Consider the following 114,630-nt stretch of genomic DNA (forward strand, 5'->3'; position numbering starts at 1 on the left):
GAGGAGGAGCTGCAGGAGGCCGTCGCCATACTGGAGGCCAGGCTCAGGTCCGAACCGATGCTGGACAAGGTTTCCTCCGAAGGCGCTCTGCCGCGACCGGAACTGAAAATCCGGCCCAAGAAGGAAATCGCCGCCCGTCTCGGCATCACCCCGGCGCAGATTTCCGAAACGGTACGCGTGGCGACCGTCGGCGATGTCGACGCCAATCTGGCCAAGATTTCGCTCGACAACCGCCTGATCCCCGTGCGGGTGCGCACCGATCTGGAACTCAGGCGGGACCTTGCCGCCATCCGTGCGCTGAAGATCAAAACCGCATCCGGCGAAATGGTGCCGCTGTCGGTGGTCGCCGATGTAGACTATTCCGAGGGCGTCAGCACGGTGCAGCGCTATGACCGCCACCGCGTGGTCTCGATCGGGGCCAACCTGCCGCCGGGGGTGGCACTCGATCCGGCGACCGCGCGGTTCCGCGAGATCGTCGAGAACACCGATCTTCCCGCAAGCGTAACGCTCGCCGAAAGCGGCGACGCCAAGATCCTCGCCGAAATGCAGCAGAGCTTCATCAACGCCATGATGCTCGGCCTGTTCCTGGTGCTGGCGGTGCTGATCCTGCTGTTCAAGGATGTGATCCAGCCGTTCACCATCCTGTTCTCGCTGCCACTGGCATTGGGCGGCGTGGCGATCGCCCTGATCGTCACCAACAACCCGATCTCGATGCCGGTGCTGATCGGGCTCTTGATGCTAATGGGCATCGTCACCAAGAACGCGATCCTGCTGGTGGACTTCGCCAAGGAAGCGATCTGGCACGGGCTCGACCGGCGGCAGGCTTTGGTGGAAGCAGGCCGCAAGCGCGCGCGCCCGATCATCATGACCTCGATCGCGATGTCGGCGGGCATGCTGCCGGCGGCGCTGGGCGTTGGCGAAGGCTCGTCCTTCCGCGCGCCGATGGCAATCGCGGTGATCGGCGGCATCATCATGTCGACCGCGCTGTCGTTGCTGGTGGTGCCGGCCTTCTTCATGATCATGGATGATCTGGCACGGCTTCTGCGCTGGGTCTTCGGCCGGTTCATCGGCAAGGCGGACCCCAACGACGTGGTCTACACCGCCGAAACCGCCGGACGGATGAGCGAGGCCAACCGGGCAAAGCTCGCAAGACTCGAGGAGCGGGTGGAGACCCTGGAAAGCGATCGCGACAATCTTTCCAAGCGCGGCATGGCATAAACGCGCCTGCCACACCAATGAACAAAGGCCGGCCGATTGCGCCGGCCTTTTTCGTCTGAAGCCCTCTTTCTCCCCCGGCGGCACGCACAGCATCAGGCCCGCGGTCCCCTCGCGCCTTCTTCAGCCCGGCGGCGCGCTTGGTTGATTGAAATCAAACCTTTTGCATCGCCGTCATAATAATTTGACGATAACGGCCGCTTTCTTTCGGACCGGAACGCGGTGGGCGAGATGCGAAGGAGCCGTTTTGTGCAGACACACCATCATAGCCACGCCATGGGAGGCGGGACAGTGAACACGACCATCAATGTGAGCGAACGCAGGAAAGCACAGTTCATTGCAACCGGCCTGACGGCCGCGGCGGACATGACGACGGTTAACAGACTGATGGAATGCGCCACCTTCGTCAACGTCGCGCCGCCCGACCTGCTGTTTCTGGAAGGCGATCCCGCGCAGCATTTCTACAGCGTCGTGACCGGCTTTGTCCGACTGTTCAGGCAAAACCATGAGGGCCGTGAGGCGGATATCCGGATCTGCGGGCCGGGCCACACGTTCGGAGATGAAATGGTCTTCGGCGGCGATGCCTGCCGCTACAGCGCCCAGGCCGCCGAAAATGCCACGCTGGTGTGCTATGACCTCGCAAAGGTGCGGGAGATTGCCAACACTGACGATGGCAGCCTGGCGCGCGTGCTCGCCGTCTCCCTGTCGACGCAATTGCGCGAAGCTGTCGATTGCGTGGCCGACGACCGGCTCAACACGGCGCTGCAGCGCGTGGCGCACTACCTGCTTGACCAGTGTCCGGAAGATTCCGAACCCGCCACCTTCCGGCTCGCCTGCCGCAAGAGCCTGCTTGCCGGCAAGCTCGGCCTTGCGCCTGAGGCCCTGTCGCGGGCCTTCGGCGCGCTCAAGTCCCTCGGCGTCAACGTTCACGGCCGCACGATCGAGATCACCGATATCGAGGCGCTGAAGCGGCTTTAGAGCCCCCCTGCCTCTCGCAGAAAGGCGGCAACCGCTTCGACGCCATCACCGCGCTTCAGGTCGGTGAACACGGTCGGGCCGCCATTGCGCATGCGCTCGGAGTCGCGCGCCATGACGTCAAGGTCGACCTCGACATAGGGCGCCAGATCCTTCTTGTTGATCACCAGCATGTCCGACCGGGTGATGCCCGGCCCGCCCTTTCGCGGGATTTCCTCGCCCTGGCAGACCGAAATCACATAGAGCGTGATGTCGGCAAGATCCGGAGAGAAGGTGGCCGCAAGATTGTCGCCGCCCGATTCGATGAAGATGATATCGAGATCGGGAATGCGCTTGTTGAGTTCGGCGATCGCCTGAAGGTTGATCGTCGCATCCTCGCGGATGGCGGTATGGGGGCAGCCGCCGGTTTCCACGCCGACGATCCGGTCGGAGGTGAGCGCCTGCATGCGCACCAGCGCATCGGCGTCCTCGCGGGTATAGATGTCGTTGGTCACAACCGCGACGGAATAGTCGCGGCCCATCGCCTTGCACAGTTTTTCGGTGAGCGCGGTCTTGCCGGAGCCGACCGGACCGCCAATGCCGACCCTGAGGGGTCCGTTTTCGGATTTCATCGTCTACCTCTTACGTTACGACCGGAACAGCCGTGAATGCTGGGTCTCATGGCGTAGCGCGGCGATATCGGCGCTGAAGGCGCAGCCGCCGAGATCATCCGGCGTGGACACCGCCGCCCGCGCCGCCTGGTCGAGTATCGGCTGCTCGAGCCCGGAAAGCACGGCAAGCCCGGCCACCTGACCCGCAAGCGACAGCCGGATCGCGGCCGAAATATACTGCGACACCTGGGCATGGAGATAGCCCTGACAGGCCACTTCCAGGCCGATGCCGTGTGATGCGGCAATAGCGCCGAAGGCAACCGGCAGCGGCGTCTCGGACGGCAGGGCTTCGTCACCGGGCGCGGACCACGCGCCGGCGGCAGCGACAAAGGCAGCGCCCAGCGCCAGTGTTTCGGCATAGCGTTCGCGCGAACCGGCAAGCGCTCCGGCAAGAGCGGCCGTCGCGGCAAGCCGCTCCGGATCGCCCGCCGCGCGATGGGCCTCGCACAACAGCACGGCGTCGTTCCACAAAAACCCGTGGCGGAGCGAGACGGCGAGCCACGCGGCGACGTCATCCGCGTCTTTCAGCAGCCGGTCATGCGCCGCGCGTTCGAGCCCGCCGGAATAGGAAAACCCGCCCAGCGGAAAGGCCGGCGACAGCCAGGACAGCAGCCTTAAAAGCGCGGCGCCCGAAACGGCGCCGCCGTCAATCGTGGTGATGGCCGTGATGGTGGTGGTCTCCGTGAGAATGTCCACTGTGATAAGCGCCGCGCACCGGCTGGAACGGCTCGACAACCTCATGCACATGCGCGCCGAGGCCTTCCAGCATCTGGCGGATCACGTGATCGCGCAGGATCAGGATCCGTCCTTCCTCGATCTGGGCCGGCAGATGACGATTGCCGAGATGCCAGGCAAGCTGGATCAGGTGCAGTTTATCATGGGCATGGATTTCATAGAGTTCCTCCGGCGCGGCGACGATCTCGATCGTGCTTCCGTCCTCCAACACCAGCCGATCGCCGGTGGCAAACAGGACCGCCTCCTTCAGGTCGAGCATCACGCTTGAACCGTCTTCAAGCTTCAGCGCCTTGCGGCGGAGATGCCGCCCGTCATGCGTCAACTCGACGCGGCCGGCGACCGCGCCGCTGGCCTCGCCCGCGGGAATGAAACTGGTAACGCGCTGCATGCTTTCCCCTTGATCGACCCGGTCTGTAACGATGCCGGGCGTTCCTTCCTTCATAACAAGATTGCGACGCTTGGCAAGCGCGTGCATCGCAGCACCCGGGACACGCCGCGCAAGAAAAAGGGCGGTCGTTGCCGACCGCCCTCGCTTTCCATTAAAGCGGTCCGAAAGGCCTCAGGCGGCCTTGGCTTCGCGCTTCAGGTTTTCGAGAATGTTCTGCGGCGAGGACACGCTGTAGGGGTCGGTCTCGCACAGGTCGGAGAAGCCCTCTTCCTCGAACCACTGCTCGACGACGCCATCATTGATGATGGCGGCATAACGCCAGGAGCGCATGCCGAAGCCGAGATTGTCCTTGTTGACGAGCATGCCCATCTTGCGGGTGAACTCGCCGGAGCCGTCCGGAATGACCTTGACGTGCTGGAGATTCTGCCCCTTGGCCCAGGCGTTCATGACGAAGGCGTCATTGACCGACATGCAGTAGATGTCGTCGATGCCCTGGGCCTGAAACTCTGGAAACAGCTTTTCGAAATCGGGAAGCTGATAGGTCGAGCAGGTCGGCGTGAAAGCCCCCGGCAGCGAGAACAGCACGACGCGCTTGCCCTTGAAATAATCGTCCGAGGTCATGTCCTGCCAACGGAACGGATTCGGCCCCTCGATGCTTTCATCGCGGACGCGGGTGCGGAAGGTGACGTTCGGAACTTTACGGCCGATCATGGTGATCTCCTTGCTCAGTCTTGGGAATTTTGTTGCTTGTGGCGTAGGGCGAATTTAACGATTCCAGACAGGGAATCAAAGGCCGGCAAGCCCTATTAGGGGTGAACGCATAGCGGGTATGCGCTGGGCGCATGGGTGGCTGCGTCGGTTGCAGAGATTACGGAATTTCCGTATAATCCTCGCATGGTTCAGCGCTTCGACCCTGCCAAGGACGCCATCAACAGGAAGAAGCACGGTCTGCCGCTCGCATTCGGGGACCGTATATTCGATGATTTAGAGCACCTGATCATACCGTCGATCCGCCCAATAGATGGTGAGGAACGGTTCAAGGTCATCGGCATGGTCGACGGGCGTTGTTTTACCGGCGTATTCGTTTGGCGGGACGATATGCCGCGCTTCATATCGGTAAGAAGGAGTAACAAGGGTGAAGAACGATCCTATCGTCTTGAGAGCTGACCCGACTGACGCCGAAGACTTCGATGTAAGCGCTTCAGCGGAGGATCGCGGCCAACGCGCTCGCCTGATCCGCCGGACGAGGACGGCGCTCGGACTATCGCAAACGGAATTCGCCAGCAGATTTCGCGTTCCCGTGGGCACGCTTCGCGATTGGGAGCAGGCGCGCGTCACCGCACCCGACTTCGCCGTCGCCTATGTCCGCGTGATAGCGCAATACCCGGATCTGGTTTCGAAAGTCGTCGCCTGAGCGACGCCCCCCGTTCAGAACAGGAAGTAACGCTGCGCCATCGGAAGCACGTCGGCCGGTTCGCAGGTCAGCACCTCGCCATCGGCGCGGACCTCGTAGGTTTCCGGATCGACGGAGATCTCCGGCGTGGCGGAATTGTGGACCATCGAGGCCTTGGAGATGCCGCCGCGGGTGTTCTTTACCGGCAGGAGCTGCTTGGAGACGCCGAGCTTGTGGGCGAGACCGCCATCGAGCGAGGCTTCCGACACGAAGGTGACGGAGGAATTGGTGCGCGACTTGCCGTAGGCCCCGAACATGTAGCGGTAATGCATCGGCTGCGGCGTCGGGATCGAGGCGTTGGGGTCGCCCATCTGGGCCGCCGCGATCGTGCCGCCGATGATGATCATCTCCGGTTTGACGCCGAACAGCGCCGGGTCCCACATCACCAGATCGGCACGCTTGCCCACCTCGACCGAGCCAATCTCGTGGGAAAGCCCGTGGGCAATCGCCGGGTTGATCGTATATTTGGCGATATAGCGCTTCGCCCGGAAATTGTCGTTCTCGCCGGTTTCCTGCGGCAGGCGGCCGCGCTGGCGCTTCATCTTGTCGGCGGTCTGCCAGGTGCGGATGATGACTTCGCCGACGCGGCCCATGGCCTGGCTGTCCGACGAGATGATCGAGAACGCACCGATATCGTGCAGGATATCCTCCGCCGCGATGGTCTCCTTGCGGATGCGGCTTTCGGCAAAGGCGATGTCCTCCGGGATCGATGGCGACAAATGGTGGCATACCATCAGCATGTCGAGATGCTCGGCGATGGTGTTGACCGTGTAGGGCCGGGTCGGATTGGTCGAGGACGGAATAACGTTCGAAAGGCCGCAGATCTTGATGATGTCCGGCGCATGGCCGCCGCCGGCGCCCTCGGTGTGGAAGGCATGGATGGTGCGGCCCTTGAAAGCGTTTACCGTGTCCTCGACGAAGCCCGATTCATTCAGCGTGTCGGTGTGGATCATTACCTGGACGTCGTATTTGTCGGCAACTGATAGGCAGTTGTCGATGGCAGCCGGCGTGGTGCCCCAGTCCTCATGCAGCTTCAGCGCCGCCGCGCCGCCCAGCACCTGTTCTTCCAGCGCGCCCGGCAGCGAGGCGTTGCCCTTTCCCGAAAACGCAAGGTTCATCGGGAAGGCATCCGCCGCCTGGATCATCCGTTCGATATGCCAGGGGCCGGGCGTGCAGGTGGTGGCGAAGGTGCCGTAGGCCGGGCCGGTTCCGCCGCCGAGCATGCAGGTCAGCCCCGCCATCAACGCTTCCTCGATTTGCTGCGGGCAGATGAAGTGGATATGCGCGTCCATGCCCCCGGCGGTGACGATCTTGCCTTCCGCCGAAATCGACTCGGTTCCCGAGCCGATGATGATGTCGACGCCGGCCTGTGTATCCGGATTGCCCGCCTTGCCGATGCCGGCGATGCGACCGTCCTTGATGCCGATATCGGCTTTCACGATGCCCCAGTGATCGATGATCAGCGCATTGGTCATCACCGTGTCGACCGCCCCTTCCGCGCGCGACGCCTGGCTCTGGCCCATGCCGTCGCGGATCACCTTGCCGCCGCCGAACTTCACCTCGTCGCCGTAATGGGTGAAGTCCTTCTCGACCTCGACGAAAAGCTCGGTATCGGCAAGCCGCACCCTGTCGCCGGTGGTCGGGCCGAACATGGACGCATAAGAGGCGCGGGACATCTTGAAAGGCATGAAGTTCCTCCTGGGCGGAAAGTTTATACGGCCGCGCCGTCGTAATGCTGTGAGCTGAGGCTGCGGGGATCGACCCCGTCGAGGCAATTGGCGTTGACCGCCACCATCTCGGCTCCGTCGGGGCCGGTGGCATAGGCAAAGCTCTCGATGCCGCAGGTCTTGCAGAAAAGGTGATGGATCTGATGCTTGTTGAACAGGTATTCGGTCAGGTTGTCCTCGCCGCTGTTCAACGTGAAGTCTTCGCGCGGCGCAAAGGCCAGCACCGAGCCGAGCCGCTTGCAGCGCGAGCAATTGCAGGTGATGGTGTGGCCGAGTTCGATATCGACATCGAAGTCGACCGCGCCGCACTGGCAGCTTCCGTGATAATGCTGAACGGCCATGATCAAAGCTTCCCCATAATGTCCTGTCGGAACCCGTAAACCGTGCGGTTGCCCGCAAACGGCACCAGCGTGACATCGCGCGTCTGGCCGGGCTCGAACCGCACCGCCGTGCCGGCGGGAATATCGAGCCGCATGCCGCGCGCCTTGTCGCGCTCGAAGGCAAGGCCCGGATTGGTCTCGAAGAAATGGTAATGGCTGCCGACCTGCACCGGCCGGTCGCCGGTGTTGGAAACTGTCAGCGTCACGGTCGGAAGACCGGCATTGATTTCAATCTCGCCGTCTGCAGTAATCAGTTCGCCGGGGATCATGTTGGTCTCCTCCTCACCGGATCGGTTCGTGCACGGTCACCAGCTTGGTGCCGTCGGGGAAGGTGGCTTCCACCTGGATGTCGTGGATCATCTCCGGGACGCCCTCCATCACCTGTTCGCGGGTGATGACATGGGCGCCGGCCTCCATCAGTTCGGCCACCGGACGGCCGTCGCGCGCGCCCTCGACGACGAAATCGGAAATCAGCGCGATCGCCTCGGGATAGTTCAGCTTCACCCCGCGCTCCAGCCGCCGCCTTGCGACCATGGCGGCCATCGAAACAAGCAGTTTGTCTTTTTCACGCGGCGTCAGGTTCATGCGGTTCTCTCATTCCGTTGCAACTCACAGATGCCAGACTTTCGGCAGATTCTGCCCGTCCCGCAAGACCTTGAGCGCGGGAATCAGGCTTTTTCGCAAACTATAGCCGTCGGCGGCGACAATGCGGGCGACGAGCTTGCCGTTCCACTCGCTGGCCCCGGCAGAAGCCTCGCCCAGCGCTTTGCGCACTTTCGGCATCAGCGCCTCGGCCTGCGGGCCGCAGTAGAGCAGTGTGGCGAAGGCGACGTCGCCGCCGAGCACCGCCGTCTGCGCCACCAGGTTCTCGATATCGCCGGTCATGCGCACGTCCTCGGCATGGATCAGCGTGCCCGAACGGCGCACCCGCCAGCGATCGCGGAAATTGCCGCAGCGCACCGCCTCGCCCATGGCCTTGCGGCCAAGCAGCACGGCCTCGATCGCAAGAAACTCGGCCGTTTCGGCAAGATCGACATCGAGCCTGCGGTTGAGCGAGGCGTCGTCGAACAGAATGGTTTCCTGCGGCAGCCAGTCGAGACGGGCATTGTCGCCAACCCTGATCTCGGTATCGATCGCCGCCGGGCCGCTGTCGGAGCGGTAGATTTTCTCGCAGGCCTGGGTGGTGGCCGTCAGCGCCGTGCCGTCACCCGCCTCCAGTTCCCATTGCAGCCGGTCGCCGCCGGTCAACCCGCCGGAGGTGTTGATCAGCACAGCCTCCATCGCGCCGTCGAAGCTTTCGGGAATGCGGATCTTGGCCGCGCCCTCCTGATAGAAGACATCAAGACGCGATTTGCCGCCGGCCGATTTCGCGCTCACGCGTCCCGCGCCCGATGTTCGCTGCGCCCCCGTGGTGAGGCCCGGCATCAACAGTTCCATCCCGCCGTCCATGCCCACTCCCGAAGTCGCGCCGCCTCACGCGCCACCACAGGCTGGCTGGCGCGCGCACTCGCCGATCCTGCGGTTTGCCCGCACAGTTCATGGTTCCAGCCCATTGCCTGTCCTTCTTATCATGCTGCTGTCGATCGGCTAAACGCAAGTTTCGTGCCGCATCGATAGCCGGGGGCTGGTCCTTTCAGAATTCCCTCTGCCTTGCCCGGCTTTGACAGAAGGTCAGACGCGCGAGATCACGGGCGGCTTCCGCAAAAGAGCACAAATTCTCCTCATTTGCGCATTGAAGCATCACACCGTCAGGTGCCGCCGCGCCTCGGGCGTGTCGAGCGTCTCGGCCGCGCCCTCGTGAACGATCACGCCGCGGTCCATAATATAGACCTTGTCGGCAAGTTCGCGGCAGAAATCGAGATATTGCTCGACCAGCAGAATGGCCATGCCGGTGCTGTCGCGCAGGTAGCGGATGGCGCGGCCGATATCCTTGATGATCGAGGGCTGGATGCCTTCGGTCGGCTCGTCCAGCACCAGGATCTGCGGCCGGGTCACCATGGCGCGGCCGATGGCGAGCTGTTGCTGCTGACCGCCGGAAAGATCACCGCCGCGCCGCGACAGCATGGTCTGCAGCACAGGAAACAGCGAGAAAATCTCGTCGGGAATGTTGCGGTCGGCGCGCTGCAGAGGCGCGAACCCGGTCTCGAGATTTTCCCTAACGGTCAGCAGCGGAAAGATTTCCCGGCCCTGCGGCACATAGCCGACGCCGCGCTTGGCGCGGGCGTAAGGCGCGAGCCCATCAAGCTTGTCACCGCCGAAACTGATCGTACCGCCCGATATCGGATGCTGGCCGGTAACGGCCCGCAGCAGCGAGGACTTGCCAACGCCATTGCGCCCCAGCACGCAGGTGATCTTGCCCATTTCCGCCGTCAGCGAGACATTCCGCAACGCCTGCGCAGCGCCATAGTGGAGGTTTACGTTTTCAATGGTCAGCATGGGGATGGGCCTTTCGACGGAGGTCAGGGCCAGCCGCCCTTGCTTGAGCACGTGGAGAGGCGAGGTCTGCCAGCCTCAATCTCCCCCCTTGAGGGGGAGATGTCGCGAAAGCGACAGAGAGGGGTATCGGACATAAGCCGCAAACGCCGTGCTCTCGGATAAGTTTCACCCCTCTATGCCCCTGTCGGGGCATCTCCCCCTCAAGGGGGGAGATTGTCGGGGGTTGACGCTGCGTCAGTGCTAAAATCATCCCCTCACCTCCCGAGATAATTCTCGATCACCTTCGGGTCGTTCGACACGAAATCGATCGACCCCTCGGCGAGCACGGAGCCTTCGGCGAGGCAGGTGACCTTGACGCCGAGGTCGCGGACGAAGCCCATGTCGTGCTCGACGACGACGACGGCGCGGGTCTTCGCGATCTCCCGCAAAAGCCGGGCGGTTTCCACGGTTTCGGCATCGGTCATGCCGGCGACGGGTTCGTCGACGAGCAGCAGCTTCGGCTCCTGCGCCAAAAGCATGCCGATCTCGAGCCACTGCTTCTGGCCGTGGGAGAGATTGGCCGCGAGTTCATCACGGCGCGCCGTCATACGGATCGTCTCGAGGATTTCCTCGATGCGGTCGCGGTCTTCGCCGGTAAGGCTGTAAAACAGGGTCGAAAACACGCCCCGTTTGCGGTTCAGCGCCAGTTCCAGATTGTCCCATACCGTGTGGCTTTCGAATACGGTCGGCTTCTGGAACTTGCGGCCGATGCCGAGCTGGGCGATATCGGCCTCATCGCGGCGGGTGAGGTCGATCGTGTCGGAGAAGAACACCTCGCCCTCGTCCGGCCGCGTCTTGCCGGTGATGATGTCCATCATCGTGGTCTTGCCCGCGCCGTTCGGGCCGATCACGGCGCGAAGCTCACCCGGATCGATGACGAAGGACAGGCTGTTCAGCGCCTTGAAGCCATCGAACGACACCGAGACATTGTCGAGATAGAGCAGGCTCTTGGCGCGTTTTTCATGAGGGCTCATCGGGCCGGCTCCTCTGCAATGCCGTCAATGCCGGCTTCGGCCTCTTCCGAGTGTTCGATCCGCTCCCTGGCGTCCGGACCTGGCTTCTTCGAAAACCGGGGCGCAAGCGTGCCGACAATCCCCTTCGGCAGGAACAGGGTGACGGCGACGAACAGGCCGCCGAGCGCGAACAGCCAGAAGGCGGGGAAAAGCCCGGTGAAGATGGTCTTGCCGCCATTGACGAGGATCGCCCCGATGATCGGCCCGATCAGCGTCGCACGGCCGCCGACCGCCGTCCATATCACCACTTCGATGGAGTTCGCGGGCGCGAATTCGCCGGGGTTGATGATGCCGACCTGCGGCACGTAGAGCGCGCCGGCAACGCCCGCCATCATGGCGGAGGCGACGAAGGTGAAGAGCTTGTAGTTCTCCACCCGGTAGCCGAGGAACCGCACCCGGCTTTCGGCATCGCGCACGCCAACCAGCACCTTGCCGGCCTTGGAGCGCACGATCGCCGAGGTAATGAAGAGGCCGATGGCGAGGAAGATGGCCGAAGCGGCGAACAGCGCGGCCCGGGTGGTATCGGCCTGCACCGAAAAGCCGAGAATATCCTTGAAATCCGTCAGCCCGTTATTGCCGCCGAAGCCCATGTCGTTGCGGAAAAAGGCCAAGAGCAGCGCATAGGTCATCGCCTGGGTGATGATCGAGAGATAGACGCCGTTGACGCGCGAGCGGAAGGCGAACCAGCCGAACACGAAGGCCAGCGCACCGGGGACCAGCAGCACCATCAGCATCGCGAACCAGAACATGTCGAAGCCATGCCAGAACCAGGGCAGCGATTGATAGTTCAAAAACACCATGAAATCCGGCAGGATCGGGTCTCCATAGACGCCGCGCGGCCCGATCTGGCGCATCAGATACATGCCCATCGCATAGCCGCCGAGCGCGAAGAACGCGCCATGGCCAAGCGAGAGAATGCCGCAGAAGCCCCAGACCAGATCGAGCGACAGCGCGAGCAGCGCATAGCAAAGATACTTGCCGAACAGCGAGACCAGATAGGTCGGCAGGTGAAAGGCGCTGTCGGCCGGAATTATGAGGTTTGCGAACGGCACCAGAAGGGCGACCGCAAAGAGGATGATGATCGCGATCGAGACCTTGCGGTCGAGCGAGCGGAAAAGATAGGCCGTGATCATGCTTCCACCGCCCTTCCCTTGAGTGCGAACAGCCCGCGCGGCCGTTTCTGGATGAACAGGATGATGAAGACCAGAACCAGGATCTTGCCGAGCACCGCGCCCGCATAGGGTTCCAGGAACTTGTTGAGAATGCCGAGCGAGAAGGCGCCCACAAACGTGCCCCAAAGATTGCCGACCCCGCCGAAGACCACGACCATGAAACTGTCGATGATGTAGGACTGGCCGAGGTTGGGGGAGACATTGTCGATCTGCGACAGCGCTACGCCGGCAAGGCCGGCAACGCCCGATCCGAGCGCGAAGGTGAAGGCATCAACCCAAGGCGTGCGGATGCCCATGGAGGCGGCCATGCGCCGGTTCTGGGTGACAGCCCGCATCTGCAGGCCGAAGGCCGAGCGCTTCATCAGCACCAGGAGGGCCGCGAACACCGCAAGCGAGAACAGCACGATCCAGAGCCTAGACCATGTGATCATCAGTCCCCCGACATCGAAGGAACCGGACATCCAGGACGGATTGCCGACCTCGCGGTTGGTGGGACCGAAAATGGTGCGCACCGCCTGCTGCAGGATCAGCGATACGCCCCAGGTGGCAAGCAGCGTTTCCAGCGGGCGGCCATAGAGAAAGCGGATCACGCCGCGCTCGATCACGAGGCCGACGGCGGCGGTGACGATGAAGGCGACCGGAAGCGCGATTGCCAGCGACCAGTCGAAAAGGTGCGGATAGGACGTGCGGATCACCTGCTGGACGACGAAGGTGGAATAGGCCCCGATCATCACCATTTCGCCATGGGCCATGTTGATGACGCCCATCACGCCGAAGGTGATCGCAAGACCGATGGCAGCAAGCAGCAGCACGGAGCCGAGCGACAGACCGTACCAGACATTCTGGGCCACATCCCAGAAGGCAAGGCGCTTTTCTATCTTCGCCTGCGCGGCATCGATCTCATCCTGCAGATCGGGGCCGACGCTGGAACGCGCCGACAGCAAAATGGAGATCGCCTCGCGCCCGCCGATATCGGCAATATCGGAAATGGCTTCGGCCTTTTCCTCCGGGCTGCGATCGGAATTCAGCACCGAGACGGCCCGCGCCTGCGAAAGAACTGTCGCGATCTCGCCGTCCTCTTCCTTCTCAAGCGCCTGCTCGATCAGGATCAGATTGTCCTCGCTTGGCGCCTTCAGCAGCGACTGCGCGGCCGAAAGCCTTGTGTCTCGCTTCGGGCTCATCAGCGTCATGCCGGCAAGGGCGGCATCGATGGTGGAGCGGAGATTGTTGTTGACCTTGACCTTGTCGAGGTCGCGCTTGGAGACTTCGCCGGCCTCCTCGCCGGTCACCGGATCGATCAGCAGAAGATTGCGGCTTGAGGAGCCCTTGCGTGTGATGAAAACCTTGCCGTCGCTCTTGCGGGCGTAGAGGTCGCCGGCTGCAAGCGCCTTCAGCGCGGGCACCGCGGCATCATCGCCGGTGGCGGCCAGTTCGTTGACCAGGGTTTCAGTCTGACCGAAGCTGCGGGAGGAACCGAACCGGTCGATCGCGCCGGCAAGGTCGGTCTGGGCAAAAGAAGAAAGGGGCGCACATGTCAGAAACAAAATGGCTACTAAAACGAATGCTCTGAAACAGTGCATCTGGAATATCTTGGACACATGCGCCCCCATTATCGACGGCCTCGCAATATCCGGCCGCCCCCCTGTTGACCGGGCGCGATCGGTCTGATCGCGCCCGGCGTCGAGCTCAGTTTACTCGGACATGCCGCCGCATTTCCCGGTCTCGACATTGAAGTTGCCGCACGACATCGGAGCGCGCCAGTCGGCAATCAGGTTCTTCGAGTCCGGCAGGAAATCGGACCATGCATCGCCGGCGACGAGGCCGGGCGTTTCGTAGACGATGTCGAACTGACCATCATCCTGGATCTCGCCGATCAGCACCGGCTTGGTGATGTGGTGGTTCGGCATCATCGCCGAATAGCCGCCGGAAAGGTTCGGAACGGAGATGCCGACCAGCGCGTCGATGACGGCATCCGGATCGGTGGTGCCGGCCTTTTCAACCGCCTTCACCCACATGTTGAAGCCGATGTAATGGGCTTCCATCGGGTCGTTGGTCACGCGGGCATCATCGCCGGTGAAGGCGTGCCATGCGTCGATGAAGTCGTAATTGGCGTCGGTATCGACGGACTGGAAGTAGTTCCAGGCGGCCAGATGGCCGACCAGCGGGCCGGTATCGAGACCGGCAAGCTCTTCCTCGCCGACCGAGAAGGCGACCACCGGAATATCGGAGGCCGAGATGCCCTGATTGGCGAGTTCCTTGTAGAACGGCACATTGGCGTCGCCGTTGATGGTGGAGACGACGGCGGTCTTCTTGCCTTCCGAACCGAAATTCTTGATGTCGGAGACGATCGTCTGCCAGTCGGAGAAGCCGAACGGCGTGTAGTTGATCATGATGTCTTCTTCGGCAACGCCGTGATCCTTGAGATAGGCTTCGAGGATCTTGTTGGTGGTGCGCGGATAGACATAGTCGGTGCCGGCCAGCACCCAGCGCTCGACGCCGTCATTTTCCATCAGGTAGTCGACGGCGGGAATGGCCTGCTGGTTGGGCGCGGCACCCGTATAGAAGACGTTGCGCTGGCTTTCCTCGCCCTCATACTGGACGGGGTAGAACAGGATGTTGTCGAGTTCCTCGAACACCGGCAGAACCGATTTGCGCGACACCGAAGTCCAGCAACCGAACACGGCGGCAACATTGTCGCCCTCGATCAGCTCGCGCGCCTTTTCTGCGAAGAGCGGCCAGTCCGATGCCGGATCGACAACCACGGCCTCGAGCTGCTTGCCCAGAAGACCGCCCTTCTCATTCTGCTGCTCGATCAGCATCAGCATGGCGTCTTTCAGCGTGGTTTCCGAAATCGCCATCGTGCCGGACAGCGAATGCAGGATGCCGACCTTGATCGTGTCTTCCTGGGCATAGGCCATGCCGCCCATGCCGGCGGTGGTGAGCGCGGCGAGAAGCGCGGCGCTGGTCAATCCCTTTGTGAAATTCATCGTTTTGTTCCCCTCAACGACTATCGCCTGAACGGCTTTTGGAATTCGCGACGCCGCGAGAACGGCGCCTCGACCAACTATCGTTGAGGGCGGGAAAACCCCACATACGCAATTTGACGTAGTTGAGGGGGAAAACGACGGAGCCGGCAGAAAGGTCAGTCGGCCTCGACCGGCTCGATATCGAAGGCGGCGGCCAGCAGCGCCCTGGTATATTCGGCCTGCGGATTTTCGAAAACGTCCTTCGCCGGTCCGCGCTCCACCACCTCGCCAAGCCGCATGACGATGATCTCGTTCGCCAGCGCGCGCACCACTTTCAGGTCGTGGCTGATGAACAGATAGGCGAGATTGTGCTTCTTCTGCAGCGCGGAAAGCAGGTCGACCACCTGCGCCTGCACGCTCATGTCGAGCGCGGAGGTCGGCTCGTCGAGCATCACGAAGCGTGGTTTGAGCACCATGGCGCGGGCAATCGCGACGCGCTGGCGCTGGCCGCCGGAGAACTCGTGCGGATAGCGCCAGCGGGTGGCGGCGTCGAGCCCCACTTCCTCCAGCGCCGCGCCGACGCGGGCTTCGCGCTCGGCGGCGGAAAGCCCGCACTCGTGGATCTTCAGCCCCTCGGCGATGATCTCGCCGATCGACATGCGCGGCGATAGCGAGCCATAGGGGTCCTGAAACACAATCTGCATCTGCTCGCGCAGCGGCTTCATCGCCTTGAAACTGTAGGCGTCGATATCCTTGCCGACGAAGGCGATCCGGCCTTCGGACGAGATCATCCGCGTCAGCGCCAGACCGAGCGTAGTCTTGCCCGACCCGCTCTCGCCGACGACGCCGAGCGTCTCGCCGGCCCTCAGCTTCAGCGAAATGCCGTTGACGGCCTTGACGTGATCGACGGTCTTGCGCAACAGCCCGGTCTTGACCGGGAACCAGACCTTCAGATTGTCCGCCTCCATCACCACTTCGCGCGCCGGATCATGCGCCGGCGGCGTGCCCTTCGGCTCGGCGGCGAGCAGGTGTTTTGTGTAGTCATGCTGCGGGTCATCGAAAATCTCGGCAACGGGGCCGTGTTCGACGATCTTGCCCTTGGTCATGACGCAGACGCGATCGGCGAATTTACGCACGATGCCGAGATCATGGGTGATGAACAGCATCGACATGCCATGGTCGCGCTGAAGCGACTTCAGGAGTTTCAGGATCTGCGCCTGCACCGTCACATCAAGCGCGGTCGTCGGCTCGTCGGCGATCAGCAGTTTCGGACGGTTGGCGAGCGCCATCGCGATCATCACGCGCTGGCGCTGTCCGCCGGAAAGCTCATGCGGGAAGGCGCCAAGCCGCTTTTCCGCCTCGCGAATGCCGACCTCGTTCAGGAGCTCCAATATCCGCTTGCGCGCCGCAGCGCCCGTCATCCCGGCATGCAGCGCCAGCGTCTCGCCCACCTGGCGCTCGACCGTGTGGAGCGGGTTGAGCGAGGTCATCGGCTCCTGGAAGATCTGGGTGATATCGCCGCCGCGCACTTCGCGCAGGGTCCTGTCATCGGCTTTCAGGAGGTCACGACCCGCAAACAGGATCTCACCGCTCGGATGGCTGGCCGCCGGATAGGGCAGCAGCCTCAGCACGGAAGCTGCAGTTACCGATTTGCCGGAGCCCGATTCGCCGACCAGCGCCACCACCTCGCCCGGCATGATGTCGAACGACACCCGGTCGACGGCAAGGCTGTCCGCCCCGCCCTGGCGGAAGGCGACGGAAAGGTCCTTGACGGAAAGAAGAGGCGTCTTGCTCATTGGAACGTCTTCCTCGGATCAAACGCATCGCGCACCGCCTCGCCGACGAACACCAGCAGCGACAGCATGATCGACAGCGTCATGAAGGCGGTGATGCCGAGCCAGGGGGCCTGCAGATTGCTCTTGCCCTGGTTGACAAGCTCGCCGAGCGAGGGCGAGCCCGGCGGCATGCCGAAGCCCAGGAAATCGAGCGAGGTCAGCGTCACGATCGCGCCCGACAGGATGAACGGCACGAAGGTCAAGGTCGCCACCATCGCGTTCGGCAGCAGGTGGCGGAACATGATCGTGCCATTGCCGACGCCGAGCGCGCGGGCGGCACGGACATATTCGAAATTGCGCGCCCTTAAGAATTCCGCGCGCACCACCGCCACGAAACTGACCCAGGAGAATACCAGCATGACGCCGAGCAGCACCCAGAAGCCGGGCGGCAGGATCGCGGCGATGATGAGAAGAATGTAGAGCGTCGGCAGCGACGACCAGATCTCGATGAAGCGCTGCATCAAAAGATCGACCCAGCCGCCGAAATAGCCCTGCACCGCGCCGGCACTGACGCCGATGACGGCCGAGAATCCGGTGAGCAGCAGGCCGAACAGCACCGATATGCGGAACCCGTAGATCACCCGCGCCAAAACGTCGCGCGCAAGATCGTCGGTGCCGAGCCAGTTCATATTTCCGAGCACGCAGGCCGGATCATCGACGCCCTGCGGGTAGCCCGCGCAGCGCTCCTCCTTGCTCATCAGCCAAAAGGGCGGCGTTGGCGCGGAATAGGGCACATTGGCGTTGATCGTGCGATAGGAATAGCGCACCGGCGGCCAGATCATCCAGCCATTGGCCTCGATCTCGTCGCGAATGAAGCCCGAGCGGTAATCGGTGACGGCAAGAAAGCCCCCGAATTTCTCCTCGGGATAATCGACAAGCACCGGAAACAGGATTTCGCCGTTATAGGAGGCGATCAGCGGCTTGTCGTTGGCGACGAATTCCGCGCCAAGGCTGATGATGAACAGGAACAGGAAAATCCAGAGCGACCAGAAACCGCGCCGGTTCGCCTTGAAGTTCTGCCAGCGACGGAGGTTCATCGGCGACAGGATGCCTGATTTCGGCACGTTTGCCGCCACATCGGGGGATGCGAGTTCGCTCATCTCACACATCCCTCTTTTCGAAGTCGATGCGCGGATCGATCCAGGTGTAGATCAGGTCGGAGATGAGCCCGATCACCAGCCCGAGCAGCGAGAAGATATAAAGCGTGGCGAACACCACCGGATAGTCGCGATTGACCAGCGACAGATAGCCGAGCCGGCCGAGACCATCGAGCGAGAACACGTTCTCGATCAGGAGCGAGCCGGTGAAGAAGGCCAGGATGAACGAGCCCGGGAAGCCCGCGATCACGATCAGCATCGCGTTGCGGAACACGTGGCCGTAAAGCACCCTGTTCTCGGTCAGCCCCTTGGCGCGGGCGGTGACGACATATTGCTTGCCGATCTCGTCGATGAACGAGTTCTTGGTCAAAAGCGTGGTGGTGGCAAACGACGACACCGACAGCGCGATCAGCGGCAGCGCCAGATGCCAGAAATAGTCGAGCGGCTTCCGCCACAAGGGCAGTTGCGCGAAATTGTCGGAGACCAGGCCGCGCAGCGGAAACCAGTCGAAGAAGGAGCCGCCGGCAAACAGGATGATCAGCAGGATGCCGAGCAGGAAGCCCGGAATGGCATAGCCGATCACGATCACGCCGGAAGTCCAGACATCGAAGCGCGAACCGTCCTTCACCGCCTTGCGGATGCCGAGCGGGATCGAAATGCCGTAGGACAGGATCAGCACCCACACGCCGAGCGAAATCGACACCGGCAGCTTGTCGATGATGAGGTCGATGACGGAGGAATTGCGAAAGAAGCTGTCGCCGAAATTGAAGGTCGCGAAATCCCGCATCATCAGCAGGTAACGGGTCAGCGGCGGCTTGTCGAAGCCGAACTGGCGCTCGAGATCGGCGATCAACTCAGGATCGAGCCCCTGCGCCCCGCGATAGCTGGAGGAGGAGGAACTGTCGAAACTGTCCATCGACATGCCGGCATCGGAGCCACCGGAAATCCGGCTTTCCGCGCCGCCGCCCTGCCCGTTGATCTCGGCGATCACCTGTTCCACCGGCCCGCCCGGCGCGAACTGCACGATGATGAACGATATCGTCATGATCCCGATCAGCGTCGGGATCATCAACAGGATGCGGCGAAGGATGTAGGAGCCCATCAGGCGTGTCCTCTGACAGAGCCTGACCGCATAGCCCCCCTCAATCTCCCCCCTTGAGGGGGAGATGTCGCGAACGCGACAGAGAGGGGTAATGGGCGTAAACCGCCCGCTCCGAATTTGCCGAAACGGTTCACCCCTCTCTGCCCCTGTCGGGGCATCTCCCCCTCAAGGGGGGAGATTGTCTGGAGGTCGTGGATAGTTCTACGCAAAGTAACCGCCACGCCCTCGCCGCCAAGCCGCACCCTCATTCCGCCTCCGTCGACCACCAGCCGGCGGGGAAGTCGAGGCCGTATTCGGGGAATTCGCCGTGGGTGATCCGGTCCCAGTAGGCGATGCGGTAGTCGCGCGAATAATAGAGCGGAATGATATAGTCATTGGCGAGCAGCACCCGATCGAGCGCCTTGGTGGCGGCGACCAGCGTGTCGCGGTCATCGGCGAACACGATCTTCTGGATCAGCGCGTCGACGCCCGGATCGGAAATGCCGGCATAGTTTTCCGAGCCCGGCTGGTCGGCCGATTGCGAACCCCAATAGTTGAACTGCTCGTTGCCCGGGCTCAGCGACTGGGCCCACAGCTCCCATATCATGTCGTAATCGAAATCGTTCACCCGGTTCTGGTACTGCGAGGTGTCGACTACGCGGACCGTGGCGTCGATGCCGAGCTTGCGCAGGTTTTCGACATAGGGCAGCACGACAACCTGAAGCGAAGGATTGTCGAGCAGGATTTCGAAGGCGAAGGGTTCGCCGGTTTCGCTGTTCACCAGCTTGCCGCCCTGCCTTTCAAATCCGGCTTCGCGCAGAAGCCCGAACGCCTTCTGCAGATTGGCGCGCGATTGCTCCTGCGTGCCGCCGACCGGCAGCTTGTTGGCCTTGTTGAACACCTCCGGCGGCACCAGATCGCGCACCGAATCAAGGATCTGCAACTCCTCGCCCTTGGGCAGGCCGGATGAGGCCAGATCGGTCCCGAACCAGAAGGAATTGTCGCGCGCATAGGCGTCGCTCAACTGGTTCTTGTTGATCGTCTCGAAATCGAAGGCATAGATCAACGCCTCGCGCACGCGCTTGTCATCGAATGGCGCGCGGCGGTTGTTGGGCACCAGCGCCTGCATGATGCCGGCGGTGCGCAGCGGGTTAGGCACCGCCTCGCGGGTGACATCGCCATCCTTGACCGCCGGAAAATTATAGCCGGTCGCCCAGCGTTTAGCCCGGGTCTCGACCCAGAAATCGAACGTGCCAGCGCGGAAGGCCTCGAAGGCGACATCGAGGTCGGCGAAATAGAGATATTTCACCGTGCCGAAATTGTTGCGCCCGACATTGACGTTGAGATCCTTGCCCCAATAGTCGTCGTTCAGGCGATAGGTGATCGACGATCCCGGATTGACCGTGTCGACCACATAGGGGCCGGAGCCCACGATCTTCTCCAGTGTGCTGGCGGAGATATCATGGACGACATTGCCGTCCTCATCCTCGAACCAGTGTTTGGGCAGGACGAGAAGCTGCCCGACGATCTGCGGCAGTTCGCGGTTTCCCGTCTCGTCGAAATGGAAGGTCACCTCGCGCTCGCCGGTCGCTTCGGCGCTGGTCACATGGCGGTAGTAATTGGCATATTGGGCGTTCAGCTTCTTGAAGCTGTCGAAGGAGAAGACGACGTCTTCCGCCGTTACCGGCTCGCCGTCGGAGAATTTCGCTTCCGGGTTCAGCCTGTATGTGACCGACGAAATATCTTCGGGATAGCGGAAGGCATCGGCCAGAAGGCCGTACATCGCATTGATCTCGTCCTGAGACGAGGTCATCAGCGTTTCGAACACCAGTCCGAGACCGATCGCCTTATTGCCGCCATAGGGCACGGGATTGAGCGAATCGAACGTGCCGGTCGCCGAAAGCTTCAGCTCGCCGCCCTTCGGCGCATCCGGATTGGCATAATCGAAATGCGCGAAATCCGCGGCATATTGCGGGCTCCCGGTCAGCGCGCTGGCATAATGCCAGTCGCCGCCGCCATTGTCCTCAGCCAGGACAGCGGGGGCTGAAAGCCCCGCGACGGCGAACACGATCGCCCGAGCAGCCTTTATCCACATGGTTTTTGCCTTCTGCGTGCTTGCTTTTCTCGTTTCAGCAACAAGAATAAGCAAATATCGGCATGGGTGCACAAGTGGCCATTTCGTGAAAACATGGTGGCAGCGGGTTTTGCGCCTGCCGTTTCGGCCGGAACGCGCGGCATGGAGGGAGCAACAGCATGCGGTGGATCAAAACCCTGTCCGGGGTCCTCGCCCTTGCGATGACGACATCTTCCGCCGTTGCCGAGGACTTTCCGCCGCCCGCCAAGGTGCTGTTCGCGTCGGAAGCCGCGCCGAGCGCCGGTAAGCCGCAATCGATAGGCTTTTATACCAAGGGCTGCCTTGCCGGGGCCGAGGCGCTGCCGATCGACGGGCCGACATGGCAGGCGATGCGGCTTTCACGCAACCGCCGCTTCGGCCACCCCGACACGATCGCGCTGATCAAGAAACTGTCGCGCGAGGCCGCGCAATATGACGGCTGGCCGGGGCTCTTGGTCGGCGACATTTCGCAGCCGCGCGGCGGGCCGATGCTGTCCGGCCATGCCTCCCATCAGGTGGGGCTCGATGCCGATATCTGGCTGAACCCGATGCCCGACCGGCGGCTGACGCTACGCGAGCGGGAGGACATCTCCGCTCAATCCGTGCTGAAGAACGACGGTACGCTGTTTGTCGATCCGGAGAAATTCACCCCGGCCCACGAGCGCCTGATCATGCGAGCGGCGAGCTATCCGGAGGTGCAGCGCATCTTCGTCCATCCGGGCATCAAGAAGGCGCTCTGCGACGACTGGAAGGGCGAGCGCACCAACCTTGCCAAGGTGCGGCCCTATTACGGCCATCACTACCATTTCCATATCCGCCTGTTCTGCCGCCCCGGCTCGCCCGATTGCGATCCGCAGAACCGTGTGGATATGGCCGATGACGGCTGCGGCGCGAACCTTGCCTGGTGGCTTTCCGACGAGCCCTGGGCGCCCGCAAAGCCTGAAAAACCGCCCGAGAAACCCGCAAAACCGCCGCCGAAGCCGACCCGGCCGAGCTACACCATCATGTCCGACCTGCCGGCGGCCTGCACGGCCGTGCTCGATGCGCCGGCGCCGGCCGAACTGCCGCAGGCCGCGCTGACGCCGGTAATCCCACTGCCGCCGCTGGCGCCATGGCCCGAGATCGGCCCCGTGCCGACGCAAAGGCCGAGAGGGTGAGCCGTCCCTTTCAAAGCGGTTTGAACTGATGTAGGAAACGCCAAACCGGCTTGCGGATCTTACTTTCGGGTTGATATCGCCGCACCGTCCGGAACCGCCAGAAGCAGAAGCGCTTTGCCGATCGCAAGGGGAGACACCATGGCCAGAATACCGCTCGAACAACCGCTCGCCTTCCCCATCCTGATCGGCGATATCGGCGGCACCAATGCCCGCTTCTCGCTGCTGGTCGATCCCTATGCCGAGCCGCGCGACTTCCCGATCGTGCACACCGCCGATTTCGCCACGATCAACGATGCGATCCAGGCGGCGGTTATGGACAAGTCATCGCTGCAGCCGAGAAGCGCGATCCTCGCGGTTGCCGGCCCGATCCGGGGCGATGAAATTCCGCTGACGAATTGCGACTGGGTGGTGAAGCCGCACGACATGATCGCCCATCTTGGCCTCGTCGACGTGATCGTCATCAATGATTTCGAGGCCCAGGCGCTGGCGATCGCCAACATGCCGGACGAGTTTCGCGAACCGATCGGCGACCGGCCGGACAAGATGCTGGCCTCGCGGGTCGTGCTCGGCCCCGGCACCGGGCTCGGGGTCGCGGGCCTCGTCCATGCCGAGGAGCGCTGGATCCCGGTTCCGGGCGAAGGCGGGCATATCGATGTCGGCCCGCGCACCGCGCGCGATTACGAAATCTTTCCGCACATCAAGACCATCGAGGGCCGGGTGGCCGGCGAGCAGATACTGTGCGGCCGCGGCATGGTGAACCTCTATAACGCCATCTGCGCCGCCGACGGCATCGAACCGAAACCCTATGAACCGAAGGATGTCAGCCAGCACGGCCTCGACGGCACCGACCCGCAGGCGGTGGAAACGCTCTCGCTGTTTTCCACCTATCTCGGCCGCCTTGCCGGCGACATGGCGATGGTTTTCATGGCCCGCGGCGGGGTCTATCTCGCCGGCGGCATCTCGCAGAAGATCCTGCCGGCGCTGAAAAAGCCGGAATTCCGCGCCGCCTTCGAGGACAAGGCCCCGCACACCAGGCTGCTGGAAGCGATCCCGACCTATGTTGTGACCCATCCGCTCGCAGCCCTTGCCGGCCTTTCCAGCTTTGCCCGCACCCCCACCCGCTTCGGCCTCGCCCTCGATGGACGGCGCTGGCGGGTATAGGCGCAACCAAAGCAGCCAGACCGATTTCGCCGACGCCGATCTTTCCTTCATGGAGCGCTTGCAATAAGGTCTGCCTGCCCCGCTGCGTTCACCTGCGGCGGGGTCGCCGTAAATCGAAAATACCAGGAAGACATATGAATTCTCCGGCAATGAAGCTTGTCGTCGTGGGCGCCAGCGGACGGATGGGTCAGACCCTCATCCGCGTCATCTGCGAAACCGAAGGCGCCGTGCTGCACGCCGCGATCGACCGGCCCGACAGTCCGGCGCTTGGCAAGGATGCCGGCGTGCTTGCCGGCGTCGGCGAGCTTGGCGTTGCGATCACCGACGATCCGCTGAAGGCCTTTGTCAATGCCGATGGCGTGCTTGATTTCACAGTACCCGCCGCCTCCGTCGAATATGCCGAGCTGGCCGCCCAGGCGCGGATCGTCCACATCATCGGCACCACCGGCATGTCGGAGGAGGACGAGGCAAAGGTGAAGGCGGCAAGCCGCCACGCCCGGATCGTCAAATCCGGCAATATGAGCCTCGGCGTCAATCTTCTCGGCGTTCTTGTGAAAGAGGCGGCCGCGGCATTGTCGGCCAGGGGCTGGGATATCGAGGTGCTGGAAATGCATCACCGCCACAAGGTCGACGCGCCATCCGGCACCGCCCTTCTGCTGGGCGAGGCCGCCGCCGAAGGGCGCGGCGTCTCGCTGAAGGACAAGGCGGTGAAGGTGCGCGACGGCCATACCGGCGCGCGCGAAGAAGGCACGATCGGCTTTGCCACGCTGCGCGGCGGCTCGGTTGTGGGCGAGCACTCCGTGCTGCTTGCCGGCGAGGGCGAGACCGTGAGCCTGTCGCACAAGGCCACCGACCGCAGCATCTTCGCCCGCGGCGCGGTCGAGGCGGCGCTTTGGGCGCGCGGGGAAAAACCCGGTCTTTATTCCATGCTCGACGTGCTCGGGCTTTCCAAATAGCAACGAAGGAACTGATTAAATGAGCGGAACGCTGGTTCTGGTCCGTCACGGCCAAAGCGAATGGAACCTGAAGAACCTTTTCACCGGCTGGAAGGACCCTGATCTCACCGATCAGGGCAGAGCCGAGGCCCTTGCCGGCGCAAAGGCGCTGGCCGAAACAGGGATCAAGTTCGACATCGCCTTCACCTCGAACCTCATCCGCGCCCAGAACACCTGCCAGATCATTCTCGACGAGATCGGACAGTCCGACCTTGAAACCATCAAGGACGAGGCGATCAACGAGCGCGATTATGGCGATCTCGCCGGCCTCAACAAGGATGACGCCCGCAAGAAATGGGGCGAGGAACAGGTCCATATCTGGCGCCGGTCCTACGACGTGCCGCCGCCCGGCGGCGAAAGCCTGAAGGACACCGGCGCACGGGTCTGGCCCTATTACCTGACTGACATCCTGCCGCGCGTTCTGCGCGGCGAAAAGGTGCTGGTCGCCGCCCATGGAAATTCGCTGCGCGCGCTGATCATGATCCTCGACAGGATGAGCAAGGAGGAAATCCTGAAGCTCAATCTCGCGACCGGCGTCCCGATGGTCTACACGCTCAACCCGGATTCCACGGTCGCCGACAAGACCGTGCTGGGCGACATGTCGGCCGCGCACTGAGATCGGCCCCGCCTTCCCCGGTCGGGCGCTACCCCGCCCGGCCCGACGGCGAGAACTCGGCGACAAGCGTGTGCATGTCGCCGGGATAGGTGAGATTGACCTGGGTGATCGACCCGCTTGCATTCCAGGTCCGCCGCGCAATCACCAGGCAGGGCGCGCCTTCGCGCAGATCGAGCAGTTCGGCCTCGGCGCGCCCCGCGCCGACGGCATTGATGCGATGTTCGGCGGCGCTCCACGGCACCTGCTCCAGGAGCCATGACCCCGGAGGATACTTCGAAAAATCCGCCTCCCGCGCCTGCGGCACCTCGGCAAGGCTGATCAGGCGATCTTCGAGACAGAAGGGGCGGCTGCCGGCGCTGTGGATGCCGCGGATATGCATCACCGCCGCCGGCGCCGACAGCAGCAGCCGCTTGCGATCGGCCTCGCCCGCGCTGCGCTCCGTGGCCTCGATCAGCCGGAAGGCATAGGCAAGGCCAAGTGCGCGCACCTCGCGCTCGAGCTGGTGGATTTCCATGACGGCGGAAAGCACTTCCGGCTGACGCACATAGGAGCCCGACTTGCGCCGGCGCTCGATCAGCCCCTTCTTTACAAGCTGCGACAGCGCCTTGTTGACCGTCATGCGCGAGCAGCCGTAATGCGCCGTCAGTTCATGCTCGAACGGGATGCGGGTGCCGGGCGGCCATTCGCCGGACAGAATCCTGTCCTCGACCTCCCGTTCGATGCGGGCATGCAGCGCCAGCGGACGGCTTTCCTTGTCCTCGGCCATGCGCCTATCCCTGGCTCGCCGCGGCGATCACCTCGGCGCGGATTTCCTCGGTGAGCTGCATGCTGGAACGCCTCAGGCGACAGGCGCGCAAAGGGGTAAGAAGCATCTCTTCCACCCCCCCTTCGCGGGTCGTATGCCGGCCAGCAATGCGAGAAACCAGAGGATATGCTATGCTCAGGCGTGGCTTGGGATTGATGATCTCAGACGGCTTCATCGGGTCTCCGTTACCGCGCTCTACCAAGCAGCGTGCTATCCCCAATCCTTCATAGCACCGTGAATCGAGATCGCAACTGGACCCACGCGGCAATCGAACTCAATCTCGAACCATCACAAAGCGGATGTCGTCCTTGGTGCTGCCGTAGACGCGGTCGCGGTAGGAGTCGATCGGCAGGTCGAATGAGCCGATATTGGGCGTTGCGATGCCCGACAGGATGATCGTGCGGCCCTTGCGTTCCCAGCCATTGATGCGGCTGACGCCGTTGATGCTGCCGAGGCCCTCGACAAGGTTGCAGGCAAATGTGCTGACGCGGCCCTTGTGCGCGTTGAAGGCGCTCGCCTTGAATTCGATCGAGCAGTTGCGTTTGGTCGGGCCGACTGCCGGATACATTTTCCATTTCCCGACAACCGGATCCTTCATCTCCTTTTGCGCGGCCGCGGCCGTCTGATAGTCCGGCGTGGTCGAAACCGCCGGCATGGAGCCGTCTGAAACCTCGCAGCCGGTCAGGCCTGCAACGACCAGGAGACCTGCCCCGGCGAGCAATAACGACGTGAGGTGAGAACGAGCGCGTTTCATGAAACTATGTCCCCTGTTTTGAATCTGAGCGTGGCTACTAGAATTTGAGGCTGGCATTGGCGGAAAAGATCTGGCTGGTGAGATTGTCCCGGAGCTCGGCCTCGTAGCTTGCCCCGAAGGTGAAACGATCCGACGCGATCGCATTGACGGAAACGCGGCCGACAAAGGCGTTGCGCCCGATATCCGCGCCGGATGCATCGAAGCCGCTCCCGAAGATGGCAAGGCTCGAGGACCGGTCCAGATCGCCGAAGTCATGGCGCCAGCCTGCGCTCAACACCGGCTCCAGTTTCAGCCCATTGTCGAACGCAAAGCGATGCGAGGCGGACAGGGCCAGCGTGGTCTGCGTTTCGGAGAAGGTTTCATCCGGCAATGACAGCGCGAAAAGACTGCCCGTCTCGGTCATGGCATCGCGATGGAAACCGCGATAGCCCAGCGTGGCGGATGGCGTCAGGGTCAACGCCTCCATCTCGAAATCCTGAAAGGCACTGACTTCGGCAAAGCCGCCCATGCCGTGGCCCGAGGCGTTGGCCATAGCAGCATAATTGCCGAGCGTGGTCAGCCGGCTGGTTGAAAGGTCGCCATAGGAAAGCCCGCCGCGCACGGCCACAGTCGGACCGCCGGTTGCAAACGTGGCATAGGCCGCGGCCTGATAGGTGCCGATATTGCCGGCGCCGTTCGTATCTGCGGAGACGTCGGCATATTCATAGGAGCCCGCGACGCCGGCAACGGTATGCCCGAAATTCCAGTCGATACCGAACGCGCCATTATTGACGTTGACGTCATAGCCGGAGACTGCGCCGGATGAGCCCACGTCCGTATGGGCATGGTTGCCGCTGACCCAGACCTCGCCGGCGCCATAGGGCGTCCCCGTCTCGGAGAGCCAACCGGTGGCAAGGCCCATCTGGCGCTCGCCGATCCGGTCGGCAAAGCGGCCGATGGCGCGCACGGCGCTGGCGCCCATCTCGGCATGGATCTGGCCCGTCAGCGACGAGAGCCCGCCGGCCAGCGCGTCGATTTCGGCGGCATACAGCGTGTTGAAACTGTCATTATAGGCGGGATCGGGGCGCACCCCCGCCGCGGGCCGGCTCATGTCGATCGCGGTGCCCAATGCTCTTTCGTTTTGCGTGGCGGAGATGCCGAAGACGGAAAGATCGGCATAGCGCTCCGGCGTGGCGGCCAGGGAAAGCGCATCCGCCGCGTAGAGCACATCGAAGCGCGTGCCCGGGGCAAGACCCGCATCCGGCTGGTCCAGGCCAGAAAAACTGCCCGTGACGCTGCCGTCTGCGACCTGAACAAAGGTGAAGAGTTCGCCGGGCATTGGCGTGAAGGCATTGGTGGCGGCGCCGGAAATGCCGCGCAACCTTGGCTGAAGGGTGCCGTTGGCGGCGAAATCATTGCCCGCGCCGGCCACGAGAAGACGGTCGTAATTGCCGGCCCCGTTTTCTGTCCCCGTGCCATCGACATCGATTTCCATGGTTGCAGTCGGCTGAAGGCTCACACTGCCGGCAATGGTCATCGTGCCGGGCGACTGGCCGGGCGCAAGCGTGCCGTCGACATTCACATCGGCTGCAACGCGCCCGGTACCGCCAAGCGTGCCGTTCCTGCCAACATGCAGGTCCGGCGTCGTCAGCGAGCCGTCAACCGCCAGCAATCCACCTTCGACGCCCGCGCCCTGTCTGAAGGTTGCGGCGTTGAGGATGGAAAGCGTGCCGCCGCCCTGCTTCTCCAGGCTGCCGTCGCTCGCAAACGAGACGATCCAGGTCGTGTCGGAATCGTCCGCGCCGACCGTGTAGACGCCTTCGCCGGTCATGCCGACCGGGCCGACCGAAAGCGCGCGGTCAAGCCGCACCAGCCCCCAACCATAGACCGCGTCAATCCCCGCAGCGCCCAGATCCTCGGCGGTCATGAACAGGATTTCGACGATTTCCGCCGGGGTGAAGCTCGGATAGGCCTCGGTCAGGACAGCGACGGCGCCCGACACATTCGGCGCTGCCATCGAGGTGCCTGAGTGGGAATCATAACCGCTGGGAACCAGATCTTCAGGGACGGTCGAATAAATACCGCTGTCCGCTCCTGATGGCTGATCACCGCCCGGCGCGGCAATGCACCACTCTTTTGCAACGCCGCATCTGTTGGAATAGCTGGCGATCTGATTATAGGCATCGAGCGCGACGACGACGACGACCCGCCCGCGGGCAATACCATCCTGTTTTTCTGCAGCCGCCAGTGCTTCGGCGGACGTGAAACTGAGGTCAAGCCCGCTGCCATGATCATCATAGACCAGGCTGCCCGACGCGTTCGTAGCCGCTTCATTTTTCGGCTGAATGAAGGGGAATAGGCCATTGCTGAAAGGATTTTCCGCAAGTACCGGAGCCTCAAGGAATTCGTTGCCCGCAGACATGACGATCACCTGACCGGCATCAAGGCTTTGCCTCATGGCCCTGGCGTCTGCCATGAACTGAGCTTGTTGCCCGACAGGGATGTCCCAGGTTTTCTGATCCGGTTCGGCATTGGAGCCGAAGCTGCCATTGATAACCTTCACATCCGAAAACTGCGACAGATATTCAAACCCTACCGTATCGGGAACGCGTGAACCGGTGATGGGCTCGCAGGTTCCATTCAACAGGGATGGCCCGCAATACTGCAAATCATCGATGTCGAAATCCTCGCCGTCGACGAAGACTTCGCCATCGCCTCCCGGTATCGCTCCAACGGAGAGAATGGTTGCCTGAGAGGCAACCCCCTCCATGCCGAAACCGTTGCGACCTGCGCCAATAATCCCGGAGACATGGGTTCCGTGACCATCGATATCATAGGGGTCGTCCGGACCTTGTTCGAAAGCGGCCTCAAACTGTTCCTGGGTCAGGTGCTCGCCCTCGACACTGGTGTCAAACCAGTAGAGGTAGCTCTTTGAACGAGAATCGACGCGCCCTTCGAATTCAGGGTGAACAGTCCCGTTGGGGCTGATGGCGATTCCTGTGTCAATCACGCCGACGACAACGCCCTTGCCGGTGTAGCCCTTTGCCAGCGCGGCATCGGCATGCATGGCATCGAGCGAATAATTGCGTTGATATTCACTGAGCGCGCCTTTCGGAATGTCGGGATTGCCCCCGGGATACGGCGTGGCGCGCGCGGCCGGGGAGGATGCCGGAGGTTGCGTCCGGGCCCCTCCGGACACCGAAGCCTCGGGAAACAGGCTTGCGAGGTGACGACCGGATGCGGCTGCCCTGGCGATCGATGCGCCAAGATCGGGCCGAAGCCTCCGCGCCTCCGTCTCGATCAGATCGGCGCGTTCTGGCGTCAACCGGGCGTTTTCGACGATACTGGCAAGAAGCGATTTTCGGCCAAAGGCGGTGGCCTCCTGCAGCGCGGCCCTTACCGCCTCCGACGATTGATCATCAACGGCCCCGCTTTCTTCGGCAGGTCGCGTCGGACGATCGTCCGCGCGTGCGCCGGTCGCCAGCAAAGTCGAGGCCAGCATCGCCGAGACGGCGATCGTTCCGAACCGGCCGGAGAGACGGAGGCGAGGAAAGGCAGGGGGTATGGGCATATGCACGTCCAATCATGACCTGTCACAAAACGCGTTTCGACGCATTGAGGCGACCAGCGGTGCTGACCAGGCCGAAGAACCGACCTGTCTCCGCTCCGTCCGCCTGCGCGAAACAGAACGGTCCGGTCATCTCATAACAATGTTTGTTCAGTATTTGAAACGGCGATTTTCTTGACTTTTAGCAAGTCTCCACCGTCGGCGTCATGGTCGTCACCCGCCCCGCACAAACGCTGCAGTCTATCGCGGCCACGCCGGGCTTAGGCCGGATCGGATATGCCGGATCTGATGCTCTCGCTGACGACATCTTCGCCAAAGGCGGCCGAAAACGCCGCGATCGGCGCGTTCATGATGTTTCGGCGGTGCTCGATGTTCTTGAAGCGGCGGCCGAAGACATTGTAGAGCAGCTGAAGCATGTGCGCCGCGACTGCAAATGTCAGTTCGGCCCCCGCGACCGTCCGGCTCATATGAGCTTCGTTCAGTTCGGGCGCGAGCAGCAGACCCAGGCGGGCATGCGCAAGCGGCGCTGTCATGCGCAGACGCTCTGCGAGCGCCTGCAACGCCTCCCGCCTGTTTCCGGCGCGCAGCGCACCAGCCTTCAGCAGCATCAGATAGATGAAAAACTCCGTGCCCGGCTCGGCGAGTTCCAGCGCCTCGTCGTAGAGCTGGCAAGCGGCGTCGATGTCGCCCTCGACCGCCGCGATCTCCCCCCGCAGGGCCGCCGCGGTGGCAAAGGCAGAACCATGTTGGAGCGCCTGATCAACCAGATTTTCGGCGAGCACCGTATGCTCAATGTTGACGAACAGAAGCAGCTTGGCGACGGCCAGACCCATTTCGGGCATCTTTGGCAGCGCGCCCAGAACGGACAGGCTTGTCTCTTCAATCTCCCGCTCGATCGCCTGCCACTCCTCATGGGAAAGCCATTGATCCGGTTCACTCATGCTCTGCAGCAGGCGGGCATAGAGATTGAGTGCCCACATCACGTCCAGCCGTTGATCATGCGGGCTTTCCGCCATGGCGCGCTCGAGCATGCGCGCATTGTCCCGCCAACTGACCTTGTCGGGGTTGCCGCTGAGCGTCAGCGCCGCGTCGTGCTGGCGGATCCATGGCGGCAGGTCATCGGGCAGCCCGCCGCTTTGCGGCGGCAGGGCGAGATGCGACCAGATGGCCTGCATGATGTCCTCTATCCCGATCGCATTGCTGCCTGTGCGATGATCGACCCGTTTCATGCCGATAAACTGGCCGGCATGCCTTAGAAGAAGCGCGGCGTGAAGAACATCGTCGTGACGATGAAAAACCACCTCGATGCTGAAATGGCGCGTCTCGACCCTGTCGGACGCCGCGACAATCACCGTCCTGTCGGAACCGAGGGCCGTCTGAAGCTCCTGATGGAGCTCTGCGAGATAGCGCCCCGCCTCCGCGCCGCCGCGCTTCAGGCCGCGGATCGGTCCGACAATCAGAAACGCATCCGGGTTCTCCGCATTCGCCGGCGAGTGCGGCGCAATCCAGACATAACCTTCGCCATACTGTGTTCGGATGAAGCGGGGCGTGCGCGGCGCGTCCTTGAGCTTGCGCCGAAGCTGGTTGATCAGGAAATCGACATGACGGTCGCTGATGGTCTCGCTTTGCCCGCCGAGAACAGAGAGCAGGTCATTGCGGCTGAGCAGGCGTCCGTTATTGGCCGTAAAATGTTGCAGCAGCATTCTTTCCTGCCGCGTGAATGTCAGCCGCGCACCGTCCCCGTCACGATCAGCCGTCAGGAAATCCTCTGAAAATTCAATATCAAGATACCGCATGCGCCGACCCTATGGTCTGGTCGGCACACGGTAAAGCACGCCTTGCGCGAGCCGCGAAACCTCTGATCGCAAACCGTGTCTCGCTCCTCGTTATCGATTGCAGGCGCGCCGCGTCCTAGGACGCTGAACTGCAGGTATGAAAACAGACTTGGTCAGGCCCTGTCCGCTCTACGATATTTCACACGCGCAAACAAATAATTCACGCCGACTGGCGTACCTTGAGGGTTCCCGGAAGGACGCTTGTCTCGAAAGACGAATGCGGGTTACCGGCCCGGCGTTCAAGCAGCGCCATTGCGCGCTCCGCAATGCCTTCGACATTCTGCGCGACCGTGGTCAGTGGCGGCGAGATGTACTGGCTCAGCGGATGATCGTCATGGCCAGCGATGCGCAATCTTTCACCGCCGCGCTGATCCCACAGGCCGAAAAGATGGGCCGCGCGCGAGGCGCCAAAGGCGAGCCGGTCATTGGCGCACAGGATCGTTGCCGTTCGATATCGTCCGCTGGCAAAATGATCGCTCATGGCATCAAAGGCAAAAGCTTCGAAATCCCATCCGAAACACTCTGATTTCTCCGAAGGGACAGGGACGCTGACGGCCTTCAGCCCGCGCCTTTCCATGGCTGCGCGAAAGGCCGCCTCCCGCTCGACGCTGTTGGAGTTCAATTGTGGCATGGCGAAAAACACCGGCGGCTCCCCGGTGCGGCAGAGGTAATCAACCATCAGATCCAACGTCGCGAAATTGTCGGTGCCGACGAAATCCAGCGGCGGCGCGTCTCCGTCGAGGCGGGCATCGAGCATGATCGTCGGCAGCATTTCGGCAAGACGCGCGATGGCGGTCGCAGACACCTCCCCGCCCAGCGGCGCCACGAGCGCGCCATCGACATTCATCGACAGCAGGCGGTCGACCGCGCGCGCTTCCCGCTCGGGCGAACCATGCGAACATTGGGTGATGATCGTCCCGCCGGCCGCAAGCGCCGCGTCTTCGATCGCCTGCAGCAGACTGGTGTAGAAAAGATCGTTGTAATGCGGAATGACGACCCCGATCAGACCCGTGGACTGCCGGTTCATCCGGGTCGCAAAGAAATTCGGGACATAATCGACATCCGCAAGCCGTGCGCGGATTTTGGCGGCCGTGCCGGGGCGCACGCTTTCCGGGTCGCGGAAAAAGCGCGACAAGGTCGGTCTAGATACCTCGATGGTCTTGGCCAGCTCTTCCATGGTTTTGATCCGGCGCTTCTTCGACAAGCATTCACCCCAAAAATTGACGCGCGTAAAATTTGACGTTAGGAAACGTTGTATCCTTACAGGAGACCGACGTGAACACAATTCCGACCCTGCTGACGATCGGCGAATTGCTGGTCGAGTTCGTATCGCGTGAGAAGGGGTGCGGTCTCGAAAGGATCACCACCTTCGACGGCCCGTTTCCAAGCGGGGCGCCCGCGATCTTTCTCGATCAGGCCGCCCGCATGGGCGCGCCGACCCGCATGATCGGCGCGGTCGGCCGCGACGGGTTTGGCCGCACCCTGAAGGCGCGGCTTGAGGCGGACGGCGTCGACACCCGTTACATCGGCGAAAGCGAAACGCTGACGACCGGAACCGCCTTCGTCTCCTACTATGATGACGGAACGCGAACTTTCATTTTCCATCTGGCCGGAACGGCCGCGGATGCGGTCCGCTTCGACGAAGCCATGCTGCCCGAAGGCGAGATCGTCCTGCACGTTTCCGCCTCCTCGCTGGGCTCGGCCCCGCTGCGCAGGGCGATCATGCAGGCAACGGAATCGGTGCTTGCCCGCGGCGGCAGGCTCTCGCTCGACCCCAATGCAAGGCCCGAACTGATGCGCGATCGCGAAAGCCGCGAGGCGCTCGAGAGCCTTCTTGCCCGCAGCCATTTCCTGATGCCGAGCGTCAGCGACCTGGATTTCCTGTTTCCTGGCCTTTCCACGGAGGCGGCGATCGACAGGCTGCTGGCGATGCAGGCGGAAATCGTGACAGTCAAGAAGGGCGCGGAGGGCGCCTTGCTGGCCGGTCGCGGCGAGCGCCACCTCTATGTCCCGCACGCGGTCGAGGAGGTCGACCCCACCGGAGCCGGAGACGGTTTCTGCGGCACGCTGATGGCGTTGCTGCTTCAGGGCCGGCCGCTGGAAGAAGCGGGACGGATGGCCAATGCAGCCGGGGCGATCGCGGTCACGCGCAGGGGACCGATGGAAGGCAATTCCACGCCGCAGGAAATCCGCGCCTTTTTGAACGCAGAGAGCGAAAAGGACCGGAAAACATGAACCTTCAAGCACTGATCGAAGCCAATCGCGGCGGCAAGCCGACTGGCCTGCCAAGCTTCTGCACCGCCAACGAACATGTCCTGAAGGCGATCCTTTCCGTAACGGCACAAACGCGGTTTCCGACCGTGATCGAGGCGACCTGCAATCAGGTCAACCAGGACGGCGGATATACCGGCATGACGCCCGCCAATTTCATCGACTGGCTACACGCGCTTGCCGATAACGCCGGCGCCGATCGTGATGACCTGCTCATCGGCGGCGATCATCTCGGACCCAATCCCTGGCTCCGGCAGAGCCCGGAAAGCGCCATGGCCAAGGCGCGCGATCTGGTGCGCGGCTATGTCGCGAGCGGCTTTCGCAAAATCCATCTCGACGCCAGCATGGCGCTCGGCGGCGAGGCGCATCCGAGCTTCGAGCTTGTCGCCGAACGCGCCGCCGATCTTTGCGCCGTCGCCGAAGACGCCGCCGCCGACCCTTCCGAACTGATCTATGTGATCGGCACGGAGGTTCCCGTGCCGGGCGGCGAAACGACCGAGCCGGACGCACTCGACGTGACGTCGGTCGCGCGGCTTGAAAAAACCATCGAAACCCATCGGGCCGCCTTTGAGGCGCGGGGGTTGCATTCAGCCTGGAAGCGCATCGCTTCGGTGGTGACCCAGCCGGGCGTCGATTTCGGGCACAGCGCGCTCTATCGTTTTGATCCGCTCGCCTCCAAGAACCTCAGCGCCGCGATCCTCGATTTTCCCGGCCTGACCTTCGAAGCGCATTCGACCGACTACCAGCCGGACGAGGCGCTTGCCCAGCTCGTCGAACAGCATTTCTTCTTTCTGAAAGTCGGCCCGGAACTTACCTTCCGTTTCCGCGAGGCGATCTTCGCGCTGGCCGGGATCGAAGAGCTCATCGATCCGCCATCGCCAAGCCGGATCAGGGAAATAATCGAGGAACGGATGGCTGCCCAACCCGGCCACTGGCAGGACTATTACAAGGGCAGCCAGGTCGAGATGAAGCGGCTGCGACAATTCAGCTACAGCGACCGCATCCGCTATTATTGGGGAGATAGTGCGGTTGCCGCCGCCCTCTCGCACCTGTTCAACAACCTCTTGAAGGCCGGACTGACGGAAACGTTGGTATCCCAATATTTCAACGGATTCCCCTTTGGCCATATCCCCACGGACGCCACCGAGATCCTCCACCATCACGTGCAAACCAGCGTCCGGCGCTATTTCGCCGCCTGCGGCTACACGAATTAAGCCCGCATCCGCTCTTCGGATAAACCGAACCTTCATCACATAGCGAGCCCCGATACCGCAACGTTTGCGATATCAGCCCAATGCCGATTCCATGGATCAGCCCGGCGCGGCCGAATCGAGGATCTCGCGCTTGCCGACATGGTTGGCGGGGCCGACGAGGCCTTCCTTTTCCATGCGCTCCACCAGCGAGGCGGCGCGGTTGTAGCCGATCGACAGGCGGCGCTGGATATAGGATGTCGAGCACTTCTTGTCGCGCTGGACGATCTTCACGGCCTTGGCGAAGAGATCATCGGCGTCGTCATCCTCGCTGCCCATATCAGTGGCATCGAAGACGGCGGTATCCTCTTCGCCCTCGTCTTCCTCTTCCTCGTCGACGACGACGCTGCCGAGATAGGTGGGCGTGCCCTGCGTCTTCAGATGGGCGACGACCTTTTCCACCTCGTGATCGGAAACGAACGGGCCATGCACGCGGGCGATCCGCCCGCCGCCCTTCATGTGCAGCATATCCCCCTGCCCCAGCAGGTATTCCGCGCCCTGCTCGCCAAGGATGGTGCGACTGTCGATCTTCGAGGTCACCTGGAAGGAGATGCGGGTCGGGAAATTGGCCTTGATCGTGCCGGTGATGACATCGACCGAGGGCCGCTGGGTGGCCATGATCAGATGGATGCCGGCCGCGCGCGCCATCTGCGCCAGGCGCTGGATCGTGCCTTCGATCTCCTTGCCGGCGACCATCATCAGATCGGCCATCTCGTCGACGATGACGACGATGTAGGGCAGCGCCGAGAGATCGAGTTCCTGCTCCTCGAAAATCTGCTCGCCGGTGGTGCGGTCAAAGCCGGTGGGCACCGAAACCATGATGGTTTCGCCGGTCGTGCGCGCCTCGGCGACGCGCTTGTTGAAGCCGTCGATATTGCGCACGCCGAGCCGCGACATCTTGCGATAGCGGTCTTCCATTTCGCGCACGGCCCATTTCAGCGCCAGAACCGCCTTTTTCGGATCGGTCACGACCGGGGTGAGAAGATGCGGAATACCGTCATAGACAGACAGTTCCAGCATTTTCGGGTCGACCATGATCAGGCGGCATTCTTCCGGCCGGAGGTGATAGAGCAGCGACAGGATCATGGTGTTGATGGCGACCGACTTGCCCGAACCGGTGGTGCCGGCCACGAGCAGATGCGGCATTTTCGCAAGTTCCGCGACCACCGGCTCGCCGCCGATATTCTTGCCGAGGCAGAGCGGCAGGCGGAAATCCGTGGTCATGTAGAGGCGGTTTTCGAGAAGCTCTCTCAGATAGACTGTCTCGCGTTCCTCGTTCGGCAGCTCGATGCCGATCACATTGCGGCCGGGAATGACCGCGACGCGCGCCGAAAGCGCCGACATGGAGCGTGCGATATCGTCCGAAAGGTTGATCACCCGCGACGACTTGACGCCCGGCGCCGGCTCGAATTCGTAGAGCGTGACGACGGGGCCGGGGCGGACATCGATGATCTCGCCCTTGACGCCGAAATCCTCCAGAATGCTTTCCAGCAGTCCGGCGCTCTGTTCCAGCACTTCCTGGCTCAGATCGCTGGTCTCGTCTGCAAGCGGCGCCTGTAAGAGCTCGATCGAGGGGAACAGGAAGTCGGTCTGTTCGTGCTTCGCCAGAACGTTCAGGGGCCCGGCGACATTGTCCGACGCCTCGTTCTCCTCCGGTACGGTCTGGTGCGGTTGCGCCTCGCCGAAATCGGCAATGTCGGCTTCCGCTTCGTCTTCCCACGCATCCTCTTCTATCTCGGCGAAGGCCTCGTCATGTTCGTCCGTCAGGTCGGCTTCATCGATGGCATCGCTCGCCTCGACAGGTGCCTCCTGCGTCTGGGCGGGCTCTGCCTCAAAGTAATCGTCTGCCGCGCGCCGGGTCGGGCTGTGGAGCAGAACCTGCCGGTAAAGCGCGACCGGCGAAGGCCTCTCCTCCGCGCTTGCCGTCGGCTCATCGGCGGCGGTTTCCACCGCATCGGAGGCGGCGGTCCAAGGCATGAAGCCGTCTTGCGCACCCGCCTCATCGGCAGGGTCTTCTTCCGCAGGCGCCACGGCCTTGGGCGCCGGCGTTGCATCGTCGAACAGCCCGAGTTCCATCATCTCGAAGGCGAGCCCGTCGGGAATGAAGGCGAGCGCCGCTGCCCCGGCCTGTGCCTGGCGGGTTTCATCCGCCGGTGCTGCGGTTGGGGCATCATGCATTTCAGAGATCGAGGGGACTTGCGGAATGTTCACTGGGCTTTCGTCATTGTTTGCTGAAGTCTGTTCGGTCGTCGCCGTTTGCGCGTCAGGCACTGGATCGGTTTCGGGCTCGAGCAAGTCCGGCTGCGCTGCGTCATCCTGCTGCACGCCGAGCGGGTGGAACAGGAAATCCACCAGCACCGGCGGTTCATCCCGGAACGGCTCCGGGGTGGGATATTGTAGAGCCCCCTCCCCCCGTTCGGCGGGCAGTTCTTCGGCAATGCGATCCTGTAGCGCTGCGGCGGGCGATTGCGGCGGCAACTCCTCAAGCTCCGTGGGCTTTGCGGCTGTCGCTGGCGATTCGGGATGTTTCCGGTGCGGCGTGCGGGTGAAGCGCACATTCGGTCCCAGCACGAAGGGGCGCTGCCAGGTCGGAAGCCGGTCGGGATCGAGGATCGCCGCATCCGGATTGCGCCGCGACGGTTCCGTGATTCGGTCGTCACCGCTCGTCTGATCGCTGTCCGTCCGCAGCGATCCGGCAGGTTTCGATTGAAGGCTTGGAGAACGCGAAAAGGGCATGCTGATGGAGACCAATCTGGGGGCTGTCACTCAGCAGAAGTGATAGAAAAGAAACCTTAACCAGTCGTTTCCTCCAGCGACATCAGCCTCGTAAATCTGGCCGGTTTTAACACTGATCCTTTGCTGAAAGCTCACGAGCCTTGTCCCTCACACAGCCTCCGGCGAGCTCTTCGATCTCTGGCACAAGACCCTGCCACGGGTATCCGGAAAATCGAAGCTCGCCGGGGCGATCCGCTATGCGACCGCTCGCCGCGCCATCTTTGAGCGCTTCCTGACCGATGGCCACATCGAGCTCGACTCCAACATCGTTGAACGGGCAATCCGGCCGCAGGCCATAACGCGGTAGAACTCACTGTTTGCCGGCGGCGGCGGCGGCGGCGGCGGAAAGAGCTGGGCACCGATCGCCACACTTCTACAGACGGCAAAAATGAACAATGTCGATCCGAATGCCTGGTTTACCCAGATCCTCGTGCGCATCGCCAACGACTGGCCAAGCAGTAAAATCGACGCCCTCATGCCATGGAACGACCACGTCTGAAAGCGGCTGCAATCCTTGGCCGCGCGCCGCACGGCCAATGCTTGCTTCATGGCGTCTCTTCACCATCGTCGACAATATTGGACAATCGAGAGAAAACACATGTCCCGTTCAATGGCCGTACGTCACCGCAGAAGACGGCTCAAGGCAGTAGGCCTGAAACGGGTGGACAAGCTCAGTAAGGCAGGCCGATATAGTTTTCGGCAAGCTCCCGGCGCGCGGTTTCCGATTGCGACAGGTGCAAAAGACTCGCCTTGCGCATCTGGCCGGCGAAGCTGTCCTCGTCGTCGAAGCGGTGCAGCAGCATGGTCATCTGCCAGCTGAAGCGCATGGCCTTCCAGATGCGTTGCAGCGCCCGGCCGGAATAGGCGTCTATGCCCGACGAAGAACCGGAACCGAACCGCTCGACGAGCGCATGGAAGAGATACCAGACATCCGAAGCAGCAAGGTTGAGCCCCTTGGCGCCGGTGGGCGGAACGATGTGCGCGGCATCACCGACAAGGAAGAGATTGCCCCAGCGAAGCGGCTCGGAAACGAAGGACCGCAAAGGCGCAATGCTCTTCTCGATCGAATTTCCTGTCACCAATCGTGCAGAGACTTCGCTCGGCAGGCGGCGCTTCAGCTCACTCCAGAAGGCATCGTCAGACCAATCCCCGACCTTGTCGGAGAGCGGCACCTGCACATAGTAGCGGCTGAGCGTCCTGCTGCGCATGGAGGCGAGTGCGAAACCGCGATCGGAATTGGCGTAGATCAGTTCGTCGTGGACCGGCGGGGTGCGCGACAGGATGCCGAGCCAGCCGAACGGGTAGACACGCTCGAATTCCTGGCGCTTTTCCTCCGGGATGGTGCGGCGCGAAACGCCATGGAAGCCATCGCAGCCGGCGACATAGGAACAGGTGATTGTCTTGCGCTCGCCCTGATGGGTGAAGCTCACGGTCGACTGCGCCTCGCCGAGATCGCCGATCGTGACGTCCTCCACGCCGTGAAATATCGGCGTCCCCATCGCATCCTGAGCCTCGTAGAGGTCTGCGGTCACCTCGGTCTGGCCGTAGACCATGACCTTGTGCCCTGTCAGGCCGGCGAAATCGATGCGCACCTGAAGATCATTGTCCGACAGCACGCAGCCATCATGGGGGATACCCTCGGCGTCCATCCGCTTGCCGACGCCGGCCTCGCGCAGAAGCTCGACCGCGCCCCATTCGAGAATGCCGGCGCGGATGCGGGCCAGAACATGGTCGCGGCTGGCGCGCTCCAGAATGATGGTTTCAATGCCCTGCCGGTTCAAAAGCTGGGACAGCAGCAGACCCGACGGCCCTCCGCCGATGATGGCAACTTGCGTTTTCATGAAAGACCTCCTCCGTCTTGTCGCAGGAAGCTAGCGCCGCGACCGGGGCAGGGGGAATGCACGATATCGGCAATGAATGGTAGTAATCGTGCATTTTGCCGAATATCAAAAAAATATGCGATATAAAAAACTGTTCATTGACAAAACAATTAAGTCGCGCTCTACTTCTGGTGGGAGTTGAGGAGATTTCATGAAGATCGAAGGTGAAGTGGCGCTGGTCACGGGGGCCGCGAGCGGCCTTGGCGAAGCGACGGCAAAGCGGCTTTCCGCCCGCGGCGCGAAGGTGGCCGTCATCGACCTTTCGGCGGAGGCCGCCGAGCGGACCGCCGAGGCGATCGGCGGGATCGGCCTCGGCGCGGACGTGACGGATGCCTCGGCCATTGCCGCGGTCTTCGACACGGTGAGCCGCACGCTCGGCGCGCCGCGCATCGTGGTCTCCTGCGCCGGGATCGGCACGGCGACACGTATCCTGCCGCGCAACGGTTCGCTGACCATCGACCTGTTCGAGCGGACGGTGAGGGTCAATCTCGTCGGCACCTATACCGTGATGAACATTGCGGCACGCGCCATGGCCGCAGCCGCGCCGCTTGACGAGGATGGCGCGCGCGGCGTGATCGTCAACACCGCCTCTGTCGCCTATGAGGACGGCCAGATCGGTCAGGCGGCCTATTCCGCCTCCAAGGGCGGGGTCGCCGCGATGACGCTGCCGGCCGCCCGCGAGCTTGCGCGCTTCGGCATCCGCGTCATGAGCATCGCGCCTGGCCTTTTCGAGACGGGCATGAGCGCAGGCCTGCCGGATGATATTCGCGCCGAAATCCTCGCCAGCGTGCCCTTCCCGAGCCGAATGGGCCTGCCTGATGAATATGCCCGGCTGGTGGAGCAGATCATCGAAAACCCGATGCTGAACGGCTCGGTGATCCGCCTCGACGCCGCGGCGCGGATGCCGCCGAAATAAGGCCACAAGAGAGACGACAGGACGCATGATGAACACCCATTCCGCGAGCACCGAAATCCTGACCATCGAGGTCGACGGACCGATCGCGACGCTGACCATGAACCGGCCGGAAAAGCGCAATGCCATGTGCGACGCCCTGCTGGATGCGCTGGACGCCTTCTTCAGCAAACCGCCGCAGGGCATCCGCGTCATCATCCTGACCGGCGCCGGTGGTCACTATTGCTCGGGCCTCGATCTTGCAGAACACGTTGCCCGCGATGCGGAAGGCACGATGTATCATTCGCGCAACTGGCACCGGGTGATGGAGCGCATCCAGTTTTCCGGCCTGCCGGTCGTCTCCGCCATGTTCGGCGCGGTCATCGGCGGCGGGCTGGAGCTCGCATCCGCCACCCATGTGCGCATCGCCGAGCCCTCGACAATCTTCCAGCTGCCGGAAGGCATGCGCGGCATCTTCGTCGGCGGCGGCGCGACGGTCGGCGTCGGCCGCATTCTCGGCCCCGACCGGATGCGCGAGATGATGCTGACGGGCCGCAAGTACAATGCCGAGGAAGGCCTGACGCTGGGATTGACCCATTACAGCGTCGGCGAGGGCGAGGCAATGGCGCTGGCGCGCGAGCTTGCGGCGAAGATCGCGAAGAACGCCCAGCTTTCCAACTACATGATGATCCAGGCAATCAGCCGGATCTCAGACATGCCGCGCGCGGACGGGCTCTTTGCCGAAAGCCTGTGCGCGGCCGTATCGCAGACGAGCGCGGATGCCGAGGAAGGCCTCAACGCTTTTCTGCAAAAGCGCGCGCCGGTCTTTCGTTAGGTCGGCTCTTTCGCCCGCAAGGAGAGAGGCGGGGGAGAACCACGCGTATATCGTCCAGTCAGTCTTAAGGGAGGAGAACCGTCATGACTGATCGTTTGAAAATGACCCGCCGCACGGCGCTTGCCGCATTGGGTACGGCGCTTGCCGCCCCCGCTTTCCTGCGCCACGCGCACGCAGCCGAGGTGACGCTGAAACTGCACCACTTCCTGCCGGCCATGGCGCCGGTGCAGAGACAAGTGTTCGAGCCCTGGGCCAAGGAACTCGCCGAGGCCTCCAACGGGGCGATCGAGGTGCAGATTTTCCCGGCCATGCAGCTTGGCGGCAAGGCGCCGCAGCTTGCCGATCAGGCCCGCCAGGGCATCGTCGATATCGCCTGGACGCTGCCGGTCTACACACCGGACCGTTTCCCGGTTGCCGAGACCATGGCGCTGCCCTTCATGGTCACGGACGCGGAAAAGACCTCTGTGGCGATGGACACGCTGATGCGCGAATTCGGACAGGACGAATACAAGGGCATGAAGCCGCTTGCCTTCCATACCCATGCCGGCGGCAAGCTGCACACCCGCGACAAGGGGATTACCTCAACCGCAGACATGGCCGGAATGCGCCTTCGCGCGCCCAACCAGTCAACGGGCGAAATGCTGACGGAACTTGGCTCGGAAGTGGTGTTCTTCCCCGTCACGGAAATGGTTGTCGGCCTTTCGAACGGTGTCATCGACGGTTGCTGCCTGCCCTTCGAGGTAGTTCCGGCCTTCAAACTGCAGGAACTGACCAGCTACTCCGCCATGCCCGCCCCCGGCGCACGCGGCATCTACACCAACACCTTCTCGCTGGTGATGAACGAGCGCGCCTATGAGGCCATGCCCGAGGACGCCCGCAAGGTTCTCGATGCCCATTCCGGCCCGGAATTGTCGAAGCGCCTCGGCATCTCCTTCGACCAGGCCGAGGCCGCCGGCGAAAACGTCGTCAGGGATCATGGCAACGAGATCGTCGAGATTCCCGCGGACGTGATCGCCGAATGGCGCAAGGTTTCCGAACCGATTGCGACCAACTGGCAGAAGAAGCTCGACGACAAGGGCTATGACGGCGCGGCCATTCTCAAGCGCGCCAACGACCTTCTGGATCAGGGCTGATTGATGGCGGAGCAAATCCCATCCAGTCCCGGCAAGCGGGGGGCATCGCGCCCCCGCTTCGTCTGGCTCTACCGGCTTTGCCTCGTCGCCGCTGGCGCGGGCGGGCTTGCCGCCTTCGCGGCCGCGCTGATGGTCACGCTTTCCGTGCTGATGCGCATTTTCGGCTTTGGCGGCATTCGCGGTGATTTCGAAGCCGTCGAACTCGTCTGCGCGGCCTGCGCCTCGCTGTTCCTGCCCTACTGTCAATTTACCAAAGGCCATGTGATGGTGGATCTGTTCACCAACTGGCTTCCCGCCGCCGGCCAGCGCCGTCTCGACGGGTTCTGGACCGTGCTGTTCGGTATCGGCTGGTCGATCATCTGCTGGCGGCTCATCCATGGCCTCGAGACAATCTACGGCTATGGCGACCGCACCATGCTGCTCGGTTTTCCTGTGTGGCTGGTCTATGTGCCCGCTGTTACCGGAACCGGGCTTTCGGCGCTCGTCGCCTTCATCACCGGCATTGACGATCTGGTCAATGCCCGCGCACGCGATCCCATGACGGAGGGCGCGTGATGGAACCGATGGCCATTGCGCTTGGCATGATCGTCATCCTGCTGGCGCTGATCTTCCTCAGAATGCCGATCGCCCTTGCCATGGGCGCTGTCGGCGCGGCGGGCTATATCCTGCTCGGCGGCGCCTCGAGCCTGATCTTCTATCTCGACACCGCCTGGGTCGACAAGTTCATGTCCTACGAGCTGGCGATCGTGCCGCTTTTCATCCTGATGGGCCATATCGCCACCCGAAGCGGCATTTCCGCAAAACTTTTCGGCGCATCCAACGCCTGGATCGGTCATTTCCGCGGCGGCCTCGCCATGGCGGCCGTTGCCGGCTGCGCCATGTTCGGCTCGATCTCCGGTTCGTCGCTCGCCACCGCCTCCACCATGGCCCGCGTGGCGCTGCCGGAAATGCGCAAGCACGGCTATTCGGGCGCGCTTTCGGCCGGCTCGCTGGCCGCCGGCGGAACGCTCGGCATCCTCATCCCGCCGTCTGTAGTGCTGATCATCTACGCGCTTTTGACCGAGCAGAACATCGTCAAGCTTTTCCTGGCGGCAACCATTCCGGCGACGATCGCGGTCATTGGCTTCTTCATCGCCATTGCCATCGTTGTCCGGCTCTTTCCCGAACAGGGGCCGAACCACGAGCCCGTGCCCTATCGAGAACGCTTCCGCGCCGTGCTCGGCATCTGGCACATTGTCGGCATTTTCATAGTTGTGCTCGGCGGCATCTATGGCGGCTTTTTCACACCGGCAGAAGGCGCGTCGGTGGGCGTGGTGCTAACGCTTCTGGTCGGCGTGCTGACGGGCGGCCTCACCTTCCGTGACCTGATCGGCTCGCTGATCGACACCGCCGCCGCTTCAGCCATGATCTTCGCCATCGTCTTCGGCGCCGATATCTTCAACGTGGCGCTGGCGCTGAGCCGCATGCCCACGGATATTGCCGCTTGGTTCGCACAGTCCGGCCTGCCGCCAATGACCGTGATGCTGGCAATCGTGGTTTTCTACCTGATCATGGGTTGCGTGATGGACAGCCTGTCGATGATCCTGCTCACCGTGCCCGTTTTCTTCCCCACCATCATGGCGCTCGATTTCGGCATGACGCCGGAGCACACGGCGCTGTGGTTCGGCATCATCACGCTGGTGGTGGTCGAGATGGGCATGATCACGCCGCCGGTCGGCATGAACCTTTTCGTCATCTCGTCCATGGCAAAACACATACCGCTCAAGACCATCTTCGGCGGGACGATCCCCTTCATCCTGTCGGAACTCCTGCGCATCATCTTGCTGATCGCGTTTCCGGCGCTCAGCTTCTGGCTCGTTGACCTCGTCGCGGGCTGAGAAAGGACAGACATGATCAGACCCGAAAAGACCGCCCCCGCAGAGGCCGATCGCAATGCCTCGGTCGCGACCGATGAACTGCTGCGCCAATTCATCGGCTACAACATGAAGCGGAGTTTCCTCGTAGTGCGGGAAGACATGCACCGCGTATTGGAACCGCTCGGCCTAAAGGTCGCCACCTTTTCCGCACTCTCGGTTGTTGTCGAAAACCCCGACATTTCCCAGTCGCAGCTTGCCCAGGTCCTGAAGCTGGAGCGCTCCGGCATGGTGGTTCTGGTCGATGCGCTGGAGGGCGACGATCTGATTTCGCGCAACCGCGTACCCGGCGACCGGCGAACCTATGCCCTGCGCGCCACGCCGAAAGGGCGCAGGCTTTGGGAAAGGGCACGCGCCGTGGTCGAGGCGCATGAGACGGCCCTGTTCGGGCCTGTTCTGAATGAAGAGGAGCGCACGCTTCTGCTGAGCCTGCTCCAGCGTGTGAGCCGCGCGCTTTAGACGAAAACAGTGGTCGCCCGAAAAGACGACCCGCAACACAAGACGACGAAAAGCCGGAGGAGGCTTTTCGCTCTCGCCGAACCGTTTGAAAGGAGAGGTTTGCCGCGGCCTTGCGCCCGGAAACCTCGGGAGGAACAGACATGGACGTTCGCGCAAAGGAACTGACGCTCGTCGCGCATTCGGTCAACATCGAAAAGCGCGCGGATGGCGCGCTGATCGCCAAGTCCAACGTGCCGCTCGACCCCGTCGTCAACCACACCGGCGAATGGCTTGAAAAATGGGCGAAAGAAGCGCCGAACCGTGTTTTCCTGGCCGAAAGGTCGGGTAGCGGCTGGCGCGAGCATGGATACCGCGAAGTGCTGGAGATCGTGCGCGCGCTCGCCGCCGGGCTTCTGGCGATGGGACTCGGGCCGGAACGGCCGATCCTGATCATGTCCGGCAATGGCGTCAACCACGCGCTTCTGTCCTTTGCCGCGCAATATGCCGGCATTCCAACTGCGCCGCTCGCCGAACAATATTCGCTGATCGAGGAGGCCCATGGACGGCTCGCCTACGCGATCGCCAAGATCAACCCGGCGCTCGCCTTTGTCGATGATGCGGGCAAGTTTGCCGCCGCCCTCTCCCATCCGGAGTTCGATGATATTCCGGTCGTCGCGGTGACGACCGAAGGCGCGCCGCGCCCCGTCATTGCCTTTTCCGACCTGATGAAAGGCGATCCGGGCGTGGACCTTGAAGCCGCCCATGCGAAGGTCGGACCTGACACGCTGGCGAAACTGCTCTTCACCTCGGGCTCCACCTCCAATCCCAAGGCGGTGATGACCACGCAACGCATGATGTGCGCCAACCAGAGCCAGATGGCCTCGGTGCTGCCCTTCATCAAGGAGCGTCCGCCGGTGATCTGCGACTGGTTGCCCTGGAACCACGTCTTCGGCGGCTCGCACAATGTCAACATGATGCTCGCCCATGGCGGCAGCCTCTATATCGACCACGGCAAGCCGACGGCGCGCGACATCGCCACCAGCATCGAGAACACCAAGATGCATCCGGGCAATCTCGCCTTCAACGTGCCGGTTGGTTTTTCCATGCTGGTCCACGCCATGGAGAAGGATCTTGCGCTGCGCGAAGCCTTCTTCGGCGATCTCGACATGCTGTTTTACGCCGGCGCCTCGCTGCCGCAGGATATCTGGACCAGACTTGAGGATATGGCGATGGAGGTACAGGGCCGCCTGCCGCTGATGATCGCCTCCTGGGGTATGACCGAGACCGCGCCAGCTGCCATCATGCTGCACGAACAGATCGGCCGGTCCGGCGTAATTGGCGTGCCGCTTCCGGGAACCGAGATCAAGCTGATGCCCGATGAGGACATGCGCTGCGAACTGCGGGTCAAGGGCATCAATGTCATGCCCGGCTATTTCGGCGACCCGGAAAAGACCGCCGAAAGCTTCGACGAGGAAGGCTTTCTCATCACCGGCGATGCGCTGCGCTTCGTTGACCCCGAGGACTACGATCGGGGGCTTTATTTCGACGGCCGTGTCTCGGAGGATTTCAAGCTGATGACCGGGACCTGGGTACAGGCCGGCCGCCTGCGGCTCGACGCGCTGGAGGCGCTGAAGGGCCGGGTACGCGATGTCGTCGTCTGCGGCCATGATCGCGGCGAGATCGGCCTCTTCATCTTTCCCCATCCGGACGCCGTGCATGACGGCAACACATCGGAGGGCGCGGTCATCGACGCCCATCTGCAGGCCGCGATCCACTGGGAGCTTCGGCTTCTGGCGCGCAAGGCCACCGGCTCGGCCCGGCGCATCGCCCGCGCCATTATTCTCGCCGAGCCGCCGAGCCTGAAGGATGGCGAGGTCACCGACAAGGGGTCGCTCAACACCCGCAAGATCATCACCCGCCGGGCCGAGCTTCTGGAACGGCTTTATGATAATCAGGATCCGGCCCTGATCCGGGTCTGAAGGACAAAGACATGGTTGATTTTTCCAAGGTACGCGCCATCGATTTCCATACCCACGCCGAGGAAAGCTGCGGCTGCCACGCCGATGACGGCTATGACGAGCTGCAGTCGGCGATGGCGAAATATTTCAACGCGCCCTGGTCGCATCCGCCGACCATTCCGGAAACCGCCGCGCATTACCGCAAGATGAACATCGCCGCGGTGATCTTCCCCGTCGATGCCGAACGCGAGACCGGCTATCGCCGCTACAACAATTACGAGGTGGCCGAGGCCTGCGCCAAGGAGAGCGATATCCTGATCCCCTTCGCCTCGATCGATCCGGCCAAGGGCAAGCTCGGCGCGCGCGAGGCCCGCGATCTGGTGGAAAACCACGGCGTCCAGGGCTTCAAGTTCCATCCCACCATGCAGGGCTTCTACCCCAATGACCGGATGGCCTATCCACTTTATGAAGCGATTGCCGAGACCGGCAAGCCGGCGCTGTTCCACACCGGCCAGACCGGCGTCGGCTCGGGTATGAAAGGCGGCAACGGCATGCGGCTGAAATATTCCGATCCAATGTATATCGACGATGTCGCGGTCGATTTTCCCGATATGCCGATCATTCTCGCCCATCCCTCCTTCCCCTGGCAGGAAGAATCGCTGGCGGTCGCCCAGCACAAGCCGAATGTCTATATCGATCTCTCCGGCTGGAGCCCGAAATATTTCCCCGAAATCCTGGTGCGCTACGCCAACACGCTTTTGAAGAAGAAGATGCTGTTCGGTTCCGACTGGCCGATGATCGCGCCGGAGAAATGGCTCGACGCCTTCGACAAGGCGGCCTTCCGCGACGAGGTGCGGCCGCTGATCCTGAAGGAAAACGCCATGCGGCTTCTGGGCGTGGAGGCCTGAAATGATCCCGTTTTCGGCCCCCGTTGACGATATCCTGTTCTCGCTGCGCGATGTCGCTGGCGCCGACCGTCTTCCCGACTGGGACAACGCGCTGGCCAGCGAGATCATCGGCCATTTTGCCGATTTCGCCGAAGGCGTGATCGCCCCGATCAACGCCACGGGCGATGCCGAGGGCTGCCGGCTGGAGAATGGCCGGGTGAAGATGCCGGAAGGCTTCGCCGATGCCTTTCGCCAGCTGGCGGACGGCGGCTGGCAGGGGCTCACCGCACCGGAAGAATTCGGCGGCATGGGGCTTTCGCCTGTTATCGCGTCCGCCGTCTCGGAAATCTTTTCGGGCGCCAACCATGCGCTGCAGATGGTGACGGGCCTCGTGCCCGGCGCTGCTGAGACGCTCCTCCACTTCGGGACCGAAACGCAGCAGCAAGCGTGGATCCCTCGGCTTGCCTCCGGCGAGGCGCTTTCGACCATGTGCCTCACCGAGCCCGGCGCCGGCTCCGATCTCTCCCGCATCCGCACCGTGGGGCGCAGGGACGGCGCGGCCTTTCGGCTGGACGGCGAAAAGATATTCATCTCGGGCGGAGACCAGGACATCTCCGACAACATTCTGCATCTCGTCCTCGCGCGCACGGGCGCTGCCGCTGACGGCGTAAAGGGCCTGTCGCTGTTCCTCTGCGACAGACAGAGCGCCGGCGACACGATCAGGATCACGCGGATCGAAGAGAAGCTCGGCCTCCATGCCTCACCCACCTGCCAGATGGTGTTCGACGGCACACCGGCCGAACTGATCGGCGTCGAGGGCGAAGGCCTGAAGGCGATGTTCACGGTGATGAACCACGCCCGCATCGATGTTTCGCTGCAGGGCGTCGCCCATGCCGCGCGCGCCTCGGCCATTGCAACGGCCTATGCCGGCGAGCGCCAGCAGGGCCGCAAGGCAGACGGCAGCCCGGCCATGCTCTCGGACCATGCCGACGTGCGCCGGATGCTCAATGAACAACGGGCGCTCGCCCTCGGCAGCCGCGCCATGTGCCATGTGGCGCTGGTGGAAATGGCGCTTGGCGCCCGCCCGGCGCTCGTTGACTTCCTCACGCCCGTGTGCAAGCTGTTTGCCTCCGAGGCCGGCATCCGGGCCGCCGATCTCGGTATTCAGGTGCTCGGCGGCTATGGCTATCTGACGGAATACGGCCTGTCGCAGGTCTGGCGCGATGCCCGCATCACCGCCATCTATGAAGGGGCCAACGGCATTCACGCACTGACCACGGCAACGCGCGGCCTGCGCCTTGAGGGCGGCGCAGGAGCGGATGCCTTTGCCGCGCTGATCGGCGAGCTTGCTGGCCCGCAGTCCGATATCGTTTCGCTGCTCGCCGCTTGGCAGGACCGGCGCGAGCGGCTGCTTGCGGGCCACGATCCCGCCGCCGAAGCTCACGACTTCGCCATGCTGACCGCCGAACTTTTCTACCGGGCGATCTGGTGCCGAATCGCTGCCGCCACTGATGATCCCGCCATGGCGGCGCTGAAACGCCACGTGCTTCGCGCCCCGCTTCCGGTCCGACTTTGAAGACACGCCATGCCAGGTGAGGTGGATGCCGGTTCACCGACCGCAAGCCGAGAGGCGAAGCCTCACTCGACCCGCGTGGAAAAGCGCTCGCGATAGTCGCTCGGCGTCACGCCCTGCAATGCCCTGAAGCGGCGCGAGAAATAGGAGGGATCGCGGTAGCCGAGCCGGAAGCCGATCTCCGCCACCGGTTCGCGCGTGAAGGCGAGCAGCCGGCAGGCCTCTGCGAGCACGGCATTTTCGATATAATCGGTCGCGCTCTGCCCGACGGTCTCCCGGCAGATCCGGCTCAGATGGCCGGTGGTGATGGAAAGCGCCCGGGCGTAATCCTGCGGGCGCCAGCGCTCGCCAAGATGCTCGGCAATCAGCGCATCGAGGCGTTGGCGCTGCCGGTCGTAGGGCGAGCCGGCCGTATCGCGCCCGCCCGCCTGTGCCGCCGCGATCGCGGCAAGAAAAGCCTCGGTGAGCCCAACCAGCATCGCCTTGCGATAAGGCCTAGCGGAGCGAAAGCACTCGGTAAGCTGGCGCAGGATCGCAAGCGAGGTCGTATCGGCGGCGCCGGCAAAGGGGCGTGCGAACCGTTCGCCGAGCTCGGCGGAAGCCGCAGCGAGGCCTGCCAGGACGAAGGCCGGCATCGAGATCACATGCCCGTCGGAGCCGCCGGCAATGCTCAGCGAATGCACCACCTGCGGCGCGATATACTGAAACCTGCCATCGCCGAGACGCGTGACCTCACCGTCGATGCGGATCACCGCCTCGCCGCGATGCATGATGAAGACCTGCGCCATCTGGCCGTGGCGGTGCGCGCCGATGTGCCAGTCATGCAGCGGCGCGCGATCGCGAAAGCGCTCGCAATGCACGACATCGGGAAAGGGGGCCGTCTCTCCGAACAGGCTGAAAACCGGAATGTCGTGCTTTTTCTCCATGCACGATATCTACCATCCGTCAGCCTTGCTGTCTTCGTTCCGAAACAGCACAATGCGGATCTTTTCTTTTACGGAACAGGATTGGCGGGTGGCGCGGCGCGGTCTTTGACGAGCGCTCTTCACGCTTCCCGCGCAAACACCCGTCCGTCAAACAGCTTGCGGGCCGTGCGTCGATTGCCCGCGCCGAGGATGTCGCCCTCGGGGCCTATGTCGAGAAACACATCCAGCACGCCGGTCGGATGCTCGATCAGATAATTGCCGTCATCGGGCTGACACGCCAGATCTACGGCTACCGAACCTTCGATACGCGTCGCCGTTGCCACCGAGATGGCGGCGAACACGCCGATGGCGGCATGGACGCGGTGGGGAATGAAGGAACGCGTGGCAATCGAGCCGCCATTTTCCGGCGCCGAGACCAGCGTCATCTTCGGCACCGAGGCCTCCGTCACGTCGCCAAGCGCCATCATCGGCCCGGCCTTCAGCCGGATCGCCTCCAGCCGTTTCTTCAGTTCCGTGTCCTTTTCCAGCGCCTCCGGCTCTTCCTTGCCCGTCAGGCCGAAATCCTCTGCCCGCAAGATGACACAGGGCATGCCATTGTCGATCAGCGTCGCCTTCACGCCGTCGATCTCGTCCGCCGCATTGCCGGTTGGCAAAAGCGCGCCGCACATGGAGCCGGCAATATTCCTGAACAGAAGCGGGATCGCCGCATGGCCGCCCGGCACGCCCGCGATTTCGGCATCGCCCGCGTAATTGACCTTTCCGCCGGGCGTTTCGATCCGCGCCACCGCAATCTCGCCGGTGTTGACCATATGGATCCTGACCTCGGTCTCATCGCCCATCACCGGCACAAGCCCGCGCTCGATCGCCGCCGGACCGACGCCGGCCAGGATATTGCCGCAGCCCTGCTTGTCGCTCACCAGCGGCTTGTCGACGAAGACCTGCAGGAACAGATAATCGATATCGGCATCGTCGCGCGACGGCGGCGACAGGATCGCAACCTTCGAGGTCAGCGGATCGGCACCGCCGATGCCGTCGATCTGGCGCGGATCGGGCGAGCCCATGATCCGCAGCAGCAGATCGTCGCGTGCGGCCGGACCGTCCGGCAGGTCGGAGGCCAGAAAATAGGCCCCCTTGGACGAGCCGCCACGCATCCAAAGGCACGGGATGCCATCCTCAGACATATTTCAGACCCTTTTCGGCAAGACGCGGCCGCATGTCGTATATGTCGAGACCGAGCTCGCCGGCGGCCAGCCGCTTGCGCTTCATCTCCTCGTTTTCAAGACGCTTTTGAGCCGCCGCCAGCACCTTTTCGGCATCCGCCCGCCTGACGACCGCGACGCCGTCATCATCGGCGACGATGATATCGCCCGCCTCGATCAACTGCCCGCCGCAGATGACCGGCACGTTGACCGAGCCGAGCGTTTCCTTGACCGTGCCCTGAGCGCTGACGGCCTTGGACCAGACGGGAAAATCCATCGCCTCGAGGTCCTTCGTGTCGCGCACGCCCGCATCAATGATCAGGCCGCGGCAGCCGCGCACCTTTGCCGAGGTTGCCAGAAGATCGCCGAAATAGCCGTTGTCGCAGGGGCTTGTCGGGGCGAGCACAAGAATGTCGCCCGGCTGAAGCTGTTCGATCGCCACATGGATCATCCAGTTGTCGCCGGGCGGGGCGGAAATGGTGACGGCGGAGCCGGCAATCTGCGCGCCGCGATAGATCGGTCGCAGATCGGCGGAGAGACAGCCGATGCGACCCTGCGCCTCATGCACCGTCGCAACGCCCGCCTTGCCCAGTGCGTCGATGATGGCGCCGTCGGCGCGCGGCACGTTCTGGATCACATAGCCGGGGGTTCCGGGCGCCAGTTTGAGATTGTCCGTGCTCATCCTTCACTCCTTGCCGGCGACCGGCGGCGTGCCGTGGGTGTGGAAGCTCTCGATAGTCTTCAGTCCCCAGGCCTGGCCCTTCTTGCGGTCGGCCTCGGTCCAGCAGACCGGCTGCCAATCGGGCGCGAGCACAAGCCGCGACCCGGCATTGGCCAGTTCGACGCGGTTGCCTGCCGGCTCCCACACATACAGGAAGAACGTGCCCTGAATGGCGTGCTTGTGCGGCCCGGTCTCGATGTGGACGCCGTTCTGCAGAAAAATATCGGCGGCGCGCAGAATGTCCTCGCGCTGGTCGGTGGCATAGGTCACGTGATGCAGCCGGCCATTGCCGCCGCCATGCTCTTCGGTGCAGGCGAGATCATAGCTCTTGTTGTTGATCGTGAACCAGCAACCGCCGATCCGGCCATTGTCGAGAAGGATATATTCCGTCACCCGCGCGCCGAGGCAGGTGATCATGAAGCGCCGGAACTCGGTGACGTCTTCCGCAAGCAGGTTGATATGGTCGAGGCGGCGCGGCGGCATGCCGGTAAAGGCAGATGCCGTATTCTTCAGCGCCGCCTTCTCCGCGTCTTCCTGCGGCTCGTACCAGTTGGTGTCGTAATAGATCTCGAATTGATGGCCGAAGGGGTCCTCGAAACGGAAGGCCCGACCGTGGCTCAGATCGCCGTCATTCCAGCCGATCACCTTGAAATCGGAGGCCTCGATCGCCGCGACCCGGCGTTCCAGCGCTTCCGGCGAGGCGGCGCGATAGCCGATATGGGCAACGCCCGTCGTCTCGGATTTCGTGAGCTTCAGCGTCGCATATTCGTAATCGTCCCAGGCCCTGAGATAGGCCGAATGCTCATCCTGCCCGGAAAGCTTCAGCCCGTAGATCCGGGTAAAGAAATCGAGGCTTTCCTCGAACTTGTTGGTCAGCACTTCCACATGCCCGAGATGGGCGATGTCGAAGCTCGGATTTGTCGGCTGCGTCGTCATTCCTGTTCCTCCCCTTGATTGTTCATCTGAAGGCGTTTCCAGTCCGCCGCGCGACCTCAGAGCTCGTCGACCGTGCGCGGAAAGATCGACTGGAACCCCTCGGCATATTTGCAGTCGCGCCCCGATGCCTGGCCGCCGGAATTGCGCTTGAAATGATTGGCGCGGTTGATGGCAACGCGGGTGTAATATTCCCAGAGGTGCTCCTGACCCGCCATGCATTCGATCGCCGCCCGCTTCTTCTCCCAAACCGGCGTGATGTCGAGAAACGTATCCGGCTTCCAGCCCATCTGCTCGGTCTGGTGCGGCTCGAACAGATAGAGCTGCGGCGCGCCCAGCACCTTCTCTCCGGGGTTATGCCCCCAGGCCTGTGCGATCATCCGGCATTCGAGCGCCACCTGCGTGGCGTACATATGGTCGGTGTTGTAGGGGTCATATTGCGAGTGCGACAGCATGAAGGCGGGCTGCACCTTGCGGATGACCTCGACCACCCTGTTCTTGTCCTCACGGGTAAGCTCCAGCGGATAGTCGCCGAGATCGAGGCAGACGAGATCGTGGACGCCAAGGGCCTCGGCCGCCTGTTCGGCCTCCTTGCGGCGCTCCGCCTTTACCTTGTCGAGGGTCATGCCCTCCTGCTTCCACAGTTTCGCGCTTTCGCCGCGCTCGCCGAAGGACAGGCACAGCACCGTGACGTCATAGCCCTTGGCAGCGTGAAGCGCGATCGCCCCGCCGCAGCGCCAGACGAAATCGGCGGCATGGGCGCTGATCACGAGCGCGGTCTTGTTGGTTTCCGGCATGGTTTCCTCCGTTACTCCGTTGTTTCCCATCTCACGCCGGAGAGCCTGCAATGACAATTTCGGATTGCGGCGCAGGCATAAGAAATTGCTATAGACCTGCGCCAGAAATATTCGAATGGCTTGAGCGTACCCTCGCTCTATAGCTAATACTTATAGCCGCGCCGGGCTTTTGAATGGTCTTTGCCCGGCCATCCGGTTCTAGATGTCGGTTCCGGTTTGCGGAAAGGGCGGACACCAGCGGAGGAAGAGCCATGACAGCCATCGGATTTATCGGTTTCGGCGAGGCCGCACGCGCAATCGCGGACGGCTGGACGGCGGCAGGCATCGCCACGACCCTTGCCGCCTTCGATATCAAGACGCTGCGCGACGACACGGCAGAAGCAATCACCGAGGCCTGCGGCGAGCGCGGCGTCTTCTGCGCCCCGTCTTCCGCCGCTCTGCTGCAGCGAAGCGATATCGTCTTCAGTCTGGTCACCGCTGACAACGCGTTTTCCGCCGCCAAGACGGCGGCCGACCATATCAGGCCCGGCACGCTCTATCTCGACGGCAATTCCTGTTCACCGGAAACCAAGCGCCGCAACGCGGCGTTGATCGATGCCGCCGGCGCGCACTACGTCGATGTCGCAATCATGAGCCCGATCCACCCGAAACGCCACGAAACGCCGTGCCTCGTCTCGGGTCCGCACGCGATACAAGGCGCGGAGGCAATGGCAGGCCTTGGTATGAACGGACGAGTGACCGGCCCTGAGATCGGCGACGCTTCGTCGGTGAAGATGATCCGCTCGGTGATGATCAAGGGCACGGAGGCGCTGATGGCGGAATGCTTTCTCGCCGCTGAAAAGGCAGGCGTCAGCGCTGAGGTGCTCGCCTCGCTTTCCGCCTCCGATCCGCAGATCGACTGGCCAAGAAAGGCCGCCTATTGCCTGGAGCGGATGATGGTGCACGGAACGCGGCGTGCGGCGGAAATGCGCGAGGTCGCGGCAACCGTCAGCGATCTCGGGCTCGAGCCGCGCATGAGCGCGGCAACGGTTGCCTGGCAGGCGGAAATCGGAGCTCTTAGCATGGAGACGAAGAAGGACGACGGGCTCGCTGAACGCGTCGCCCTGATCCTTGCGGCGATGGAAAAGGACGACCGGGAAGAGTGAAGGGCGACACAAACCGGCCTTTCCGATCGCCACTTGCGTCGTGCATGCTATAAATCCGCCGAACACGACGCGGAGACGCCCTTGCCTTATAATCTTCGTCACCTCAGGGTCTTTCTGGCGGTCACCGAAACGCATTCGGTCACCCGGGCGGCCGAGATGTGTTTCGTCTCGCAACCGGCCGTAACCCAGGCGCTGGGCAAGATCGCAAGTCTGGCCGGGGCGACGCTTTTTGCGCGCACGCCGCAGGGTCTCTATGCCACCGAGGCCGGGGAGACGCTTGCCCGTCGCGTCAGGCGCGCTTTCGCCTATCTCGATCCCGCGCTCACCGATGTCGCGCCGCGCCTCAAGATCACGGTCACGCGCGCGCAGCTGCTGGCCCTGATCGCCGTCACCGAAACGCAGAATTTCACGCTGGCCGCCAAGCGGCTCGGCCTTGCCCAGCCGACGGTTCACCGCGCCGTCAGCCAGCTTGAGAGCGAGGCGGCCCGACCGCTATTCGAGCGCACGTCCTTCGGCATCGTCGCCACCCGCGCGGCGTCCGCGCTTGCCCAGGCCGCCCGGCTTGCCTTCGCCGAACTGGCCCAGGCCGATGCCGATCTGGCGGAGGCAATGAAACGGGAAACCGGCCGGATCGTCGTCGGCGCCATGCCGCTGTCGCGCGCCTGCGTTCTGCCGGACGCGATCGTCGCCTTTCGCGCGCTCGGCCGCGCGATCCCGGTCGATGTGCTGGAAGGCGATTACGACGACCTGCTTGCCGGGCTCAGGCGCGGCGAGACGGATTTCCTGATCGGCGCGCTGCGTGATCCGGCGCCGATCGGCGATATCGTGCAGGAGGAACTGTTTACCGACAGCGTGGTTCTGGTCGCCGGGCCCGGGCATCCGCTTCTGCGCGAGAGGAAGGACGGCACGCTGTTACAACCGACCTTCGAGGCGCTTGCCCGCTACCCCTTTGTCGTCGCGCCGGAGGGCACGCCGATCCGCAGCCATTTCAACCGCATTTTCGAAGACGCCGATCTTGCAGTCCCCTCGCGACTGGTGGAGACGCGCTCGGTGATCCTGATGCGCGAACTTCTGGAAAAGAGCGATCATCTCGGCTGCGTCTCGAAGCGCCAGGCGGAAGCCGAAATCGGCCATGGGCTGATGGTCGCCCTGCCCTTCGAGCTTCCGGGCAGCGAACGGCCCATCGGGCTGACGCTGCGCGCGGGTTTCCTGCCGACCGCCGCCCAGGCGCTGTTCCTGAAGCTTCTGCGCGAAACGGCGCTTTCGCTTTCCGGCACGGCCTGACGTTCAGGCCTGTTCGGCGGGAACCTCGACGGTCAGTCCGTCAAGCTCTTCGGTAACTCTCAATTGGCAGGACAGTCGCGACCGGCCCGGCTCCATGTCCGGCGCGAAATCGAGCATATCCTCTTCCATCGGCTCGATCGGCGGCAGCCGGTCGAACCAGTCGGCGGCCACATAGACGTGGCAGGTGGAGCAGGAACAGCATCCTCCACATTCGGCAACAATGCCCTCGACGCCATTATCGCGCGCGCCCTCCATGACGCTCTGGCCCGCAGCGACGTCAAGCGCGTGGCGCTTTCCGGCGTGTTCGATATAGATGATCTTCACCACTTCCGGGTTTCTCCTCTCAGAATATCAGGCGGCGGCGAACGATTTCAGGTCGGCCGCGGAAAGATGTGCCGGGTCGGGGCTTGCGCCGGCGGCCAGCAGACGCCTTCCAGTCATGTAGGCGCGCGGATCGTTGATCGCGTCGATGGCGATGAAGCGCCTGCCGGCATAATACCAGTGCGAGACCGCGCCTTCGCGCTCGCCCTTTCGCACCACCACGCGGTCATAACCCGCATTGAGGCCTGCAATCTGCAGCTTGACGTCATACTGATCCGACCAGAACCATGGCTGCGCCCGGTAGGGCGTTTCAGCGCCAAGCAGGTTCTTCGCAACGCATTCGGCATGTTCAATGGCATTCTGCATGCTTTCCAGCCGAATCCGGCCGCCGCCATGGGGAAAGCTGGCGCAGTCGCCGGCGGCAAAAATATTCGGGTCCGTCGTGCGGCCGTAAGCGTCCGTGGCAATGCCGTTGTCAACCATCAGTCCCGCCTGCTGCGCAAGCGCTGCAGCCGGTTCCACGCCGATGCCGACAATCACCAGATCGACATCGAGCGTCGTGCCGTCGGCCAGCTCCGCAGCCCTGACCGCCGGACCGCCGACAAGGCGGCGAAGTCCGGTCCCCTCGCGCAGATCAACGCCGTTTTGGCGGTGGAGCCTGCGAAAATAATCCGCCGTTTCCTTTGCCGCGACGCGGCCGAGTATGCGCGGCGCGCTTTCGATCAGCGTCACCTCAAGCCCGGAACGCGCGGCAATGGCGGCCGCCTCCAGACCGATATAGCCGCCGCCGACCACCAGAAGCCGCGCGCCGGGTTTGAAGCGGGGCGTCATGGCTTCCACATCGTCGATGCCGCGCAGGGTGAAGACATTTTCAAGGCCGCCGCCAATCGCCGCCGGCAGGCGCCGGGGACAAGCGCCGGTCGCCAGCACCAGCCTGTCATAGGCAAGAACCTGATCGCCAAACCGCACCTGTCCGGCGTCGCGGTCGATCGCCTCGACACGGGCGCCGAGCTTCAGATCGATGTCGTGCTCGCCGTAAAATTCCGGAGAGCGCAGAGATAGGCGCTCGCGCGGCAATTCCCCCAGCAGGAATTTCTTCGAAAGCGGCGGGCGCTGATAGGGCGGCCAGACCTCTTCACCCAGAAGCGTCAATGCGCCGTAATAGCCCTCGGCCCTGAGCTTTGCCACCAGCGACAGCCCCGCCTGGCCCGCACCCACAACCACGATACCACTCATCGGCCTTCCTCCTCGTGCCCGGCCATCCACCGCGCCCAGTCGTGCTTCAGCCGGTCCATGTCCGGTCCTTCCGGATATTGCGCCACGCCGGACAGTGGCGAGAGCCATGGCTGGCGGGAGGCGGTGAAGATCTCCGCCGCCGGAAAAAGCCAGGACGGATCGTCGAGCGTGCCGGGCTTGACCACCAGAACCGGGCTGTCCTTGCGCTGATGGGTCAGCCGCACGCCGCACGTCCCGCAAAAGGTCTGGCGGATCGGCACGCCCGAACCGCCGGTGGTCCAGCGCTCCTGCGGTGTGCCCTCGAGCGTCAGGTCCTCGCAGAAAAACATCAGGCTTTCGCCGAACGCGCTGCCGGACTGGCGCTGGCAACTTGCGCAATGGCAGAGGTAGAAGGTGAGTGGCGCCCGGCTAACCCGGTATCTGAGCGCCCCGCACTGGCACCCGCCTTCAAGCGGCAATGCCGGCAGGCGCGCGCTTTCAGATGGTGAGGACGACATAATCATCCTCTGTGCGGACCTCGAACACCTCGGCGCGATACGGCCCTTCCGCCAGGCTCTCGCCGGGCGTCACCTTGACGTCGAAGATCTTCACCCGCATCCGGCTCGGGTCGCAGTAGGAACGGCCGTTCTCAAGATCAAATTCCCAGCCGTGCCAAGGGCAGCGAACCATGATCTTCTCGTCCTCTGTGCGATAGGCGCCTGGGCCATCGGCATTCACAAGCGCGGCGACCCGGCCGTGACACAGTTCCGCGCCCTCATGCGGGCACTTGTTGGTGATGGCGGCAAAGCGGTCGCCGAGATTGAAGATGGCGATGACGCGCCCGGCGACCTCGACCCGTCTGGCCTTGCCCTCGGGAATTTCATCGGCCTTGCAGATGATGTGATCGGTCATGGCCTCTCCTCAACCCAGTCCGTAAACGGCGATCGCGTTGTCGCGCATGATGCCGCGCTTTGCCTCTTCGCTCAGTCCGACACGGAAGGCCCGGTCCGGATGGTCGAAATCCCAGTGCGGATAATCGGTCGAGAACATCAGCCGGTCCGCCCCGATCCAGTTGAGGAGATTGTTCATATGCCGCACATTCGGCGGCTCCTCGATCGGCTGCGTGGTGATCCAGACATTGCGGCGAATGTAATCGGACGGGCGGCGCTTCACATGCGGCACCTCATCGCGCATGCGCTCCCATTCGCGGTCCATGCGCCACATCAGCGACGGCAGCCAGGCGAAACCGCCCTCCACCAGCACCAGTTTGAGCTTCGGGAAACGCTCGAACACGCCCTCGAAGATCATCGAAATCAGGACGGTCTGGACCGAATGGGAGAAGGCGTAATGCTCCTCGACATAAAAGGACGCCCAACCGGCGCCGGTATTGGCGTGCCAGCCGGTGGCCGCCGGGTGGACGGCAATCGGCAGGTCATGCGCCTCGGCGATCTCAAAGATCGGCCAGTAGCGCTTTCGGCCGGCGGGCTCCAGGCTGCGCGGCACGAATTGCAGCTGGGCAAAACGCTTGTCCTTCAGCCGCTCCTCGATTTCGCGCACGGCGGCTTCGCCATCTTCCTGGGCAATGGAAATACCGCCCTTCAGACGCGGTTCCGGGGCGAGCCATTTGTCGACCTGCCAGTCGTTGATGGCCGCGCAGACGGCAGCGCTCAATTCGAGGTTCTGCAGTGACGGCCCGGGATTCAGCGCCTGCAACAGGCCGAATTCGACATTGAGTTCGTCCAGCAACTGCTCTTGCAGGAAGGCAAGGCTGGAGGCCGGCGGCCCGCCCTCCGGCGGATAGGCGTCCTGGCGCATGCCGCCATGGTTGAGACGCGGATATTGCAGCATGCCGACGAGTGAACCGCCCGACCGCATGCCGAAATCGCGCACATGCTCGCGCCAGCGCAGCGGCATGAAGCGCGACAGCTCGGTCCTGTCGGTCATTGCGGGGTGGATGTCACAGTCGATAATTCCGAGTTTCGTCTTGGCCGTGTCAGGCCTCTCCAGTTCGGCAACAGTCATGTCAGACCTCCAGTCTCGGATAGGTGGCAAGAACATTCTCGCGGCAGATGGCATTGGCGAGATCGGCGGAAAGCCCGTCCGGCCATCTGGCGGCGGTCGGGCCATGATCATGCGGAAAATCGGTGGAATAGAGCAGCAGCTCCGGCCCGCCGATGCATTCGACGACGGCCGAAACTTCCTCCGGATCGACCGGAAGATCGAAGGGCTGCAGGGTGAAGCGCAACTGCCGCTCCATGATCTTGTCCGGACCCTCCTTCAGCCACGGCACCTCGACGCGGCAGCCGCGCCAGTCTTTGGCCATGCGCCACGAGACGCCGAAGAGCCAGGAGATCCCGCTTTCGCTCATCACCACCTTCATGTCCGGAAATTCGCTCAGAACGCCCTCGCTCAGAAGGCTCGCGGCCTGACTTGCAAAGCCCTGCGACCAGTTGACCTGTTCCTCGACAAGGTGGGACATGAAGCCGGATTGCGTCGGCGCGTGGCGATAATTGCTGCCCGGATGGATCGAAAGGGCAAAGCCGGCGTCCGAGGCCGCCTTGTAGATCGGCCAGAACTGGCGCTGGCCAAGCGGCGCGTCGCCCATGCAGATCGCCAGGATCTGGACGAAGCGGCGGTCATCGGCATAGCGTTTGATTTCCGCAACCGCCTCTTCCGGATGACGGAAGGGCACCAGCAGCGCGGCGCGCAGACGCGGATCGCGATCCAGCCACTCCGCCGCCAGCCAGCGATTGGTCGCCTGGCACATCATCGCCTGCATATAGGGATCGAACAGCGCCTGTACGCCGTTGACGACATTGAGGATCGCCGCCGACAGGCCCATCGGGTCGAGATGGGCTTCCGCCAGCCGCGCGGGGCTTGCGACCCCGCCATCTGGTCCTTCGGCCCTGAACGGCCTGGTCGAGAACGGATAGGACATCAATTCCATATGCCCGATATCGCGATAGGGCATCATGTCCTTCCAGTAGCTGTCGACGAAGGGAAGCAGATCTTTCTGTCCGGGACTGCGCGGATGCACGTCGCAGTCGATGGCGCCGATGCCAACGGCGGGATCGGGTCTTGTCTCAGCATCAGGCTCTGTGAGCATGTTTCTCTCTCCTCATCACATGAAGAACGGTAATTCGAACGGGGCATGCAGAAGGCGGTCGTAAAGAAAGTAGAGCACCGCCCCGAGGCCCGCCGTGTAGAGGGCAACCACCCACCACCGGAACCGGCCCCAAAGCGCGGTATAGACCGCCGCAAAGCCGAGGATCGCGGCATAGGTGCCGACCCATGGCGTCAGCACCGCCATCAGCGCGATCGCCAGGAAGGTGATGATCTGACGCCGATGCGCGGCGATGAATTGCCGCGTGGTTCCGCCGGCCAGCGCATCGCCCGCCCGCCGCGCGGCGGCAATCACCTGAAGCCGGTTGCGGTCCTGGAACAGCACAAAGCCCATGATGACGATGCCCGCCAGGCCAAAGGCCATCGGCGAGACCTTGGCCAATAGCTTCCAGTCGCGCGCCATATAGACCGCCACGGCGAAGAGCGCGACGAGCAAAAGCGCCAGCGACGATGACAGGATGAGGCTCGCCTTGCTCTCCTGCGTATCCTCGATCGCGTGGGCAGCGAGCCCGCGGCGGGTCGAGCGCAAGGCGAAGAAGAAGACCAGCGCCAGCACGATGACGAGACCGATTACCGTCGGGCGTGTGACCACCTCCATCACCGTATAGCTTTGCCAGGTGATCGACATGGCGTTTTCGAGGACAGGTCCGAGCACGAAGCCGAGAATGAATGGCGGGCGCGGCCAGCCCGCCGCCTTCATGATGTAACCGAGCAGGCCAACGCCCAAAAGCGTGATCCAGGTAAACATGCCCGGCTGCCAGACCCAGGAACCCATGAAGATGAAAAGGATCACCGCCGGCACGATGAAATTGCCGTCGACGAAGGCCGCGCGCGCCACCTGGCGGCCCCACATCATCAGCGCGGCGGCGCCGATGATATTGGCGATGATGATCGTCCACACCATCGAGAAGGTAATGTCGAGATTGTCGCTCAGCATGTTGCGGCCCGGCGAGAAGCCGTGGATGGTCAGCGCGCCCAGAAGCACCGCCATGGCGCCGCTGCCGGGAATGCCGAAGGCAAGGGTCGGGATCAGCGAACCGCCGAGCACGGCATTATTGGCCGCTTCCGGCGCGATCACGCCGCGCACATCGCCCTTGCCGAATTGCGGATCGGTCTTGCAGCTCTGCGTGGCGTGGCCATAAGCAAGCCAGTCGACCACGGACGAGCCGATGGCCGGCAGCATGCCGACATAAACACCCAGCAGCGAACAGCGGATCACCAGCCAGCGATTGCGGATCGCCGCGCGAACGCCGCTGAAAATGCTGTCATCGGGCGTATGTTCGTCATTGAGATGGGCAATCGCGGTGCGTCGCGCGGCAAGGTCCATCATTTCCGGCAGGCCGAAGAGGCCGAGAATGACCGGAACGAGCGGCAGGCCGTCAAGCAGGGAGCGTTCGCCAAAGAAATAGCGCGGCATGGAGCTTGCGACCGGATAGCCGATCTGGGAAAGCATCAGTCCGAGAACCGCCGCTCCCAGACCCTTGGAGACCGCATTGCCGCTGACGGCCCCGACCATCAGAAGGCCGAGCACTGAAAGCAGAAAGAACTCCGGCGAGCCAAAGGCAAGAATGATCGCCAGTGCGAAAGGCAAGGAGGCGGCCATGGCCAGACCGCCGAGCACGCCGCCAAAGGCCGAGCTGACGAAGGCGGCGCCGAAGGCGGTCTGCGCCAGGCCACGCTTGGCCATGGCATTGCCGTCGATTACGGTCGCCTGGCTGGCGATGGTGCCGGGAATGCCCAGCATGACCGATGTGATCGTATCGGAGGTGGAGACCACCGCGAACATGCCCAGCAGCATGGCAAGGCCTGCGGCCGGGTCCATGCCGAAGGTGAGCGGCAGCAGCACCACCATGCCGGTGACCCCGCCGAGCCCCGGCACGACACCGAGCCACAACCCGACGGCGATGCCCGCCAGCAGATAGAGAAAGCCGGGAAAAGACAGAACCAGCGATAGTCCCGTCATGAATTGTTCGAACATGAAGTTCCAGCTCCAGGTCAGCTTGGCTGATCATCGCTTCGCCACATGCGGCAAGCCGATGACAAACACCTCTTCAGATTGTGCTCCACCGCGAACGGCGAGCGCCAATCTCCAAAAAGGTCACAAAAACAATCCGGCAGAACCGTTGGGAGACCGGGAGGCCTGGCCTTGAGCGCATTGCGCTGGCGGCGATGCGATCGCCGACGGCAGGGGCGATCGCATCAATACGCGATCGACCGCCGGTGCTCCTTGCCAGGCTCCGATTCTCCGGGCGGCGATGCCTGCGCCGCCCCTCGGTCTGCCTGCTACTGCTCGATCCGCTCGACCAGCTGGCGCATCGTGTCCTTGATGTCCTCGGAGGTGTTCTGGACATCGGAAATGATCTTGGTCATCTCCTGCCAATGGACGATGTTCGGCGGCGAGCCATAGACTTTGGTGGCCGCTTCCAGATACTCCGGCGAGGCGGTCGCTTCATCGAAGCTCGCGCGCAGCATGTCGAGATGGTCCTGCGGCGTGCCGGGCGGAGCGACGATGATCCAGTTGACCGGCGCCGACGACTGCGCGTGATACATGATCAGGTCCCAGAGCGGTCCTTCCGGCGGTTTCCCGGTCGCCTTTTCGATGTATTCGCCGAGGGTCGGCACGCCTTCGAGGGCTGGATCGAGCTTCATCGAACCATCCGCTTCGAGCGGCCCCATCTGCCATATCGCCATCGTCTCGCCGCTGGCGATCGGGCCGTCGCCGAGTTCGGCGATATACTGCGTGGTGGTCGCGGGGTAGGCGTCGATCTCGCCGCGCTGCTGGGCCGCATAAAGAGGTCCGTCGCCAAGCATGCCCGAGACGAACTTCCAGTCGACGCCGAGAAGATCGAGCGCCGCGGCCGTCTGCATGCCCTGGGTCATGCGCGGCGAATAGACGCCGACGGTGACGCTATCGAGATTGACAAGATCATCGCGGTTTTCAAGCCCGTCGCCGACATCGCTTTTGACGTGAAACAGAAAATTGGATCCGCCGATGCCTGCGATCACGCCGAAATCCTGGAACGGGATTTGCAGCACTTCAGGATCGAGAATGCGGGTCGTGCCCTGCCATGCGAGATAGCCGAGCGTCTTGCCGTCGGGTCGGGCGTCCATGACATAGTCGATACCCTTGGTCAGCGCGCCGCCGGAGACCGACTGCACCACCATGGTCGGGTCACCCGCCATCGTCTTTGACCATGCATCGGCCAGCACCTGGGCGCTGATGGCGGTTGCGCCGCCGGGCGCGACGTTGTGCACCAGCGTCACCGTCTCGCCTTCAAGGTCGATCGGATCGGCGTAACCGGGCGCGGCGCCCGCCAGCGTGATCGCAGCCACGGATGCCGCCGCCATGGCGGACCTGACAATCGCATTGAATTTCATCTGTTCTCCTCCCTCTGAGATGAGTATCGCGGCCGCCCGGACCTCCTCCGTCCTCAACGTCCACCATGAGCGCACACCGGTTCTTCCAGCCGGTCGGGCTGGTTACCCTGACGGGCAAACAGTTCTGCCGGGCGCATTGCCGCCCGCACCCCTTCCCTGCAGGACCGTGACGCCGAGACGCAGCGTCCGCCGGAACCGAAAACCATGATGCAAGCACCAAACGGGCATGTGCAGCCGGCTCATTCACCGGCTGGAATTGCTCCCTGACCACGCAGCACTCCTCTTCGGGACGCGATGTTCCCATGCCGTCGCGATCTTGCTCCTCCGCAGACCTACCACTTTCCCGACATCACAGACGAGGAAACAGGCGGAAGAGAACGATCAGAATGTATACGTTGATACAAAATAGTGCTCTGATCACTTTTAGACTTTAGCTCAGTATACGCAGAAAATAAATATAATTTGCGTTATTTTCGAAAAAAATCACCGATTATTTCCGATTTGGAATAAGTCTATTGACCATCTGCGTATACATTCTGCGCGAATTGGTAGATTTGCCCAAGCCATATTCAGCTTTCCTCAAGGGCCGCGCACAGACGAGAAACCCGGCCTGTCGCTTGCGCGTGAACAGACCGGTCGGGTTATGCATTCGGTGAAATGTGAGGCTGACCGCTACTGCGTCGATCGCTGAAGGCTTCCCGCGAACCGGCCGCCGTAGAGCGGGGTCAGATGGCAGCCGAGGCAGGCGCTGGCGCCATGTGACGCGTCGCCCAGTTGGCGCAGGCGCCAATGCCGCCGAGCGGAAAGAAATGGACCTGCGCCACAGCGGAGCTGCTGTCCCGCTTCGCCGCACGGGCGAAACCGGCAAGGACCTCCGTCGGCTCGTAAGGCGTCACCAGTTTGGTGACGTCCATGGCCCGACGCTGCAGCACCTTGAGCGAGGGACCGACGCCGCAGGCGATCGCGAACTTGATCAGCGTTTGAAGCCTGGCGGGGCCGGCAATGCCGGCATGAACCGGAAGATCAACACCATGAGCGCGCAACCGCTCGATCCAGGCAAGCACCGGCTCCGCCTCAAACGCAAATTGGGTGACGATCGCCATCTCGGCGCCGGTCCGCTCGGCAAAGTCCTGCTTCCAGCGAAGCGCCGCATCGACATTGCCGGTCGACCCGTCGGGATCGATATCCTTGTTGCCCTCCGGGTGGCCAGCGACATGAAGCCGCTTGAAGCCCGCCTTGTCGAACAACCCGGCTTCCATCAACTGCATCGATGAATGATAGTCGCCGATGGGCGCGGCAGCGCCACCCGCCAGGAGCAGCGCCTGATCGACACCGGATTCACCCTGATAACGGTTGATCCAGTCTTCAAGTGTCGCGCGGTCCTTGATGAGGCGGGCCGGGAAATGCGGCATCACCGGAAAGCCGTCCTCGGCCAGCCGCTTTGCGGTGGCAACCATGTCTTCGATCGGCGTGCCTTCAATATGAGCTATGTATACACGTGTTCCGGCTGGCAGGAGCGCCTTGAAATCATCCACCTTGGCTGCCGTACGCGGCATGACCTCTATCGAGAAACCTTCCAATAAAGGCGAAATGGCGCTCCATGCATAGGCGTCACCTTTCCCCCGTCGACCCGGAAATCTAATCATTCCGCAAACCCTCCTCCAGGTTGGGATGAATCAAATGTATACATTAAGTGGTCTTTTGGCAAGCTTTTCGCAGATTCTTTCGGCGGTCTTCACCGGACGGTATGCACGCGAAAGAATCATTGCTTTGGCAATTGCGACGGCCACCGCGCCGTTGACGGCGACTGAGATCCCATCGCTTCGCACGCATCCTGCACATCCCGGCTTCCCGCCGGAGGGCACCTGCCGAGGACAGGTGCTATTTTTCGAAAACAACCGTCTTTTTCCCGTTCAGCATCACGCGGCGCTGGAGATGCAACGTCACGGCCCTGGCGAGCACCCGTCGCTCGATGTCGCGGCCCTTGCGGACAAGATCCTCCGGCGTGTCGGCGTGGGAGACCGCCTCGACGTCCTGGGCGATGATCGGACCTTCATCGAGATCCTCCGTCACATAATGCGACGTCGCGCCGATCATTTTTACGCCGCGCTCAAAAGCCTGGTGATAGGGCTTCGCTCCCTTGAAACCCGGCAGGAAGGAATGATGAATGTTGATGCATCGCCCCGACAGAAAGGCGGATAGATCGTTGGACAGGATCTGCATGTAGCGGGCGAGAACCACCAGCTCCGCCCCGGTTTCGGTGACCAGCGCCTTGATCCTGGCTTCCTGCTCGGGCTTGGTGTGCTTCGTGATCGGCAGGTGGTGATAGGGAATATCGCCCATCAAGGTGAGGTTCAGCGCTTCCTTGGGATGGTTGGAGGCAATCGCCACCACTTCCATATCCAGTTCACCGATCCGGTTGCGATAGAGCAGGTCACCGAGACAATGGTCGAATTTCGAAACCATCATCGCCACTTTCGGCCGCCGCGCCATGTCCCATAATTCCCAGGTCATGCCGTATTCTGCGGCGATGTTTTCCATCTCGGCACGCAGCGCAACCTCATTTCCGGGATAGGCCACGACAACGCGCATGAAGAATGTGTCGCTTGTGGCGTCGTCGAACTGTCGCGCCTCGGTGATGTCGCCGTCGGCGCGGGCAAGCAGTGTGGCGACAGCGGCAACAATGCCGGGACGGTTCGCGCATTTGATGGTCAGGACATAGGATTTCATCGCAAGGTTCTCCTCCGGATCGGGGCGCATAATTCCACCCCCTCAGACAGTCTGGTATCTCCGCCCTTTTCGGACGGGACTCGATCAGCTATTCATTTGTCGCAACGCGGACTCATTGGCCGTTTTCAGGCGCACACGTCCTCTGCCGCCGTCGCATCCGGCGCCGGCAGTCAAAAGCATCGTTTATCTTTTCACGGCATTGCCGGTCGCGCCCTGTCGGCGCTGCTAGTTCATCATCGTATTCGGCAGGATCAGCGTGATCTGCGGGAAGGCAATCAGCACCACCAGCGTTGCCAGCATCGCAAACCAGAACGGGGTGACCCCGGCGAAGATGCGGGCGAGCGGCACATTGCGCGCCACCGATTTGACGATGAAAACATTGACGCCCACCGGCGGCGAAATCAGGCCCATCTCCAGCGTCAGCACCACCAGCACGCCGAACCAGATCGGATCGATTCCCAATTGCGAGATCACCGGAAAATAGATCGGCATGGTCAGCACCAGCATGGCAAAGCCTTCGAGAAAGCAGCCGAGGATCAGATAGGTCAGCAGGATCAGCGCCAGAACCGTGATCGGTCCGACCTCCAGACCCGAAAGAAAGGTGCCGACCAGATCGGGAATATGGGTGAGCGCCAGGAACGGGTTGAGGATATGGGCGGAAATCAGGATCAGCATGACCGCTGCCGTGGTTACCACCGAATCCTTGGCCGCCATCCAGAAGGCTTTAGGCGAGAGCTTGCCCGTCGCTGCGCCGATGACGATGATCAGCCCGGCGCCGACTGCCGACGCCTCCACCGGCGAGAAGATCCCGGCATAAATGCCGCCGATCGTCAGGATCACGACCAGCAGCACCGGAAACGCACCGACGAGTTTCCTGGTCTTTTCACCCATCGTCGTGCGCGGGCCGGCGGGACCGAAGCCGGGCCTAAGCCAGCACAATATGGTGATCGTGGCAATGAACATCGAAAGCAGCAGGATGCCCGGCAGGACACCCGCCAGAAACAGCCGGCCGATCGACTGCTGCGTCAGGATCGCGTAGATCACGAAACCGGTCGAGGGCGGGATCAGGATGCCGAGCGTGCCGCCGGCGGCGACCACCCCGGTCGAAAGCCGGTTGTCGTAGTTGAAGCGGTCCATCTCGGCCATGGAGACCTTGCCCATGGTCAGCGCCGAGGCGACCGAAGAGCCGGAAAGTGCGGCAAACCCGGCGCAGCCGAGCACTGTCGCCGAAGCCAGCCCGCCGCGAAACCGACCGACGATAGCGTAGGCCGCGTCGTAAAGTCTGCCGCTCATGCCCGTCACCGAGGCGACATTGCCCATCAGGATGAATAACGGCACTACCACCAGTTCGGCCGAGGAGGCGAGCGTGAAGCTTTCCGAGGCCATCAGGCTCATCGCCGCCTTCAGATCCTTGAGCGCCCAGATGCCGGCGAAGCCGACCGAAAACATCGCCAGCGCCACCGGCACGCGGATCACCAGCAGCACAAACAGGACGGCAAGGCCGATCAGGCCCACCAGTTCTCCGCTCATTCGCCGACCTCCCGCCCGGCATCGCGAGACGGCCCGGACAGCACAAGCTCGACAGCGCGCAGCGCCATGCCGAAGGCGGTGATCAGCGCCATGATCGACAAGGCCCACTGGAAATACCATTTGGGCATGCGCACGATATTGGTGGCAAGCTTGAGCATCTGCGACAGTTTCGATGAATCGTAGACGGTATAGGCGATGCCGACGAAGATCACCGCGCCGAGAAGCGCGGCGAAGATGTTGAGCCAGTGATTAAAGGCATCAGGGAAATGATCCTCGAAGACATCGACCGCGACATGGCCGCCGAGCTTGTCGCACAGCGCCATGCCGCCGAAGACGATGATGACCATGCCCATCTGATAGAAGTCCTGCGCGCCGCGAAGCGGCGCGCCGAATGCCCGTCCAATCACGTCCGCAAGCACGATCAGCGTCACGAAGATCAGCCCAAGCGTGCCAGCAAGGGCGGAGAGCGAAATCAGCCCGTCCGCGAGCCTGCGGAGGGTGGCGAGCATGGTCTTATTCACCACGCATCGAGGCAAGAACATCCTCAGCGCCAAGCTCGGTAACGATCTCCTCGGTCACCGGAATGGTGATCGCGCCAAAGGCTGCCGCCTCACCGGCATCGAGCGTGATCACGGTCTTGTCCGGATCGGCCTCAAGGCCGGCAATGGTCTCTTCGGCAACGCGGTTCCACGCCGTCTCCGCGCTTTCGGAGAGATATTCGCCGGCATATTTGTCGATCGCCGCCTTCTGCTCGTCGGAAAGGCCGTCATAGCGCGCCTGGCTCATGACCACATAGAAGGTGAGGCGGCCGAGCGGCGCGCCGATCGTGTAGCTGTCGGCGACTTCGGAAAGCTTGAAGTCGGTGACGGCGGAAGCACCGGTGACGACGCCGTCGATCAGAGCGGTCTGCAGCGCATTGTAAATCTCGCCGGCCGGCATCTGCACCGGAGTGGCGCCGAGCGCTTCCAGAACGGCGGCCGTGGTCGAGCCAGCGGCGCGGATCTTCAGCCCCTTCAGGTCATCGGGCGTGCGGATATCCTTGTCCTTCATGATGAAAATGTTTGGCTCCGAGGTCCACAGCGCCAGCGGCTTGGTGCCGGGAAACTCATCCTTGATCATGTCCATCGAGCGCCAGATCGCCGGATAGCCGGGTGTTCCCAGTTCGATCACGCCCGGCATTTCGGCGATCATGGTTTTCGGGAACTGCGACGAGGTATATCCCGGCAGGCCCCAGACGATGTCGGCAACGCCCTGAAGCACGCGGACATACTGTTCCAGCGGCCCCTTGCCGAGTTCGCCGCCCGGATAGACGCGAATGGTCAGTTCGTCACCGACCTCGTTGGCGAGGCCCTGCTGTAACGGCTCGATGACCGAGCCGGTCAAGGTATGCTGCGGTGGAACGAAATGGGCGAAAGACAGTTCTTCCGCCGAAGAGGCCGTGGCGACGCCGACGAAAAGCGCGGCGGATACGGCAAGACTGCGCAGTGACCTGTAGATCATGATTCTCCTCCCCAGGTTTCATGACTTGGTAGATTAAGCGAGCCCGCTTGGCTGCGGCACACTCCCGAACTCCTCTTCGTTACGCCCGGGCGAAGAAGGCCGGACGCTTGGCGATAATGCGTCGATCTTGGGCGGCACTGCGGAAAACGCGACCGGACAGGCCCTCCTCGGCCTAATCCCGTAACCGCGATTTGCGCCGTTTCCGCCACCGGCGGCGGACAACAACCGCCATGGCGCCGTGCGGCGTCCCTATTGCCGGCAGCCGCCCTAGCGCAGGCGGCGCCGATTTTCACGAGAAAGGCGTCAGCTGCCTGCCTTGGTACGCCAGCTGTCGGCATAGTTTTCTCGGGCTTCTGCGGCATAGGGCGTTGGCGAGACGCGCACGCGGATTTCCGCCTGCCTGTGCGGCTCCACCGAGGTTTTCTGCGTCGCTTCCGGCTCGCCCCATTTCAGCGTCAGCACATCGCCGACATTGACATCCTGGCTTACGACGCCGAGCGAAAGAACCCTGCGCTCGTTGTAGGAATAGCCGTTAAACATCGACATGCCGACCATCCTGTCGCCCTGCATGACCATATCGGCCGTGGACGACGCATAGTTGGGCTGCGGGAAATCGATCCACTTGTAGGGCGTGCCCTCCTCGAAACTGGAAGCGATGACCTTCACGACGTCTTCCGGGTTCCACTCGAAGGTAACCTTCTTGCGGTTGCTCGGCGCGTCCTTGAGTTTGGCGAGCGCGTCCTTGCCGATGAAATCATCCTTCTTCCAGCCGATATAGAAGCCGTAACCGAGCTCGAAGGGGTTGGTATAGTAGTCCTCGACATTGTCGGAGACGAAGGAACCGCCGATGGAGCCGACCGCCTCATAGGCGTCAGCGCCCAGCCAGTCGCGATAGTCCGCCATCATGCCGTCGCCCGAGTAGATGCCCGGCAGAGGCGAGGGAATCCAGCCCGATTCCAGCGTGTTGGTGGAATAGGCGCGCGAGCCGACGCGGCGCAGATCGACGCCGGTTTTTGCGGCGGCTTCCAGAATGGTCGAAAGGACATAGGCCTTGTCGGAATAGGGACCCCAGATTTCCAGGCCCGGCGCGCCGGCCATGCCGTGACGCAGCGCCTGCACCCGCTTCGAGCCGACATTGATCCAGTCGACATGGAAGAACTTGATTTCGGGAACCGGCCCGCCATTGATGGCGTCGAGGATCTTGTTGGCATCCGGCCCCTGGATCTGGAAACGGTAATGGGTGCGCAGCACGCGCTCGCCCTCGGGGCGCGAATCCGAACGCGGATCGTGAACGAGCCGCACGTTCCACTTGCCGATGGCGGCCTGGAACTTGGTCCAGTTGGCGGTCGGCTGGCGGCCGACCAGGACGAATTTGTCCTCGCGTTCGCGGAAGATGATCATGTCGCCGATGACGTGACCGGCCGGCGTGACCGGCACGAAATGCTTGGCCCGGTTGAGATCGAAATTGGAAAAGCCATTGATCCCGACATAGGCGAGAAACGCCTCGGCGTCCGGGCCCTCGACGATCAGTTCGTCCATATGATGGGTCTGGTCGAACAGGACGGCGGTGTTGCGCCACGCCATCTGTTCGCTGCGCCAGTTTGAAAACTCCGGCGCCACGACAGGGTATACATAGATACCTGCTCGCGAATTCCGCAAAAGCTCAACAGGATTCGAGAACCCCTTCATTACAGTCGATAGGTTTTGACCTGCCACTTTTCAACTCCTCCCAAAGCATCAATAATGTATACATACATTTGCAAGGCGACCTGAAGAATGCAAGCGGAAAACTTCTCCGCCTGCAAATTTCTCGCATTGATAGCGATGATCTTAGGGTAGGATCGTGTCGTCAGGCGCAACAAGCGCAAGGCCCGGCACGGTGGTGACGCGATTGCGCTCCTTGGAGAAGATGTATTCCAGGTTCCGCCGCGCGGCACATGCATGTTCGCGTGCCAGCGCTTCCGCCCGCGAGCCCTGGCGCTGGGCGATCGCAGTGACGATTTCACGGTGCTGCTCCTGAGCCACCTGCAGCGACCTGCGAAAATCGGAAAGCTTGGTCTTGTCCGGCAGGAAGGCAGAGGGCGAGGCAAACGGCAATTGCTTGGCGCGGGCCAGTTCGCGCTCCAGCGTGGCCGAGCGCGGCAGGGTGGCCAGCGCATTATGAAATTCGCCGTTCAATTCCGAATAGCTATCGAAATCAACGTCATCCGGCGACACGCCGACACAGCCGTCGAGCGCCCTCACGATTGTGGAAATTTCCTTCAGCGCCCTCTCGCTCACCCCGCGTTCGGCAGCAAGCCGCGCGGCGGTACCCTCCAGCACACCGCGCAGTTCGATCGTGTCCAGCACATCGGCATAGGCGAAGCTGCGCACAAGAAAACCGCCGCTGCGGGCGCGCTCCAGAAGCCCTTCCTCCGCCAGCCGCGACATCGCCTCGCGCACCGGCGTGCGCGAGATCTGAAGATCCTCGGCGAGCGCCACCTCGAACAGCCGCGTGCCGCCCGGAATGGCTCCGTCCAGGATCCGCTTGCGCAGTTCCACCAGCGCCCGCATCGTGTGCGTCTTTGCCGTCGTCTGCCTGTCCATCCTTACCTCCCGACCTGATGCGACCCGATGGACCGGGCCATGAATGCCTAATGTATACATAGAACAGACCAGAGCAAGATCATCCGACTTAGCAGCCCGCTTCAAGCGCCTTTCGATTAAAGCAATGTATACATTAAAAGCGGTTTTTGGTTGATTTTTCCCGAATTTTTCGCTATCGCTACAGAAAATGTATTCACGATGGCGCTGGGAGGGCCACTCATGACCACATTGCTTCTCATTCCCGGCCTGGTTTCCGACGCCCGCGTCTGGCGCGCTGTTGCCCAGGCCGCGCCGGAATGGCTGTCCGTGGCCAACGTCGACATCACCCGCGACCCGACCATCCAGGACATGGCGGCCCGGCTTCTGCGCGAGAGCGAAGGGCCGCTGATCCCCGTCGGCCATTCCCTGGGCGGGCGTGTTGCCATGGAATTGGCGCGCCAGGCGCCGGAGCGCGTGCGCGGCCTCGTACTGGCCAATACCGGACATGACGGCATGGGAGAGAACGAGGCGCCCAAGCGGCTCGCCAAGATCGCCCGCGGCTACGAGGACATGGCGGCCCTTGCCGCCGAATGGCTGCCGCCGATGCTCGCTGAAGGCATTCCGCCGGACCCGGCGCTCGTCGACGACCTGACCGACATGGTGATCAAAGCCGGACCGGATATTCACGCCCGCCAGATCCGCGCCATCATGGAGCGCCCGAACGCGATGGACTACATCGCCGACATCACCTGTCCGGTTCTCCTGATCACCGGCGCGCAGGATAGCTGGTCGCCGGAAAAACAGCATCGCGAGATCGCCGACAAGCTCGCGGTCTCCGAACTTCAGATCATCGACGGCGCCGGGCATTTCATGCCCGTGGAGCGCCCGGCGGAAACGGTTGCCGCCATTACCGGCTGGCTCGATCAGCATAAGGAGGAGCTCAATGTCTGACGTGCTCGAAATTCCCGAAACGCCGCTCTTCGAGCGTGAGCGTTCGAAAAACGGCTACCGAATGAACAAGATGGCGATGGCGCTCGGCAAGCCGGAAAACCGCGCGGCCTTCAGGGCCGACGAGGAAGCCTTTCTCGACAGTTTCGGCCTCGGCGAGGCGGAGAAACAGGCGGTGATGAGCCGCGACTGGCACAAGATGGTGGCGCTTGGCGGCAATCTGTTCTTCATCCTGAAGATCGCGGCGGTCGATCCGGCGAGCATGGCCGAAATCGGCGCAGCCCAGGCCGGCATGAGCCAGGACGAATTTCTCAAGTCAAGACTGGGGAAGATGTAATGGCCGAAATCATTGGCGGCGTTGGCACCAGCCACGTACCCTCCATCGGCGTGGCGCTCGACAAGGGCCTTGCCGAAACGCCCGACTGGAAGCCCTTCTTCGACGGCTATATTCCGGGCAAGAAGTGGATGGCGGACAAGAAGCCCGACGTTGCGGTCGTGATCTTCAACGATCATGGCAACACATTCTTCCTCGACCGCGTGCCGACCTTCGCCATCGGCGTGGCAGATAGTTACAAGCCGGTGGACGAGGGCTGGGGACCGCGCGACGTGCCCGACTTCGAAGGCGCCGCCGATCTCTCATGGCATATCGTCGACACGATGGTGGAAAACCATTTCGACCCGCTGGTCTGCCGCGAGATCGAGGTCGACCATGGGCTTCAGGTGCCGCTGGAACTGTTCTTCGGCCGCCCCGAACACTGGCCGGTCAAGGTGGTGCCGATCTGGGTCAACACCATCCAGTACCCAATCCCCACCCCGCAGCGCTGCTGGGAAATGGGGAAGGTGCTGCGCCGGGCGATCGAGAGTTTTCCCGGCGATGAGCGCGTGGTGATCATGGGCACGGGCGGGCTTTCCCACCAGCTTCAGGGCAGTCGCGCAGGCTTTATCAACCGCGAGGCCGACGAGGCCTGGCTCGACGGCATCGCCAATGACTACGAGAAATACCGGAACATGAGCCGCAAGGACTATGTCGACCAGTTCGGCTCGGAAGGGGCGGAACTGATCATGTGGCTGGTGATGCGCGCGGCCATGAACCCGCACGTGGAAATGAAGCACCGGCATTATTACGCCCCCGCCTCGCTGACCGGCGCCGGCATGGTCGTGCTGGAGAATGCGTGATGGCGTTTTTCCTGATGCGCTGCCTGAACAATCCGGATGTCCATGAGTTGCGCGAAAAAATCCGCCCGCAGCACCGCGAATGGGTGTCCTCCGGCGGCAACGGCCTGGTCTCGGTGCTGATCGGCTCAGCACTCCTCGGCGAGGACGGCCGCTCCTGCGGCAATTTCGGCATATTGGAAGCAAAAACCCGCGCCGATGCGGAGGCCTTCGCGGAGGGCGATCCCTTCCGCAAGGCGGGCATTGTCGCAGAAATCGAGCTGACGCCCCTGCCCGATACGTTTCAGGCCGGGCGGATCGGCGACCCGATGAGTCCCCGCCTGCCGGCTGTGTAAACACACACCCAGGGAGGAGAAGGTGACCGCAAAGATCATTGACGGAAAGACCTTTGCGGCAAGGCTGCGCGGCGCGGTGGGGCATGGTCAAGCGCGCTGACCGCAGCCTGCCGCCGCCACAGCCTTGCCGAACCGGAAGACCTTGGCGGCTGACAGCCTATCCCTTATGCGTTGCAGGTTTTGCGGGCCAAACGCGCTCCAGGGTTGTAGAATGGCACATCATGGTCTGAACAAGGGAGGAGAGGACCAATGAATATTGCACAGGACGTAAAACAGGCGGCATCACGCGTGCCGGACAAGTTCTTCATCGACGGCGCATGGGTTGCACCCTTGTCGTCGGCAAAGATCGATATTGTCTCGCCGGTCACCGAGGAGGTCGTGATGACCTATCCGGAAGCCTCGGCGGCGGATATCGACCATGCGGTTGCAGCCGCGCGCGAAGCCTTTGACAACGGCCCCTGGCCGCATATGGCGCCGGCGGAGCGGGCCCGCTATCTGCGCAAGGTCGCCGAACATCTGCGCGAACGGCTGGACGATGTCGCCCATGACTGGACATGGCAGATGGGCGCGCCGATCTCGCTGACGAAGAAACTCGCCGGCCAGAGCCCGCTGCTCTTCGACAATTACGCCGATATCATAGAGACCTATCCCTTCGTCGATCCGCGCGACCGGCTCGACGGCGGGGTCACCCGCGTGGTGCAGGAACCGGTCGGCGTCGTCGGCGCGATCACGCCGTGGAACGCGCCGCTGGTGCTTCTGACCTACAAGGTCTCCGCAGCGCTCGCCGCCGGCTGCACCATGGTGGCCAAGCCCTCGCCGGAAACGCCGCTGGAAGCCTATATCTTGGCTGAATGCATCGAGAAGGCGGGCCTTCCGCGCGGCGTCTTCAACCTTGTGCCAGCGGGCCGCGAAGGGGGTGATCATCTCGTGCGCCATCCCGGCATCGACAAGGTGGCCTTTACCGGCTCCACCGCCGCCGGCAAGAAGATCGCAGCCGCATGCTCCGAACGTCTGGCCCGCGTCAGCCTGGAACTCGGCGGCAAATCAGCGGCGGTTCTGATGGAGGATGCGGATTTCGCCGCAGCACTCCCCTCGCTGATGGTCTACACCATGCCGATCACCGGGCAGGTCTGCTTCTCGCTCACCCGCATTCTGGTGCCCGAATCCCGCAAGCAGGAATTTGTCGATCTTTATGTCGGCGCGCTCAAGGGCGTCACCGTCGGCGATCCGATGGACCCGGCAACGCTGATGGGCCCGCTGGCCAAGGCCGAGCAATATGCCCGGGTGACCAATTACATCGATCTCGGTCGCAGCGAGGGCGCGACGCTTGCCTGCGGCGGCGGTCGACCGGCCGGCCTCGACAAGGGCTATTTCGTCGAGCCGACCGTCTTTGTCGATGTCGACCCCTCGATGCGCATCGCCCAGGAGGAGATCTTCGGCCCGGTCGTCTCGATCATTGCCTATGACGGCGAGGCCGATGCGATCCGCAAGGCCAATGACAGCGTCTACGGCCTCAACGCCTCGATCTATGCCGGCGATCCGGAGCGCGCCTTCCATCTTGCCCGGCAGGTGCGGGCCGGCAATATCACCGTTAACGGCGTGATCGTCGATCCGCGCATGCCCTTCGGCGGGTTCAAGCAATCGGGCATGGGCCGCGAGGGCGGCCTTGAGGGACTGGCCAACTATCTGGAGACCAAGTCGATCCACATGGCCTGACCGTCAAGGCCTGAGCAATAGAGGGCGGCGCAAGTTTCCTCCGGCGACAACGCCGCGCGTCGCCCTGGCCCCCTTTCTTCGCGCCCCCGGGTTTCAAACCGGTCATGGCTTCCTGCGCTGAGTGAACCGACCTTCTGAGGCAAAACCGCGCTGCCGCCCTCACCCTCTGCCGATCCGCTCAACTTTGCCGCAAAGTTCGAGCGCCGCTGCAAGCGACCGGCCGGTTGCAAGCGCCATCTGCGGCAGGATCATCCATTCGAGGTTCCAGGCCGCGCCCGACCGCTCCTGTTCATGGACAAGGGCGTGATGCAGGCCGGAGACCTGCACCGCGTTGAAGCGGGCAAGCGTGACCAGGAGTTCGGCCAGGACCGGATTGTTCTTGTGCGGCATGGCGGACGACCCGCCGCCGCCGGAAAGGGCGATCTCGTCAATGCCCTGCTGGGCCATCAGCGCCACATCCTGCCCCATCTTGCCGAGCGTCCCCGTGATCAGCGAGAGCGTCGAGGCATAATCGGCGACCCCCTCGCGCATGGCGTGCCAGGCTTTCTCGCTGGGGTGAAGCCGAAGCTCCTCGGCGACGGCGGTGACCATGGCAACCGCGTTGCTGCCAAGGGCGGCGCGGTTGCCGGCGGCGCCGCCGATCTGCACCTTTTCGACGCAGGGTCTGAGTGCCTCCAGACGATCGGCATGCGCGTCAAGCGGCAGCCGCCAAGTCGCGATCCGCTCGCGCGCGGCGATTTCGGTTGCCGCCTGCATGCGCGTCCGTCCCATGATAACGGCGTCGCCGAAAGCGCGCTCAAGCGCGTCGAGGGCCGCGGCCAAGGCTTTGAGACGGTCAAGAAAAAGCGTGGTTGTCTCTCGCAGGGTCAGGGCAAGGGCGGTGTCGACCACATCCTGAGAGGTCGCGCCGGTGTGGAGAGCCGCCGCCGGCACGCTCTCTCGCAGGATGGCAAGCAATGCCGGCACCGGCACGCCATCGGCTGCCATGCCAGCCCTGAGCGCCTCGGGTGCGATATCGGCGTCCTCGATCGCCGCGGCCGCCCTCGCCGCCTCTGCTGCATCGAAGAACCCGCAGGCGCCACCCGCCCGGCTCCAGGCTGCCTCGAATGCCAGCATATGCCGCAGCTGCCGTTCCGGCGACCAGATCGCGGCGGTCTCCGGATCGCCGAAGTAGCCGCCGAGCCAGGGATGATCGAATGCCGATAGGGCCACGCGTGAAGCTCCTTGAAAAACGGGATGCGGGACGATCGCCAACGTCTCTCCCGCGGAAAGGGGCTAAACCCTCGGGTCAGCCCGATGACGACAGAGAGAAGACGCCTCTGTCAACCCGAAACGGCCGCAAAATCGACGTGACGTCCCTGTCAGATATCCAGGAACACCGTTTCGCCTTCGCCCTGAAGGTGGATGTCGAAGCGATATTGCCCGTCGCCGGTCTTCTTCGCGATCAGCGTCGGCACCCGGTGCTTCAATTCGACGGCCTTGAGGATACGATCATCGGCATTGTCCTCATCATCGAAATAGACACGGGTGTTGAGGCCGATATTGATGCCGCGCGCGACGATCCACAGCGAGATATGCGGCGCGTTGTGCGAACCGCCTCTGCCCTTGAAGGCGCCGGGCTTGACCGTCTTCAGCACGAATTCGCCGCTGTCTGCATCGGCGGCAAAGCGGCAGAGGCCGGAAACAGCGGGATCCGCACCCGGCTGGCCGGGGAAAATGCCGGCGGCATCCGGCTGCCAGCTCTCCAGCATGGCATCGCGGATCGCGTTGCCCGTTCCGTCGAACACCTGGCCGCGTATCTCGATGATCTCGCCTTTTGCTCCTTCCGAAATGGCGCTTTCGCCGATCTCCCGCTCATAGGATCCCGGATTGCCGGCATAGGTCGGCATCAGGCCGATATGGACATATGGACCAGCGGTCTGGGATGCCGTTTCCTGCAGGTTTTGAAGTTTCTGGACCATATCACATGCCCTCCATCTTGTTTTCGAACATGGTCTGGCGACGGCCGCGCAGCACGATGTCGAACTTGTAGGCCAGGAAATCGTGCGGCCGCGACATGTTCATGTCGAGCGGTGCGACGAGCCCGTCGAGATCGCCGCGCTGACGAACGGTATTGGCAATCGGACAGAGCGGGATCAGCGGATCGCCCTCGAAATACATCTGGGTGATCAGCCGCTGGCCGAAGCTGTGGCCGTAGACCGAAACGTGGATATGCATCGGCCGCCAGTCATTGCCGCCATTGGGCCAGGGATAGGCGCCGGGCCGGATGGTGAGGAACTGGTAATTGCCCTCGGCATCGGTGATCGTACGCCCGCAGCCGCCAAAATTCGGATCAAGTGGTGCGAAATAGGTATCCTTCTTGTGGCGGTAGCGCCCGCCGGCGTTCGCCTGCCAGATCTCGATCAGCGTTTCGGGCACCGGCTTGCCGCGTTCATCCATGATGCGGCCATAGACCAGAATGCGCTCGCCGACGGCCGGCGCCTCGCCCTTCGTCCAGTTGAGAATCAGATTGTTGTCCAGCGGCCCAAGCTGGTTATGGCCAAAAACCGGGCCGGTCTCCTCCGAGGGGCCGCTTTCCAGCGACAGGAGCGGCAGGTTCGGCGAGCGGGCGACCGAGGTCTTGTAGCCCGGCGTATAGGCCGGGGGATGAACCATCCGGTTTCGCGGGATCAGGGGTCCCAGATCAGTCATCGTCATTCTCCTCCATTGCGGCAAAGGCCGCCTTCGCAAGTTTCAAGGCATGATTGGCGCGCGGCACGCCGGCATAGATCGCGACATGCTGAAAGGCTTCCACCACGTCCTGCCGGCTGGCGCCCGTGCGGGCAGTCGCGCGGATATGCATCGGGATTTCCTCGAAATTGCCTGTGGCGGCGAGAAGCGCCAGCGTCAGCATCGAACGCTCCCGGCGGGTGATCGCATCAGACGCCCAGACCGTGCCCCAGGCGCTTTCGGTAATCAGTGTTTGAAAGGCATCGTCGAGCGGTGTCTTGGCTGCCTCCGCGCGGTCCACATGGACATCACCCAGAACCGCGCGACGAACCTGCATGCCGGCCGCATGGCGTCCGCCATCGGCATGATCGGCCGTCTGTCGCAGGAAACCGGACAGAAGGGCGGCAACGGCCTCCGGCTGTTCCACCGGCGGCAGATGGCCGGCGTCGTCGATCAGGTGAAACGGTGCGTTATAAGCGACAGCGGTCTCGCGCACGAGATCGGGCGGGGTGGAACCATCGAGCGCGCCGCAGAGCGCAAGCACCGGACATTTCACCTCCACCGCGCGTGCCGTGTAGTCGGCGCCGGCCAGCGCCCTGCAGCACGCGATGTAGCCGTCAAGCGGGGTCCGCTCCAGCATGGCGCGCCACATGGCGGCTTCCGGCGAAGCAAGTAACTCCGGCGCAAACCAGCGCGCCAGAACGGCGTCGGAAATAGAGGCTATGCCGCCAGCTTCTAGGGCTGCGATGCGCTCGCCCCACATTTCGGCGCTTCCGATCCGCATCGCCGTATCCATCAGCACCATGGCGCGAACCAGATCCGGACGCTTGAACGCGACCGCCTGCGCGATCAGTCCGCCGATCGAAAGACCGACCAGCGTGACATCTTCAAGCTGCAACGTCTCACAAATGGCGATCACATCATCGGCAAGAGTTTCGATGGAAAGGCTGGCTCCGGCGGGACCGAGACCGGAGAGCCCGTGGCCGCGCTTGTCATGGCGCACGAGCCGAAGCCCCTTGGGCAGGTGCGGCAGGAGCCGGTCCCAGACCCTGAGGTCGGTTCCCAGCGAATTGATGAACAAAACGGCGTGTCCGTCTTGCGGTCCGTCCTGGCGCACATGAAGTGCGGTGCCATCCGATTGAATGATCATGCGGTTCCTCCCAGCCTGTTTTGCCATAGCCGAGAGGCATAAAAAATTATATTCAAGGGAAAATAGCATAACCTATAGGTTAAATGATGCTCAATCCTCGTCTGCGCATGCGCCATCTGCGCTGTTTTCTGGAAACCGCGCGGCGCGGATCGCTGAGCGGTGCGGCAAACGCGCTTCACATCAGCCAGCCAGCCGTTTCGAAAACCATCCGCGAGCTGGAGGAAATCCTCGGCGTCGAGCTGTTCGACCGCTCCGGCCGCCGGCTGACGCTGACGCGTGCGGGCAAGATCTTTCAGCAATATGGCGGGCAGGCGCTTGCAAACCTGACCCGCGCCCAGGATCTGGTGCGCGAGGGGCGCCCGCAGCGCACTCGCCTTGTTGTCGGCGCGTTGCCGACCGCCTCGACGTCGCTGGTGCCGCAGGCGGCCCTGACGCTTCGCCAAACCGCACCCGAATGCATGCTGCGGGTCACCACCGGCCCCAACTGGCTGCTTCTCTCCCAATTGCGCGAAGGCGCGCTCGACATGGTTGTCGGCCGCATGGCCTCGGCGGCGCTGATGGAGGGGCTGTCCTTCCGCCAGCTCTATTCGGAGCGGATCGTTGCGGTGGTGCGCCGCGACCATCCGCTCGACGGAAAAATGCCCGATGCCGAGAGCCTGAGAAACTATCCTCTGATGCTGCCGCCGCCGGGCGCTGTGATCGCGCCGCTGGTGACCGCCTATCTCCATGCGCTTGGCCTCGCCCAGCCGGAGCCCGCCTTCGAGAGCGTGGCGCTCGCCTTCGGGCGGCGGGTGGTGCTCGATTCCGACACGATCTGGTTCATCTCCGAGGGCGTGGTGCGCGACGAGCTTGAAGGCGGAACGCTGGCCACCCTTGCCATTGATGACGATCTGCTTGGCGGCCCGGTCGGCGTTTCGATGCGCACCAATGTGACGCCGACGGCCGAACAGCGTCGGTTCGTGGCGGCACTGGAACAGGCGGCGGGCAACGACTTTCGCAAAGCCGGCCCATCGGCATAGCCCGGCGCTCACTTCAAAAGATCCGGCAGAAACATCACCACCGACGGTACGGCTATCACCAGCGCGATTACGAACAGATCCATGACGATGAAGGGCAGGACGCCGGCAAAGACCTGCGCGATCGAGACATATTTGCCGGCAACGTTCTTGATGACGAAGACGTTCATGCCGACTGGTGGCGTGATCATGCCGATCTCCAGCATCTTCACCACCACGACGCCGAACCAGACAAGGCTGATGCCCTCGGCGCGCAGGATCGGCAGGAATATCGGCAGCGTCGTCAGCATGGCGCCGAAGGGCTCCATGAAGGTGCCGAGCGCCAGATAGATCAGGACGATGATCAGCATCAGCTTGAAATAGCCGAGATCGGCATCGGCAACGAACGACGAGAGGAAGTGCGACAAGCCGCTGACCCCGAGAAAGCGGGTGAACATCGCAGCCCCCACGCCGATGATGAACAGCGCGCCGGTGGAGGTCACCGTATCGATCAGCGAATGGGTAAAGCTCCATTTCGTCAGCCGCCCGGTGACGGCGGCAAGCAGGATGGTGCCGAGCGCACCGACCGCCCCGGCTTCCGTTGCCGTGAAAAGCCCCGAGAACATGCCGCCGAAAATCAACAGCACCAGAACGGTGAGCGGGATCACCTGAAGGATGGCTGCGCGGCCTTCCGCGCTGACCGGCGACGTATCACGGGACGGCACGAGGTCCGGACGGAAAAGGCTGATGCCGATGATGACGAGGCAATAGCCGATGGCGGTGAGGACACCGATGCCGATGCCACCGATGAAGACCTGGGTAACCGAGGTCTCGGCGAAGACGCCGTAGATGATCATCAGGATCGAAGGCGGGATCAGCGCGCCGATCGTGCCGCCGGCGGCAATCGAGCCAGCCGCGATCGAGGGGCGATAGCCGGCTGCGACCATTTCCGGAATGGCAATTCTCCCCATGGCCGCGGCGCAGGCAAGCGAGGAGCCGGAAACGGCGGCAAAACCGGAACAGGCAAAGATCGACGAGACCGCCAGCCCGCCCGGCAGGCGGCGCAGCACCACCTTGGCGGCAGCAAACAACCCGCCGGTCAGGCCTGAGTGAAAGGCGACAAACCCCATCAGCAGAAACATCGGCACCGCCGACATCGTCCAGCTGGCGACGAAGGAATAGGGCGTGTTCGACAGGATGCCGAAGGCCGGCGTGACGCCGAGAAGCGCAGTGATGCCGCCAAAGGAAACGGCAATCAGCGCCATGGCCACCGGCACGCGCAGAAGAAGCAGGACGATGAGAACGCCAATGCCGACAAATCCGACTTCGGGGTTCATGCCGCATCCTCCGATGCCGCCGGCTGAAGGTCATGGAAGGCCAGAAGCAGGCAGGTCGCGGCGGCAATGGCAAAGCCTGCCGGCGGCAGGAAATAACTGTGCCAGACCGGCATTTTCATCGAGGCGAGCTCCACATAGGTGCCGGAACGGAAATTGGAGAGCGCCGAATTCCAGGTGGTCCAGGCAAGACTCGCATAAACGGCCGCTGACAGAAGACAGACCGCCGCATCGGAGACGCGGCGAACGGCACGCGTCATGGCGAATTCAAACAGTTCGACGGATACCATCTCACGGCGCAGCTCCAGCCAGGACAGCGGCAGAAAGGCGGTTGCCACCATGTAGTAGCGCGCCACCATCTCGGTCGTGACGGGGAGCGAGATGCGAAACAGATTGCGCAGCGCCACATCGAGGCTGATATGGATCATCATCAACACGACGCCGGCGGCGCCGATGAAGGCCAGGATACGCGCGACCACGGCGGCGAGCCGAAGGAGTGCGGTCATCAAGAGGCTCCAGAGCTGGACAGGAATGGCTGTTCATACGCATTCATGGAGCGCGCCGGTCTTCCGGCCGCCGCGCCCCGAATTGTCGTCAGGCCTCACATCCCGTAGGTTGAAAAGTCGATCTTGCTCCAGACTTCATCGATCATGCGCTCGGCCAGCGCATCGGGATCATTGCCGACTTCCTCGGCAATCGCGGTCCATTTCTCCACCAGTTCGGTAAAGTAGACCGCCTCTTCGCCCGAAAGCGCCGTGCGGTCCTTCACATCCTGGGCGGCAAAGGCCTCGGAGGCTTCGAGGAAGGCCGGATCGGGCTCGATCACCTCGATATCGGTCTTGGCCAGCGCCTCTTCCGCAGCAGACGGTAGTTGGAACGCCCAGCGGTCGGTCAGGTCGAAATTGGCCCGAGCGGCTGCCATGCCGATTTCCTCACGCTCCTCGTCGGAAAACGCGCGCCAGGTGTTGAGGCCCACCGTGAAGTTCGAGGTTACGTGGTAGGTGCCGATCGGGACAATGGTGACCTCTTTGGCGATATCGATCAGCCGGAACGACAAGAGGTCGACAGTCGACGCCATGGTGCCGTCGATCGTGCCCTGGCTCATCGCCTCGAATGTGTCGCCGACGCCGATATTGACCGGCGTTGCGCCGAAATTCTCCGCCCAGCGCGAATAGGGCGCGCCGCCGGTGCGAAGCCGCATGCCCTTCAGGTCATCGGCGGTGCGTACGGGTTTGGTGGTGATCAGATTGTAGACATTGGACGAACCGGCCCCGAGGAAGACCATGCCGAGCTTCTTGAACTCTTTCTGGCAGGGTTCGCAGGTCATGCCATATTCGGTCATCGCCATGGCCATGGCATGCGGGTTGCGGCCGATCAGCGCCAGATCGCCGGCAATGCCGGTGACTTCCATGTCGGCCGGGAAATAAAGCGGCAGGACATTGCCGGCGTCCACCAACCCGGTCTGCAGCGCGTCCTTCATCTGCGGCAGAGACACGACTTCCGGCCCCAGGATCAGCCCGGTCATGGCGCCGCCGGAGTTTTCGGCGATGTTTTCGGCGAAATGCTCATACATGTAATAGGCCGGGTGAGCCGGCGGCCCTCCCGGTGCAAGGCGCAGTTCGCGCGCCGATGCGGTGGTTCCGGCGGCCATCATCGCGACGGCGGCCAATGCTGCGAATTTCTGTATGCGATTCATGAATTCTCCTCCCAAAAAATCCGAATGCCACGTTTCGTCAGTTACATCGCCAGAAGCTTCCTCGCATTCTCCTTCAGAAGCAGCGGACGAACCTCGTCCTTGATCTCGATTTTCTCAAAATCGGCAAGCCAGCGATCCGGCGTGATGGCGGGCCAGTCGGAGCCGAACAGCAGTTTGTGCTTCAGCAGCGAATTGGCGTATTTCACCAGGATCGGCGGGAAATATTTCGGGCTCCAGCCCGACAGGTCTATATAGACATTGGGCTTGTGCTGGGCGACGGCGAGCGCCTCTTCCTGCCAGGGGAAGGACGGATGGGCGGCAATGATCTTCAGGTCGGGAAAATCCACCGCCACGTCGTCCAGATACATGGGATTGGAATATTTCAGCCGCATGCCCATACCGCCGCGCATGCCGGAGCCGACGCCGGTCTGGCCGGTGTGAAACAGCGCGATGCCGCCCTCTTCCTCTATCACCTCGTAGAGACCGTAGGCCGACCGGTCATTGGGAAAAAAGCCCTGATAGGTCGGGTGGAACTTGAAGCCGCGCACGCCGTGGTCGCGCATCAGGCTCCTCGCCTCGCGAATGCCGAGCTTGCCCTTGGCCGGGTCGATAGAGGCGAAGGGCACCATGATATCGGCGTTCTTCGCCGCAATCTCCGCCACTTCATGGTTGGAGTAACGGCGAAAACCGGTCTCGCGCTCGGCATCGACGGGAAAGATGATGCAGCCGATCCTGCGTCCGCGAAAATAGGCGGCGGTCTCCTCCACCGTCGGCAGCATGCCGTGGCGGCCGGCAGGGTTCTTGAAATACTTCGCCATGCCGGCCTGGAACTCCATATAGCCGTCATCGCGGTGGGTGCAGCAGGGTTCCTCGGCATGGACATGGACGTCGAAGGCGATGAGATCGTCGAAATTCATAAGTCCTCCCTCCCCTCCAGCCCGACATAGCGCCTGAGCAGGCGCGCGAGCGTGGCGGCCTCCCCGGCGCTCAGATCGTGGGTGTTATAGGCGTCCTCGCCGAAGAAATTGCGACAGTTGGCGGCGACAAAATCCTCGCCCTTCGCTGTCAGCCGGAGCAGCACGGAGCGGCGGTCGTGATCGGGAATCTCCCGTTCGATCAGGCCCTGATCCTCGAAACGCCGAACCGTCTTGGTCATATGGGCCGGCTTGATCCTGAGCATTTGCGCCAGAATGCCCTGCTTGATGTCAGGGTTGAGGTGAATGACCCAGAGCATGGAAAACTCGCCCGGCCTGAGATCGTCGGCGCCGAAACGCTCATAGAACTGGTCATAGACACGCACCTGCGCCACGCGCAGCAGAAAGCCGAGCGAATCATTAAGCTCGCCGAGCTGGACATCGTCGGTGATCTGCGGAGAAAGACGTGGTTCTTCTCCCATGTCAGGCTCCACCGGGCGCTGCCACCTTGGCGGCGCGCTTTTCGAGGAAGGCGGTCAACCGTTCCTCCGCTTCGGGCGATGTGGCGGTGAAAGATGAAATGAAGCTTTCCATCAAAAGGCCGTCGTCGCGGCTCATCTCGCGCATGCGCGGCAGCGCGTTGATGACGGCGTAATTGGAGAGTTCCGCGTTGGAGGCTGCCCTTTTGGCAAGTTCCAGCGCCTTTTCAACCGATTTTCCAGCCGGGACGACATATTGGACAAGGTTCCAGCGTTCTCCGGTCTCGGCATCGATCGAACGGCCCGTCAGCATCAGGTCCGTCATTCGCGCCACGCCCATCAGCCGCGCGGTGCGCACCGAGCCGCCGCCTCCGACAAAGATGCCGCGCTGGCCTTCCGGCAGGGCGAAGAAGGTGGTCTCGTCGGCAATGCGGATCTGCGCGGCAGACGCAAGCTCCAGCCCGCCGCCGACCACGGCGCCGTGCAGGGCGCAGAACCACGGGATCGGACCGAATTCGATTCGGCCGAATACCTCATGCCAGCGGCGCGAACTGTGTACGCCTTCGAAAGCGGATTTCTTCACATGTTCGGAAAGGTCCAGTCCGGCGCAGAAATGCCTGCCATTGCCGAAAATCACGCCGGCCTTGGCCTCGCTTCGCGCCCGCTCGATTGCGCTGGCGAGTGCCTCGACGACCCTGTCGCTGATCGCGTTGCGTTTTTCCGGACGATTGAGCCCGAGAAGCGCAACCTCTCCGCGCATTTCATAGGTTACAAGGTCGGCCTCTTGCCCTGTGGTCACCATAAACTTCCTTTCGAACATTCCAGTTTTCTCTATACGAGAAAATAATTTCCTTGTAAATAATACATCAATAAACTGTATATCTTGCAATTGTCCGACCTGAAGGGAGGGGCCGGACAAGGACGACCCGAGAGGATTTCGCGGCCCGGACCGAGGGGGCGCTCGAGAATTGGAGGAGGATCCATGGCAGGCATGGAGAAGATACGCCCGGTGCGGGTCTGGGAGCCGCGCATCCGGGTGGAGGAACGCGCCGACGGCAGCCAAGTCATCTGGCAGGAAGACAAGCTGGGTTCCTATCCCGCCCGCCTCGGCGACCGCATCCTGCACTTTGCCGAAACCGCGCCGGAACGCGTGTGGATGGCCGAGCGCGACGACAGCGGCGCATGGCGCACGATCACTTTCGCCCGGTTGCGCGACCTGATGCGCCGCGTCGGAACCTTTCTGCTTGACCATGATCTCTCAGCCGAGCGACCGCTGATGATCCTGTCGGAAAACTCACTCGAACATGCCGTCATCGCGCTTTCCGCCCAATATGTCGGCATACCTTCAGCAGCCGTGGCGCCAGCCTATTCGCTCATTCCCGAGGGGCGCGCAAAACTGAAGGATATAGCGGGCGCGGTGACGCCAGGCGCGATCTTCGCGAAGGAGGCGGACCGCTTCGCCGCCGCGATCACCGAAGTCATCGATCCTGCCGTGCCGCTCATACTGGCGGGCGGCACTGTTCCCGGCCGCAATCATTTCGCCTGGGATGAGGTGATTGCGACCGCCCCATCGCCCGCGGCCGACGATGCCTTTGCCGCCACGGGACCGGACACGATCGCCAAATTCCTGTTCACCTCCGGCACCACCGGCACGCCGAAGGCGGTGATCCAGACCCAGCGAATGATGTGCGCCAACATGGCGCAGGTGCTCGACTGCTACCGCTTTCTCGGCGACGAGCCGCCCGTTCTGGTCGACTGGGCGCCCTGGAACCACGTCGCCAGCGGCAACAAGGTATTCAACATCGCGCTCTATAATGGCGGCACCTATTATATCGACGCCGGCAAGCCCACGCCCAAAGGCATGGCCGAGACAATCCGCAATCTGCGCGAGATTTCGCCCACATGGTATTTCAATGTGCCGGCCGGCTATGAGGTGCTGTGCGAGGCGATGGAAAAGGATGAGGTCCTGCGCGACAGTTTTTTCCGCAATCTCAAGATGATCATGTATGCCGGCGCGGGCATGGCAAGCCACACCTGGCATCACCTCAACGCGCTTTCCGAGCGCTCCACCGGTGCCCACACGCTGATGGGCTCCGGCCTCGGCTCCACCGAAACCGGGCCGTTCGCCATGTTCTGCACCGAACCGCAGGACGAGCCGGGCAATTGCGGCGTGCCGGCGCGCGAAGTCACCATGAAGCTGGTGCCCGTTGGCGGCAAGATGGAAGTGCGCTTCAAGGGACCGAACGTCACGCCCGGCTACTGGCGGCGGCCGGACCTGACCGAAAAGGCCTTCGACGAGGAAGGCTTCTACAATATGGGCGACGCGCTGCGCCCCGCCGTCCCCGGCGATCCGGCCCGCGGCTATTTCTTCGACGGGCGCACGGCAGAAAACTTCAAGCTGCAGACCGGCACCTGGGTTGCCGTTGGAGCGATGCGGGCAAAGCTGGTCGATGCCATGGGCGGGCTGATCCGTGATGCGGTGATTGCCGGCGAGGGCCAGTTCGAACTCGGCGCGCTGCTCGTGCCCTTCCGCCCGGCAATCGAGCGTCTGGTGGACGGCGGGGCCGAAATGGATGATGCGGCCCTTTATAAGCATCCGACGGTGCTTTCCCGGCTTGGCGAGCTTCTGACGGATTTCGCCGGACACGCCACCGGCTCCTCCAACCGGATCGCCCGCGCCATGCTGCTGACCGCGCCGCTTCGCATGGACAAGGGCGAAGTGACCGACAAGGGCTCGGTCAACCAGCGGGCGGTGCTCGCCAACCGCGCGGAGCTGGTCGAGGCCCTTTATGCGGACGGACCCGAGGTGATCATCGCGGGCAAGCCGCAAGGCAGAAAGGCGGGCTGACGATGAAGGTTGAAGGCATGGCCGCGCTGGTGACCGGTGCAGGTTCGGGGCTCGGTGCGGCAACGGCGCGTGCGCTTGCGGGAAAAGGCGCCAGGGTCACGGTGCTGGACATAAATGGTGAGGCGGCCGAGAAGGTCGCCGCCGAAATCGGCGGGATTGCAGCCGTCGGCGATGTTTCCAGCGAAGCCGACGTCACGGCTGCGCTCGATGCCGCCGAGGCGGCCCATGGCACGGTCAGGATCGCTGTCAGTTGCGCCGGCATCGGCACGGCCGGGCGCGCGGTCGGCCGCGACGGGCCGATGCCGATGGCCGATTTCGAGCGTACGCTCAGGATCAACCTGATGGGCACGTTCAATGTGGTCAGGCTGTCGGTCCACCGCATGTCGCTTGCAGAACCGGTTGGCGAGAGCCGTGGCGTGATCGTCAACACCGCCTCGATCGCCGCCTTCGAGGGCCAGATCGGCCAGGCGGCCTATGCTGCTTCCAAGGGCGGCATCGTCTCGATGACCTTGCCGCTGGCGCGCGAATTCGCCCGTTTCGGCGTTCGGGTCAACACGCTGGCGCCCGGCGTTTTCCTCACCCCGCTGCTCCACAACCTGCCGGACGAGGCGCAGACATCGATCGCCGCAACGATCCCTTTTCCCGCCCGCCTTGGCGATCCGGCGGAATTCTCCCATGCTGTCGTCTTCGCGGTCGAAAACGATTACCTCAACGGCGAAGTGATCCGCCTCGACGGGGCAAACAGACTAACGCCGAAGTGAAGCCACGGACGAAGGGGTCGACGCGCACGTCGGTCGCGCCGAAGGTAACCGCGATCTCGTAATCGTCGGACATGCCCATGGAGAGCTTTGGCACGTGTTTTCCGTGGCAAGATCGTACAGCAGCACGAAATGCGGATCGACGCCATCTTCGACATCGACCCACGGGTCTGGCTTGTCGATAGCGAAGTGCGGCTACCACAATGCATCCGAAACTGACTTCTCTATAAGAGCGGGCGCTCCGGTATCGGGAAATACCACAATTGGCGAGCTTGGTGAGAACGTGTCGAAAACGGAGGTGAACTTTCACTCTTCGCGTGGAAACGCCGCGCGCCAGCGTTCGCGGAAAATATACCGCTTCTGCCTGTCGAGCGCGATCAGAAGCGTCGGAGAAAGCGGGATCAGGCGTTCGTTGGACTGCGCGGTTTCCGGTAGTTCGAGCGGCGAACCATCGTCATCGTCCAGCCGGACCAGGAGCAGCGCCTTCTCGAGCGCTTCGCGGCCAGCGCGCGAAAGAAGGTAATCGAGAAATTCTGCGGCGAGCTGCTTCGAGGCGGCGTCACGCGGTATCATCGCGCCGCGTGAAAGCATGAGCGTGTAGTCGCTGGGCGCGACGATGCCGAGCCGCGGGTCTTTCTCGGCGCGTGCCAGCGCATAGGACCCAAGAATATTGTAGGCGATGAGGTACTTGCCCTCGATCACCGCATCGATGATTTCGGCGGAACAGCAGGTCGCGACCGCGCCGCTGCGGCCGAAGGATTCCATGAGGCCGCCGAAGGTGGTCGCCTCGAGCGAATCGGCAAAGGCCAGGAGATAGCCGAGCCCGGATGTCTCGATATCATAGGTCGCCAATCGTCCACGGTAGCGGCTGTTTTCGGGGCGAAGCAGATCGAGAAGGTCGAAACGCGATCGCGGGACGTCCATGGCGGGCACAAGCTCGGCATTGTAGACCATCACCGCGGGCTCGCGCGAGATACCCCAGAGCTGGTCGCGCCATCTGAGTTCGGTTGGAAGCGATGCGGTCAGTTCGGAGCGGTAAGTCGCGGCGCAGCCGTCATTGACCAGCCGCACCATCTGGTCGACCGCAGAGCTGATGACGATGTCGGCGCCGGCACTTGCCTCGGCGCAGTCCCTGGCCGCAAGCTCGTAGAGATCGTTGGAGCCCCACTGTTCGTATTCGATCCTGAGGTTCGGCTTTCCCGCCAGGTAGCCCTCGAGCACCGGCTTCATGACCGTAAGATCCGTGGTCGAGTGTATGATGAGCGGTTTTGCGGTGGGCGGACCGAATGATTCGGACAGTTCCTGCGCTGCGGCAGGAGAAGACCAGACGAGGAAAAGAATACAAGCGAGATAGCGCATGTCGTTATCCGTCTTTGGGCAGGTCGAGGGCGGCCTCGAAGCCGCCGTCGATGGCATGAAACGTTATCCATCCGGCGTGGCTTGCGGCGACCGCATGCGCAATCGCCAGCCCGAGACCACCGCTTGCCTTGCTTTGATCGCCGGCAAAACGCTTACCAGGCTCGTCAAGAATCTCCGCGGGCGGACCATCGCCCCGGTCATAGACGAAAAGGATCGCGCGATCGCCGCTGCGCACGCCGATTCGCACCGGCGGACGGCCGTGATTGAGGGCATTGCCGAGCAGGTTCTTGGCCGCCTCGGCAAGCGACATCATGTCGCCGCGGACCGTCACAGGAGAATCCGGAAGGTCAAGGGAGACCGCATACTCTTTCCCGAAAGCACCCGGCTCGTTCGCCTCGAAGGCCTCGATCGCGACATCGCGGAGATCAACGAGCGCGCGGGGGGCCGTATCCGCGCGATGTATGATCATTGCGTGGTTCAGCATCTGGTCCAGCAGGTGACTGAGGCTCACGGCGCGCTCATGAATGCGGGCCACCATTTTTTCCCGGCGCGCGGCATCGGGTTCTTCCGCTGCCAACTGGGCTTGCGCACGGATGGCGGCAACGGGGGTGCGAAGCTGGTGCGCGGCATCGCCGATCAGGTTTCGGTTGGTTGTCATCTGATGGTCGAGACGCGCCATGAATCCGTTCAGCGACTCGACGAGCGTTGCGACCTCGGACGGAGCCGACAGATCGATGGGGGTCAGGTCTGTCGGGTCACGTCGCCTGAGCGCGAAGCCGATACGCGGCAGAGGCAGAAGCGCGGAGCGCATCACCAGCCACGCAAAGAACGCCATGGCCGCGCCGGCCGCGCCCAGAACGATGAGCGCGTTCTGCGCGATATCACGGGCCAGTTCCGTGCGCGCCTTCAATGTCTGACCAACGATGACCTGCACCGGTCCTGAAAAACTGCGTTCCGCAAACCGGCGCACAAGACCGACATAGCGCGCTTTCTCGCTCCCGAACGCCCCGTCATAGAATACGAGATCGCCCTCCTCCCGGGGCAAGGGCGCGGTATCGTAACCGGTTATCGTCTGACCGTCCGGACCGACGATGCGGTAGCTGATCCGGTCATCGGGCGCGAGTGCCAGCAGTTCGAACGCCGAGACCGGCATATCGACCAGTGCTGCGCCGTCGCGGACCGTGATGGATTCCGCGATGTCGCTCGCCGCGCCGACGAGCAGCCGATCATAGGCCTCGCGCGCGGCCTGGCGACCATAGGCAAGTGCTGCCACCAGTACCATCGCACCGCCCACGGCCAGGACAGCGGCCATTGCGAGCGCGACACGGCTCTTGAGTGACAGTGTTCCGCGCAAACCGGCCGCCTTACGCATCCCCGACATCCAGCCGGTATCCAAGACCGCGATGCGTCTCTATCGCAACGCCGGCTCCCGCCAGCTTTTTGCGCAACCGGGCGATGTAAAGTTCCACCGTATTCAGGCCGACATCCGCGTTGTCGAGCGAAAACAGACCATCGAAAAGACGTTCCTTCGACATGATCTGACCGCGATGGGCCGCGAGAAGATTGAGGAGCGCCATTTCGCGGCGGGTCATGCTGACGAGGTCGCCGTCGCATCGCACGGTCTGTCCGGCCGTGTCGATCACGAGCCGGCCCAGCGAAAGCTGGCTGTCGGCCAGGCCGCGATTGCGGCGCGTCAGCACCCGCAGTCGCGCCTCCAGTTCGCGCAGGTCGAAAGGCTTGACCAGATAATCGTCCGCCCCCTCATCCAGCGCGCCGACGCGGGACGAAACGTCGAAGCGCGCCGTCAGCATCAGCACAGGCGTGTGGTTGCCGCCACGGCGCAGGCTACGCAGGAAACCGCGACCGTCTCCGTCCGGCAGGTTGATGTCGAGCACGAGCACGTCGAAAGCCTGCGCCTTGAGGAAGGCCGAAGCGTGCGCGATGTCGGCAGCGATGTCGCAGACAAAGCCCGCCCGCGCCAGGCTCGCCGCTATGGCCTCGGCGACATCCGCCGCATCCTCCACGATCAGTACCCGCATTTCGTTTCGCTGCTCCTCCCGGAGTTACACTATACCCGCCTCCACCGGGGCGAAAGTCTCACTGGCCAGCAATGACAGGTTGATGACAGCTTGTGCTGGTAGGGTGAGACGATCGGGCAGACATAAACGATGTCCGGGTATGCTTTTTGGAGGAGAAATCATGAACTTTTTGATTCCCGGGCGCAGCCTACTGGTTGCCGCCGCACTGACCCTTGCACCCTTCGTGGCGACCGCGCAGGATTTCACACCCGAAAATCCCGAATGTATCGCTCCCGCCAATCCCGGCGGCGGCTGGGACTTCACCTGCCGGCAGGTGGGCAAGACCATGCAGGATCTCGATATCATCCCGTCCACCATGCAGGTTGTGAACCTTTCAGGCGGCGGTGGCGGCGTGGCTTTTGCTGAAGTCGTGAACAAGCGGGATGACGACAACGACCTCATTGTCGCTGCCTCATCCGCGACGGCCACGCGCCTCGCGCAGAACGCGTTTCCGGGCAACACGATGGACCAGGTGCGCTGGATCGGCGCCGTCGGCGCCGACTACGGCGTCATTGCGGTCGCTGCCGACAGCGACATCGACACGCTTCCGCAGCTGATGGATCAGATCAAGGAAGATCCGACCTCGGTCGCGATCGGCGGCGGTTCGGCCGTGGGCGGCTGGGATCACCTCAAGGTGCTGATCGCTGCGCAGAAGGCCGGCATCGAGGACGTGCGCAAGGTCAAGTACATCGCGTTTGCCGGTGGCGGTGAAGCCGTCACGCAGCTCCTTGCCGGTTCGCTTCAGGCCTTTACCGGCGATCTGTCCGAAGCCAAGGGCTTCGTCGAATCCGGCGACATCAAGGTGCTTGCCGTCCTGGCCCCCGAACGCCTCAGCGGCGAATTCGCCGAATTCCCGACGGCAAAGGAACAGGGCATCGACGCGATCGGCGCCAACTGGCGCGGTTTTTACGGCCCGGGCAAGATGAGCGACGCAGCCTACAACTACTGGGTCGAGGCAGTGGGCACGCTCTACAGCTCCGATGAATGGAAAGCCGTGATGGAAAGGAACGGGCTCGCCCCTCTCGACCTGCAGGGCGAGGAATTCCAGCAGTTCGTGGCTGAATCGGTGCAGAACATCACCGACCTGTCGAAACAGATCGGCATCCTGCAATAACCGTCAGCAATACCGGAAAACCGCCCTCGCACGCCGCTGCGGGGGCCTGACAGTATCAATGTTTATTGTGAGGATAGAATGAGCGATCGCATTTTTGGCGGGATCGGCTTCGTTATCGCCATCTTCTTCGCCTGGCAGGCCTCGATCATCCAGGAAAGCTTCCTGACCGACGCCGTCGGCCCGAAAGTCTTTCCCTACATCATCGCTGCCGTGATGGGTATTTCCTCGGTCTACTTCCTGGTCAAGCCGGACCCCGAGCCGCACTGGCCGCGCGCCGGACGTCTTGCGGAGATCGGCCTGGCCGTGCTGGTTCTCGCCGCCTATGCCGAGCTGCTGCCGGTTGCCGGATTCGTGGTCGCCACGGCAGTCGCCGCGGCCTACCTGACCTGGCGTCTCGGCTCGCGCCCGATTGAAAGTCTCATCATCGGCATCGCCACATCGGTCGGCATCTACATTATCTTCCACCTGGTTCTCGGTCTTTCCCTGGCCCGCGGCCCGTTCGGCTTCTGAGGAGGAACCGATGGACACGATTTCTTCCCTCGCCGACGGCTTCGTCGTCGCCCTGACCTGGCAGAACCTCGCGCTTGCGCTGCTCGGCTGCTTTCTCGGCACGATCATGGGGGCGCTTCCCGGTCTGGGACCGTCGAACGGCGTCGCCATTCTTATTCCGCTCGCATTCACGCTCGGCCTCGGTGCCACGCCGTCGCTGATCTTGCTGACCTCGGTCTATTACGGCGCCATGTATGGCGGCCGCATCTCCTCGATCCTGCTGAACATTCCCGGCGACGAGCCGGCGATGATGACCTGTCTCGACGGTTATCCGATGGCCCAGCAAGGCCGGGCCGGCGAGGCGCTGGCGCTGTCCGGCATCGCCTCCTTCGTGGGTTCGTTTTTCGCCACATGGGGCCTCGTCCTTCTGGCGCCGCAGCTGGTCAAGGTGGCGCTGCTTTTCGGCCCGGCAGAATATTTTGCGCTGTTCACGCTGGCTTTCGCGACACTCGGCGGCATCTCGTCGACAAATCAGGCGAAATCCGCGTTTGCGGCGGCGCTGGGACTCGGGCTGGCGATGATCGGCGTCGACACCCAGACCGGCGTCCCCCGCTTTACCTTCGGCGAGGTGCATCTCTATGACGGGATCGACTTCCTCGTCGCCATCGTCGGCCTGTTCGCCTTGTCGGAGGTCTTCGTCTTCCTGGAACATCGGGGCACCGATAGCGACATCTCCGCTAAGCCAAAGATGAAAATCGGCCGGATCACACCGTCGTGGAACCTGATCCGTTCTTGCACGCCGACCATGTTGCGCACCACCGGGCTCGGCTTCATAGCCGGCGTCTTGCCGGGCGCAGGCGCCTCGCTCGGATCGTTTATCTCCTATTCGATGGAAAAGCGGCTGGTCGACCGCAAGGGCACGTTTGGCAAGGGCGATCCGCGCGGCGTGGCTGCGCCGGAAGCAGGTAACAACGCGGCCGCCGGTGGCGCGCTGGTGCCGATGCTGGCGCTGGGCGTCCCGGGCTCCGGAACAACCGCGGTTCTGCTGGCGGTTCTGCTGGCGCTCAACATCACCCCCGGTCCTCTGCTGTTCACGCAGAACCCGGACGTTGTCTGGGGCCTGATTGCAGCGCTGTTTATCGCCAACTTCATGCTGCTCGCCATGAACATACCCATGGTCGGGTTCTTCACGCGCCTGCTGCTGGTGCCGCCGCGCATCCTCATGCCGATCGTCGCCATGATCTCCTTCGTCGGGATCTACGGCATATCCGGCTCAAGCTTCGACCTGCTCGTCATGGTAGGCTTCGGCATCATGGGCTGGGTCCTGCGCAAGCTGGACGTGCCGCTCGTCCCGGTCATTCTCGGCACGCTTCTCGGAAACGAGATGGAGGTGAACTTCCGCCGCGCCGTGAATATCGCCAATGGCGACTACTTGACGCTCGTCAGCTCACCCCTGTCGATCACGCTGTGGGTCATCGCCATCGTCGGCTTCGTCCTGCCGATCTTCCTTGGCCGTCTGCGGCAGATGAAGAGAATGAGACTGGACGACGAAGGCGGCGTTCGCGACTGACGGGCCGGACTGGAGCCGTGGGGGGGGGGGGGGGGGGGGGGGGGGGGGGGGGGGCGGCCCCCCCCCCCCCCCCCCCCGCGGCGGGCTACCCCTTTAACCCGGATTATAATGGCGAGACCCAGGAGGGCGTCGGCTATTTTCAGCTCACCGCCCGCAAGGGCCGGCGCTGCAGCGCCGCCGTCGCCTTCCTCAATCCGGTCAAGAACCGCCCCAACCTTAAGATCGTCACCGGCGCGCTGGTGAAGAAGGTCGAGATCGAAAATGGCAGGGCGACGGGCGTCAGCTATCTGGCGGGCGGAACGCGCGATGCGCTGGTGACCTGCCGTCGGGAGGTGATCCTGTCGTCCGGCACCATCAACTCGCCGCAACTCTTGATGCTATCCGGCATCGGCGATGGCGACCAGTTGAAGCAAAACGGCATCGAGGTGGTTCAGCACACGCCGGATGTCGGGCGCAACCTGCAGGATCACCTTCAGGCCCGGCTGGTTTTCAAGTGTAACGAACCGACGCTGAACGACGAGGTCCGCTCGCTGTTCAACCAGGCCCGGATTGCGCTGAAATACGCAATGTTCCGCGCGGGGCCCATGGCGATGGCCGCAAGCCTTGCCACCGGCTTCATGCGCACTGGCGATCATGTGGAGACGCCAGATATCCAGTTCCATGTTCAACCGTGGTCGGCCGACAATCCCGGCGAGGGCGTGCATCCGTTTTCCGCCTTCACCATGTCGGTCTGCCAGTTGCGCCCGGAAAGCCGGGGCGAGATCGTGCTCAACGGGCCGGATCCGCGCACCTATCCGAAGATCTTCCCGCATTACCTGTCGACCGAGACCGACCGGCGCACCATTGTTGAGGGCGTGAAGATCGCCCGCAGGATCGCCCGCCACGCGCCGCTGAAATCGAAGATCGCCGAGGAATTCAGGCCCACCGCCGATCTTGCCATGGATGATTACGAGGGCACGCTCGATTGGGCGCGCAACTATACCGCCTCGATCTATCACCCGACCGGCACATGCCGCATGGGCCAGGACGAGCGCGCGGTCGTCGACGAGCGTCTCAGAGTGCGCGGCGTCGCCGGGCTTCGCGTCGCCGATTGTTCGATCATGCCGGAGATCGTTTCCGGCAACACCAATGCGCCGGCGATCATGATCGGCGAGAAATGCAGCGATCTCGTGCGCGAAGATAGCCGCCGGACCGCATGACACCGAATACAATTTCGTAGAGGAGACCACCCATGAAAATGACCACCGAAGAGGCTTTCGTCAAAGTTCTTCAGATGCATGGCATCGAACACGCCTTCGGGATCATCGGCTCGGCCATGATGCCGATTTCCGACCTGTTTCCGCAGGCCGGCATTGAGTTCTGGGACTGTGCCCATGAATGCAATGCCGGGATGATGGCCGACGGCTACAGCCGCGCTTCGGGCAAGATGTCGATGGTCGTTGCCCAGAACGGGCCGGGCATCACCTCGCTGGTAACCCCGGTCAAGACCGCCTACTGGAACCACACGCCTCTTCTGGTCGTCACCCCGCAGGCCGCCAACAAGACCATGGGGCAGGGCGGTTTCCAGGAAGTGGAACAGATGGCGCTGTTCAAGGACATGGTCGCCTATCAGGAAGAAGTGCGTGACGCCTCACGCATCGCCGAAGTCTTGAACCGCGTGATCCTGAAGGCCAAGCGCGCCTGTGGCCCGGCGCAGATCAACATTCCGCGCGATTTCTGGACCCAGGTCATCGATATCGAACTGCCGGCCATCGTCGAGTTCGAACGTCCCTCCGGCGGTGAACAGGCGATCGACCGTGCAGCGAAGCTTCTCAGCGAAGCCAAATTCCCCGTGATCCTCAACGGCGCGGGTGTGGTACTCGGCGGCGCGATCGAAGCCTCCAAGGCGCTTGCCGAACGGCTGGATGCACCGGTCTGCGTCGGCTACCAGCATAATGATGCCTTCCCCGGCAACCATCCGCTGTTTGCCGGCCCGCTCGGCTACAACGGCTCCAAGGCCGGTATGGAGCTGATCGCCAAGGCCGATGTCGTGCTGGCGCTCGGCACCCGCCTCAACCCGTTCTCGACGCTGCCGGGTTACGGCATCGATTACTGGCCGAAGGATGCGGCGATCATTCAGGTCGACATCAACCCGGACCGAATCGGCCTCACCAAGCCGGTCACGGTCGGTATCGTCGGCGATTCGAAGAAGGTCGCGACAAGCATTCTGGAAAAGCTCACCGACAATGCGGGCGATATTGATCGCGATGACCGCAAGGCGCTGATCGCCAAGACCAAATCGGCCTGGGCTCAGGAGCTGACCTCGCTTGACCACGAACAGGACGATCCGGGCACTAGCTGGAACGAACGCGCCCGCGACCGCGAGCCGGAGCGGATGAGCCCGCGCATGGCATGGCGCGCGATCCAGAAGACGCTGCCGAAGAATGCGATCATAACATCGGATATCGGCAATAACTGCGCGATCGGCAACGCTTATCCGACCTTTGAGGAAGGCCGCAAATATCTGGCGCCCGGCCTGTTCGGCCCCTGCGGCTACGGCTTCCCGGCGATCGTCGGCGCCAAGATCGGCCAGCCGAATACACCGGTCGTCGGCTTTGCGGGCGACGGCGCCTTCGGCATCTCCATGAACGAGATGGTGTCGCTGAAGCGCGACAACTGGCCGGCGATCACCATGGTGATCTTCCGCAACTACCAGTGGGGCGCGGAAAAGCGCAACACCACGCTGTGGTTTGACGACAATTTCGTGGGCACCGAACTCTCGCTCGACGTCCGCTACGCCGATATCGCCAAGGCCTGCGGCGTCGAAGGCGTTCAGGTGACCTCGATGGAGCAGCTTTCCACAGAACTCGACAAGGCCGTCGAGCGCCAGATGAAGGAAAAGAAAACGACCTTCATCGAGGTGGTGCTGAACCAGGAACTCGGCGAGCCCTTCCGTCGCGATGCGATGAAGAAGCCGGTCTCGGTCGCAGGCATCAACCCGGCGGACATGCGCAAGCAAGCCGTGTGAGCCGCGGCTCGTCGCGGAGCGGGGAGGCAGCGTCTTCCCGCTTTGGCGGCTGAAAATGAGGCAGGGAGCGATCTTGCCAATCGCCCCTGAAATGCTTTTTATGGGCCCGTCGTCCCGATCAGCGCAATCAGACCCGCAGGGTGAGAACATGAACCAGCTAGAGAAGATTTTCGCCAACGCAAAGCGGCTGAAGAAGACGATCATTCTGCCGGAATCGAATGACCGGCGCGTGCTGGAGGCAGCCTGCAAGGCGGCCGAGATGGGCGTGGCCCGCATTATTCTGGTCGGCGTAAAGAGCGACATCGACAAGCTTTGCGCTGAGATCGGCATAACCTGCCCTGAAGCCATAGAGGTGGTTTCTCCGGAAAGCTCAGACCTCCTGCCCGAACTCTCGAAGCTCTATTTCACGCTGCGCAAGCACAAGGGTGTCACCGAGGAGGATGCCGACACGGCGGCGCGCAATCCTTATGTTTTCGCAGCCCTGATGGTGAAGGCCGGGCATGCGGACGGCACGGTCTCTGGCGCGGCATGCTCGACCGCCGATGTGGTTCGCACCGCGATCCAGGTGATCGGCGCGGCGCCCGGCACCCGGCTGGTCTCCAGCTTCTTCCTGATGATGCTGGAGGCCGACCACCATCCCAAGAAGGGCGCCTTCCTGTTTTCAGATTGTGGCTTGGTCATCGATCCGGATGCGGCGGAACTCAGCAAGATCGCGATCGCGGCGGCCGGCTCCTACACCATGCTCACCGGGGATACGCCGCGCGTGGCTATGCTGTCCTTCGCCACCCGCGGCAGCGCCTCACATCCCATGGTCGACAAGGTCGAGCAGGCCGTGAAGCTGGTGCAGCTCAACCGCCCGGATCTCGCGGTCGACGGCGCGCTGCAATTCGATGCCGCCTTCGTTCCCGAGATCGCCAAATCCAAGGGGGCTGCCGAGCCGCTCGGCGGTGAGGCCAATATCTTCATCTTTCCCGATCTACAGGCCGGCAATATCGGCTACAAGATCGCCCAGCGCATCGGCGGGGCGTCGGCCATCGGCCCGGTGCTGCAGGGGCTGGACAAGCCGGCCAATGATCTCTCGCGCGGCTGCTCGGCTGAGGATGTGCTCGACATGATCGCGGTGACCGCCTGCCAGGCGGGCGCGCAGAAATGAGACGTGCGACCACGCGCGGCGTCGCCCCTCATCCCGGCATGAGGTGAGGGCGCATGCCCGACCTTGCCATTTCCTTTCCGGTGTTCGCCGGCTTTGCCGCCTGTCTGGCGATGGGCGCTTTCCTGCGCGGTCTGGCCGGATTCGGCATGGCGCTGGTCGCCATGCCGTTTCTGGTGCTGCTGGTGCCGCCGGCCGATGCGGTGCTCGCCGTGCTGGTGGTGCAGATCACGCTGACTCTGATCGATTTGCCGGAATGCATCGGCCATGCCGATCGCCGCGCCGTCGGCCTGCTGACGCTCGCCGCCATCTTCGGGACACCGGTGGGACTGCTGTTTATTTCCGTCGTGCCCCTCTGGCTGGCGCAGATCGTGATCGGCTCGATCACGGCCGGGGCTGCCGCGGCGCTGTTCTTCAGGTTCTCGCTTGGACCCCGGCCGGGTGCAGTCTCCACCACTGCGGTCGGGTTTTTCGCCGGCCTGTTCAGCGGTCTTGCCGCAGCGCCTGGTCCGCCGGTCGTGGCGTATTTTCTCGCGCGAGAGGTGCCGGCGCGGACCAAGCGGGCCTCGATGATCATCCTGTTCGCGATTCTGGCGGTGTTCGCGCTGGCGACGGCGGCCTTCAAGGGCGCGCTTCACCTCCACGTCGTCCTGCTCGGACTTTTTTCCGCGCCGCTCTGCGCCGGCGGCTCCGCGCTCGGCGCCTATTTCTTCCGGCGCGGCTCGGAGACCAGCTATCGCAATGTGGCGCTTCTGGCGATGGTATGCTCGGCGTTGTTCGGTATCGTGCTCGGCGCATCGGCCTGGCTGAGAACTTAACCCGCCTTGGGGCTGCTCCAGTCGGGCGAGCGCAGGTTGGCGATGCGGTTCTTGAGTTGCAAGCCGGTGCGGAAGGCGAAATCGATGATGCCCGAGACCGGGGCGGCCTTGCGCGCGGCGCGCTGGCTGCCGATCGCGGTGACAGGGGGGACGTAACGTACCGGCTTGTCGCTGCGCACGATCCCGGCGATCAGCGCAAACAGATTGTAGTCCTCGATCACGCGACGCCTGGCCTCAAGGATCGCCGGCAGACGCTTCTCATATTCGTTGGAGACGATGGCCGCTCGCATGATCTCGACCGCTTCGGCCGGTTTGCGGATGTCCACCGGGATGACGCTGTCTTCGGGGAAGTAATCGAAGACATTGGGGGCGCCGAAATAGAAAGGCAGCGAAAGGCCGAGAAACGGGTCCGATAGCTTCTCGGTGATGTGGTGCGGGGCGACGTGGTTCTCGATCGCCAGATGGTAGCGGAACCTGTCGATGGCTTCGGCCTTGTCATCCATATGCCGGCGGCCATGCCCGAAAACCTGAAGCTCGGGTATGTGCTTGGCGGCATATTCCGTGAAATCATAGCGCAGCCGGTGAAGCGTGTGGCTCTGGCGCTTGCTGGAGCAGACGGTCGCGATCGTTTCGGTCTTTTCGGGAACGCGGTTCACGATCTTGTCGACGGGCAGATAGCGGTGATGGTCCTCGTCCATGCCGTAGTACCAGATCAGTCCAGCCTGGTGCCAGATACGGTCGGGGTGGCGCAGCGCCACCGGTTCCTGGCTGGTCAGGACATGGCCGAACTGGCGCACGAAAGACCGGCCGTAAACCTTGATGCCACTTGGCTCCGAGGTGATCAGCACCGTGTTTTCCGGCGGGCAGGCAAGCGGCTCCTCATTCATGCCGACAAAGCGGGGCAGGTCGTCATAGACGACCAGCCAGTCGTAATTCCTGGCCTCGATGTCGAAAATGAAGTCGAGCTCTTTGCGCGCGGCCCAGCCCGTTGGCAATTGCCGGGCAAACCGGGGGTTGCCCGGCAAGTCCGGCGGAGAGCGGCTTAGGAATTTGACTTTGGTCGCCATGGCGGATCATTCCATGCGAGACGTCCTTGGTATTACTTCCAGATGACTTCCAGAATCTCGTAGGCGCGGGCTCCGCCCGGCGCGTTCACCTCGATCGAATCGCCGACTTCCTTGCCGATCAGGGCGCGCGAGATCGGGGAGGAGATCGAGATGCGACCTTCCTTCACATCGGCTTCGAGATCGCCGACGATCTGGTAGACTTTTTCTTCCTCGGTGTCCTCGTCCACGAGCTTGACCGTCGCGCCGAAACGGACCTTGTCGCCCGACATCTTGGCGGGATCGAAGATCTCCGCACGCGTGGTCACGTCCTCGAGCTCGCTGATGCGGCCCTCATTGTAGCTCTGGGCTTCCTTGGCGGCGTGATATTCGGCGTTTTCGGAAAGGTCGCCATGGGCGCGCGCTTCCGCGATTGCCTGGATGATCCGCGGACGTTCCTCCTGCTGGCGCCAGCGCAGCTCTTCGCTGAGCTTGGCAGCCCCGACCTTCGTCATCGGTACTTTTTCGACCATATTACTGTCCTTTGGTCTGTCGTTCGACGCGGCAGAGACGGGCTCCGTCGCGTCCGTGCATGTTCTTTGTTTTCGTGGGGCGAACAGCCGTTCACTTGGGAAGTTCCCGGCCGATTTGCAACACAAAAAGAAACAGGTTCCGAAGCGTGACCCCGGAACCAGTTTCATAGCTAACGGGCCTTATAACAGATGCGGCGGCGCGAATTCCAGACAAATCGTCTCACCCATCCAGCCACGGTGATCGGGAGCGGCGTGGCCGGGGCTGTGGCAGAGGCCGTTCAGTGCCCTTCCACCGGACGCGGCGGCTCTTTGCGATAGACCCTGTTTGCGGAAAATGACAGGGCGAGCAAGGCGAGCAGCGCAACGAGCGCGCAAGCGGCGAAGCTGGCGCAATAGGCATCACGCGCAGCAGTGAGCCAGGGAGCATCGCTGATGCCGAGCTCGCGGGCGGCATCCACCGCGCCGGCAAGCGTCTGGCCGGCGTCGAAGGCGGCGGATGGCGGGAGAGCGGAGAGGTCAACGGGCTGCATGGCGAAGCGGTAGATAACGGTCGCCAGGCTTCCCAGCAGGCCGACGCCGAGCGCACCGCCGAACTCGGCGCAGGTTTCCGACATCGCCGAGGCGACCCCGCCGCGCTCCGGCGGCGCCGAGCCGATGATCAGCCCGGTCGTGGTCAGGATCGCGGGAATGAAGCCGAGGCCCATAACGACATTGGCGATCAGCATGCCGGCCAGGCTCTGATACCAGGCGGCGAGACCAATGGCCGCCGCGCCAACGGCGTTGATCGCAAGCCCCGTGACGACCGTCGGGATCGGCCCGAGGCGGTTGGTCACTCGCCACGCCTGCAGCGACATCACGGTGAAGAATACGCCGGGCAGGGCGCTCCAGAGTGCTGCCTCCAGCGGGCTCATGCCCAGCACGAGCTGGAAGAACTGGGCCTGCAGCAGGAAGATCGAGAACATGAAGAACACGACCGCCATATTGACCAGCATAGAGACCGTAAAGGCCGGACGGCGGAACAGTCTGAGGTCGATCAGCGGCTCGGCAATCCGGTTCTGCCGCCGGACGAACAGAACGCCGAAGGCAATTCCCGCGGCCACCGGCAGCAGATCGGTCGCGTGAAAGCCGTGGGCGGCGATCTGCTTGAAGCCGTAGATCACCGGCAGCACGGTCGCCAGTGACAGGAAAACGCTCGTCAGATCGAGCCGGGGGCTCTCGCCTGAACGGTATTCCGGCAGCAGAAAGGGACCGCTCGCCAGAAGCGCCAGCATGATCGGCACGTTGACCAGAAACACCGAGCCCCAGTGAAAGAAATGAAGCAGCACCCCGCCGATCAGCGGGCCGACGAGACCGCCGAGCGCAAAGGCCGTGCCCCACACGCCGATCGCGCGGTTGCGTTCGCTCTCGTCGCGAAACATGTTCATGATCAAGGACAGCGTCGAGGGCGCGACCGTGGCGCCGGCAATGCCGAGCAGCGCGCGGGCGAAGATCAGCATGCTGGCCGTCTGGGCCATGGCGGCGAGGATCGAGGTCAGGGCGAAGGCGGCCGCGCCGATCAGGAGCAGCTTGCGCCGGCCGATCCGGTCGCCGAGCGCGCCCATGGTCACCAGGAAGCCCGCGACCATGAAGCCGTAGATATCGTTCATCCACAGAAGCTGCGGCGCGGATGGCTCCAATTCGCGCACGATCGAGGGAATGGCGAGGAACAGCACCGAAAGGTCCATCGAATAGACCAGACAGGCGACAGAGAGGACCACGAGGCCCACCCATTCGCGGCGGGTCGCCTTGACGGTTTCGGTCATGATTCATTGCTCCGGATTCGGAATGGTCACGGTGTATCCGCGTTGCCGCGAATCGCCGACGGATACTATTACTCTGTTTTTTGCGCGCGGTACGGCAAACCGGTTTTCAGTTGATCGGCCCGCGCGAAAAAAAGCGCCGGAGGGGTGTCCGGCGCAAGCTGGATTGCGGTTGGCGCCAAGGTTTCAGCGTTTCATCGACACGAGGCAGAAATATGCACCCTGCGGATCGAGAAACTGGGCGACGACCGCGCCGTCCGGCACATCCATCGGACCGTTGAGCAACTGACCGCCGCCGGCCTTCACCCGCTCGATCGCGGCATTCAGGCCATCGACCTGGAAATAATAGCTCCAGGCCGGCGTGGGCATGCCGTCGGGCATCCGCATCATGCCGCCGAGATCGTCGCTATCGCCGGCGAAGAGGTGGTACTTGCCCATCGCCCCCATATCGACCTCCTGCGACGGCTTCCAGCCGAACATCTTGCCGTAGAAGGTAACGGCGGCTTCGGGGTTGCTTGTGTAGAGCTCGCGCCAGGCAACGGTGCCGGGCGTGCCGCGCGGCGGAAATTCCGGCATGCCGCCTTCCGGCGGGATCGGCGTGAAGACGCTGATCGCCGCGCCTTGCGGATCGCTCACCACCGCAAACCGGCCGACCCCCTGAATGTCATGCGGTTCCATCAGCACATTGCCGCCAGCGGCCTTGAACTCGGCTGCCTTGGCGTCGACGTCCTCGACATCGACATAGCCCATCCAGTGCGGCGGAATGTTCTGCGCGCACATGTCCTCGGTCAGCTGCATCAGGCCGCTGACATGGCTCTCATAGCCTTCGATGCCGAGCAGCGTGTAGGACACGTCGGGATGGCCTGCATCCTGGGCCTTCCAGCCGACGACATCCTGATAGAAGGCCTTCGCGGCCTCGGCATCCGTCGCCATCAGATCGTACCAGATAAATTCGCTCGCCATGTGCTGTTCTCCCTGTCGCCGGAAACCGGTGCTGTGTGGTCTGTTGTTTAAGTTGATATCAACCTATAATGTCCTGGTCAAGCCTGTATCAGCATAGCGATCGTAGCCGCCGATCATGACAATAGCAGGACTGGAGGCAAACGGCCTTAAGCGGCATTGCCAAGTTTTGAGGCGAGCGCTAGACTTCCTGAGCGGACCTCCGCGCCGATGGCGTCGCGCGCAAGGGGAGGGCCGCAACCAACCATGATGATGGTCCTGCACGCCCGGACGTTTGAGCGTTTTGACGAACGCTTCGAACCGGGCAGGGGCGAATCCCGTCCGGTTTTACGGATGAGGAACTTGCTCCATGACCCCAATGCCCGAACTGTCGGCCCGCCCCGAAAGCTTCGTTTGCGAGAACGGCGACAAGGTGCCGCTGCCCTTCAGCGCGGCGGAGTATGACCGCCGCCTCGTGCTTCTGAGGACCAGAATGGAGGCGCGTGGGGTGACGGCCGTGCTGTTCACCTCCATGCACAACATCGCCTACTATTCCGGTTTTCTGTACTGCTCCTTCGGAAGGCCCTTCGGCTGCGTGGTGACAGCTGACCGCTGCACCACGATCTCGGCCAATATCGATGCCGGCCAGCCCTGGCGGCGCAGCCATGGCGACAACATCATCTACACCGACTGGAAGCGCGACAATTTCTGGCGCACGGCTGCCTGCCTTCTCAAGGGACATGACCGGATCGGCATCGAGGGCGATCACATGACGCTTGCCGCCCGTTCGGCGCTTGAAACCGCGATCGGCGCCCGCGAAGTCATCGATCTTGCGCCGGATGTCATGACGCTGCGGATGCTGAAGTCGGCGGAGGAGATCGCGCTGATTCGCGCGGGTGCGCGGGTCGCCGATATCGGCGGAGCGGCGATCCGCGAGGCAATCCGCGAAGGCGCGCGCGAGATCGATGTGGCCATGGCGGGGCGCGATGCGATGGAGCTTGCCATTGCCGAGGCTTTTCCGGATGCGGAATATCGCGACACCTGGGTCTGGTTCCAGTCGGGGCTGAACACCGACGGCGCGCATAATCCGGTGACCGCGCGGCGTCTTCGGCAGGGCGATATTCTCAGCCTCAACGCCTTCCCGATGATTTCGGGCTATTACACCGCGCTGGAACGCACGCTGTTTCTCGGGGAGCCGGATGCAGCATCGCTGAAGCTCTGGGAGACGAATGTCGCCGCCCATGAACTCGGCATGTCGCTGATCCGCCCCGGCATCTCGTGCGCCGCGATCTGTGAGGAGGTGAACCGCTTCTTCGCCGAGGCCGGCGTGCTGCAATACCGCTCCTTCGGCTATGGCCACTCCTTCGGCCTGCTCAGCCACTATTACGGCCGCGAGGCCGGGCTGGAACTACGCGAGGATATCGAGACCGTGCTTGCGCCCGGCATGGTGATCTCGATGGAACCGATGTTGTTCGTGCCGGAGGGCACGCCCGGGGCGGGCGGCTATCGCGAGCACGATATACTGGTCGTGGGCGACGACGGCGCCGAGAATATCACCGGCTTCCCCTATGGCCCGGCGCATAACATCATTGCTGACTAGAGCAAACGCACCGATTTAGCCGTGCAGGCGGCTGGCATAGGCATCGAGCTTTGCCAGCGTCTGCCGGCCACCTTCGACGGCGCCGAACTCGACGGTCGCATCGCGAGCTTCAGCAGTCTCGAAGATCAGGGTCAGCGAAACGCGGGTCTTTCCGCCTTCATCCTCGAGCAGGATCAGGCCGCGGAAATGGGCGGGCTCGCCGAGTTCGCCGCCATGGTCGTAGGCAATGCGGGCCGGAGGGCTGATCTCCGTATAGCGGATCCAGTTGGGCCAGTCCTTGCCGTCGGGGCCGTGCATCGTGTAGTGCCACAGCCCGCCGACGGAAAAGTCCATCGCGTGGGTCTCGTTGACGAACCCTTCCGGCCCCCACCACTGGTCCAGGTGCTTCTCATCGGACAGCGCCTTGAACACCAGTTCGCGCGGGGCGTCCATGACGCGCTCCAGACGGATGATTTTTGCGGGATCAAGTTCAGCGGTCATTGGTCTTCTCCTTGCAGAAACTGTGCGAGGCGGTCGAGATTCTGGTCGTTGGCCGCCTTGAGGAAGTGCGCCATGGCCTGGTTTTCCTCGGTCGGCTCGAATTCCATTCTCCAGACAAGGCGGCTTCCGTCGGCGTGATCCTCGAACCGCATTTCGAGGATAAAATCATGCATCGGCAGGTAATGGCGGGCACGGACCAAGCGCCCGTCCTCGATCGCCAGAAAGCTCCAGTGGTTGTCGAATTCATCGCCGTTCGAGGCGGTCATGACGATCCGCCAGCGGCCGCCGGGGCGAAAATCGAACGCCGTGATGCGGTTTTCGAACCCGTGCGGCCCCCACCATCGGGCAAGCTTTGCCGGATCGGCTACCGCTGAAAACAGCGTATCGCGGTCCTGGGGAAAGCGTCTTTCGTTGTGGATTTCGAGGCTTGCGTTGGGCATTTCCTCGCTCATGGCGTTTCCTCCTTCTGAATTTTCGCAAGATGGGCTTCCAGCCGGTCGAGCCGCTGTTCCCACAGCGTCCGGTAGTCCGAAAGCCAGCCATCGACCGCCTTCAACGTCTCGGGCTCTATCCGGCAGGGCCGCGTCTGCGCCTCCCGGCCGCGGGAGATCAGCCCGGCGCGCTCCAGCACCTTCAGATGCTTGGAAACCGCCGGCAGCGACATGTTGAATGGCTCGGCCAGTTCATTCACCGTCGCTTCGCCCTTGGACAGCCGGGCGAGGATCGCGCGGCGGGTGGGATCGGCGAGGGCGGAGAGCGTCTGGCTCAGCGGATCGGACATTCTGTATTTATCCAATCGGTTAATTAATCTAATGGATAAATAAAGAAGGTAAGCCTTTGCGTCAAGCCCAAAGAAAAGGGCAGGCGCCGGGCCTGCCCTTCATAGGCGTCTAAGACTGATGCGAGGCTCAGGCGTAGCTTTGCAACGGGCGCACTTCGAGCTGGCCCTGTTTCAGCGCCTTGATCGCTTGGGCGGCGGCCATGGCACCGGCCATGGTGGTGTAATAGGGCACCTTCTGGGTGAGCGCGGCGCGGCGCAGCGACTTCGAATCCGAGATCGTCTTGTCGTTGCTGGTGGTGTTGAACACCAGCTGGACCTGACGGTTGCGGATCGCATCCTCGATATGCGGCCGGCCCTCGCGCACCTTGTTGATCTTGGTGGCGGAAATGCCGTTCTCCTCCAGGAAATCACGGGTGCCGCCGGTCGCCATCACGGTGAAGCCCTGCTCCACCAGAAGCCGGACGGCGGGCAGAACCCGCTCCTTGTCTTCCGCGCGCACCGACACGAAGACGCAGCCATCGCGCGGCAGGTCGACGCTGGCGCCGAGCTGCGACTTGGCGAAGGCGATCGCGAAATCCTTGTCGAGGCCGATGACCTCGCCGGTCGAGCGCATTTCCGGGCCGAGCAGGGTGTCGACGCCCGGGAATTTGGCGAAGGGGAAGACCGCTTCCTTGACCGCGATATGGTTCAGCTTGCGCGGGTTCGGCCGCTCGCCATAGGAGTCGATCACATCGAAAAGCTTCTCGCCGGCCATCACGCGGGCGGCGATCTTGGCGATCGGCGCGCCGATGGTCTTCGCCACGAAGGGCACGGTGCGCGAGGCGCGCGGGTTCACCTCGAGGATATAGACCGTGCCGTCCTTGATGGCGAACTGCACGTTCATCAGGCCCTTGACGTTGAGCGCCAAGGCGAGGGCGCGGGACTGCTCTTCGAGCTCGTCCAGCACCTCGGGCGAAAGCGAATGCGGCGGCAGCGAGCAGGCGCTGTCGCCCGAGTGGATGCCGGCCTCTTCGATATGCTCCATGATGCCGGCGATGAACACGTCATTGCCGTCGCAGAGGCAATCGACGTCGACCTCGGTGGCGTTCGTCAGATAGCTGTCGAACAGCAGCGGGTTCTTGCCGAGCATGGTGTTGATCTGCCCGGTCTTGTCGTTCGGGTAGCGCTGCTTGATGTCTTCGGTGACGAGTTCCGGCACGACTTCCAGCAGGTAATGCGAAAGCCCGGCCTCGTTGTGGACGATCTCCATGGCGCGGCCGCCGAGAACATAAGACGGACGCACCACCAGCGGGTAGCCGATCTCGGCTGCCACCAGGCGGGCCTGCTCGACCGAATACGCGATGCCGTTGTTCGGCTGGTTGAGATCGAGCTTGATCAGCAGTTTCTGGAACCGGTCACGGTCCTCGGCAAGGTCGATCATGTCCGGCGCGGTGCCGAGGATTGGGATGCCGTTCTTTTCCAGCGCTTCGGCGAGCTTCAACGGCGTCTGGCCGCCGAACTGGACGATGACGCCGGCAAGCGTGCCCTTTTCCTGTTCCGCGCGCATGATTTCGATGACGTCTTCCGCCGTCAGCGGCTCGAAATAGAGCCGGTCGGAGGTGTCGTAGTCGGTCGAAACCGTTTCCGGGTTGCAGTTGACCATGATCGACTCGTAACCCGCTTCCTTCAGCGCGAAGGCGGCATGGCAGCAGCAATAGTCGAACTCGATGCCCTGACCGATACGGTTCGGACCGCCGCCGAGGATAACGACCTTCTTGGCATCCGAAATGCCGGCCTCTGAGCGCGTGGCCCCATCGAAGGGCGTTTCGTAGGTCGAATACATGTAGGCGGTCGGCGAGGCGAACTCGGCGGCGCAGGTGTCGATGCGCTTGTAGACCGGGCGCACGCCGAGCTTGTTGCGAAGCTGGGCGACTTCCTTCGGGCGGCCGTGGGTGAGGCTTGCCAGACGCTGGTCGGAAAAGCCCATGGCCTTCAGCATGCGCAGGTTTTCGGCATCCTGCGGCAGGCCGTGCTCGCGCACGCGCTCTTCCATGTCGACGATCGCGCGCAGCTGATCGAGGAACCACGGGTCGATCTTCGAATGCTCGTGGATCTCGCTCTGGCTGACGCCGAGACGCATCGCCTGGGCGACCATGCGCAGGCGGTCCGGCGTGCCGGTGCCGATCGCGGCGCGGATGGCGTTGCTCGGCTCGCCGTTCTCGATGCCGGGAATTTCGATCTCGTCGAGGCCGGTCAGGCCGCGTTCCAGACCGCGCAGCGCCTTCTGCAGCGATTCCGGGAATGTGCGGCCGATGGCCATGACCTCGCCAACGGACTTCATCGCCGTAGTCAGCGTGTTTTCCGCGCCGGGGAACTTTTCGAAGGCAAAGCGCGGGATCTTGGTCACGACATAATCGATCGAGGGTTCGAACGAGGCCGGCGTCGCGCCGCCGGTGATGTCGTTTTCGAGCTCGTCCAGCGTGTAACCGATGGCAAGCTTGGCGGCGACCTTGGCGATCGGGAAGCCGGTCGCCTTCGATGCCAGCGCCGAGGAGCGCGAAACGCGCGGGTTCATCTCGATGACGACAAGGCGGCCATCGGCCGGATTGACGGCGAACTGCACGTTCGAGCCGCCGGTCTCAACGCCGATCTCGCGCAGAACCGCCAGCGAGGCGTTGCGCATGATCTGGTATTCCTTGTCGGTCAGCGTGAGCGCCGGGGCGACGGTGATCGAATCGCCGGTGTGCACGCCCATCGGATCGACGTTCTCGATCGAGCAAATGATGATGCAGTTATCCGCCTTGTCGCGGACCACTTCCATCTCGTATTCCTTCCAGCCGAGCACGGATTCCTCGATCAGCACTTCGGTAGTCGGCGAGGCATCGAGACCGCGTTCGACGATCTCGAAGAATTCGGAGCGGTTATAGGCAATGCCGCCGCCGGTGCCGCCAAGCGTGAAGGACGGGCGGATGATTGCCGGCAGGCCGATCGTGTCGAGCGCCTGGGCTGCGATCGCCATCGCGTGCGCCATGTAGCGCTGCTTGCGGTCGGTATTGCCGAGGTTCCACTGGTTTTCGAGCTCGTCGAGCGCGGCATCCAGCGCATCGCCGGAAAGCGTCTTCTTCAGCTCGGCGCGCTTGGCTTCATGCTCCTGGCGATGCTGGTCCTTGATCTCGGTGGCGTTCGCCAGCATGGATTTCGGGGTTTCGAGACCGATCTTCGCCATCGCCTCGCGAAACAGCGCGCGATCCTCGGCCTTGTCGATCGCGTCCGGCTTGGCGCCGATCATCTCGACATTGTAACGCTCCAGCACGCCCATGCGGCGCAGCGACAACGCGGTGTTGAGCGCGGTCTGGCCGCCCATGGTCGGCAGCAGCGCGTCGGGACGTTCCTTGGCGATGATCTTGGCGACGACTTCCGGGGTGATCGGCTCGACATAGGTGGCGTCGGCCAGTTCCGGGTCGGTCATGATCGTGGCCGGGTTGGAGTTCACCAGAATGACCCGGTAACCCTCTTCCTTCAGTGCCTTGCAGGCCTGCGCGCCGGAATAGTCGAACTCGCAGGCCTGGCCGATGACGATCGGCCCCGCGCCGATGATGAGGATGGATTTGAGGTCTTGGCGCTTGGGCATGGGCGGTATCCGTCGTTTCTTTTTATCATCCCTGCATCAAAAACCGGCGCGGTTGACCGGGCCGGGTACGGGACGTGAAATCATGTAGGCTAGGTGGGCCTTATAGGGAAATTGCCATGGCAACGGAACCCCGAAAATGCACCGCGTGAACCGCAATCAACCAAGTTTTTCGCGCTTCGATGCACTTAAGTGTGAACTTTTCGTTTACATGCTGCGTTATTACTCCAAACCGGAGACAAAACCATGTTTGAATATCTGCCTCTTATCGCATTCCAGATCGTGTTCGCGGCTGCAGGACTTGCTATTCTTTACCGGATCGTCGGCGGCAGGATTTTCGGCGCGGATGATGCCCAGCGCAAGGCAGGCCATGGCGAGATTTTTCGCAGGGCCAGCAAGACGTCGCATGCCTGAGCGCGAACCTCTCACCCGGTGACGCCCGCCGGCGTCACCGCCCTTGCGGGGCGGTCAGCCTTTCCGCCTCGCTGCCTTCTATCCTTTCGTAATTGAACGTCCCCTCATTCAAAACCTCTTCTGCCGCCTGTTTGAGGCCGGCGAGCGCGGCCCGGGCAAACGAGCCGCCGACGCTGATGCGCCTGACGCCGACGCGTTCCAGTGCGGACACGGAATAGTTCTCGCCCTGAAGCCCCATCACCACGTTGACCGGCTTGTCGAGGGCGCGGCAGACCGTGGCGATCGCCTCGATATCCGGCAATCCGGGCGCATAAAGTACATCCGCGCCGGACTCGGAAAAGGCCTGGAGCCTGCGGATCGTGTCGGCGAGATCGGGACGGCCCCAGAGGAAATTCTCCGAACGCGCGGTCAGCACAAACGGCTTTCCAGCCTTCGCTTCGACGGCCCCGCGCACGCGCTCGACAGCGGCGTCGAAATCATAGATCGGATCGTCGGGCCGGCCCGTGGCATCCTCGATCGAGCCGCCGACAAGGCCGGCCTCGATGGCGAGCCGGATCGTCAGCGCGCAGTCCTCGGGCAAATCCCCGAAGCCGTTTTCAAGGTCGGCGGAAACCGGCAGGTCGGTGGCCTCCACGATGGCCTTGGCGTTCGCAAGAATGTCGTCGCGCGACAGGTCCGCAGCCGAATCGCGGCGGCCGAGCGAAAAGGCAAGTCCCGCGCTGGTGGTCGCAAGCCCCTCGAAGCCGAGCTGTGCCAGCAGGCGCGCCGATCCGGCATCCCATGGATTGGGCATGACAAAGGCACGTTCGCGTGCATGCAGCGTCATGAACCGGTGATATTTTTCTTCCTGCGTCGCCATAAGCCGCCTCCTCCAGTCATGCTCGTTAGGAACGTATAGGGAACATCTTCAACTGTAAAGAGATCAGACCGGGTTCGCTCGCTGCCAGCACGGGTTGAACAAAGGGGAGGGTGGCGCGTTAGCTTTTCAAACCGGAGACTTTTATGAATTTTGAAAACCTGACTTTGATCTGGCTGATCGTTCTCTTTGTAATGGCCGGCGCGGTCATTCTTGGCTGCGGCGTCAGGATCACCGACGTGGCCGACAGGATTGCCGACCGCACCGGGCTTGGCGAGGCGCTGATCGGCGGGCTGCTGCTGGGCGCGGCGACGTCGCTCTCGGGCACGGTCGTGTCGGTGACCTCGGCGCTCGATGGTCGGGCGTCGCTCAGCTTTTCAAACGCAGTCGGCGGCATTGCCGCGCAGACGGCGTTTCTGGCGCTTGCGGACATGATCTACCGACGCGTGAACCTCGAGCATGCGGCGGCCGATCTTTCCAACCTGTTTCAGGGCGCGCTGCTCGTGCTGCTGCTCAGCATGCCGCTTCTTGCCTATGCCACTCCGGAAATCACGCTGTTTGCCGTCAGCCCGGTCTCGCTTGCCCTGTTCGGCGTCTATATCGCCGGCGTCGTCGCATCCA

105 protein-coding genes and 2 pseudogenes (2 of these 107 only partly in view) are annotated in these 114,630 nt (G+C 62.9%); 40 read left to right on the forward strand and 67 right to left on the reverse strand.

From position 1 onward, the window contains the following. A protein-coding gene (locus V6765_RS09000; RefSeq protein ID WP_448427903.1) for an efflux RND transporter permease subunit crosses the window boundary here: on the forward strand, positions 1-1,218 show its end. 2,067 nt of this gene lie to the left of the window's left edge; only the last 1,218 of its 3,285 coding nucleotides appear in the window; its start codon lies off the left edge, out of view; it ends in the stop codon at positions 1,216-1,218. A gap of 288 nt (positions 1,219-1,506) precedes the next feature. Continuing rightward, on the forward strand, positions 1,507-2,193 hold the full coding sequence (locus tag V6765_RS09005; RefSeq protein WP_448427905.1) for a Crp/Fnr family transcriptional regulator: 687 nt from the start codon (positions 1,507-1,509) through the stop codon (positions 2,191-2,193). Here the strand turns inward: V6765_RS09005 and ureG are convergent. From ureG to V6765_RS09025, 4 genes are all read right to left on the reverse strand, one after another. Next, a complete protein-coding gene (ureG, locus tag V6765_RS09010; protein ID WP_448427907.1) occupies positions 2,190-2,801 on the reverse strand; it encodes an urease accessory protein UreG in 612 nt (203 codons plus the stop codon). The genes V6765_RS09005 and ureG overlap by 4 nt on opposite strands. Positions 2,802-2,816: 15 nt before the next feature. Further along, positions 2,817-3,530, reverse strand: a complete 714-nt coding sequence (locus V6765_RS09015; RefSeq protein WP_448428778.1) for an urease accessory protein UreF — start codon at positions 3,528-3,530, stop codon at positions 2,817-2,819. Next, the gene (gene ureE / locus V6765_RS09020; protein ID WP_448427909.1) at positions 3,487-3,963 is read right to left on the reverse strand and encodes an urease accessory protein UreE; all 477 of its coding nucleotides are present in this window, start codon (positions 3,961-3,963) and stop codon (positions 3,487-3,489) included. The genes V6765_RS09015 and ureE overlap by 44 nt, the downstream gene beginning before the upstream one ends. Before the next feature lie 171 nt (positions 3,964-4,134). Next, entirely contained in the window at positions 4,135-4,674 is a 540-nt protein-coding gene (locus tag V6765_RS09025) for a redoxin family protein (RefSeq protein WP_448427911.1), read from the reverse strand. Between the two features lie 183 nt (positions 4,675-4,857). Between V6765_RS09025 and V6765_RS09030 the strand changes: the two genes are divergently transcribed. Together V6765_RS09030 and V6765_RS09035 are read left to right on the forward strand one after the other, a co-directional pair. Then, positions 4,858-5,130, forward strand: a complete 273-nt coding sequence (locus V6765_RS09030; RefSeq protein ID WP_448427913.1) for a BrnT family toxin — start codon at positions 4,858-4,860, stop codon at positions 5,128-5,130. After that, positions 5,099-5,377 carry a helix-turn-helix domain-containing protein gene (locus tag V6765_RS09035; RefSeq protein ID WP_448427915.1) on the forward strand — a complete coding sequence of 93 codons (279 nt, stop codon included), beginning with the start codon at positions 5,099-5,101 and terminating at the stop codon, positions 5,375-5,377. Before V6765_RS09030 ends, V6765_RS09035 begins: the two co-directional genes overlap by 32 nt. Positions 5,378-5,391: 14 nt before the next feature. On the opposite strand, the gene ureC is transcribed toward V6765_RS09035, so the two are convergent. From ureC to V6765_RS09105, 14 genes and pseudogenes are all read right to left on the reverse strand, one after another. Beyond that, entirely contained in the window at positions 5,392-7,104 is a 1,713-nt protein-coding gene (ureC, locus tag V6765_RS09040; RefSeq protein ID WP_448427917.1) for an urease subunit alpha, read from the reverse strand. A 23-nt stretch (positions 7,105-7,127) separates the two neighbouring features. Then, complete coding sequence (locus V6765_RS09045) at positions 7,128-7,484, reverse strand: GFA family protein (RefSeq protein WP_448427918.1); 357 nt, start codon at positions 7,482-7,484, stop codon at positions 7,128-7,130. 2 nt (positions 7,485-7,486) lie between these two features. Continuing rightward, the gene (locus V6765_RS09050) at positions 7,487-7,792 is read right to left on the reverse strand and encodes an urease subunit beta (protein ID WP_448427920.1); all 306 of its coding nucleotides are present in this window, start codon (positions 7,790-7,792) and stop codon (positions 7,487-7,489) included. Positions 7,793-7,805: 13 nt separating this feature from the next. Then, the gene (locus V6765_RS09055; protein ID WP_448427922.1) at positions 7,806-8,108 is read right to left on the reverse strand and encodes an urease subunit gamma; all 303 of its coding nucleotides are present in this window, start codon (positions 8,106-8,108) and stop codon (positions 7,806-7,808) included. 24 nt (positions 8,109-8,132) lie between these two features. Next, positions 8,133-8,954, reverse strand: a complete 822-nt coding sequence (locus V6765_RS09060) for an urease accessory protein UreD (protein ID WP_448428780.1) — start codon at positions 8,952-8,954, stop codon at positions 8,133-8,135. 309 nt (positions 8,955-9,263) lie between these two features. After that, positions 9,264-9,959, reverse strand: a complete 696-nt coding sequence (gene urtE / locus V6765_RS09065) for an urea ABC transporter ATP-binding subunit UrtE (RefSeq protein WP_448427924.1) — start codon at positions 9,957-9,959, stop codon at positions 9,264-9,266. Between the two features lie 254 nt (positions 9,960-10,213). Continuing rightward, positions 10,214-10,972 carry an urea ABC transporter ATP-binding protein UrtD gene (gene urtD, locus V6765_RS09070; protein WP_448427926.1) on the reverse strand — a complete coding sequence of 253 codons (759 nt, stop codon included), beginning with the start codon at positions 10,970-10,972 and terminating at the stop codon, positions 10,214-10,216. A gap of 107 nt (positions 10,973-11,079) precedes the next feature. Beyond that, positions 11,080-12,144, reverse strand: a pseudogene (urtC, locus tag V6765_RS09075) (urea ABC transporter permease subunit UrtC); the annotation flags it as partial. After that, positions 12,141-13,763, reverse strand: coding sequence for an urea ABC transporter permease subunit UrtB (gene urtB, locus V6765_RS09080; RefSeq protein ID WP_448427928.1), 1,623 nt, complete (start codon positions 13,761-13,763; stop codon positions 12,141-12,143). The gene urtB and the pseudogene urtC, both read right to left, overlap by 4 nt. Positions 13,764-13,874: 111 nt before the next feature. After that, complete coding sequence (gene urtA, locus V6765_RS09085) at positions 13,875-15,170, reverse strand: urea ABC transporter substrate-binding protein (RefSeq protein WP_448427930.1); 1,296 nt, start codon at positions 15,168-15,170, stop codon at positions 13,875-13,877. A gap of 155 nt (positions 15,171-15,325) precedes the next feature. Next, a complete protein-coding gene (locus V6765_RS09090; RefSeq protein ID WP_448427932.1) occupies positions 15,326-16,945 on the reverse strand; it encodes an ABC transporter ATP-binding protein in 1,620 nt (539 codons plus the stop codon). Further along, positions 16,942-18,084, reverse strand: a complete 1,143-nt coding sequence (locus V6765_RS09095) for an ABC transporter permease (protein WP_448427934.1) — start codon at positions 18,082-18,084, stop codon at positions 16,942-16,944. Before V6765_RS09095 ends, V6765_RS09090 begins: the two co-directional genes overlap by 4 nt. A gap of 1 nt (position 18,085) precedes the next feature. Next, positions 18,086-19,183, reverse strand: coding sequence for a microcin C ABC transporter permease YejB (locus V6765_RS09100; protein ID WP_448427936.1), 1,098 nt, complete (start codon positions 19,181-19,183; stop codon positions 18,086-18,088). Between the two features lie 244 nt (positions 19,184-19,427). After that, positions 19,428-21,257 (reverse strand): extracellular solute-binding protein, encoded by a 1,830-nt coding sequence (locus V6765_RS09105; RefSeq protein WP_448427938.1) that lies wholly within the window; start codon positions 21,255-21,257, stop codon positions 19,428-19,430. Positions 21,258-21,415: 158 nt separating this feature from the next. Here V6765_RS09105 and mepA point away from each other — a divergent pair, with 158 nt between their 5' ends. The 4 genes from mepA (at position 21,416) to V6765_RS09125 (ending at position 25,204) form a co-directional block, all read left to right on the forward strand. Further along, positions 21,416-22,432, forward strand: a complete 1,017-nt coding sequence (gene mepA, locus V6765_RS09110) for a penicillin-insensitive murein endopeptidase (RefSeq protein ID WP_448427940.1) — start codon at positions 21,416-21,418, stop codon at positions 22,430-22,432. Between the two features lie 138 nt (positions 22,433-22,570). Continuing rightward, positions 22,571-23,593, forward strand: coding sequence for a glucokinase (locus V6765_RS09115; RefSeq protein ID WP_448427942.1), 1,023 nt, complete (start codon positions 22,571-22,573; stop codon positions 23,591-23,593). A gap of 134 nt (positions 23,594-23,727) precedes the next feature. Beyond that, the gene (gene dapB, locus V6765_RS09120) at positions 23,728-24,549 is read left to right on the forward strand and encodes a 4-hydroxy-tetrahydrodipicolinate reductase (protein ID WP_448427944.1); all 822 of its coding nucleotides are present in this window, start codon (positions 23,728-23,730) and stop codon (positions 24,547-24,549) included. A gap of 19 nt (positions 24,550-24,568) precedes the next feature. Beyond that, a complete protein-coding gene (locus V6765_RS09125; RefSeq protein ID WP_448427946.1) occupies positions 24,569-25,204 on the forward strand; it encodes a 2,3-bisphosphoglycerate-dependent phosphoglycerate mutase in 636 nt (211 codons plus the stop codon). Between the two features lie 28 nt (positions 25,205-25,232). Here V6765_RS09125 and hutC read toward each other — a convergent pair whose 3' ends face one another. From hutC to V6765_RS09150, 5 genes are all read right to left on the reverse strand, one after another. Further along, positions 25,233-25,970, reverse strand: coding sequence for a histidine utilization repressor (gene hutC / locus V6765_RS09130; protein ID WP_448427948.1), 738 nt, complete (start codon positions 25,968-25,970; stop codon positions 25,233-25,235). A gap of 313 nt (positions 25,971-26,283) precedes the next feature. Next, the gene (locus V6765_RS09135; RefSeq protein WP_448427950.1) at positions 26,284-26,763 is read right to left on the reverse strand and encodes a hypothetical protein; all 480 of its coding nucleotides are present in this window, start codon (positions 26,761-26,763) and stop codon (positions 26,284-26,286) included. A 37-nt stretch (positions 26,764-26,800) separates the two neighbouring features. Then, on the reverse strand, positions 26,801-30,313 hold the full coding sequence (locus V6765_RS09140) for a S8 family serine peptidase (RefSeq protein ID WP_448427952.1): 3,513 nt from the start codon (positions 30,311-30,313) through the stop codon (positions 26,801-26,803). Between the two features lie 257 nt (positions 30,314-30,570). Continuing rightward, positions 30,571-32,106 (reverse strand): winged helix-turn-helix domain-containing protein, encoded by a 1,536-nt coding sequence (locus tag V6765_RS09145; protein WP_448427954.1) that lies wholly within the window; start codon positions 32,104-32,106, stop codon positions 30,571-30,573. A gap of 199 nt (positions 32,107-32,305) precedes the next feature. Beyond that, positions 32,306-33,322 (reverse strand): LacI family DNA-binding transcriptional regulator, encoded by a 1,017-nt coding sequence (locus tag V6765_RS09150; RefSeq protein WP_448427956.1) that lies wholly within the window; start codon positions 33,320-33,322, stop codon positions 32,306-32,308. 98 nt (positions 33,323-33,420) lie between these two features. On the opposite strand from V6765_RS09150, the gene V6765_RS09155 reads away from it, so the two are divergent. Together V6765_RS09155 and V6765_RS09160 are read left to right on the forward strand one after the other, a co-directional pair. Then, on the forward strand, positions 33,421-34,380 hold the full coding sequence (locus V6765_RS09155) for a carbohydrate kinase family protein (RefSeq protein WP_448427958.1): 960 nt from the start codon (positions 33,421-33,423) through the stop codon (positions 34,378-34,380). Then, entirely contained in the window at positions 34,377-35,630 is a 1,254-nt protein-coding gene (locus tag V6765_RS09160; protein ID WP_448427960.1) for a class II D-tagatose-bisphosphate aldolase non-catalytic subunit, read from the forward strand. Before V6765_RS09155 ends, V6765_RS09160 begins: the two co-directional genes overlap by 4 nt. Before the next feature lie 96 nt (positions 35,631-35,726). On the opposite strand, the gene V6765_RS09165 is transcribed toward V6765_RS09160, so the two are convergent. Next, positions 35,727-38,402 (reverse strand): DNA translocase FtsK, encoded by a 2,676-nt coding sequence (locus tag V6765_RS09165; protein WP_448427962.1) that lies wholly within the window; start codon positions 38,400-38,402, stop codon positions 35,727-35,729. A gap of 163 nt (positions 38,403-38,565) precedes the next feature. Between V6765_RS09165 and V6765_RS09170 the strand changes: the two are divergent. Next, positions 38,566-38,940 (forward strand): annotated as a pseudogene (locus V6765_RS09170) (IS66 family transposase); the annotation flags it as partial. A 172-nt stretch (positions 38,941-39,112) separates the two neighbouring features. On the opposite strand, the gene pobA reads toward V6765_RS09170, so the two are convergent. Then, a complete protein-coding gene (gene pobA, locus V6765_RS09175; RefSeq protein WP_448427964.1) occupies positions 39,113-40,282 on the reverse strand; it encodes a 4-hydroxybenzoate 3-monooxygenase in 1,170 nt (389 codons plus the stop codon). Between the two features lie 190 nt (positions 40,283-40,472). Between pobA and V6765_RS09180 the strand changes: the two genes are divergently transcribed. From V6765_RS09180 to V6765_RS09220, 9 genes are all read left to right on the forward strand, one after another. Next, a complete protein-coding gene (locus tag V6765_RS09180) occupies positions 40,473-41,237 on the forward strand; it encodes an SDR family NAD(P)-dependent oxidoreductase (RefSeq protein ID WP_448427966.1) in 765 nt (254 codons plus the stop codon). A 28-nt stretch (positions 41,238-41,265) separates the two neighbouring features. Next, positions 41,266-42,048 (forward strand): crotonase/enoyl-CoA hydratase family protein, encoded by a 783-nt coding sequence (locus tag V6765_RS09185; RefSeq protein ID WP_448427968.1) that lies wholly within the window; start codon positions 41,266-41,268, stop codon positions 42,046-42,048. Positions 42,049-42,131: 83 nt separating this feature from the next. Next, positions 42,132-43,181: a TRAP transporter substrate-binding protein gene (locus V6765_RS09190; RefSeq protein WP_448427970.1), complete on the forward strand. Its 1,050-nt coding sequence runs from the start codon at positions 42,132-42,134 to the stop codon at positions 43,179-43,181. 3 nt (positions 43,182-43,184) lie between these two features. Continuing rightward, positions 43,185-43,736 carry a TRAP transporter small permease gene (locus V6765_RS09195; protein WP_448427972.1) on the forward strand — a complete coding sequence of 184 codons (552 nt, stop codon included), beginning with the start codon at positions 43,185-43,187 and terminating at the stop codon, positions 43,734-43,736. Continuing rightward, the gene (locus tag V6765_RS09200) at positions 43,736-45,058 is read left to right on the forward strand and encodes a TRAP transporter large permease (protein ID WP_448427974.1); all 1,323 of its coding nucleotides are present in this window, start codon (positions 43,736-43,738) and stop codon (positions 45,056-45,058) included. The genes V6765_RS09195 and V6765_RS09200 overlap by 1 nt, the downstream gene beginning before the upstream one ends. A gap of 12 nt (positions 45,059-45,070) precedes the next feature. Further along, positions 45,071-45,553 carry a MarR family winged helix-turn-helix transcriptional regulator gene (locus V6765_RS09205; protein WP_448427976.1) on the forward strand — a complete coding sequence of 161 codons (483 nt, stop codon included), beginning with the start codon at positions 45,071-45,073 and terminating at the stop codon, positions 45,551-45,553. Between the two features lie 140 nt (positions 45,554-45,693). Beyond that, complete coding sequence (locus V6765_RS09210; RefSeq protein ID WP_448427978.1) at positions 45,694-47,511, forward strand: feruloyl-CoA synthase; 1,818 nt, start codon at positions 45,694-45,696, stop codon at positions 47,509-47,511. Between the two features lie 11 nt (positions 47,512-47,522). After that, positions 47,523-48,398, forward strand: a complete 876-nt coding sequence (locus V6765_RS09215) for an amidohydrolase family protein (RefSeq protein ID WP_448427980.1) — start codon at positions 47,523-47,525, stop codon at positions 48,396-48,398. 1 nt (position 48,399) lies between these two features. Then, positions 48,400-49,953, forward strand: a complete 1,554-nt coding sequence (locus V6765_RS09220; protein ID WP_448427982.1) for an acyl-CoA dehydrogenase family protein — start codon at positions 48,400-48,402, stop codon at positions 49,951-49,953. A 62-nt stretch (positions 49,954-50,015) separates the two neighbouring features. On the opposite strand, the gene V6765_RS09225 is transcribed toward V6765_RS09220, so the two are convergent. The 5 genes from V6765_RS09225 to V6765_RS09245 form a co-directional block, all read right to left on the reverse strand. After that, positions 50,016-50,876 carry a helix-turn-helix domain-containing protein gene (locus tag V6765_RS09225; protein WP_448427984.1) on the reverse strand — a complete coding sequence of 287 codons (861 nt, stop codon included), beginning with the start codon at positions 50,874-50,876 and terminating at the stop codon, positions 50,016-50,018. A gap of 119 nt (positions 50,877-50,995) precedes the next feature. Next, entirely contained in the window at positions 50,996-52,057 is a 1,062-nt protein-coding gene (locus V6765_RS09230) for a 4-oxalomesaconate tautomerase (protein ID WP_448427986.1), read from the reverse strand. Continuing rightward, positions 52,050-52,757, reverse strand: a complete 708-nt coding sequence (locus V6765_RS09235) for a 4-carboxy-4-hydroxy-2-oxoadipate aldolase/oxaloacetate decarboxylase (RefSeq protein ID WP_448427988.1) — start codon at positions 52,755-52,757, stop codon at positions 52,050-52,052. The genes V6765_RS09230 and V6765_RS09235 overlap by 8 nt, the downstream gene beginning before the upstream one ends. A 3-nt stretch (positions 52,758-52,760) precedes the next feature. After that, complete coding sequence (locus V6765_RS09240) at positions 52,761-53,732, reverse strand: VOC family protein (protein WP_448427990.1); 972 nt, start codon at positions 53,730-53,732, stop codon at positions 52,761-52,763. Positions 53,733-53,788: 56 nt separating this feature from the next. After that, positions 53,789-54,526, reverse strand: a complete 738-nt coding sequence (locus V6765_RS09245) for a PIG-L deacetylase family protein (RefSeq protein ID WP_448427992.1) — start codon at positions 54,524-54,526, stop codon at positions 53,789-53,791. A gap of 251 nt (positions 54,527-54,777) precedes the next feature. On the opposite strand from V6765_RS09245, the gene V6765_RS09250 reads away from it, so the two are divergent. Both V6765_RS09250 and V6765_RS09255 read left to right on the forward strand, forming a co-directional pair. Further along, positions 54,778-55,671: a DUF1932 domain-containing protein gene (locus V6765_RS09250; protein ID WP_448427994.1), complete on the forward strand. Its 894-nt coding sequence runs from the start codon at positions 54,778-54,780 to the stop codon at positions 55,669-55,671. A gap of 81 nt (positions 55,672-55,752) precedes the next feature. After that, a complete protein-coding gene (locus V6765_RS09255; protein WP_448427996.1) occupies positions 55,753-56,955 on the forward strand; it encodes a LysR family transcriptional regulator in 1,203 nt (400 codons plus the stop codon). Between the two features lie 3 nt (positions 56,956-56,958). On the opposite strand, the gene V6765_RS09260 is transcribed toward V6765_RS09255, so the two are convergent. From V6765_RS09260 to V6765_RS09330, 15 genes are all read right to left on the reverse strand, one after another. Further along, positions 56,959-57,282, reverse strand: a complete 324-nt coding sequence (locus V6765_RS09260) for a 2Fe-2S iron-sulfur cluster-binding protein (RefSeq protein ID WP_448427998.1) — start codon at positions 57,280-57,282, stop codon at positions 56,959-56,961. Positions 57,283-57,306: 24 nt separating this feature from the next. Beyond that, positions 57,307-58,512 (reverse strand): NAD(P)/FAD-dependent oxidoreductase, encoded by a 1,206-nt coding sequence (locus V6765_RS09265; protein WP_448428000.1) that lies wholly within the window; start codon positions 58,510-58,512, stop codon positions 57,307-57,309. Continuing rightward, on the reverse strand, positions 58,509-59,009 hold the full coding sequence (locus V6765_RS09270; RefSeq protein ID WP_448428002.1) for a GFA family protein: 501 nt from the start codon (positions 59,007-59,009) through the stop codon (positions 58,509-58,511). The genes V6765_RS09265 and V6765_RS09270 overlap by 4 nt, the downstream gene beginning before the upstream one ends. Then, positions 58,990-59,403, reverse strand: coding sequence for a Rieske (2Fe-2S) protein (locus V6765_RS09275; RefSeq protein WP_448428004.1), 414 nt, complete (start codon positions 59,401-59,403; stop codon positions 58,990-58,992). The genes V6765_RS09270 and V6765_RS09275 overlap by 20 nt, the downstream gene beginning before the upstream one ends. A gap of 9 nt (positions 59,404-59,412) precedes the next feature. Then, positions 59,413-60,513 carry an amidohydrolase family protein gene (locus V6765_RS09280; RefSeq protein WP_448428006.1) on the reverse strand — a complete coding sequence of 367 codons (1,101 nt, stop codon included), beginning with the start codon at positions 60,511-60,513 and terminating at the stop codon, positions 59,413-59,415. 1 nt (position 60,514) lies between these two features. Next, positions 60,515-61,597 carry an amidohydrolase family protein gene (locus tag V6765_RS09285; protein WP_448428008.1) on the reverse strand — a complete coding sequence of 361 codons (1,083 nt, stop codon included), beginning with the start codon at positions 61,595-61,597 and terminating at the stop codon, positions 60,515-60,517. A 15-nt stretch (positions 61,598-61,612) separates the two neighbouring features. Continuing rightward, positions 61,613-63,592: a tripartite tricarboxylate transporter permease gene (locus V6765_RS09290; RefSeq protein WP_448428010.1), complete on the reverse strand. Its 1,980-nt coding sequence runs from the start codon at positions 63,590-63,592 to the stop codon at positions 61,613-61,615. Positions 63,593-63,897: 305 nt separating this feature from the next. Next, the gene (locus V6765_RS09295) at positions 63,898-64,992 is read right to left on the reverse strand and encodes a hypothetical protein (protein ID WP_448428012.1); all 1,095 of its coding nucleotides are present in this window, start codon (positions 64,990-64,992) and stop codon (positions 63,898-63,900) included. A 725-nt stretch (positions 64,993-65,717) separates the two neighbouring features. Continuing rightward, positions 65,718-66,548, reverse strand: coding sequence for a methylenetetrahydrofolate reductase (locus V6765_RS09300; protein WP_448428014.1), 831 nt, complete (start codon positions 66,546-66,548; stop codon positions 65,718-65,720). Between the two features lie 325 nt (positions 66,549-66,873). Further along, positions 66,874-67,722 carry a formyltetrahydrofolate deformylase gene (purU, locus tag V6765_RS09305; RefSeq protein WP_448428016.1) on the reverse strand — a complete coding sequence of 283 codons (849 nt, stop codon included), beginning with the start codon at positions 67,720-67,722 and terminating at the stop codon, positions 66,874-66,876. Between the two features lie 225 nt (positions 67,723-67,947). Continuing rightward, on the reverse strand, positions 67,948-69,252 hold the full coding sequence (locus V6765_RS09310) for a TRAP transporter large permease (protein ID WP_448428018.1): 1,305 nt from the start codon (positions 69,250-69,252) through the stop codon (positions 67,948-67,950). Further along, a complete protein-coding gene (locus V6765_RS09315) occupies positions 69,249-69,761 on the reverse strand; it encodes a TRAP transporter small permease (protein ID WP_448428020.1) in 513 nt (170 codons plus the stop codon). The genes V6765_RS09310 and V6765_RS09315 overlap by 4 nt, the downstream gene beginning before the upstream one ends. Before the next feature lie 4 nt (positions 69,762-69,765). Further along, positions 69,766-70,752, reverse strand: coding sequence for a TRAP transporter substrate-binding protein (locus tag V6765_RS09320; RefSeq protein WP_448428022.1), 987 nt, complete (start codon positions 70,750-70,752; stop codon positions 69,766-69,768). A gap of 303 nt (positions 70,753-71,055) precedes the next feature. Continuing rightward, positions 71,056-72,468: a vanillate/3-O-methylgallate O-demethylase gene (gene ligM / locus V6765_RS09325; protein ID WP_448428024.1), complete on the reverse strand. Its 1,413-nt coding sequence runs from the start codon at positions 72,466-72,468 to the stop codon at positions 71,056-71,058. 114 nt (positions 72,469-72,582) lie between these two features. Further along, positions 72,583-73,338: a GntR family transcriptional regulator gene (locus V6765_RS09330; RefSeq protein WP_448428026.1), complete on the reverse strand. Its 756-nt coding sequence runs from the start codon at positions 73,336-73,338 to the stop codon at positions 72,583-72,585. Positions 73,339-73,557: 219 nt separating this feature from the next. On the opposite strand from V6765_RS09330, the gene V6765_RS09335 reads away from it, so the two are divergent. The 5 genes from V6765_RS09335 to V6765_RS09355 all read left to right on the forward strand — a co-directional run bounded on the left by V6765_RS09335 (position 73,558) and on the right by V6765_RS09355 (position 77,489). Next, entirely contained in the window at positions 73,558-74,268 is a 711-nt protein-coding gene (locus tag V6765_RS09335; RefSeq protein WP_448428028.1) for an alpha/beta fold hydrolase, read from the forward strand. Further along, the gene (locus tag V6765_RS09340; protein ID WP_448428030.1) at positions 74,261-74,602 is read left to right on the forward strand and encodes an extradiol ring-cleavage dioxygenase; all 342 of its coding nucleotides are present in this window, start codon (positions 74,261-74,263) and stop codon (positions 74,600-74,602) included. The genes V6765_RS09335 and V6765_RS09340 overlap by 8 nt, the downstream gene beginning before the upstream one ends. Then, entirely contained in the window at positions 74,602-75,441 is an 840-nt protein-coding gene (locus V6765_RS09345) for a class III extradiol dioxygenase family protein (protein WP_448428032.1), read from the forward strand. The genes V6765_RS09340 and V6765_RS09345 overlap by 1 nt, the downstream gene beginning before the upstream one ends. Next, complete coding sequence (locus tag V6765_RS09350; protein ID WP_448428034.1) at positions 75,441-75,773, forward strand: YciI family protein; 333 nt, start codon at positions 75,441-75,443, stop codon at positions 75,771-75,773. The genes V6765_RS09345 and V6765_RS09350 overlap by 1 nt, the downstream gene beginning before the upstream one ends. Positions 75,774-76,022: 249 nt before the next feature. Continuing rightward, positions 76,023-77,489 carry an aldehyde dehydrogenase gene (locus tag V6765_RS09355; protein ID WP_448428036.1) on the forward strand — a complete coding sequence of 489 codons (1,467 nt, stop codon included), beginning with the start codon at positions 76,023-76,025 and terminating at the stop codon, positions 77,487-77,489. 159 nt (positions 77,490-77,648) lie between these two features. Here the strand turns inward: V6765_RS09355 and V6765_RS09360 are convergent, their stop codons facing one another. From V6765_RS09360 to pcaDC, 4 genes are all read right to left on the reverse strand, one after another. Next, the gene (locus V6765_RS09360) at positions 77,649-78,701 is read right to left on the reverse strand and encodes a 3-carboxy-cis,cis-muconate cycloisomerase (protein WP_448428038.1); all 1,053 of its coding nucleotides are present in this window, start codon (positions 78,699-78,701) and stop codon (positions 77,649-77,651) included. Positions 78,702-78,850: 149 nt separating this feature from the next. Next, positions 78,851-79,450, reverse strand: a complete 600-nt coding sequence (pcaG, locus tag V6765_RS09365; protein ID WP_448428040.1) for a protocatechuate 3,4-dioxygenase subunit alpha — start codon at positions 79,448-79,450, stop codon at positions 78,851-78,853. Between the two features lies 1 nt (position 79,451). Continuing rightward, a complete protein-coding gene (pcaH, locus tag V6765_RS09370) occupies positions 79,452-80,180 on the reverse strand; it encodes a protocatechuate 3,4-dioxygenase subunit beta (RefSeq protein ID WP_448428042.1) in 729 nt (242 codons plus the stop codon). Next, positions 80,173-81,348 carry a bifunctional 3-oxoadipate enol-lactonase/4-carboxymuconolactone decarboxylase PcaDC gene (gene pcaDC / locus V6765_RS09375; protein WP_448428044.1) on the reverse strand — a complete coding sequence of 392 codons (1,176 nt, stop codon included), beginning with the start codon at positions 81,346-81,348 and terminating at the stop codon, positions 80,173-80,175. The genes pcaH and pcaDC overlap by 8 nt, the downstream gene beginning before the upstream one ends. An 86-nt stretch (positions 81,349-81,434) precedes the next feature. On the opposite strand from pcaDC, the gene pcaQ reads away from it, so the two are divergent. Beyond that, complete coding sequence (gene pcaQ, locus V6765_RS09380) at positions 81,435-82,367, forward strand: pca operon transcription factor PcaQ (protein ID WP_448428046.1); 933 nt, start codon at positions 81,435-81,437, stop codon at positions 82,365-82,367. Between the two features lie 8 nt (positions 82,368-82,375). Here the strand turns inward: pcaQ and V6765_RS09385 are convergent, their stop codons facing one another. The 6 genes from V6765_RS09385 to V6765_RS09410 form a co-directional block, all read right to left on the reverse strand. Continuing rightward, positions 82,376-83,680: a TRAP transporter large permease gene (locus V6765_RS09385; RefSeq protein ID WP_448428048.1), complete on the reverse strand. Its 1,305-nt coding sequence runs from the start codon at positions 83,678-83,680 to the stop codon at positions 82,376-82,378. Then, complete coding sequence (locus V6765_RS09390; RefSeq protein ID WP_448428050.1) at positions 83,677-84,183, reverse strand: TRAP transporter small permease; 507 nt, start codon at positions 84,181-84,183, stop codon at positions 83,677-83,679. The genes V6765_RS09385 and V6765_RS09390 overlap by 4 nt, the downstream gene beginning before the upstream one ends. A 95-nt stretch (positions 84,184-84,278) precedes the next feature. Beyond that, positions 84,279-85,373: a C4-dicarboxylate TRAP transporter substrate-binding protein gene (locus V6765_RS09395; RefSeq protein WP_448428052.1), complete on the reverse strand. Its 1,095-nt coding sequence runs from the start codon at positions 85,371-85,373 to the stop codon at positions 84,279-84,281. A 41-nt stretch (positions 85,374-85,414) separates the two neighbouring features. Beyond that, positions 85,415-86,290 (reverse strand): amidohydrolase family protein, encoded by an 876-nt coding sequence (locus V6765_RS09400; RefSeq protein ID WP_448428053.1) that lies wholly within the window; start codon positions 86,288-86,290, stop codon positions 85,415-85,417. Beyond that, positions 86,287-86,769 (reverse strand): MarR family winged helix-turn-helix transcriptional regulator, encoded by a 483-nt coding sequence (locus V6765_RS09405; protein WP_448428055.1) that lies wholly within the window; start codon positions 86,767-86,769, stop codon positions 86,287-86,289. The genes V6765_RS09400 and V6765_RS09405 overlap by 4 nt, the downstream gene beginning before the upstream one ends. Before the next feature lies 1 nt (position 86,770). Then, the gene (locus tag V6765_RS09410; protein ID WP_448428057.1) at positions 86,771-87,565 is read right to left on the reverse strand and encodes a crotonase/enoyl-CoA hydratase family protein; all 795 of its coding nucleotides are present in this window, start codon (positions 87,563-87,565) and stop codon (positions 86,771-86,773) included. Positions 87,566-87,748: 183 nt separating this feature from the next. On the opposite strand from V6765_RS09410, the gene V6765_RS09415 reads away from it, so the two are divergent. Beyond that, positions 87,749-89,614, forward strand: a complete 1,866-nt coding sequence (locus V6765_RS09415) for a feruloyl-CoA synthase (RefSeq protein WP_448428059.1) — start codon at positions 87,749-87,751, stop codon at positions 89,612-89,614. A 2-nt stretch (positions 89,615-89,616) separates the two neighbouring features. Beyond that, positions 89,617-90,375, forward strand: coding sequence for an SDR family NAD(P)-dependent oxidoreductase (locus V6765_RS09420; RefSeq protein ID WP_448428061.1), 759 nt, complete (start codon positions 89,617-89,619; stop codon positions 90,373-90,375). A 303-nt stretch (positions 90,376-90,678) separates the two neighbouring features. Here V6765_RS09420 and V6765_RS09425 read toward each other — a convergent pair whose 3' ends face one another. The 3 genes from V6765_RS09425 to V6765_RS09435 all read right to left on the reverse strand — a co-directional run bounded on the left by V6765_RS09425 (position 90,679) and on the right by V6765_RS09435 (position 93,770). Then, positions 90,679-91,602 (reverse strand): ABC transporter substrate-binding protein, encoded by a 924-nt coding sequence (locus V6765_RS09425; protein WP_448428063.1) that lies wholly within the window; start codon positions 91,600-91,602, stop codon positions 90,679-90,681. A 133-nt stretch (positions 91,603-91,735) separates the two neighbouring features. Next, the gene (locus tag V6765_RS09430; RefSeq protein WP_448428065.1) at positions 91,736-93,103 is read right to left on the reverse strand and encodes a sensor histidine kinase N-terminal domain-containing protein; all 1,368 of its coding nucleotides are present in this window, start codon (positions 93,101-93,103) and stop codon (positions 91,736-91,738) included. Further along, complete coding sequence (locus V6765_RS09435; RefSeq protein ID WP_448428067.1) at positions 93,096-93,770, reverse strand: response regulator; 675 nt, start codon at positions 93,768-93,770, stop codon at positions 93,096-93,098. The genes V6765_RS09430 and V6765_RS09435 overlap by 8 nt, the downstream gene beginning before the upstream one ends. 160 nt (positions 93,771-93,930) lie before the next feature. Here V6765_RS09435 and V6765_RS09440 point away from each other — a divergent pair, with 160 nt between their 5' ends. From V6765_RS09440 to V6765_RS09470, 7 genes are all read left to right on the forward strand, one after another. After that, positions 93,931-94,923 carry a Bug family tripartite tricarboxylate transporter substrate binding protein gene (locus V6765_RS09440; RefSeq protein ID WP_448428069.1) on the forward strand — a complete coding sequence of 331 codons (993 nt, stop codon included), beginning with the start codon at positions 93,931-93,933 and terminating at the stop codon, positions 94,921-94,923. A 78-nt stretch (positions 94,924-95,001) separates the two neighbouring features. Beyond that, the gene (locus V6765_RS09445; protein WP_448428071.1) at positions 95,002-95,433 is read left to right on the forward strand and encodes a tripartite tricarboxylate transporter TctB family protein; all 432 of its coding nucleotides are present in this window, start codon (positions 95,002-95,004) and stop codon (positions 95,431-95,433) included. 10 nt (positions 95,434-95,443) lie between these two features. Then, positions 95,444-96,982, forward strand: a complete 1,539-nt coding sequence (locus V6765_RS09450; protein ID WP_448428073.1) for a tripartite tricarboxylate transporter permease — start codon at positions 95,444-95,446, stop codon at positions 96,980-96,982. 17 nt (positions 96,983-96,999) lie between these two features. Beyond that, positions 97,000-98,181 carry a GMC family oxidoreductase gene (locus tag V6765_RS09455; protein ID WP_448428075.1) on the forward strand — a complete coding sequence of 394 codons (1,182 nt, stop codon included), beginning with the start codon at positions 97,000-97,002 and terminating at the stop codon, positions 98,179-98,181. Positions 98,182-98,213: 32 nt separating this feature from the next. After that, positions 98,214-99,989, forward strand: coding sequence for a sulfoacetaldehyde acetyltransferase (gene xsc, locus V6765_RS09460; RefSeq protein WP_448428077.1), 1,776 nt, complete (start codon positions 98,214-98,216; stop codon positions 99,987-99,989). A 148-nt stretch (positions 99,990-100,137) separates the two neighbouring features. Continuing rightward, complete coding sequence (pta, locus tag V6765_RS09465; RefSeq protein WP_448428079.1) at positions 100,138-101,142, forward strand: phosphate acetyltransferase; 1,005 nt, start codon at positions 100,138-100,140, stop codon at positions 101,140-101,142. Positions 101,143-101,195: 53 nt separating this feature from the next. Then, complete coding sequence (locus tag V6765_RS09470; RefSeq protein ID WP_448428081.1) at positions 101,196-101,957, forward strand: sulfite exporter TauE/SafE family protein; 762 nt, start codon at positions 101,196-101,198, stop codon at positions 101,955-101,957. Here V6765_RS09470 and V6765_RS09475 read toward each other — a convergent pair. From V6765_RS09475 to V6765_RS09490, 4 genes are all read right to left on the reverse strand, one after another. Beyond that, positions 101,954-103,024, reverse strand: coding sequence for a glycosyltransferase family 10 domain-containing protein (locus V6765_RS09475; RefSeq protein ID WP_448428083.1), 1,071 nt, complete (start codon positions 103,022-103,024; stop codon positions 101,954-101,956). The two genes, V6765_RS09470 and V6765_RS09475, sit on opposite strands and share 4 nt — an antisense overlap. A gap of 32 nt (positions 103,025-103,056) precedes the next feature. Beyond that, positions 103,057-103,533 (reverse strand): transcription elongation factor GreA, encoded by a 477-nt coding sequence (gene greA / locus V6765_RS09480; protein WP_448428085.1) that lies wholly within the window; start codon positions 103,531-103,533, stop codon positions 103,057-103,059. 278 nt (positions 103,534-103,811) lie between these two features. After that, positions 103,812-105,335, reverse strand: coding sequence for an MFS transporter (locus V6765_RS09485; RefSeq protein WP_448428087.1), 1,524 nt, complete (start codon positions 105,333-105,335; stop codon positions 103,812-103,814). Between the two features lie 183 nt (positions 105,336-105,518). Further along, on the reverse strand, positions 105,519-106,295 hold the full coding sequence (locus tag V6765_RS09490) for a VOC family protein (RefSeq protein WP_448428089.1): 777 nt from the start codon (positions 106,293-106,295) through the stop codon (positions 105,519-105,521). A 355-nt stretch (positions 106,296-106,650) separates the two neighbouring features. Here V6765_RS09490 and V6765_RS09495 point away from each other — a divergent pair, with 355 nt between their 5' ends. Beyond that, on the forward strand, positions 106,651-107,871 hold the full coding sequence (locus tag V6765_RS09495) for an aminopeptidase P family protein (RefSeq protein WP_448428782.1): 1,221 nt from the start codon (positions 106,651-106,653) through the stop codon (positions 107,869-107,871). Between the two features lie 15 nt (positions 107,872-107,886). Here the strand turns inward: V6765_RS09495 and V6765_RS09500 are convergent, their stop codons facing one another. From V6765_RS09500 to carB, 4 genes are all read right to left on the reverse strand, one after another. Then, positions 107,887-108,351 carry an SRPBCC family protein gene (locus tag V6765_RS09500; protein WP_448428091.1) on the reverse strand — a complete coding sequence of 155 codons (465 nt, stop codon included), beginning with the start codon at positions 108,349-108,351 and terminating at the stop codon, positions 107,887-107,889. Then, positions 108,348-108,803 (reverse strand): SRPBCC domain-containing protein, encoded by a 456-nt coding sequence (locus V6765_RS09505; protein ID WP_448428093.1) that lies wholly within the window; start codon positions 108,801-108,803, stop codon positions 108,348-108,350. The genes V6765_RS09500 and V6765_RS09505 overlap by 4 nt, the downstream gene beginning before the upstream one ends. Further along, entirely contained in the window at positions 108,800-109,132 is a 333-nt protein-coding gene (locus tag V6765_RS09510; RefSeq protein ID WP_448428095.1) for an ArsR/SmtB family transcription factor, read from the reverse strand. The genes V6765_RS09505 and V6765_RS09510 overlap by 4 nt, the downstream gene beginning before the upstream one ends. Before the next feature lie 127 nt (positions 109,133-109,259). Continuing rightward, positions 109,260-112,742, reverse strand: a complete 3,483-nt coding sequence (gene carB / locus V6765_RS09515; RefSeq protein WP_448428098.1) for a carbamoyl-phosphate synthase large subunit — start codon at positions 112,740-112,742, stop codon at positions 109,260-109,262. 243 nt (positions 112,743-112,985) lie between these two features. Here carB and V6765_RS09520 point away from each other — a divergent pair, with 243 nt between their 5' ends. Then, complete coding sequence (locus tag V6765_RS09520) at positions 112,986-113,153, forward strand: hypothetical protein (protein ID WP_448428100.1); 168 nt, start codon at positions 112,986-112,988, stop codon at positions 113,151-113,153. 34 nt (positions 113,154-113,187) lie between these two features. Here the strand turns inward: V6765_RS09520 and V6765_RS09525 are convergent, their stop codons facing one another. Then, complete coding sequence (locus V6765_RS09525) at positions 113,188-114,012, reverse strand: isocitrate lyase/PEP mutase family protein (RefSeq protein ID WP_448428102.1); 825 nt, start codon at positions 114,010-114,012, stop codon at positions 113,188-113,190. A gap of 143 nt (positions 114,013-114,155) precedes the next feature. Between V6765_RS09525 and V6765_RS09530 the strand changes: the two genes are divergently transcribed. After that, positions 114,156-114,630, forward strand: partial view of a sodium:calcium antiporter gene (locus tag V6765_RS09530; RefSeq protein WP_448428104.1) — the 5' portion only. Its footprint extends 554 nt past the window's final position; 475 of the gene's 1,029 nt are visible here — the first part of the coding sequence; its start codon is at positions 114,156-114,158; its stop codon lies beyond the right edge, outside the window.

This window comes from Martelella sp. FOR1707 (assembly GCF_053484265.1).

Bases quoted from the DNA above. Each gene is read 5' to 3' on its own strand.
- ureG (WP_448427907.1), bottom strand. From the start codon at position 2,801: ATGAAATCCGAAAACGGACCCCTCAGGGTCGGCATTGGCGGTCCGGTC.
- ureE (WP_448427909.1), bottom strand. From the start codon at position 3,963: ATGCAGCGCGTTACCAGTTTCATTCCCGCGGGCGAGGCCAGCGGCGCG.
- V6765_RS09025 (WP_448427911.1), bottom strand. From the start codon at position 4,674: ATGATCGGCCGTAAAGTTCCGAACGTCACCTTCCGCACCCGCGTCCGC.
- V6765_RS09030 (WP_448427913.1), top strand. From the start codon at position 4,858: ATGGTTCAGCGCTTCGACCCTGCCAAGGACGCCATCAACAGGAAGAAG.
- ureC (WP_448427917.1), bottom strand. From the start codon at position 7,104: ATGCCTTTCAAGATGTCCCGCGCCTCTTATGCGTCCATGTTCGGCCCG.
- V6765_RS09045 (WP_448427918.1), bottom strand. From the start codon at position 7,484: ATGGCCGTTCAGCATTATCACGGAAGCTGCCAGTGCGGCGCGGTCGAC.
- V6765_RS09050 (WP_448427920.1), bottom strand. From the start codon at position 7,792: ATGATCCCCGGCGAACTGATTACTGCAGACGGCGAGATTGAAATCAAT.
- V6765_RS09055 (WP_448427922.1), bottom strand. From the start codon at position 8,108: ATGAACCTGACGCCGCGTGAAAAAGACAAACTGCTTGTTTCGATGGCC.
- urtE (WP_448427924.1), bottom strand. From the start codon at position 9,959: ATGCTGACCATTGAAAACGTAAACCTCCACTATGGCGCTGCGCAGGCG.
- urtD (WP_448427926.1), bottom strand. From the start codon at position 10,972: ATGAGCCCTCATGAAAAACGCGCCAAGAGCCTGCTCTATCTCGACAAT.
- urtB (WP_448427928.1), bottom strand. From the start codon at position 13,763: ATGCACTGTTTCAGAGCATTCGTTTTAGTAGCCATTTTGTTTCTGACA.
- urtA (WP_448427930.1), bottom strand. From the start codon at position 15,170: ATGAATTTCACAAAGGGATTGACCAGCGCCGCGCTTCTCGCCGCGCTC.
- V6765_RS09090 (WP_448427932.1), bottom strand. From the start codon at position 16,945: ATGAGCAAGACGCCTCTTCTTTCCGTCAAGGACCTTTCCGTCGCCTTC.
- V6765_RS09095 (WP_448427934.1), bottom strand. From the start codon at position 18,084: ATGAGCGAACTCGCATCCCCCGATGTGGCGGCAAACGTGCCGAAATCA.
- V6765_RS09100 (WP_448427936.1), bottom strand. From the start codon at position 19,183: ATGGGCTCCTACATCCTTCGCCGCATCCTGTTGATGATCCCGACGCTG.
- V6765_RS09105 (WP_448427938.1), bottom strand. From the start codon at position 21,257: ATGTGGATAAAGGCTGCTCGGGCGATCGTGTTCGCCGTCGCGGGGCTT.
- mepA (WP_448427940.1), top strand. From the start codon at position 21,416: ATGCGGTGGATCAAAACCCTGTCCGGGGTCCTCGCCCTTGCGATGACG.
- V6765_RS09115 (WP_448427942.1), top strand. From the start codon at position 22,571: ATGGCCAGAATACCGCTCGAACAACCGCTCGCCTTCCCCATCCTGATC.
- dapB (WP_448427944.1), top strand. From the start codon at position 23,728: ATGAATTCTCCGGCAATGAAGCTTGTCGTCGTGGGCGCCAGCGGACGG.
- V6765_RS09125 (WP_448427946.1), top strand. From the start codon at position 24,569: ATGAGCGGAACGCTGGTTCTGGTCCGTCACGGCCAAAGCGAATGGAAC.
- hutC (WP_448427948.1), bottom strand. From the start codon at position 25,970: ATGGCCGAGGACAAGGAAAGCCGTCCGCTGGCGCTGCATGCCCGCATC.
- V6765_RS09135 (WP_448427950.1), bottom strand. From the start codon at position 26,763: ATGAAACGCGCTCGTTCTCACCTCACGTCGTTATTGCTCGCCGGGGCA.
- V6765_RS09140 (WP_448427952.1), bottom strand. From the start codon at position 30,313: ATGCCCATACCCCCTGCCTTTCCTCGCCTCCGTCTCTCCGGCCGGTTC.
- V6765_RS09145 (WP_448427954.1), bottom strand. From the start codon at position 32,106: ATGCGGTATCTTGATATTGAATTTTCAGAGGATTTCCTGACGGCTGAT.
- V6765_RS09150 (WP_448427956.1), bottom strand. From the start codon at position 33,322: ATGGAAGAGCTGGCCAAGACCATCGAGGTATCTAGACCGACCTTGTCG.
- V6765_RS09160 (WP_448427960.1), top strand. From the start codon at position 34,377: ATGAACCTTCAAGCACTGATCGAAGCCAATCGCGGCGGCAAGCCGACT.
- V6765_RS09165 (WP_448427962.1), bottom strand. From the start codon at position 38,402: ATGCCCTTTTCGCGTTCTCCAAGCCTTCAATCGAAACCTGCCGGATCG.
- pobA (WP_448427964.1), bottom strand. From the start codon at position 40,282: ATGAAAACGCAAGTTGCCATCATCGGCGGAGGGCCGTCGGGTCTGCTG.
- V6765_RS09180 (WP_448427966.1), top strand. From the start codon at position 40,473: ATGAAGATCGAAGGTGAAGTGGCGCTGGTCACGGGGGCCGCGAGCGGC.
- V6765_RS09185 (WP_448427968.1), top strand. From the start codon at position 41,266: ATGAACACCCATTCCGCGAGCACCGAAATCCTGACCATCGAGGTCGAC.
- V6765_RS09190 (WP_448427970.1), top strand. From the start codon at position 42,132: ATGACTGATCGTTTGAAAATGACCCGCCGCACGGCGCTTGCCGCATTG.
- V6765_RS09195 (WP_448427972.1), top strand. From the start codon at position 43,185: ATGGCGGAGCAAATCCCATCCAGTCCCGGCAAGCGGGGGGCATCGCGC.
- V6765_RS09200 (WP_448427974.1), top strand. From the start codon at position 43,736: ATGGAACCGATGGCCATTGCGCTTGGCATGATCGTCATCCTGCTGGCG.
- V6765_RS09205 (WP_448427976.1), top strand. From the start codon at position 45,071: ATGATCAGACCCGAAAAGACCGCCCCCGCAGAGGCCGATCGCAATGCC.
- V6765_RS09210 (WP_448427978.1), top strand. From the start codon at position 45,694: ATGGACGTTCGCGCAAAGGAACTGACGCTCGTCGCGCATTCGGTCAAC.
- V6765_RS09215 (WP_448427980.1), top strand. From the start codon at position 47,523: ATGGTTGATTTTTCCAAGGTACGCGCCATCGATTTCCATACCCACGCC.
- V6765_RS09220 (WP_448427982.1), top strand. From the start codon at position 48,400: ATGATCCCGTTTTCGGCCCCCGTTGACGATATCCTGTTCTCGCTGCGC.
- V6765_RS09225 (WP_448427984.1), bottom strand. From the start codon at position 50,876: ATGGAGAAAAAGCACGACATTCCGGTTTTCAGCCTGTTCGGAGAGACG.
- V6765_RS09230 (WP_448427986.1), bottom strand. From the start codon at position 52,057: ATGTCTGAGGATGGCATCCCGTGCCTTTGGATGCGTGGCGGCTCGTCC.
- V6765_RS09235 (WP_448427988.1), bottom strand. From the start codon at position 52,757: ATGAGCACGGACAATCTCAAACTGGCGCCCGGAACCCCCGGCTATGTG.
- V6765_RS09240 (WP_448427990.1), bottom strand. From the start codon at position 53,732: ATGACGACGCAGCCGACAAATCCGAGCTTCGACATCGCCCATCTCGGG.
- V6765_RS09245 (WP_448427992.1), bottom strand. From the start codon at position 54,526: ATGCCGGAAACCAACAAGACCGCGCTCGTGATCAGCGCCCATGCCGCC.
- V6765_RS09250 (WP_448427994.1), top strand. From the start codon at position 54,778: ATGACAGCCATCGGATTTATCGGTTTCGGCGAGGCCGCACGCGCAATC.
- V6765_RS09265 (WP_448428000.1), bottom strand. From the start codon at position 58,512: ATGAGTGGTATCGTGGTTGTGGGTGCGGGCCAGGCGGGGCTGTCGCTG.
- V6765_RS09270 (WP_448428002.1), bottom strand. From the start codon at position 59,009: ATGTCGTCCTCACCATCTGAAAGCGCGCGCCTGCCGGCATTGCCGCTT.
- V6765_RS09275 (WP_448428004.1), bottom strand. From the start codon at position 59,403: ATGACCGATCACATCATCTGCAAGGCCGATGAAATTCCCGAGGGCAAG.
- V6765_RS09280 (WP_448428006.1), bottom strand. From the start codon at position 60,513: ATGACTGTTGCCGAACTGGAGAGGCCTGACACGGCCAAGACGAAACTC.
- V6765_RS09285 (WP_448428008.1), bottom strand. From the start codon at position 61,597: ATGCTCACAGAGCCTGATGCTGAGACAAGACCCGATCCCGCCGTTGGC.
- V6765_RS09290 (WP_448428010.1), bottom strand. From the start codon at position 63,592: ATGTTCGAACAATTCATGACGGGACTATCGCTGGTTCTGTCTTTTCCC.
- V6765_RS09295 (WP_448428012.1), bottom strand. From the start codon at position 64,992: ATGAAATTCAATGCGATTGTCAGGTCCGCCATGGCGGCGGCATCCGTG.
- V6765_RS09300 (WP_448428014.1), bottom strand. From the start codon at position 66,548: ATGCCGCGTACGGCAGCCAAGGTGGATGATTTCAAGGCGCTCCTGCCA.
- purU (WP_448428016.1), bottom strand. From the start codon at position 67,722: ATGAAATCCTATGTCCTGACCATCAAATGCGCGAACCGTCCCGGCATT.
- V6765_RS09310 (WP_448428018.1), bottom strand. From the start codon at position 69,252: ATGAGCGGAGAACTGGTGGGCCTGATCGGCCTTGCCGTCCTGTTTGTG.
- V6765_RS09315 (WP_448428020.1), bottom strand. From the start codon at position 69,761: ATGCTCGCCACCCTCCGCAGGCTCGCGGACGGGCTGATTTCGCTCTCC.
- V6765_RS09320 (WP_448428022.1), bottom strand. From the start codon at position 70,752: ATGATCTACAGGTCACTGCGCAGTCTTGCCGTATCCGCCGCGCTTTTC.
- V6765_RS09330 (WP_448428026.1), bottom strand. From the start codon at position 73,338: ATGGACAGGCAGACGACGGCAAAGACGCACACGATGCGGGCGCTGGTG.
- V6765_RS09335 (WP_448428028.1), top strand. From the start codon at position 73,558: ATGACCACATTGCTTCTCATTCCCGGCCTGGTTTCCGACGCCCGCGTC.
- V6765_RS09340 (WP_448428030.1), top strand. From the start codon at position 74,261: ATGTCTGACGTGCTCGAAATTCCCGAAACGCCGCTCTTCGAGCGTGAG.
- V6765_RS09345 (WP_448428032.1), top strand. From the start codon at position 74,602: ATGGCCGAAATCATTGGCGGCGTTGGCACCAGCCACGTACCCTCCATC.
- V6765_RS09350 (WP_448428034.1), top strand. From the start codon at position 75,441: ATGGCGTTTTTCCTGATGCGCTGCCTGAACAATCCGGATGTCCATGAG.
- V6765_RS09355 (WP_448428036.1), top strand. From the start codon at position 76,023: ATGAATATTGCACAGGACGTAAAACAGGCGGCATCACGCGTGCCGGAC.
- pcaG (WP_448428040.1), bottom strand. From the start codon at position 79,450: ATGGTCCAGAAACTTCAAAACCTGCAGGAAACGGCATCCCAGACCGCT.
- pcaH (WP_448428042.1), bottom strand. From the start codon at position 80,180: ATGACTGATCTGGGACCCCTGATCCCGCGAAACCGGATGGTTCATCCC.
- pcaDC (WP_448428044.1), bottom strand. From the start codon at position 81,348: ATGATCATTCAATCGGATGGCACCGCACTTCATGTGCGCCAGGACGGA.
- pcaQ (WP_448428046.1), top strand. From the start codon at position 81,435: ATGCTCAATCCTCGTCTGCGCATGCGCCATCTGCGCTGTTTTCTGGAA.
- V6765_RS09385 (WP_448428048.1), bottom strand. From the start codon at position 83,680: ATGAACCCCGAAGTCGGATTTGTCGGCATTGGCGTTCTCATCGTCCTG.
- V6765_RS09390 (WP_448428050.1), bottom strand. From the start codon at position 84,183: ATGACCGCACTCCTTCGGCTCGCCGCCGTGGTCGCGCGTATCCTGGCC.
- V6765_RS09395 (WP_448428052.1), bottom strand. From the start codon at position 85,373: ATGAATCGCATACAGAAATTCGCAGCATTGGCCGCCGTCGCGATGATG.
- V6765_RS09400 (WP_448428053.1), bottom strand. From the start codon at position 86,290: ATGAATTTCGACGATCTCATCGCCTTCGACGTCCATGTCCATGCCGAG.
- V6765_RS09405 (WP_448428055.1), bottom strand. From the start codon at position 86,769: ATGGGAGAAGAACCACGTCTTTCTCCGCAGATCACCGACGATGTCCAG.
- V6765_RS09415 (WP_448428059.1), top strand. From the start codon at position 87,749: ATGGCAGGCATGGAGAAGATACGCCCGGTGCGGGTCTGGGAGCCGCGC.
- V6765_RS09420 (WP_448428061.1), top strand. From the start codon at position 89,617: ATGAAGGTTGAAGGCATGGCCGCGCTGGTGACCGGTGCAGGTTCGGGG.
- V6765_RS09425 (WP_448428063.1), bottom strand. From the start codon at position 91,602: ATGAAGCCGGTGCTCGAGGGCTACCTGGCGGGAAAGCCGAACCTCAGG.
- V6765_RS09430 (WP_448428065.1), bottom strand. From the start codon at position 93,103: ATGCGTAAGGCGGCCGGTTTGCGCGGAACACTGTCACTCAAGAGCCGT.
- V6765_RS09435 (WP_448428067.1), bottom strand. From the start codon at position 93,770: ATGCGGGTACTGATCGTGGAGGATGCGGCGGATGTCGCCGAGGCCATA.
- V6765_RS09440 (WP_448428069.1), top strand. From the start codon at position 93,931: ATGAACTTTTTGATTCCCGGGCGCAGCCTACTGGTTGCCGCCGCACTG.
- V6765_RS09445 (WP_448428071.1), top strand. From the start codon at position 95,002: ATGAGCGATCGCATTTTTGGCGGGATCGGCTTCGTTATCGCCATCTTC.
- V6765_RS09450 (WP_448428073.1), top strand. From the start codon at position 95,444: ATGGACACGATTTCTTCCCTCGCCGACGGCTTCGTCGTCGCCCTGACC.
- xsc (WP_448428077.1), top strand. From the start codon at position 98,214: ATGAAAATGACCACCGAAGAGGCTTTCGTCAAAGTTCTTCAGATGCAT.
- pta (WP_448428079.1), top strand. From the start codon at position 100,138: ATGAACCAGCTAGAGAAGATTTTCGCCAACGCAAAGCGGCTGAAGAAG.
- V6765_RS09470 (WP_448428081.1), top strand. From the start codon at position 101,196: ATGCCCGACCTTGCCATTTCCTTTCCGGTGTTCGCCGGCTTTGCCGCC.
- V6765_RS09475 (WP_448428083.1), bottom strand. From the start codon at position 103,024: ATGGCGACCAAAGTCAAATTCCTAAGCCGCTCTCCGCCGGACTTGCCG.
- greA (WP_448428085.1), bottom strand. From the start codon at position 103,533: ATGGTCGAAAAAGTACCGATGACGAAGGTCGGGGCTGCCAAGCTCAGC.
- V6765_RS09485 (WP_448428087.1), bottom strand. From the start codon at position 105,335: ATGACCGAAACCGTCAAGGCGACCCGCCGCGAATGGGTGGGCCTCGTG.
- V6765_RS09490 (WP_448428089.1), bottom strand. From the start codon at position 106,295: ATGGCGAGCGAATTTATCTGGTACGATCTGATGGCGACGGATGCCGAG.
- V6765_RS09495 (WP_448428782.1), top strand. From the start codon at position 106,651: ATGCCCGAACTGTCGGCCCGCCCCGAAAGCTTCGTTTGCGAGAACGGC.
- V6765_RS09500 (WP_448428091.1), bottom strand. From the start codon at position 108,351: ATGACCGCTGAACTTGATCCCGCAAAAATCATCCGTCTGGAGCGCGTC.
- V6765_RS09505 (WP_448428093.1), bottom strand. From the start codon at position 108,803: ATGAGCGAGGAAATGCCCAACGCAAGCCTCGAAATCCACAACGAAAGA.
- V6765_RS09510 (WP_448428095.1), bottom strand. From the start codon at position 109,132: ATGTCCGATCCGCTGAGCCAGACGCTCTCCGCCCTCGCCGATCCCACC.
- carB (WP_448428098.1), bottom strand. From the start codon at position 112,742: ATGCCCAAGCGCCAAGACCTCAAATCCATCCTCATCATCGGCGCGGGG.
- V6765_RS09520 (WP_448428100.1), top strand. From the start codon at position 112,986: ATGTTTGAATATCTGCCTCTTATCGCATTCCAGATCGTGTTCGCGGCT.
- V6765_RS09525 (WP_448428102.1), bottom strand. From the start codon at position 114,012: ATGGCGACGCAGGAAGAAAAATATCACCGGTTCATGACGCTGCATGCA.